The following is a 113,248-nucleotide window of genomic DNA, read 5'->3' as shown; positions in this document are numbered from 1 at the left end:
CAGTCGCCGACGAGCAGGTTGAAGCCGTTGTAGACGGCCGCATGCTCGGCCAGCCGCCCGAGATAGTCGAGCGGCGCAACGGACGGGCCGCCGAGGAAATCGGACACGAGCTTGCCGCGGGTCGGCGCGCCGGCGCGGATGTCGAACGGCGCGCGGTAGTTCGTCAGCGCGGCGAACCGGCCGTCGCGCGAGACGCCGAGCCACGTGCCGCCCGCTTCGAGATCGCGGCCGGCCAGTACGCCCGGGACATCTTCCCACCACGAAACCGGCGCGCTCGTCCGGCGAAAGAACTCGTCGCGGTTGGCGGTGAGGGTAAAGACGGGACCGGCGGCGGCATCGGGCTGCCAGTCGAAGGCAATCAGACACATCGGGCGAATCTCTCGCAGGAAACATCGGGCGCCGGCTGCGACTCGCGAGCCGGCGCACGAACGGGTTGTCAGTGCGTCACGCTTCCGTCGGCCATGCGTACGGCAGCGCGTCGAACGCGAGCACCGGGCCGTCGGCCGAACCGAGGTGCACCGTGCCGTTGTCGAGCGCGGCGAGCTTGATCTCGACGAGCGCGTCGACGCCGCCCGCGGGCGCGGCCGCCGCGTTGACGATCATCCCGCACGGCTGGCCGGGATCGTCGCTGTGGAACAGCTCGACGCCGGCATGCACGGTATCGGTCTCGCCGGCGACGTGCGCGAGCGCCGTGCGGCGCTTGATCGTGCCGCGGTACTGGCTGCGTGCGACGATTTCCTGGCCCGGGTAGCATCCCTTGCGAAAGTTAACGGCGCCGATCACGTCGAAGTTGACCATCTGCGGCACGAACTGTTCGACGGCAGGCTGTGTGATGCGCGGTTCGCCCGCGCGGATGTCGAGCCAGTCCCATACGGCCGGCGACACGACCGGCAGCGTACCGCTGAGCGCGGCGACGCGCGCGTCGACTTCCGCACGCGGGCCGATCCACAGATAGCGCTTGCGGCCGGCTGCATCGGGCACGCGGATCAGCGTGCCGGCCGGGCCGTCGACCTTCACGTGCACGCCGTCCGGCAGCGCGTCGAAGATGCCCGACAGCACGTCGCGCACGTCGCCCGCGAAGCCGACCACCGCGAGCGTGTCGCTCGCGTCCGTCAGTTTCGCCTTCGCGCGCAGCACGAACATCGACAGCCGCTTCTGCACGGCGGGCTGCACGTCCTTCGACACCAGCAGGCGCACGCCGTGGCCGGCGCGCCACGCGAGGAACGACCCGAGGAGGCGCCCCTTCGGCGAGCAATAGCCGGACAGCCGCGCGCTCGCGGCGTCGAGATGCTCGATGTCGTTGGTGAGCTGGCTGTGCAGGAACGTCGCGGCGTCGTCGCCGGCCACGTCGATCACGCCGAACTGCGGCAGCGGCATGCAGGCGCCCGGCGCGTCGAAATCGGTGGCGGACGGGCGGGGAAAAACGGGGAGCGAGGCAGGTGCGGCCTGGGCAGCCGGTGAAGCGAACGGTGTGCTCATGGAATGAGGGAACAGTCAACCCTGACTTTGACGAAGGCGAGCAAGTATTATATGGGTCTTACCTGAGTCACGTTTCCATGTCCCTACTGAAGAAATGCGCCGCGACGATCGTGGCGCTGGCCGTCGTTGTGGCCGCTGCCGGCGCGGGCGGCGGGTATTACTGGGCAACCCGGCCGCTGCTGCTGGGTTCCGCATCGCTCGACGTCACGATCAAGCCGCGCAGCAGCGTGAAGAGCGTCGCGCTGCAGCTCAGGCGCGGCGGCGTGCCGGTCGAGCCGCTCGGCTTCGTCGCGATGACGCGCGTGCTCGGGCTGTCGAGCCGGCTCAAGTCCGGCAACTACGAATTCAAGACCGGCATCACGCCGTACGAGGTACTCCAGAAGATCGCGCGCGGCGACGTGAACGAATACGTCGCGACGGTCATCGAAGGCTGGACCTTCAAGCGGATGCGCGCGGAACTCGATGCGAACCCCGATCTTGCCCACTCGACGGCCGGCATGAGCGACGCCGAGCTGCTGCGCGCGATCGGCGCGTCGGACAACGCAGTGCAACGCGGCAGCGGCGAGGGGCTGTTCTTCCCCGATACCTACCTGTTCGACAAGGGCACGAGCGACCTGAACATCTATCGGCGCGCATACCATCTGATGCAGACGCGTCTCGACGAGGCCTGGGCCGAGCGCGTGCCGGGCCTGCCGTACAAGACGCCTTACGAAGCGCTGACGATCGCGTCGATCGTCGAAAAGGAAACGGGCCATGCGGCCGATCGCGCGTTCGTCGCGGCCGTGTTCGCGAACCGGCTGCGCATCGGCATGCCGCTGCAGACCGATCCGTCGGTGATCTACGGGCTCGGCGACGCGTACGACGGCCGCCTGCGCAAGCGCGACCTGCAGGCCGACACTCCTTACAATACCTACACCCGACGCGGGCTGCCGCCGACGCCGATCGCGTTGCCGGGCGTCGCCGCGCTGCAGGCAGCGATCAATCCGGCCCAGACGAGCGCGCTCTATTTCGTCGCGAAAGGCGATGGCACGAGCGTGTTCTCGGACACGCTCGGCGACCACAACAAGGCCGTGGACAAGTACATACGAGGTCAATAATGGCGAGCGGTAAATTCATCACGTTCGAAGGCATCGACGGGGCGGGGAAGACCACCCACCTGCAATGGTTCTGCGAACGCCTCCAGGGCAAGCTGGCCGCGGCCGGCCGGCAGGTCGTCGTCACCCGCGAGCCGGGCGGCACGCAGCTCGGCGAGAAACTGCGCGAGATCCTGCTGAACCAGCCGATGGATCTCGAGACGGAAGCGCTGCTGATGTTCGCCGCGCGTCGCGAGCATCTCGCGCTCGTGATCGAGCCGGCGCTCGCGCGCGGCGACTGGGTCGTGTCCGATCGCTTCACCGATGCGACGTTCGCGTACCAGGGCGGCGGCCGCGGGCTGCCGCGCGACAAGCTCGAGACGCTCGAGCGCTGGGTGCAGGGCGGCTTCCAGCCCGACCTGACGGTGCTGTTCGACGTCGCGCCCCAGGTCGCGAGCGAGCGGCGCGGCGCCGCGCGCATGCCCGACAAGTTCGAAAGCGAATCCGACGCGTTCTTCGCGCGCACGCGCGGCGAATACCTGCGGCGTGCGGAAGAGGCGCCGCACCGTTTCGCGATCGTCGACGCGACGCGGACGATTCCCGAGATTCGCCAGCAGCTCGAGCGCGTGCTCGCCGCGCTGTAATTCGCAAGGAACGCACCACATGATCTATCCGTGGCAGACCGACGACTGGAACCGCCTGCAGCAACTGCGTGCGCAATGGCCGCACGCGCTGCTGCTGCACGGCCAGGCCGGGATCGGCAAGCTGCAGTTCGCGCAGCATCTCGCGCAGGGCTTCCTGTGCGAATCGCCGCAGCCGAACGGCGAGCCGTGCGGCGCCTGCGCGGCCTGCACGTGGTTCTCGCAGGGTAACCATCCGGACTACCGGATCGTGCTGCCCGAGGCGCTGGCGGGCGAGGCGCCGGGCGCCGCGGACGACCCGAAAGCGGCCGACGCGGACGAAGGCGGCAAGAAGACCCGTGCGCCGAGCAAGGAAATCAAGATCGAGCAGGTGCGCGCGCTGCTCGACTTCTGCGGGGTCGGTTCGCACCGCGGCGGCGCGCGCGTCGTCGTGCTGTATCCGGCCGAGGCGCTCAACGTCGCCGCGTCGAACGCGCTGCTGAAAACGCTGGAGGAGCCGCCGTCCGGCGTCGTGTTCCTGCTCGTGTCGGCGCGTATCGACCGCCTGCTGCCGACGATCATCAGCCGCTGCCGGCAGTGGCCGATGACCGTGCCGGCGCCCGACGCGGCCGCGGCCTGGCTCGCGGCGCAGGGCGTCGAGCATGCGGACGCGCTGCTCGCCGAGGCCGGCGGCGCGCCGCTCGCCGCGCTGGCGCTCGCGAGCGACGAGAACCGCCCGCTGCGCGACTACACGCTCGGGCAGCTCGCGGCCGGTGCGGCATGCGACCCGTTCGCGTGCGGCGAGACGCTGCAGAAACTGCCGGTGCCGCTGGTGCTCGGCTGGCTGCAGCGCTGGCTGTACGACCTGCTCGCGCAGCGGATGGCGGGCGCGCCGCGCTACTTCCCGATGCATGCGGCGGCGCTCGCGCGGTGCGCGGAAGCGGTCGATGCGAACGCGTTCGCGCGTTTCATGAAGGCCGTGACGCGGCAGCGGACGGTCGAGAATCATCCGCTCAACGCGCGGCTCGTATTCGAGGAATTGTTTCTCGGGTACCGGGAAATCTTCGCGTGATCCGGCATTGTTTCCCGTGGGTTGCGAAACGATGACCGGCTCACACCGCGACGCGACCGTGGCCGGCCGGCCCGCGAACGCCGCCCGTTGCCGTATGCCGGCGCGCGCATGAGCGCGCGCCTTACGAATTCAGGAAACACGATGTTCGTCGACTCTCACTGCCATATCAATTTCAAGGGCCTGGCCGACCGCCTGCCGGCCGTGCTCGAGAACATGCGCGAGCACGACGTCACGCACGCACTGTGCGTGTCCGTCGATTTCGAGACGCTGCCGGAGGTCCTTGCGATCGCGGACGCGCACGACAACGTCTATGCGTCGGTCGGCGTGCATCCCGATCACGAGGACGCGCGCGAGCCGACATTCGCGGAGCTCGTCGAGCTGGCCGCGCACCCGAAGGTCGTCGCGATCGGCGAAACGGGCCTCGACTACTACCGCCTCGAAGGCCGCTCGATCGCCGACATGGAATGGCAGCGCGAACGCTTTCGCACGCACATCCGCGCGGCGACCGCGACGATGAAGCCGCTGATCATCCACACGCGCTCGTCGTCGGAGGACACGCTGCGGATCATGGCCGAGGAGCGCGCGGACGTGCCGGGCGGCGTGATGCACTGCTTCACCGAGCCGTGGCCGGTGGCCGAGCAGGCGCTCGCGCAGAACTTCCATATCTCGCTGTCGGGCATCGTCACGTTCAAGAACGCGACCGACGTGCAGGACGTCGCACGGCGCGTGCCGCTCGACCGGCTGCTGATCGAGACCGACTCGCCGTACCTCGCGCCGGTGCCGTATCGCGGCAAGCCGAATGAACCTGCGTACGTCAGCCATGTCGGACGCTTTATCGCGTCCGAGCGCGGGATCGCCGTCGAGGCACTGGCCGACGCGACGACGCAGAACTTTTTCCGGCTGTTCAAGATCGCCCGCTAACGACGTGCGCGCAGCCGACAACCCAGGGAAGGAGCCCACAACAATGACGAAGCCGACCAACCATCTGCCGAAACGTGCACTCGTTGCCGCCGCGCTCGTCGCGAGCGGCCTGTTCGCGGCAGCCGGCGCGCATGCCGAATCGCTCGACGCGATCGTCAAGGCCGTCAAGTTCGACGACATCGCCGACATCGGCAAGCAGCTCAAGAGCGGCAAGCTCGACCCGAACACGATCGCGCCGAATGGCGACCCGCTGATCGTGATCGCCGCGCGCGAGAAGTCCGACAAGGTCGCGGCGGCGCTCGCCACGACGCCGAACGTCGACCTCGAGAAGGAAGACAAGGCCGGCGAAACCGCGCTGATGCTCGCCTCGCTGAACGGCGACCTCGGCCTTGCGAAGCTGCTGGTCGACAAGGGCGCGGAAGTCAGCAAGAAGGGCTGGGCGCCGCTGCACTACGCGGCCACCAACGGCCAGGACGCGGTCGTGAAGCTGCTGCTCGACCACGACGCGTATATCGATACCGCATCGCCGAACGGCACGACGCCGCTGATGATGGCCGCACGCGGCAACCATGCGTCGACGGTGACGCTGCTGCTCGACCAGGGCGCCGATCCGCAGGTGAAGAACCAGCTCGGCATCACCGCGCTCGAATTCGCGAAGCACTACAACGCGCCGGACGCGATCGAGATCCTGAGCAAGCGGACGACGCGCATCGGGGCGTCGACGCCGGCAGACGCGCAAAAGAGTGCAAAATAACGGTTTTCGGTGCGGCAGACGGTGCCCGCCCGGCCGGATGCCGGCCGGAGCAGGGCATCCCGGTGCCGCGCCGGCCAGGGCAGCAGGCGGTCTCGGGCCGCATTGACATAAGGAACACCATGTTGCGCGCAATGTTTTGTGCCGCGGCGTTTGCCGTGCCGTTGTCGGCGGCGGCTTTCACGGGCGCGGATCTCGACCGGCTGTGCGCGAAGACGGACGTCAAGTCGCGGGCGTCGTGCGCGGCCTACATCGAAGGCGCCGCCGACGGCGTCTACAACACCATCGATGCGATCGGCGGCACGACGGGGCCGCGGGTCGGCCAGTATTTCTGCCTGCCGCCCGACATCCGGGCGCAGCAGATGACCGACGCGGTGCGCAAGTACATCGCGGAAAATCCGAAGCTGGCCGACTACAACGCGAGCACCGCGGTGTCGCTCGGTCTCGGCAAGGCGTTTCCCTGCAGGAGCGGCAACTGATCTGACGCCGTGTCCGGGCACGCGCGTGGCCCGGACGTCGCCGACGCATCCAGGACGAGGCGTGCACGCCTCATCACCCAAGGGCGCCGATGATTTCAATCGAGGAACTGCAGCGCATCGCCGATGCGCCGCTGCATTCGTGGCTCGGCACGCTGGCCGTGTCGGTCATCGTCATGCTGGTCGTCACGGTCGTGCACCGCCTCGGCGCACGCATCGTCAAGCGCCTCGCGCAGCCGTATCCGCTGATGAGCGCGATCCTGCGCTACATCGACAAGCCGTCGCTCGTCGTGCTTGCGCTGCTGGCGCTCGAGTTCGTGTGGGTCCAGGCGGACGACGGCATGTCGTTCGTGCGCGGCATGCGCACCGCGGCCGCGGTCGGCTCGATCGTGTCGCTCACGTGGCTGCTGGTGCGGCTCGCGGCCGGCGTCGGCGACGCGATCATCCGGGCCCATCCGATCGATACGGCCGACAACCTCCAGGCGCGGCGCATCCATACGCAGGCCAAGGTGCTCGTGCGGACCGTGATGGTGCTGATCGTGATCATCGGCACCGGCGCCGCGCTGATGACGTTCCCGAACGTGCGCCAGGTGGGCGCGAGCCTGCTGGCGTCGGCCGGCGTCGCGGGCCTGGTCGCCGGTATCGCCGCGCGGCCGGTGCTCGGCAACCTGATCGCCGGGCTGCAGATCGCGCTCACGCAGCCGATCCGGCTCGACGACGTGGTCGTGATCCAGGGCGAGTGGGGGCGCATCGAGGAAATCACCGGTTCGTTCGTGTCGGTGCGGCTGTGGGACCAGCGGCGCCTCGTCGTGCCGCTGCAATGGATCATCGAGAACCCGTTCACGAACTGGACGCGCAGCAGCTCGGAGATCATCGGCACGGTTTACCTGTCGGTCGATTACCGTACGCCGCTCGCGCCGCTGCGCGAGGAACTCGCGCGGCTCGTCCATGCGGCGCCCGAGTGGGACGGCCGCGTGCAGGTGCTGCAGGTGACCGACGCGACGGAGCGCACGATGCAGTTGCGCGCGCTCGTCAGCGCGGCCGACTCGTCGTCGTGCTGGGACCTGCGCTGCCGCGTGCGCGAAGGGTTGATCGCCTATCTGCAGGACCGCTATCCGCAATGCCTGCCGCGCAGCCGGATGGAACTGTATCCGCACGATTCCGCGCCGGATGCGCCGAATCCCGAACGGCCGCATGCGCGCGCCCCTGCCGCCAGTACGGCGGCCAACACCGCGGCCGACCCGCAGGCCGTCGAAGGCCGCTGAACGCGGCTCGCCCGCCATCGTCATGACCGTGCTGAAAACGCTTGCCATCGCCAATTACCGCTCGCTGCGCGAGCTGATCGTGCCGCTCGCGGCGCTCAACGTCGTCACGGGGCCGAACGGCAGCGGCAAGTCGAGCGTGTACCGCGCGCTGCGGCTGCTCGCCGACACCGCACAGGGGCGGGTGATCCCGTCCCTCGCGCGCGAAGGCGGGTTGCCGTCGACGCTGTGGGCCGGCCCCGAGCGTTTCTCGCGGGCGATGCTGGACGGCGACGCGCCGGTCACCGGCACGGTGCGCAAGGGGCCCGTGAGCCTGAAGCTCGGTTTCGCCTGCGACGATTTCGGTTATTCGATCGATCTCGGCATGCCGATTCCGAGCCGCTCGCAGTTCTCGCTCGATCCGGTCGTCAAGCGCGAGTGCATCTGGGGCGGCGCGGTGCTGCGCCCGTCGACGCTGCTGGTCGACCGGCAGGGCGCGCAGATCCGCGCGCGCAACGCGACCGGCGACTGGCAGACGATTCCGCAGCCGGTGGCGAGCTTCGACAGCATGATGACCGAGTTCGCCGACCCGACCGGTGCGCCGGAAATGATCGCGGTGCGCGAACGGATCCGTTCGTGGCGCTTCTACGACCATTTCCGCACCGATGCGCAGGCACCCGCGCGGCAGTCGCACGTCGGCACCCATACGCCGGTGCTCGCGGACGACGGCGCCGATCTGGCCGCCGCGCTGCAGACGATTCGCGAAATCGGCGACGGCGCTGCACTCGATGCGGCGATCGACGACGCATTTCCGGGCGCGTCGGTCGAGATCGACAATCCGGGCGGCCGTGGCCGCTTTGACGTGCTGATGCGCCAGCCGGGGCTGCTGCGGCCGCTCGCGGCGGCCGAGCTGTCGGACGGCACGCTGCGTTACCTGCTGCTCGCGGCGGCACTGCTGACACCGCGGCCGCCGGCGCTGATGGTGCTGAACGAACCCGAAACCAGCCTGCACCCCGATCTGCTGCCGGCGCTCGGCCGCTTGATCGCGCAGGCGGCGCAGCGTTCGCAGGTGCTGGTCGTGTCGCACGCGGCGCGGCTCATCGCGACGCTCGAGCGCGAGGCCGGCTGCGAATCGCTGGTGCTCGACAAGCAGCTCGGCGCGACGGGGCTCGTCGACGCGGACACACGCGACCTGCCGCCATGGAAGTGGCCGTCGCGCTGACGGGCGGCGCGGCGTGCGTTCGGGGGCGATCGTCGTGTCGGGGGCCATATCGGCATGGCAGGCGGAATGTATCCTGCCTGTAACAACACCCATAAAATGAAAGACGGGCGGTTCCGGGCAACCGGATCGCGAATAATGAAGAGATATCCGGCGGGCGCTGCATCGGGGCGAGCCGCGCGCGAAAGCGCAAGGGCCCGCCGGCCGTGCCGCAACGGACAGGACACAGGAGACGTGGACCATGAGAATTGCCCAGATCGCGCCGCTGACCGAATCGGTGCCGCCGAAGCTGTACGGCGGCACGGAGCGCGTCGTGTCCTACATCACCGAGGCGCTCGTCGAGCTCGGTCATGACGTGACGCTGTTCGCCAGCGGCGATTCGACGACGCGGGCGAAGCTCGAGCCGGTCTGGCCGCGTGCACTGCGGCTCGACTCGTCGATCCGCGACCGGGTCGCGCCGCACATGCTGCTGATGGAGACGGTCGCGCGCCGCGCGAAGGACTTCGACGTGCTCCATTTCCACATGGATTACTACTCGTTCTCGGTCTTTAACCGGCAGGAAACGCCTTACGTGACGACGCTGCACGGCCGGCTCGACCTGCCCGAGCAGCAGCCGGTGTTCGACACGTTCAACACGGCGCCGGTGATCTCGATTTCGAACTCGCAGCGCCAGCCGCTGCCGCAGGCGAAATGGCTGACGACCGTCTACCACGGGCTGCCCGACACGCTGTACATGCCGCAGCCCGTCGAGCCGCGCTATCTCGCGTTCCTCGGCCGCATCTCGCCGGAGAAGCGCGTCGACACGGCGATCCGCATCGCCCGTCAGTGCGGGTTGCCGATCAGGATCGCCGCGAAGGTCGATGCGGCCGACCAGGAATACTTCGAGCGCGAGATCAAGCCGCTTTTCGCGTTGCCGCACGTCGAATACATCGGCGAGATCGCCGATCACCAGAAGGCCGAGTTCCTGTCGGGCGCGCATGCGCTGCTGTTTCCGATCGACTGGCCGGAGCCGTTCGGCCTCGTGATGATCGAGGCGATGTCGTGCGGCACGCCGGTGATCGCGTTCAATCGCGGCGCGGTGCCCGAAGTGGTGGACGAGGGCGTGTCGGGTTTCATCGTCGAGGATGAAATCAGCGCGGTGGCCGCCGTGAACCGGCTGCACCTGCTGCCGCGCGCGCGCGTGCGGCAGCGCTTCGAGGCGCGCTTCACGTCGCGCCGCATGGCGCAGCAGTATGTCGACGTCTACCAGTCGGTGATCCGCGCACAGAAACGCTCGCGCTTCAAGGTCATCGACTCGACGACCTGACGCGCGTCGCGCGCGGATAAAAAAACGGCGATGCCCGCGAGGACATCGCCGTTTGTGCGTGGCCCGCGCGCGGTGCGCACGGGCGGCACGCCAGCGTCAGATCTTCAGCTTCGAGACCTTCGTGCCGTTGATCGACACGTCGCCCATCAGGCCCGCGTTCGTCAGCACGACGACCTGGACCGGTGCGGTGGCCGTGGTCGTGTCGACCGCGCCGTTCGCGCCCATCTTCACGAGCGCGACCGACGCGCCGGCGCCGGCGGCCCAGCCGTCCGAGCCGCGGAATTCGTCGAGCGCTTCCTGCGTCATGAACAGGAACACGATCGCCTTCGACTGCGCACCGGCCTGCAGGCCGACCGACAGCGACGACGTGTTGTAGTAGCCGACCGTGCTGCCGCCGACGCGCAGTGCGCCGTTGCCGGACTGGCCGCCGACGATGAAGCCGGCCTGGATCACGTCCGGGAAGACAAGCACGCCGCGCGACTTCGCGACGAGTTCCCGCGAACCCTTGACCGTGGAGTACATGCGCGACAGCGTGGCGTCGACGCTCGAGTCGATTGCCTGGCGCTTCGACGCGTTGGTCGCGGCGTTGTCCGGCTTGTCCGGGGTGGTGGTGCAACCGGTGAGCGCGAGGCTACCGACGATGAGCGCAGCGGCGGCTTTCAGCACAAGATTCCGTTTTTGCATCGTTCTTCTCCATCGGATGACGTTCGGAGTGAGTCTCGCTCAGGGAGCGGATCACGTCGGCAGTTATATCACAATGGATTACACCCCCTTTTCGTCCGCGCAACAAAAAGCGTCAAATCGCGCGAGGGTGTCGCGGCGTGCCAACGGACGATCCGGCGCCCGCGCGCCGGAGTGGGGCGGCATGCGGGCGCAGCGGTCGATCGTGAGGTGGGTGGCGCCTGCGGCGCGCATCAGTGCGTGACGGGCGGAACGGGTGGAGCCGGCGGCTTGATCGGCGGGCGGCGCAGCACGCGGCGGATCAGCGCGATCACGACGCCGCACGCGAACAGGAACGCGGCCGGCACGACCCAGTAGCCGACGAACGCATGCCACAGGTAGCCCGCGAGCGTATTGCGGCGCAGCACGTATTCGTCGCGGGCCGCCTGCTGGCGCGGCGCGTTGGCGGCGAGCACGTCGGCCGGGCAGCCGGCCGCGCGCGCCTCGTCAGGATCCCCGTGGCACTTCGCGGCGGCGCCGGCGGCCTGCTGCGCATCGGTGAGCTGCCAGGTGGTCAGCGCGAGCTGCAGGTCCGCCTTGTTGTAGGCCATTTCCTCGCGGATCTCGCGGACGGCGACGATCGCGACGGGCACGGCCCAGAACACGATCACGATCAGCCAGCGGCGGAACCAGCGGTGTTGTCTCCATGCCATCCATGCCTCCGTTTGACGCGCGTGCGCGTCCGTCTCGAGGGCGGCCCGATGGCGCTTCTTGTACTTGGATGGGCCGCGTTGCAGCCATCATAGAAGAAATCGCGGCGAATTGCCGCACCATGTGGCGGCGCCGGCACGGCGGGCCGGGAAAGCGGGGCGGGAGAGGTCGGGGCCGGGCACGTCGATGCGCGTGCAACGAAAACAAAAATGCCGCGCCCGCCGAAGCGGTGCGCGGCATTCGATACGGGAGCGCCGGAACTCAGGCTGCCGGCTGATTGCTCAGGCAGCTCTTCATGAACGCCTTGCGGTCGTCGCCCTTCTTGCCGGTGGCCTGCGTGTTGCATGCCTTCATCTTTTCCTGCTGCGTCATCGCCTTCGCGGGCTTCGCCGACAGGCAGTCCTTCATGAACGCCTTGCGTTCATCGCCCGTCTTGCCGGCTGCCTGGGTGTTGCAGGCCTTCATCTTGTCCTGCTGGCTGTTCGCCGCGAATGCGGGGGAAGCCAGCATGCCGCCGAGAAGCACTGCGGCTACGAGCGATTGGATTTTCATTTCGACACTCCCATGGGGTGAATTGCGTTTTATCGACGCCGTCACGACGCACCGCACGATGAGCATGGGGCCGCATCGCGCGGGGCGATCCGATTATGGCCAATCAATGTGAAAACACCAAAACGGCACTTCCTATAACGTTGCAGATACCACGCCCGTTGACGGCGCACCCGGCCGGACGATCGGGGCAAACCATGATGTGCGGCGGCCGACCCCGGCCGCCGTGCCGGAACCTGCCGGATACCGGCCGCAAGCCTTTACAATCGCGGCCATGAATACTCCGAATCCCGCATCCCCTTCGTCCGCGGCGGCCCTGCCGCGCATCGCCGTGCTCGCCACCGGCGGCACGATTGCCGGTGCCGCGCCCGACGCGGCCAGCACGGCCGGCTACCAGGCCGGCGCGCTCGGCGTCAATTTCCTGGTCGACGCGGTGCCGGCGCTCGCGTCCGTCGCGCGCATCGACGCCGAGCAAGTCGCCAGCATCGACAGCAAGGATCTCGCGCTGCCGCTGTGGAACACGCTCGCCGCGCGGATCGACGCGCTGATGGCCGACCCGGCGGTCGACGGTATCGTGATCACCCACGGCACCGACACGCTCGAGGAAACCGCGTATGCGCTGCACCTGGTCGTCAGGGGCGACAAGCCGGTCGTGCTGACGGCCGCGATGCGGCCGGCGACCGCGCTGTCGTCCGACGGCCCGCTGAACCTGCTGAATGCGGTGACGGTGGCCGCGCATCCGTCCGCGCGCGGGCAGGGCGTGCTGGTCGCGTTCAACAACCGGGTCCACGGCGCGCGCGACGTGGTGAAGACGAGCACCTATGCGGTCGACGCGTTCCAGTCGCCGGAACTCGGTGCGCTCGGCTGGGTGCAGGACGGCCGGGTCGAATTCGCCCGCCGCGTCACGCGTTCGCGCGACGCGCAACTGGTGATCGCGGCAACCTGGCCGCCGGTCGAGGTCGTTGCGAGCTACGCGGGCGTGACGCGCACGGCCGTTGACGCGCTTGTCGCGGCCGGCGTACGCGGTCTCGTCGTCGCCGGCACCGGCAACGGCTCGATCCATGCGACGCTGCAGGCGGCGCTCGCCGATGCGGTCAACGCGGGCGTGGCGGTGGTGCGCGCGTCGCGCGTCGGGTCGGGGCACGTGATGCGCAACGGCGCCGCGAGCGACGATGCGCTCGGGTTCGTGAGCGCGGGTTCGCTGCACCCGTTCAAGGCGCGCGTGCTGCTGATGCTCGCGCTCGCGAACGGCATTCGCGATTGCGATGCATTGCAACGCGCGTTCGATACGCTGTGATTCGATGACGGGATGACCGACACGCGCCGATTGCACGGCGCGCGTCGCCCATGAAAAAGGCAGGCCGAGCGGCCTGCCTTTTTTGCGTCAGTGCTGCACGAATGCTCAGGACTGCGGCGGAATCACGAGCTTCTGGCCCGGGTAGATCCGGTCCGGGCTCGACAGCATCGGCTTGTTCGCCTCGAAGATCGCCGGGTACTTGTTCGCGTTGCCATATACCTCCTTGGCGATCGCCGACAGCGTGTCGCCCGGCTTCACGTCGTGGTACTGCACTTCCGGATCGTCCGGTTGCAGATCGTCGTCGTTGACGCCCGCGACGCCCTGCACGTTGCCGGCCGCGACCTTGACCTTCGCTTTCGTGTCGAGGTCGGCGACGCTGCCCGACAGCGTCACGGTGCGCGACGCGCCGTCGAACGCCACGGTGAGGTTCGACGTATCGAGACCCTGCGTGTTGATGTAGTTCTTGATGGCATCGGCCGCGGTCTGGTTTGCGGCATTCGGATCTTCCGCTGCTTGCGCGTCGGCATGACCCAGCAGTTTTTCACCCGCCTCTTTGATAAACGAAAGAAGACCCATCGTTGCACTCCTTGGGTGGTTGAAAAGAAAACGCGCCGTGAAGTGGCGAAAAAAACACCGCGCTGGGCGCGGTCACCGAAAGTGACCGCAAGCGCGGCGGTTTTCTCGAAAGGCGTGGCGAAAGTGTAGGCGTTCATCGCGACGATTGCATGAAAAATCGCACGCTCGAACGTAAAGAAATGTAATACGCGAAATCCGACAGGCGGACACCCGACGACGACGTCTGACCGACCAAGGCTTCCCCGGCGTCGCCGGGTGCCGCTGCGGACCCCACCACGCCGCTCTCAGCCCAGAGCGGCGTTTTTCGCCCCGTCCCGCATGCCGTCGGCAGTGCAGGGCGGGGCGCCCCACCGTGATGCGCGCGTGTCCCGCGCATCGATGCGACCGGCCGTGCCGGTCGCGTGTGTCATTCGCGTGTCCGTCATCGCGACGGACCGCGCGTTACTGCATCATCGGAAGCAAGCCGCGCCAGGCGGCATGCGTTTAGCCCGCCGTCTTCTCGATCTCGAAGTTCGACATGATCTCGAGCGCACGCACGAGTGCCGAGTGATCCCACGCCTTGCCGCCGTGCGCTGCGCACACGCTGAACAGCTGCTGCGCGCTCGCCGTGTGCGGCAGGGCGAGGCCGAGCTTGCGTGCGCCGTCGAGCGCGAGGTTCAGGTCCTTCTGGTGCAGCTCGATGCGGAAGCCCGGATCGAACGTGCGCTTCGTCATCCGCGCGCCGTGCACTTCGAGGATGCGTGACGCGGCGAAGCCGCCCATCAGCGCCTGGCGCACGCGCTCCGGATCCGCGCCCGAACGTGCGGCGAACAACAGCGCTTCGCCGACGGCTTCGATGTTCAGCGCGACGATGATCTGGTTCGCGACCTTGCAGGTCTGGCCCGCGCCGTTGTCGCCGACGAGCGTGATGTTCTTGCCCATCTTCTCGAACAGCGGTTTCGCGCGCTCGAATGCCGCCTCCGGGCCGCCGACCATGATCGTCAGCGTCGCTTCGCGTGCGCCGACTTCGCCGCCGGACACCGGCGCGTCGAGGTAGTCGCAACCGAGCGCGTTGATCTGCTTCGCGAATTCCTGCGTGTCGAGCGGCGAGATCGAGCTCATGTCGATCACGAGCTTGCCGGCCGTCAGGCCCTTCGCGACGCCGTCGTCGGCGAACAGCACGTTACGCACGTCCGGCGTATCCGGCACCATCGAGATGATGATGTCCGCGTTCCGTGCGACTTCGGTCGAATTCGCGACGACCTTCGCGCTCGTGCGCAGGTCGTCGGGAATCGGGAACGCGCCGTTCACGACGAGCTGGTGGTCACCCTTGAGCAGGTTGCGCGCCATGTGCGCGCCCATGATGCCGAGGCCGATGAAACCGATGGTTGCCATGTGAAAGTCTCCTATAGGGGCGTATGCGGAAAGGGCGGATCTCAGGCGGTGCGACGCGCCGAGCCCGGTGCGCGGCCGGCGACGCTGTGCAGCCAGCCGAGGCCTTCCGTCGTGGTGGTGCGGGGCTTGTATTCGCAGCCGACGTAGCCGGCATAGCCGAGCCGGTCGAGCAGCGCGAACAGGAATGCGTAGTTGATCTCGCCCGTGCCCGGCTCGTTGCGGCCCGGGTTGTCCGCGAGCTGGACGTGGCCGATCGATGCGAGGTTGCGTTCGATCGTCGCGGCCAGTTCGCCTTCCATGCGTTGCATGTGATAGATGTCGTACTGCAGGAACAGGTTGTCCGAGCCGACCGCGCGGATCACGTCGAGCCCTTCCGACGAGCGGTTCAATGCGAAACCCGGGATGTCGAAGCTGTTGCACGGCTCGACGAGCAGGCGGATGCCTTCGCGCTTCAGCGCGTCGGCGGCAAAGCGCAGGTTGTCGACGATCGTGACGAAGGTCTTGTCGCGCGCCGTGCTCGCCGACGGAATCCCGACGAGGCAGTTCAGCTGCGGCACCTTCAGCGCCTTCGCGTACTCGATCGCACGGCCGACACCTTCCTGGAACTCGCCGACGCGATCGGGCAGGCACGCGATGCCGCGCTCGCCCTGGTCCCAGTTGCCGGCGGGCAGGTTGTGCAGCACGAGGCGCAGGCGATGCGTCTCGAGCCGTTCGGCGAGTTCCTCTTTCGCGTACGGGTACGGGAACAGGAACTCGACGGCATCGAAGCCCGCATCGGCGGCCGCCTTGAAGCGGTCGAGGAACGGCACTTCGTTGAACAGCATGGTCAGGTTTGCAGCAAACTTCGGCATGAGCTAAGCCTCTTCGGTCGGTCAGTCAAAAATGTCGTGCAGTTCAGTCGAGCATCGAGATCGCGGTCGGTGCGTGCTCGGCCTTTTCGGCGAGATCCTCGAATTCGTTGATCGCGTCGATTTCGGTACCCATCGAGATGTTCGTCACGCGCTCGAGGATCACTTCGACGACCACCGGCACGCTGAATTCTTCCGCGAGCGTTTGCGCCTGGCGCAGCGCCGGCTCGATCTCCTCCGGCTTGAACACGCGCAGCGCCTTGCAGCCGAGGCCTTCCGCGACGGCCACGTGGTCGACGCCATAGCCGTTCAGCTCCGGCGCATTCACGTTGTCGAACGCGAGCTGCACGCAGTAGTCCATGTCGAACGCACGCTGCGCCTGGCGGATCAGGCCGAGGTACGAGTTGTTCACGACGACGTGCACGTACGGCAGCTTGAATTGCGCGCCGGCTGCGAGTTCCTCGATCATGAACTGGAAGTCGTAGTCGCCGGACAGCGCGACGATCGGGCGGCTCGGGTCGGCGGCACGCACGCCGAGCGCGGCGGGGATCGTCCAGCCGAGCGGGCCCGCCTGGCCGCAGTTGATCCAGTTGCGTGCCTTGAACACGTGCAGGAACTGCGCGGCGGCGATCTGCGACAGGCCGATCGTGCTGACGTAGCAGGTATCGCGGCCGAACACCTTGTTCATCTCTTCGTACACACGCTGCGGCTTGACCGGCACGTTGTCGAAGTGCGTCTTGCGCTGCAGCGTGCGCTTGCGTGCCTGGCAGTCGGCAACCCACGCGCTGCGATCCTTCAGCTTGCCGGCGGCCTTCCATTCCTGCGCGACCGCGACGAACAGTTCCAGCGCGGCCCTGGCGTCCGACACGATGCCGAGATCCGGGCCGAACACGCGGCCGATCTGCGTCGGTTCGATGTCGACGTGCACGAACTTGCGGCCCTTCGTATAGACCTCGACGCTGCCCGTGTGACGGTTCGCCCAGCGGTTGCCGATGCCGAGCACGAAGTCCGATGCGAGCAGCGTCGCGTTGCCGTAGCGGTGCGACGTCTGCAGGCCGACCATGCCGGCCATCAGCGGGTGGTCGTCCGGAATCGCGCCCCACGACATCAGCGTCGGGATCACCGGCACGCCGATCGTTTCGGCGAACTGGACGAGCAGGTCTTCCGCCGCCGCGTTGAGCACGCCGCCGCCCGACACGATCAGCGGCTTGTCCGCGTCGTTGAGCATTGCGAGCGCCTTCTCGATCTGCGCGCGGGTGGCCGCGGGCTTGTAGACCGGCAGCGGTTCATAGGTGTCGATGTCGAACTCGATTTCGGCGAGCTGCACGTCGATCGGCAGGTCGACCAGCACCGGGCCCGGGCGGCCCGAGCGCATCAGGTGGAATGCCTGCTGGAACACGCGCGGCACCAGCGCCGGTTCGCGCACGGTGACGGCCCACTTGGTGACGGGCTTTGCGATCGATTCGATGTCGACGGCCTGGAAGTCTTCCTTGTACAGGCGGGCACGCGGTGCCTGGCCCGTGATCGCGAGGATCGGGATCGAGTCGGCGGATGCGGAGTAGAGACCGGTGATCATGTCGGTGCCGGCCGGGCCCGACGTGCCGATGCACACGCCGATGTTGCCCGGGGCCGCACGCGTGAAGCCTTCGGCCATGTGCGACGCGCCTTCGACGTGGCGGGCCAGCACGTGGCTGATGCCGCCGGACTTGCGCATCGCCGAGTAGAACGGGTTGATCGCCGCACCCGGCACGCCGAACGCGGTCTGGATGCCTTCCTTCTCGAGCACGAGCACAGCTGCGTCGACGGCTCTCATCTTGGCCATGAATGTCTCCTTGAATGGGGTGGATCTTGCGAATGGGTCTGTTGGGGACACTTTAGGGATGCAGGAAAGGTTTGATAAGATCAGCCGAAGTCGCTTTTTTCGAAACTAAAAGTATGGAATGACGGCCGGGCGGGGCTTTCCGCCGGAGCCGGAACAGAGACGGAGACGGGAGATGGATCGCTTCAAGCAGATCGAGACGTTCGTGCGCGTGGCCGATGCCGGCAGCCTCGCGGCGGCGGCGCTCGAGGAGGGCGTGTCGCCGGTCGTGCTCGGGCGGCGCATCGACGCGCTCGAGAAGCGGCTCGGTGTGAAGCTGATGTACCGCTCGACGCGGCGGCTGGTGGTCAGCGAGGAGGGCGCGGCGTTCCTCGAGCGATGCCGCGGGCTGCTGTCCGAATGGGACCAGGCCGAGAACGAACTGGCCGCCGGGCGGCGCGCGGTCAGCGGGCACCTGATCGTGTCGGCGCCGGCCGCATTCGGGCGCAAGCACGTCGCGCCGCACGCGCCGGGCTTTCTGGCCGACAAGCCCGAGATGCAGCTGTCGTTCAACCTGACCGACCGCGTCGTCGATCTCGTGCGCGAGGGCTACGACCTGTCGATCCGGATCGGCGGTGCCGTCGATCCGAACTTCGTCGCGGTGAAGCTCGCGTCGAACCGGCGCGTCGTGTGCGGCACGCCCGAGTATTTTCGCCAGCACGGTCGGCCGAAGTCGCTCGACGACCTGCTCAGGCACAACTGCCTGGCGTTCAACCTGCAGGGCGGGCAGAACCGCGGCTGGTATTTCCAGCGCCACGGCAAGATCGCGACGATGCGCGTGGCCGGCAACCTCGACTGCAACGACGGCGAGCTGCTGCACCGCTGGGTGGCCGAAGGCCTCGGGCTCGGCTGGCGCTCGACGTGGGAAATCGCCGCGCAGCTCGAGACGGGCGAGCTCGAGACCGTGCTCGACGAATACGCGCTGCCCGATTACGACATCCTCGCGGTCTATCCGCAGCAGCGCTACGTGCCGGCGCGCGTGCGCTATTTCATCGACTACCTGCGCGCCGCGTATGCGCGCCCCGGTTACTGGAGCACCACGCCGTAACGGCAGGCGGGCGGCCCGGCGATTTTTTTACGCTTCATGCGTCCGGCGCGGGAATAAACTCGACGCAGCAACGGTATGGTCATCGAGCGTGCACGTTGCCGGTCTGTCCGGGCGCCGTGCGCGGAACGGGCGCGGCATCGGCCGCCGGGACCAGGGAGGCCATGTGGGGCAAGCCGGACAGGCGGTCGAAGAACGGGTGGCAGACGACGCGGTCGCGCGCGGCGAGCGGTTTCGCGCGCTCGTGCTGCCGCATCTCGACGCCGCGTACAACCTCGCACGCTGGCTGAGCGGTAACGCCGGCGATGCGGACGACGTCGTCCAGGACGCGTGCATGCGTGCGTTGCGCTTCGTCGATTCGTGTCGCGGCGACAACGCGCGGCCGTGGCTGCTGACGATCGTGCGCCACACCTGGTACACGGAGTGGCGGCGCCGTACGCATGCGCACGAGGTCGCGCTGCCCGACACGCTGGACGACACCGACGTGCCCGACGACTGGCAGCCCGCCACCGAGGACCCGCTCGCGCACCTGCTGCGCGGCGAGAACGTGCGGCTCGTGAACGCGGCGCTCGCGAAGCTGCCGCCCGAATACCGCGAGGTGCTGGTGCTGCGCGAGATGGAGGACCTGAGCTACCGCGAGATCGCGGCGATCGCGGACGTGCCGGTCGGCACGGTGATGTCGCGGCTCGCACGCGGCCGGCGCAAGCTCGCCGTGCTGCTGGGCGGCCCGCCGGCACCGGCGGCCGAAGGCAGGCCGGGCCGTACGCCGGCAGGCGGAACCGCATCGGAGGCTATCGATGGACTGTAACGAAGCGCGAGCATTGCTGGACGCGGACGTCGACCGCGAGCTGTCGGCGCCCGACGCGTTGCGGGTCCAGCAGCATGTCGAAGGGTGCGACGTGTGTCGCCAGGAACGCGAACGGATCGTCACGCTGGTGCAGGCCGTGCGTCAGGCCGACTATCACCGTGCGCCGGATGCGTTGCGGGCGAGCATTCTTGCGAGCCTGCCTGCCGCGGCCGACGCGCCTGCCCGCGAGCAGGCGCGGGCGGAGCCGCAATCCGGATCCCGATCGCAGCCGCAGCGGCGGCCGCGCGGGCGTAACGGGTTGTCCTGGTTGCCGGGGCTTGGCGGGGCGGCACGCCCGGCCACGGCCGGCACCGGGCCGCGCTTCGCGGCATTGCCCGGCCTCGGCTGGGGCGTCGCGCTGCTGGTGGCGCTTGCCGCGGCCGGCGGGATGGTGGTGTCCGCGCGTCACGCCGACACCGACCGCACGATCGACGAACTCGTGTCGAGCCACGTGCGTGCCGACCTGTCGGCACGCGACATCGACGTGATCTCGACCGACCGGCACACGGTCAAGCCGTGGTTCAACGGCCGGCTCGACTATGCGCCGCCGGTCGAGGATCTCGCGGCGAACGGCTTCGCGCTGGTCGGCGGCCGGCTCGACTACGTCGGGCGCCGCCGTGTCGCGGTGCTGGTCTACCGTTACCGGCAGCACGTGATCGACGTCTATGTGCGGCCGGCCGGGGAAGGGCCGGGGGCGCCGTACTCGACCGTGTCGCAGGGGTATGCGCTCGACCGCTGGGATGCGGCCGGGATGACGTGGTGGGCCGTGACCGACGCCGAGCCGTCGGCACTTGCGGCGTTCAGGACCGCGCTCGACGCGCGGCTGGCCGGCACGCGCAGCGAATGACGCCACGACGGCGGGCTGCGGGCCCGCCGCACGCTTGCGCTCCGACCCTCACCGGGGAAAAGGCCGAAGAACGGCCCGCCTGCCCGGTCTCGCCCCTTCAAGTCTTTGAAAACATGGCCGAATCCGCGCGCCAATCGTCGATTGGTCTTGCATGCGCCCCGTATCCGGGTTAGAATCTTCGGCTTCTCACTTGCCACACCGGTTCAGACGCCCGGGTGGCTTTAATCCACAAGGAGTGTGTAATGCGTCATTACGAAATCGTATTCATCGTGCACCCCGATCAGAGCGAGCAAGTGCCCGCGATGATCGAGCGTTACAAGACCACGATCACGTCACACGGCGGCCAGATCCACCGTGTCGAAGACTGGGGCCGTCGCCAACTGGCCTACATGATCGAGAAACTCGCGAAGGCTCACTACGTCTGCATGAACATCGAGTGCGACCAGACGACGCTCGACGAACTCGAACACGCGTTCAAGTTCAACGACGCCGTGCTGCGCCACCTCATCGTCAAGATGAAGAAGGCCGAAACCGGCCCGTCGCCGATGATGAAGGAAGTTCAGCGCGAAGAAGCCAAGAAGGCGGCTGCAGCTCAGCCGACCGAAGCGCAGGCTTAAGTTCGTCATTCATTAAGCCATCAAGGAGCGCGCCACTCACGTGAACAGGTTGCAATTGACGGCAAGCGTCGTCGAACGCGCACCGGTGCGATATACGCCGGCAGGTGTTCCGATCGCAAGCGCCACATTGCATCACCGCACGGAAGTCGTCGAAGCAGGCATTCCCCGTCAGGTCGAAATGACGATCGAGGCGGTGGCGGCCGGTGAGGCGAGCGGCAGGCTGGAAAGCCGTGAAATGGGCGTCGAAACGCTGTTCACGGGCTTCCTGGCAAAGAAAAGCCGCAACGCGAGAACCTTGGTGTTTCACATCACAGCATTGCAGGACATTGGAAAGGACTGAAATCATGCCCCGCCCGACTGGTAAGAAATTCGACAAGCGTCGTCAGCAACAAAACCCGCTCTTCAAGCGCAAGAAGTTCTGCCGTTTCACGGCCGCAGGCGTCGAGCAGATCGACTACAAGGACACGGAAACGCTGAAGGACTTCATCGGCGAAAACGGCAAGATCACGCCGGCGCGTCTGACGGGTACGAAGGCGCACTATCAGCGTCAGCTCGACACGGCAATCAAGCGTGCGCGTTTCCTCGCGCTGCTGCCGTACACCGATCAGCACAAGGCGTAACTCGGCGACGCCATAAGGAGAATTCGAATGCAAATCATTCTGTTGGAAAAAGTCGCCAATCTGGGCAACCTCGGCGACATCGTCAAGGTCAAGGACGGTTACGCTCGCAACTTCCTGATCCCGAACCGCAAGGCTCGCCGTGCAACGAAGGAAGCGATCGCCGAATTCGAAGTGCGCCGCGCTGAACTCGAAAAGATCGCTGCTGAAAAGCTGGCAGCATCGCAGGCAGTCGGCGAGAAGCTGAACGGCCAGTCGTTCGAAATCACGCAGAAGTCGGGCGTTGACGGCCGTCTGTTCGGCTCGGTCACGAACGGCGACGTCGCGGAACTGCTGAAGAAGGCAGGTTTCGAAGTCGAGAAGCTGCAAGTTCGCATGCCGGAAGGCCCGCTGAAGATGATCGGCGAGCACAACGTCCAGGTCGCGCTGCACACGGACGTCGTCGTCGACGTCACGATCAACGTGATCGGCGACCACGCGTAAGCGTATGCAAGCTTTCCGGGCGGCTTCCGTCGTCCGGACAAGGGCAGGCGCCCGGGCAACCGGGGCCTGCCTTTTTTATTGCCCGATCGCCGGAGCGGTAGCGCTGCCGTGATCTATTCGCGATAATCCCAACCCATGAACGCGCCGCAAGATCCCCAAATCGAATCGCTGAAAGTCCCGCCGCATTCGGTCGAAGCCGAACAGTCGGTGCTCGGCGGCCTGTTGCTCGACAACGCGGCATGGGACCGGATTGCCGACTTCCTGTCTCAGGGCGATTTCTATCGCTACGATCACCGGATCATCTACGAGCACATCGGCCGGCTGATCGCGTCGACGCGCCCGGCCGACGTCGTGACCGTGTATGAAGCGCTGACCACGTCCGGCAAGGCCGACGACGTCGGCGGCCTCGCGTACCTGAACGCCCTCGCGCAGAACACGCCGAGCGCCGCGAACATCCGCCGTTATGCGGAAATCGTGCGCGACCGTGCGGTGCTGCGCCGGCTCGTGTCGGTTGCCGACGAAATCTCGGCCGATGCGTTCAACCCGCAGGGCAAGGAAGTCCGCCAGCTGCTCGACGAGGCCGAGTCGAAGGTGTTCTCGATCGCCGAAGAGGGCGCGCGCGGCAACCAGGGCTTTCTCGAGATCGGCCCGCTGCTCACGCAGGTCGTCGAGCGCATCGATACGCTGTACCACACCGCGAACCCGAGCGACGTCACGGGCACGCCGACGGGCTTCGTCGACCTCGACCGGATGACCTCCGGGATGCACGGCGGCGAACTGATCATCGTCGCGGGGCGACCGTCGATGGGTAAGACCGCCTTTTCGATGAACATCGGCGAATACGTCGCGGTCGAGTACGGCCTGCCGGTCGCGGTGTTCTCGATGGAAATGCCGGGCACCCAGCTCGTGATGCGTATGCTCGGCTCGATCGGCCGGCTCGATCAGCACCGGATGCGTACCGGTCGCCTGACGGACGAGGATTGGCCGAAGCTGACGCACGCGGTGCAGAAGATGAGCGAGGCGCAGCTCTTCATCGACGAGACGGGCGGCCTGAACCCGATGGAATTGCGCTCGCGCGCACGGCGTCTGGCGCGGCAGTGCGGCAAGCTCGGCCTGATCATCGTCGACTACCTGCAGCTGATGTCGGGTTCGTCGCAGGGCGAGAACCGCGCGACCGAAATCTCGGAAATCTCGCGATCGCTGAAGAGTCTCGCGAAGGAGCTCGACGTGCCGGTGATCGCGCTGTCGCAGTTGAACCGCGGCCTCGAACAGCGCCCGAACAAGCGTCCGGTGATGTCCGATTTGCGCGAATCGGGCGCAATCGAACAGGATGCGGACGTGATCCTGTTCATTTACCGTGACGAAGTTTACAACCCGGACAGTCCCGACAAAGGCACGGCCGAAATCATCATCGGCAAGCAACGTAACGGCCCGATCGGCCCCGTTCGACTCACGTTCCTGGGGCAATACACGAAGTTCGACAATTTTGCGGGAGCGCAGACTTTCTACGGCGAGTAGCGCCGGTTGTAAAGCCCTAAATCGCCAAACGTTGTATCCAATCCCGGCGTGCGCATGTGCGCGCGTCGCGGCGCGACCGAAAACGGTACAATGTCGCCCGTTTTCGTGACAGTAGTTTGACAATCTCTCAGGAATCCCATGTTCGGTCGATTCATGCCCACCGAGGGCAAGTTCTTTGAACTCTTCAACGCGCACGCGAAGCACATCGTTTCCGGTGGCCGCGAGCTCGAACTGCTGATCGACAATCTCGCCGACGCCGAGATTCACAAGCAAAACGTGCAAATTGCCGAGAAGGCCGCTGACAAGCTCACGCACGAGGCGATCGATCTGCTGCACAAGACTTTCATCACGCCGCTCGATCGCGACGAGATCCACAAGCTGATCACGACGATGGACGACATCCTCGACCTGATGGAAGACGTCGCGACCGCCGTGTCGCTGTACGACGTGCAGTCCGTCACGTCCGAGGCGAGCCAGCTCGCGCACATCGTCACGCAGTCCGCCCAGCACGTGCAGCAGGCGGTCGGGTTGCTGTCCGACATGAAGCAGTCCGCGCAGATCCTCAAGCAGTGCGAGGAGATCGACCGCTGGGAATCGGAGGCCGATCGCGTGCTGCGCGCGGCGATGTCGAAGCTGTTCCGCGAGGAAGACGACGTGAAGACGCTCATCAAGCTGAAGGCGATCTACGAGCTGCTCGAAGAGATCACCGACAAGTGCGAGGACGTTGCGAACATCATCGAAGGCATCGTGCTGGAAAACGCCTGAGCGGACCACGATGCATTCGATACAACTCGCCCTCTGGATGGTCGCGACGCTGGTGCTCGTCGCGCTCGTATTCGACTTCATGAACGGCTTTCACGACGCGGCGAACTCGATCGCCACCGTCGTGTCCACCGGGGTGCTGAAGCCCCAGCAAGCCGTGGTGTTCGCGGCGGCGTTCAACGTCATCGCGTATTTCATCTTCCACCTGAAAGTCGCGCAGACCGTCGGTAAAGGCACCATCGACCCCGAGATCGTCGACCACTACGTCATATTCGGCGCGCTGGTCGGTGCGATCGGCTGGAACGTGATCACCTGGTACTACGGGATTCCGTCGAGCTCGTCGCACGCGCTGATCGGCGGCCTCGTCGGCGCGGCGCTCGCCAAGTCGGGCTGGGCTTCGCTGAACATCGACGGGTTGCTGAAGACCATCGCGTTCATCTTCATTTCGCCGCTGCTCGGTTTCATCCTCGGTTCGCTGTTCATGCTCGGCGTGTCGTGGCTGTACTTCCGAACCGCGCCCAGCAAGGTCGACCGGCGCTTCCGCCGGCTGCAGCTGCTGTCGGCCGGCTTGTACAGCCTCGGCCACGGCGGCAACGACGCGCAGAAGACGATCGGCATCATCTGGATGCTGCTGATCGCGAGCGGCTACGCATCGGCCACCGCCGATGCGCCGCCCGCGTGGGTGATCGGCGCGTGCTACCTGTCGATGGGCCTCGGCACGCTGTTCGGCGGCTGGCGCATCGTGCGCACGATGGGCCAGAAGATCACGAAGCTCAAGCCGGTCGGTGGTTTCTGCGCGGAAAGCGGCGGGGCGATCACGCTGTTCATCGCGTCGTTCCTCGGCATTCCCGTATCGACCACGCATACGATCACCGGCGCGATCGTCGGCGTCGGCGCGACGCAGAAGCTGTCGGCCGTGCGCTGGGGTGTGGCCGGCAACATCGTGTGGGCGTGGGTGCTCACGCTGCCGGCGGCCGCGCTGTTCGCGGCCGGTGGATGGTGGCTCGGCCACCAGATCTTCTGATCGACCGCACTGTCGAACGGACATGAAATGCGCCGCAAGCCGAAAGGCTGCGGCGCATTTTCCTTTTGGGGCAGCGGAAATGTGCGGCGAATGGCGGGTTTGTAGTCGCGCGTGATCGCAGGCGAACGCGAAGCGGGCTAGTAACTTCCGTTCGCGAACCGGGCAATCGGATCGTCTGCGGTGGCGGTGCGCGGGCTGACGGGGGTAGATTGCGTCGACGCGCGCAATACCTGCACGGGGGCTGGTTCGGTGCCGCGCGGTGACGTCGCCGCGACGGCGGGTGGCGGCTCAGCATCGAAGGCGGCAGCCTGGGCGGCCGTCAGTGCCGTCGTCGGAATCTGCGTGCCGACCTCGGCCGGACCGGCTGGCGCTGCATTCGCGGTCAAGGTGGCGGCGGCGGTGCCCGTGCCGTCGCTCACGGACGTTGCCTGCTGCTGAGCCGTCTGCATGCGCGGCGGCGGAGGTTCATACGGGTCGGCCGACGCGGCTGCGGGCGCGACCGCGGCGGTCGACACGGCCTGCGCGGCCGGCACGACCGGGGCAGGCGCCCGGGTCGCGGCGGCTTGCGACTGCGTATAGGCCGGCTGCCGCGGCGCGGCGGCGGTCACGACGACAGGGGCGGGCGCAACGACCGGCGCGCTGCGCGGCTCTTCGCGCTTCGCCTCGTAGGTCGGCGCATCGAACGGCGTAGGTGCCCCGCGCGGCGGCGCGACGCGGCGAATGCCGTCGAAACGCTTGGCCCAGTACGGGTTCGTCAGGTAGTCGAGCCGCACGGTGCCGCCCGTCGACGGTGCGTTGACGAAGCGCAGCTTGCCGACGTAGATGCCGACGTGCGAATGCGGCCGTCCGGTCGTGTTGAAGAAGATCAGGTCGCCCGGCGCGATCTGGTCGGGCTCGACCGATATGCCGCGGCCGCTCATGTCGGCGGTCGTGCGCGGCAGGTTCACGTCGGCTGCGCGGCCGATCACGTAGCGCACGAGCCCGCTGCAGTCGAAGCCGCTCGTCGGCGTGTTGCCGCCCCAGCGATACGGGACGCCGACGAGGCTCATCGCCTGGATCGAAATTTCTTCCTGGCCGACGCTGTGATCGACGAACTTCGGGAAATTGGCGGGGGCGGGGAATGCGCGCGGCGTCGTGATCTTCATGCCCGACGCGGGGCGCGATGCCGACTGCGGCGGCACGCTGGAGCAGGCCGCAAGCAGTGAAACGACAGCAACGGGAACCCAGATTCGAAGCATGACAAGGCGGGCGAGCGCGGGACGCTCGCGAATCGTATGACAACAGACAGACCCGATGGTAGACGTTCCGGCGGGGCTTAAGCAACCGTTCCTGAGAATTTACTTGAAGTTTCGCGCGTAAGTGCGGCTGTTGCGTAACGATGCATGACCAACGTTTCAGACCCCAAAAATAAAAACGGCGCTCCGGAAACGGAGCGCCGCGATGCGTCGACAGCCGGCCGACGGGCCGGCCTGTCGCGTTACAGGATGTCCGACGCGTAGTCGGCGAGTCGCGAGCGTTCGCCGCGCGCGAGCGTCACGTGGCCGCTGTGGCCCCAGCCCTTGAAGCGGTCGACGACGTACGTGAGCCCCGAGCTGCCTTCGGTCAGGTAAGGCGTGTCGATCTGCGCGATGTTGCCGAGGCACACGATCTTCGTGCCCGGGCCCGCACGCGTGACGAGCGTCTTCATCTGCTTCGGCGTCAGGTTCTGCGCCTCGTCGATGATCAGGTACTTGTCGACGAACGTGCGGCCGCGCATGAAGTTCATGCTCTTCACCTTCAGGCGCGAACGGATCAGCTCCTGCGTCGCGGCACGCCCCCATTCGCCGGCGGCGTCGTCGGTCTTCTGCAGCACTTCGAGGTTGTCGTCGAATGCACCCATCCACGGCTGCATCTTCTCTTCCTCGGTACCGGGCAGGAAGCCGATGTCCTCGCCGACGGGCACGGTCGCGCGCGTCACGATGATCTCGTTGTAGCGCTTGTCGTCGAGCACCTGCGCGAGGCCGGCCGCGAGCGCGACGAGCGTCTTGCCGGTGCCGGCCTGGCCGAGCAGCGTGACGAAGTCGATCTCCGGGTTCATCAGCAGGTTCAGCGCGAAATTCTGCTCGCGGTTGCGCGCGGTGATGCCCCACACGTTGTTCTTGTGGTGGCTGTAGTCGCGCAGCGTCTGCAGCAGCGCCGTCTTGCCGTTCAGTTCGCGGACGATCGCATGGAACGTCGGCTCGCCGTTCTGCGGCTCGAGATAGACGAACTCGTTGACGAGCATCGACGCGACGAGCGGGCCCGTCACGCGGTAGTACGTGGTGCCCGTCTTCGTGTCCTGCCAGCTCTCCATGCCCTTCGCATGCTTGGTCCAGAAATCCTGCGGCAGCTCACGCACGCCGTTGTACAGGAGATCCGAATCCTCGAGCACCTGGTCGTTGAAGTAGTCTTCAGCGGGCAGGCCGAGCGCATGCGCCTTGATCCGCATGTTGATGTCTTTCGACACCAGCACGACCTGACGGTCCGGCCGGTCGCGCTGCAGCGCGCGCACGACGCCGAGGATCTGGTTGTCGGCCTTGCCTTCGGGCAAGCCTTCGACGGGCGCGATGTCGGTGAGCTTCGTCTGGAAGTACAGGCGGCCGACCGCCTCGCGGCTGCCGAGGCGCGACAGCGGAATGCCGGCCGTGATCGGGCCCGCGTCGGCGACCAGCGCGTCGAGCGTGCGGCTGACTTGGCGTGCGTTGCGCGCGACTTCGGACATCCCCTTCTTGTGGTTGTCGAGTTCCTCGAGCGTCATCATCGGCAGATAGACGTCGTGTTCCTCGAAGCGGAAGAGGCTGCTCGGGTCGTGCATCAGCACGTTGGTGTCGAGCACGAACAGTTTCTGCTGTTCGGCTTCGGCGGCCTTGCGGCTGCGCGATTTCGTCGCGGCGCCCGTGTCGCGCGCGGGAGCCGCGGCCGGTTTGCCGGCGGCCGGCTTGTCATTGCGCGCGACGACCGGCGCCGCGGGTTCGGCAGGTGCCGGCATCGGCTGCAACAGTGCGGCCGTCTGTTTGGTCTTGCGACCGCGCGCGGGTGCGCTCGCGGTTTCCTGCGCCGAAGACGCGACGGCGCGCAGCGGCGCGGCCGTGTTCGCGGCTTCGATCATCGGTTGGGCCACGCTCGCCGGACCGTAGTCACCGGCTGTGGATGCGTCCCCTTCGGCGGATTTCTTCGCGGCTTTCGCGGGCCGCGCTTTCACCTTGTATTCGTCGGGCGGCAGGAGGCTGCCGAGCTTGCTGGGGGGAGTAGGCAAAGGCATGGTGTCCCTCGGGAGGAATCGTGTCGCATGGCGTGCGCCGCTGATCGCATCCTGCGTGACGTAGACGCATGCAGTTTGCGCGCGGTGGCGCACAGGAAGTTCGTCTAGCCGGTTCGCCTAAGTGTCGATCAGCTCCTTGACGGGGTGAGGGCCGGACCGAGGGCCGGCGCGCAATCCATAAAAAAAGCCGCTGCCCCGTCGACAGGGACATGCGGCTCGGCTGATACGGTCGTGATGCGCGTCAAGTGCCGGAAAGCATCGCATCGAGCACCGGCGCAGCTACGAGAAATATGGGGCGAACTGGCATTCATTGCGGCCCAATATAACGCGCCTCAAAGCGCTTGTACAGCACTTAGCACGTCGTCCACATGGCCCGGTACCTTGATGCCGCGCCATGCCTGGCGAAGCACGCCGTCGGCGTCGATCAGGAACGTCGAGCGCTCGATTCCGCGCACTTCCTTGCCATACATTTTCTTCATCTTGATGACATCGAACAGCGCGCACAGCGCTTCGTCGGCATCGGAAATCAGCGGGAACGGCAGTTCGAGCTTTGCCTTGAAGTTGTCATGCGAGCGCAGGCTGTCGCGCGACACGCCGATGACTTCCGCACCGGCTTTCTTGAACTTCGGATAGAGATCGCGGAACTGCAGCCCTTCGGTCGTGCAGCCCGGCGTGTTGTCCTTCGGATAGAAGTACAGCACGAGTTTCTTGCCCTTCAGGTCGGACAGCGAAATGTCGCCGCCCGTGGCCGGTGCGGTGAAATCGGGAACTTGACGGTCAACTTCGACGGACACGTGTTTCTCCTGTTGTTATGGAAAGGCGCCGCTGCGGCGGCGCGGTTCGGCGGGGCGTCGCGGCAGCGCGCCGCATGGGCGGCGCGCGCGACGCCGGCGCGCGCGAACTCAGTCGGGCTGGACGATCAGTTCGCCGGAGCGGCCGGGAATTTCGCCCCACGTGACAGGGTACGATGGCAGCGAGTCGCGGTCCAGCGTCGCGTGGTAGTCGCCCATCGTCGCAAACGTGTGGCCTTGCGCGCGCCAGCCGGCGAGCAGTTGCTCGAACACGGGCGCGAGCTTCTGGCCTTCCAGTTCCGCATGCAGCGTGAACACCTGGTCGTGCGGATTGGTTTCGGTGAACTTGAGGATGTGCGCGGCGACGTTGTGCGTGTCGACGCCGTCGATGCCGAGCACTTCGTCGAGCGTCGGCAGCGTGGTCGGCATCTGCACGTGCGACAGCGTGCGGCCGTTGACGACGGGCAGGTACGGCGAATGGCCGCGGCCGTCGGATGCGTAGCGCATCCCCCATGCATCGATCTGCTCGAACGCGGAATCGTTCATCTGCCAGCCGGCCGCGCCGTGCGTGACGGGCGGCGCGCCGAAGATCTCGATGAAGCGCGCGTGACTCTTCTGCATTTCACGCGCGGTCCAGTCGCGATCGCGCGCGCGGACGTTGTCCTGCCAGTACACGTGATCCCACGTGTGGATCCCGCATTCGAAGCCGGCCTCGTGAATCGCGCGCATGTCGGCGATCGCGCGGCGGCCGATGTCGGGGCCCGGCAGCAGCACGCCGTACATCAGCTGCTTCACGCCGTAGTGTTCGACCACCGACGTGCGCGACACCTTCTTCAGGAAGCCGGGGCGGAACACGCGCCGCAGCGCCCAGCCCGTGTGATCGGGCCCGAGGCTGAAGAGGAAGGTCGCGCGCGCACTGAAGCGGTCGAAGATGCGCGCGAGGTTCGGCACGCCTTCGCGCGTGCCGCGCAGCGTGTCGACGTCGATCTTGAGGACGATGCGAGCCAAGCGAACGTCCCGCTCAGCCTTGCTGCTCGACGAGCGCGCGCGCGTCGGCGACGTGGCCGCGATACGCTTCGAAGATGTTGCGCAGCGCGTCGTCGAACGTCGCCTGCGGTGCCCAGCCGAGCTCCTGCATCGTGTTGTCGATCTTCGGTACGCGGTTCTGCACGTCCTGGTAGCCGTTGCCGTAGTACGCGCCGGACGTCGTCTCGACGAGCTTCACCTGCTTGGCCGAATCGGCGTATTCGGGGAATTCCGCCGCCAGTTCGAGCATCTTGTGCGCGAGTTCGCGAACCGAGAAGTTGTTCTTCGGATTCCCGATGTTGTAGATCTTGCCCGACGCGACGCCGTCCTTGTTCTCGATGATCTTCATCAGCGCGCTGATGCCGTCGCCGATGTCGGTGAACGCGCGCTTCTGCGAGCCGCCGTCGACGAGGCTGATGTTCTCGCCGCGCACGATGTGGCCGAGGAACTGCGTGACGACGCGCGAGCTGCCTTCCTTCGGCGTGTAGATCGAGTCGAGGCCCGGGCCGATCCAGTTGAACGGGCGGAACAGTGTGAAGTTCAGGCCTTCCATCCCGTAGCCCCAGATCACGCGGTCCATCAGCTGCTTCGAGCACGCGTAGATCCAGCGCGGCTTGTTGATCGGGCCGTAGGTGAGGGCCGATGCATCCGGGTCGAACTGCTCGTCCGAGCACATGCCGTAGACCTCGGAGGTCGACGGGAACACGAGGTGCTTGCCGTACTTGACGGCCGAACGCACGATCGGCAGGTTCGCCTCGAAGTCGAGTTCGAACACGCGCAGCGGCTGCTGGACATAAGTGGCGGGCGTTGCGATCGCGACGAGCGGCAGGATCACGTCGCACTTCTTCACGTGATACTCGACCCACTCCTTGTTGATCGTGATGTCGCCTTCGAAGAAATGCATCCGCTCGTGGTTGACGAGGTCGCCAAGCCGATCGGTCTGCATGTCCATGCCGAACACTTCCCAATCGGTGGTTTCAAGAATGCGCTTCGACAGGTGATGGCCGATGAAGCCGTTCACACCCAGGATCAGGACTTTTTTTGCTTTCATGAATGACGGGAAGAATGAATGAACTGCGCGAATTCCGCGGGCGTCACGACGGTTTCGCTGCCGTCGCGCTGCTGCCACAGCTCGAGAATGGATAGAGCGCGGCTGTCGCCGCAGACGCCGAATAGCGCATTATCGCTTACGTGCAGGCCGGGCGGCAAATCTGCCGCGGCGGCCGCTGCCGCGCTGCCGGGCGCCGCGAGGCGCGCGCGCGCGATCACGAAACGCGAGCCGTCGACGTCCGTGAACGCGCCCGGATACGGGGGCGCGACCGCGCGCACCAGGTTGTAGACCTGCGCGGCCGGCTTCGACCAGTCGACGCGGCCGTCTTCGGGCTTGCGCCCGCCGTAGTAGCTGCCGGTCGCGAGATCGTTCGGCAGGTGCGGCGCCTCGCCCGCGAGCAGCGCGGGCAGTACGCGCCAGAGCGTCTGCTCGGCGGCCACCGTGACCTTGTCGAACACCTGCGTGGCCGTGTCGTCCGGCAGGATCGGCACCGCGGTCTGGGCGATGATCGCGCCCGCGTCGGGCTTCGCGGCCATCTCGTGCAGCGTCGCGCCGGTTTCGGTCTCGCCGTTCAGCACGGCCCAGTTGGTCGGTACCCGACCCCGGTATTTCGGCAGCAGCGAGCCGTGCATGTTGTACGCGCCGCGCGGTGCGATCGCGAGCAGGTCCACCGGCAGCATATGACGGTAGTAGAACGAGAAGATGAAATCGGGCTGCGCGTCGGACACCGCGCGGCGCAGCGCCGGATCGGCGGGATCGGCCGGCGTGACGACCGGGATCCCGTGCTCGGCGGCGACCGATGCGACGCTGCCGAACCAGATGTTCTCGTTCGGGTTGTCCTCGTGCGTGACGACGAGTGCGACGTCGACGCCGCGCGCGAGCAGCACCTGCAGGCAGCGCACGCCGACGTTGTGATACGCGAAGACGACTGCGCGCGGTTTCATTGCTCGGCTCCCGTGCGGTTCGCGCCGGCCGGCACCGGCGGCACGCCGTCGTGCTGCTCGAGCACGGCCTGGATCAGGTAGCGCGGCCGCGCGCGCACCTGCTGGTAGATGCGGCCCACGTACTCGCCGAGCAGGCCGAGCGCGAAGATGATCACGCCGAGCAGGAAGAACGTGATCGCGAACAGCGTGAACACGCCTTGCACTTCCGCGCCGACGATGAAGCGTCGCACGAGCAGCAGCACGAACAGCGCGGCGGAACCGAGCGACAGGATCACGCCGATGAACGACAGCCACTGCAGCGGCACGACCGAGAAGCCCGTCACGAGGTCGAAGTTCAGCCGGATCAGGCTGTACAGCGAGTACTTCGATTCGCCGGCAAAGCGCTCCTCGTGCGCGACCTCGATTTCGGTCGGCTTCTGCGCGAACGTATAGGCAAGGGCGGGGATGAACGTGTTGACTTCGCCGCACACGTTGATCGTATCGATGATGCGGCGGCTGTACGCGCGCAGCATGCAGCCCTGGTCGGTCATCTTGATGCGCGTGATGCGCTCGCGCAGCCGGTTCATCATCTGCGACGCCTTGCGCCGCCACAGGCTGTCCTGGCGCTGCTTGCGGATCGAGCCGACGTAGTCGTAGCCCTCGCGCATCTTCGCGATCAGCTTGCCGATTTCCTCGGGCGGGTTCTGCAGGTCGGCGTCGAGCGTGATGACGATCTCGCCGCGCGATTGCGCGAAGCCGGCGAGGATCGCCATGTGCTGGCCGTAGTTGCCGTTGAGCAGCACGATGCGCGTCGTGTCGGGACGCACGTGGAACTGATCGGCGAGCATCGCGGCCGAGCGGTCGCGGCTGCCGTCGTTGATCAGGATCACTTCGTATGACGTGTCGAGTGCGTCGAGCGCCGGATACAGCCGCGCGAACAGCGCGGCGAGGCCGTCTTCCTCGTTGTACACGGGGATGATGACCGATACTTCGGGACGGCCTGCGTCCAGGTGCCCGGCGCCCGGATGCCCGGCGCGTGCTTCAAGGTGACTCATGTACGCTTAATTTCCGTATTGTTCGCAAATCTGGTTGATGGCGTCGACCACGCGACGCACATCGCCTTCCGTCATCTGCGTGAAGAGCGGCAGCGTGACGGTCGACGCGCCGTACCGTTCGGCGTGGGGGAACATGCCCTCCTTGAAGCCGCGCGCACGGTACAGCGTGAAAAGATGGATCGCCGGGTAGTGGATGCCCGTGCCGATGCCGCGTTCCTTCATCTGCGCCATGAACTCGGCGCGGGTGATCGTCAGCCGCTCGAGCGGCAGCGTGATCAGGAACATGTGCCAGTTGCCGTTCTCGAATTCGGCGACCGGCAGGCCGACACCGAGCTTCACGGCCGCGCTGCCGTCGAATGCGGCGAAATACGCGCGTGCGAGCGCGCGGCGCTGCGCGGTGAAGCGTTCGAGGTGCGGCAACTGGCCCAGGCCGACGCGCGCGGCGACGTCGGTCAGGTTGTACTTGCCGCCGAGCACGTCGCAGTCCATTCCGTCGAAGCCCGTGCGCGTGATGCCCTGCAGCCGGTACTTCTGCGCGAGCGTCGCTTCTTCCTCGTTGTTCAGCACGAGCGCGCCGCCTTCGATCGTCGTGAGGTTCTTGTTCGCGTGGAAGCTGAACGACACGATGTCGCCGATCGCGCCGATGCGCTTGCCGTTCCACGTCGAACCGAACGCCTGCGCGGCGTCCTCGATCACGCGCAGCTTGTGCGCGCGCGCGATCGCGTACAGGCGGTCCATGTCGACCGGCAGGCCGGACAGGAACACCGGGATGATCGCCTTCGTGCGCGGCGTGATCGCCTGCTCGAGCTTGTCGAGGTCGATGTTGCGCGTGACGGGATCGATGTCGGCGAACACGGGCGTCGCGCCGGTCTCGAGGATCACGTTGCTGGTCGAGACCCACGACGCCGGCGTCGTGATCACCTCGTCGCCGGGGCCGACGCCCGCGATGCGCAGGCCGATCTCGAGCGTGCAGGTGCCCGAGTTGAACGCGCGGACCGGACGGCCGCCGCAGTATTCGGACAGCGCCGCTTCGAATTTCTGGCTTTGCGGGCCCGTGGTGATCCAGCCCGAACGCAGCACTTCGACGACGCCCTGGATGGTTTCCTCATCGATCTCGGGGCGGGTGAACGGCAGAAACGGAGCGGTAGTCTGGCTCATGTACGCTTTGGCCTGTAATGGCGTGTAATAAAAGGGTCGGGCGATCCCGGCCGAAACCGGCATTAAACACCGGTTGGCGGAAACGCACCGTGATTTTTTGTAGGCGGACGCTTAACGCGGCGGGGCATGCTCAGCTTCGCGCGAGCACCAGCACGCCGATCAGGATGATGCCGATGCCGACGAGCCGCTGGATCGACAGCACCTCGCCGAACAGGTACCAGGCCGCGAACGCGTTGACGACGTAGCCGAGCGACAGCATCGGGTACGCGATCGACACGTCGACCCGCGACAGCCCGAGGATCCAGACCACGACGCTCAGCACGTAGCAGCCGAGGCCGCCGATGATCGGCAGCTGGGTGGCGATCTTCAGCCCGACCGGGATGATGTTCGCACGGCTGAATTCGAAGTGCCCGACGGCGTTGACGCCGGCCTTCAGCAGCAGTTGCGCAACGGCGTTGAGCATCACGCCGGTGACGATGCAGACGAGCGAAACGGGATTCATGCGATGGGCGTCCTTACGATTGCGGTTTCTCGACGATCACGCGACGGTTGTCGCGCGCAATCACGCGCATCGGCACGCCTTGCGTGACCAGGGCGTCGTACTGGCCGGGTGGCATGATCGCGAGCGCATGGGTTTCCTGCTTCCAGCGCGTGATCCATTCGTCGACGGTCGGAATCCACTTGTTCGGCTCCATCGAGATGCCGAACCCGAGCTCGTCCTGGCGCTGGACCATGATCGTCGTGTGGCCCATATAGAACGGGAACGTGTGATCGAGCATCTCGATCGAGTAGAACGGCGTGTCGGGCGGCAGTTTCGCCAGCTCGGCGCGCACCGTCGGCGCGAGCAGCGCGCCCGAGCTGTAGCGGCCGAACTCGTCGTGCCCGGTGCCGCCGATCGTGCCGAAGGCGAGCCACGCGGCGCCGAACGCGGCAAGCGCGGCGGCGACGCCCGCGCGGCGGTTCAGCCAGGCGGCCGCGAGCGTCAGCGCGGCCGCGACCGCGAGGCCCGCGTACAGCCACATCTGGAACGCGCGGTACAGCGCGTTCGGCGTGCGGGCATCGCCCTGGTACGCGAGGAAGATGATCCCGAACGCCGCGGCGACGAAGAACACGAGGTAGCCGAGCAGGTGGCGGCGGAAGCGGTCGGCGGTCATCAGCGGCAGGTACGCGCCGATGATCAGCGCGAGCGCCGGCGCGACCGGCAGCACGTACGAGATCAGCTTCGAATGCGATGCGCTGAAGAACAGGAAGATGAATGCGCTCCAGATCAGCAGCACGAGCATCGGCGAGAAGCCGTTCGGCTGGCGCGGCATCCGCAGCGCATGGCGGATGCTCTGCCACGCAACCGACAGCCACGGCAGGAAGCCGACCAGCAGCACGGGCACGAAGTAGTAGAGCGGGCCCGGACGGTTCTGTTCCGGGGTCAGGTACCGGCGGAACTGCTGGACGATGAAGAAGAAGTTGAAGAACTCGGGGTTGCGCTGCTGGACGAGCACGAACCACGGCGTGACGATCGCGAAGAAGATCACGAGGCCGCTCACCAGGTACAGGCGCTTCCAGAGCGCCCAGTCGCGCGCGATCAACGTATAGAGCACGAGTACGGCGCCGGGCAGGATCAGGCCGACGAGGCCCTTCGACAGCACCGCGAACGCCATCGCGGCCCAGCACGCCCACATCCAGCCGCGCGCCGCGGCCGGGCGCAGCCCGGGCCGTTGCGCGAGCAGCAGCGAGCAGAGCGACAGCGCCATCCAGAACGCAAGGCCCATGTCGAGCGCGTTGAAGTGGCCCATCAGGTTCCAGTACGGCGACGCGGCGAGCACGACGGCGGCGAGGAAGCCGGACAGCGGGTTGAACAGGCGCGCGCCCGTGAAGCCGACCAGCAGCACGCCGGCGAAGCTCGCGAGGGCCGTGTAGAGGCGCGCCTGCCATTCGCCGATGCCGAACCACGCGAACGTGAGCGCGTTCATCCAGGTCTGCAGCGGCGGCTTCTCGAAGTACTTGTAGCCGTTGTAGCGCGGCGTGATCCAGTCGCCGGTGACGAACATCTCGCGCGCCATTTCCGCGTAGCGGCCTTCGTCGCTCGGGATCAGGTGGCGCAGCCCGAGCGGCGCGAACCAGACGATCGCGAGCGCGACGACGAGGAGGGCGAGCGTGATGCGGTTGAGCGGTAGCCTCGACGGCGTATCGTTCATGGATTTTCAGCCTGTTGGTTGTTGTGACGGGCCGCCGGCGGGTTGCGCCGGGGGCGGGCGGCCTGGCCGGGCCGATCCGGGGATCGACCCGCTGCGCCGGCCCGAGTTTTACCGCATCGGGGATTAACGTTCAATTAAGAGCGCGGCGGCGACTTTGCGGCCTTCGGCCATCAGGATGTTGTAGGTGCGGCAGGCAGCCTGGAAATCCATCGTCTCGACGCCGATCCGCTTGGCCGTGAGCGCCGCGACGAGCCGCGGGTGCGGGAAGCGCAGCCGTGCGCCGCTGCCGAAGATGACGAGTTCGGGTGTCGGGTCGAGCAGCATCGCGAAATGCTCGGGCGCGAGCGCGTCGAACGACGACACCGGCCACATCTGGACCGGCGCGCCGGGCAGCACGATGACGCTCGTTTCATGGCGTTCGAGATTGACGTCGACATAATCGGGGCCGTAGCCGGTGACGGTGTTGAGCGCGCCGCTCGTGTCCTGGTGCAGTTTCAAATCGGTATTCCGCGGTTCCGTAGGGGAATGTGTCGCAGGGCCACAGGGGCCCGGATGGCCGGTTTCGCTTGCCCGGGCACGCGGGACGCCTGACGGCGTGGGCCCGGCGCGGCTATGGTGCATTGCGAAAGTCGGCCAAAATCCGCTAAATTATAACTTTTTGGTCGCCCCCGGGCGCCACTTGCGTCGCGCGTCGCCACAAGCCGCGCCCGACCGCCCGCTTTTCCCCAGTCTAGACAGCGCGCACAGACCGGCCGCTTTCCAGTTTTGATCCCGTCCCCCCGGCCGCAAGGCCAACCCAGGAACCGTGTCGTCGTGAAACCGATTCAGAAGTCGAACAAGCTGCTCAACGTCTGCTACGACATCCGTGGCCCGGTGCTCGAGCACGCGAAGCGCCTCGAGGAAGAAGGCCACCGCATCATCAAGCTGAACATCGGCAACCTCGCGCCGTTCGGTTTCGATGCGCCGGACGAGATCATCCAGGACATGATCCGCAACCTGCCGACGTCGTCCGGCTATTCGGATTCGAAGGGCGTGTTCTCGGCGCGCAAGGCCGTGATGCACTACACGCAGGAAAAGGGCGTCGTGGGCGTCGGCCTTGACGACATCTACATCGGCAACGGCGCGTCCGAGCTGATCGTGATGGCGACCCAGGCGCTCCTGAACGACGGCGACGAGGTGCTGCTGCCCGCGCCCGACTACCCGCTGTGGACGGCGGCGGTCAGCCTGTCGGGCGGCACGCCGGTGCATTACATCTGCGACGAGCAGAACGCGTGGATGCCCGATCTCGACGACATCCGCCGCAAGATCACGCCGAACACGAAGGCGATCGTCGTGATCAACCCGAACAACCCGACGGGCGCGCTTTATTCGGACGAATTGCTGCTCGAACTGCTCGAGATCGCACGCCAGCACGGGCTGATCGTGTTCGCCGACGAGGTGTACGACAAGATCGTCTACGACGGCCTCGAGCATACGGCGCTGGGTTCGCTGTCGGAGGACGTGATCACCGTCACGTTCAACAGCCTGTCGAAGAGCTATCGCTCGTGCGGCTACCGCGCGGGCTGGATGGCCGTGTCGGGCCTCGGCGGCGACAACCGCCGGCGCGCGAAGGATTACCTCGAGGGGCTCGGCATCCTGTCGTCGATGCGCCTGTGCGCGAACGTGCCCGGGCAGTTCGCGATCCAGACGGCGCTCGGCGGCTACCAGAGCATCAACGAGCTGATCATGCCGAGCGGGCGCCTGTACAAACAGCGCGAACTCGCGTACGACATGCTCACGTCGATTCCGGGCGTGACCTGCGTGAAGCCGCAGGCCGCGCTGTACATGTTCCCGCGCCTCGACCCGAAGCTTTATCCGATCCAGAACGACCAGCAGTTCATTCTCGACCTGTTGCTCGAGGAGCGCGTACTGCTCGTGCAGGGCACGGGCTTCAACTGGACGACGCCGGACCACTTCCGCGTGGTCTTCCTGCCGAACCTCGACGACCTGACCGATTCGATCAACCGGATCGCACGCTTCCTCGACGGCTACCGCAAGCGCCATTCGGCCTGAGCGGCAGGACCACACGGCACTCACTACTTCTTACTCATCGATCACACGCAGCATGGAACCGATCAAAGTTGGCCTGTTGGGCTTCGGCACGGTGGGCAGCGGCACCTTCACGGTGCTGGGCCGCAACCAGGAAGAAATCAAGCGACGCGCGGGGCGCGGCATCGAGGTGACGCGCATTGCGGTGCGCAACCCGGCCAAGGCGCTGGCTGCGCTCGGCGGCGATGCCGGCGCTGCGCAGATCACCGACGATTTCAACGCGGTCGTCGATGATCCGTCGATCGCGATCGTCGCCGAGATGATCGGCGGCACGGGCATCGCGCGCGACCTCGTGCTGCGCGCGATCGCGAACGGCAAGCATGTCGTGACGGCCAACAAGGCGCTGCTCGCGGTGCACGGCACCGAGATCTTCGAGGCCGCGCGCGCGAAGGGCGTGATGGTCGCGTTCGAGGCGGCCGTCGCCGGCGGCATCCCGATCATCAAGGCGCTGCGCGAAGGCCTGACCGCGAACCGCATCCAGTACATCGCGGGCATCATCAACGGCACGACCAACTACATCCTGTCGGAAATGCGCGATCGCGGGCTCGACTTCGCCACCGCGCTGAAGGCCGCGCAGGAGCTCGGCTACGCGGAAGCCGATCCGACCTTCGACATCGAAGGCGTCGACGCCGCGCACAAGGCGACCATCATGAGCGCGATCGCGTTCGGCGTGCCGGTGCAGTTCGACCGCGCATACGTCGAGGGCATCAGCAAGCTCGACGCGACCGACATCCGCTACGCGGAAGAACTCGGCTACCGGATCAAGCTGCTCGGCATCGCGCGCCGCGCCGTAAACGGCATCGAGCTGCGCGTGCACCCGACGCTGATCCCGGAAAAGCGCCTGCTCGCGAACGTCGAGGGCGCGATGAACGCGGTCGTCGTGCACGGCGACGCGGTCGGCACGACGCTGTATTACGGCAAGGGCGCGGGCGCGGAGCCGACCGCGTCGGCCGTGGTCGCGGATCTCGTTGACGTCACGCGCCTGCACACGGCGGACCCCGAGCATCGCGTGCCGCATCTCGCGTTCCAGCCGGACAGCCTGTCGAACACGCCGATCCTGCCGATCGAGGAAGTGACGAGCGGCTACTACCTGCGCCTGCGCGTCGCCGACCAGACGGGCGTGCTGGCCGACATCACGCGCATCCTCGCCGCATCGGGCATCTCGATCGACGCGCTGCTGCAGAAGGAATCGGAGCAGATCGACGGCGCGAACGGCGAGACCGACATCATCCTGATCACGCACGAGACGGTCGAGAAGAACGTCAACGCGGCGATCGCGCAGATCGAGAGCCTCTCGACGGTGGTCTCGAAGGTAACGAAGCTGCGCATGGAAGCGCTGAACTGAGGACGGAAGGCGACATGAACTACATCTCCACGCGCGGCGCCGGCATCGGCGAGCGCCACACGTTCTCCGACATCCTGCTCGGCGGCCTCGCGAAGGACGGCGGGCTGTACCTGCCGTCCGAATATCCGAAGGTGTCGGCCGACGAGTTCGCGCGCTGGCGCACGCTGTCGTATGCGGATCTCGCGTTCGAGATCCTGTCGAAGTTCTGCGACGACGTGCCGGCCGACGACCTGCGCGCGATCACGCACCGCACGTACACGGCCGACGTGTACCGCAACACGCGCCATGGCGAGAACGCGTCCGACATCACGCCGCTGAAGACGCTCGGCACCGAGAACGGCGCGGCGCTGTCGCTGCTCGAACTGTCGAACGGCCCGACGCTCGCGTTCAAGGACATGGCGATGCAGCTGCTCGGCAGCCTGTTCGAGTACACGCTCGCGAAGCACGGGCAGACGCTGAACATTCTCGGCGCGACGTCCGGCGACACGGGCAGCGCGGCCGAATACGCGATGCGCGGCAAGGCCGGCGTGCGCGTGTTCATGCTGTCGCCGCACAAGAAGATGAGCGCGTTCCAGACGGCCCAGATGTTCAGCCTGCAGGATCCGAACATCTTCAACCTCGCGGTCGAAGGCGTGTTCGACGACTGCCAGGACATCGTGAAGGCGGTGTCGAACGATCACGCGTTCAAGGCGCAGCAGAAGATCGGCACGGTCAACTCGATCAACTGGGCGCGCGTCGTCGCGCAGGTCGTGTACTACTTCAAGGGCTACTTCGCGGCAACGCAGTCCAACGACGAGCGCGTGTCGTTCACGGTGCCGTCGGGCAACTTCGGCAACGTCTGCGCGGGCCACATCGCGCGGATGATGGGCCTGCCGATCGCGAAGCTCGTGGTCGCGACCAACGAGAACGACGTGCTCGACGAGTTCTTCCGCACGGGCGCATATCGCGTGCGCAGCGCCGAGAACACCTATCACACGAGCAGCCCGAGCATGGACATCTCGAAGGCATCGAACTTCGAGCGCTTCGTGTTCGACCTACTCGGCCGCGATCCGGCGCGCGTGATGCAGCTGTTCCGCGACGTCGAGGAGAAAGGCGGCTTCGATCTCGCGGCGAGCGGCGATTTCGCACGGGTCGCCGAGTTCGGTTTCGTGTCGGGCCGCAGCAGCCACGCGGACCGCATCGCGACGATCCGCGACGTGTTCTCGCGTTACGACACGATGATCGATACGCACACGGCCGACGGCGTGAAGGTCGCGCGCGAGCATCTCGACGCGGGCGTGCCGATGGTCGTGCTCGAGACCGCACAGCCGATCAAGTTCGGCGAGACGATTCGCGAGGCACTCGATCGCGAAGCCGAGCGTCCGGCCGCATTCGACGGGCTCGAGGCGCTGCCGCAGCGTTTCGAGGTCGTGAAGGCCGACGCGCAGCAGGTGAAGGACTTCATCGCCGCCCATACGGGCGCATGACGCATGGCCGGGCCGAGAGCCCGGCTGTGCAGGACGGCCGGAATGCCGATTCGTCGAACGGATCGGGGTTCCGGCCGTTTCGTTTGGCGGTGCCGCGCCGCGCAGGCGTTCGGCAACCTGCCGCGCGGCTGCCGTCAAACCGGCATCGCGCGCGAAACAAGTGCCAGACCCGCGCGCTCGCGCGAATCACAGTTTCCGCATGTCTGCCATATCGCGCGCCCGCGCGACGGCGTCGCTACAATGGAGTATTGCATCCAACGATCCCCGATTCCATCGATGTCGAACCCCAATCCCGCGGCGCCGCGCGCGCCGATGCTGTCGACCGCCGAGGCGCTCGCCGCGCTGCTCGATGCCGCGAAGCCGTTGCCCGGCGTCGAAACCGTCGCCACGCTCGATGCGCTCGGCCGCGTGCTGGCGGCCGACGTGAGCTCGCCGCTCGACGTGCCGCCGATGCATACGAGCGCGATGGACGGCTATGCGGTGCGCGTCGCCGACCTGCTGCATGGCGAGCGGCGTTTGCCGGTGTCGCAGCGCATTCCGGCCGGCCATCCGGCCGCGCCACTCGCAGCCGGCACGGCCGCGCGGATCTTCACCGGCGCGACGGTGCCGCCCGGCGCCGACGCTGTCGTGATGCAGGAGCAGGCGTCGGCCGACGGCGACGCGGTCGAGATCCTGCACACGCCGAAGGCCGGTGAATGGATCACCGCGCAGGGCGCGGATATCCGGCAGGGCTCGGTGATCCTGCCGGCCGGCACGCGGCTCACGCCGCAGGCGCTCGGTCTTGCCGCATCGGTCGGCTGCGCGCAGTTGCCGGTCGCGCGGCGGATTCGCGTCGCGGTGTTCTTCACCGGCGACGAACTGACGATGCCGGGCGAGCCGCTGAAGCCCGGCGCGATCTACAACTCGAACCGCTTCACGCTGCGCGGGCTGCTGGAGCGGCTCGGCTGCCACGTGACCGACTACGGGATCGTGCCCGATTCGCTCGCCGCGACGCGCGACACGCTGCGCGCGGCCGCGCGCGATCACGACGTGATCCTGACGAGCGGCGGCGTGTCGGTCGGCGACGAGGATCACGTGAAGCCGGCCGTCGAGGCCGAAGGGCGGCTCGCGCTGTGGCAGATCGCGATGAAGCCCGGCAAGCCGCTTGCCTACGGTGCGGTGCGCCGTGGCGACGATCGCCCCGATGCGCACTTCATCGGGCTGCCCGGCAACCCGGTATCGAGTTTCGTCACGTTCCTGCTGTTCGTGCGGCCGTTCCTGCTGCGCCTGTCCGGCGTGCGCGACGTCGCGCCGCGCGCGCTGTCGCTGCGCGCCGACTTCTCGCAAGGCAAGGGCGACCGCCGCAACGAATTCCTGCGTGCCCGCGTGAACGCGGCCGGCGGCCTCGACCTGTTCCCGAACCAGAGTTCGGCGGTGCTGACGTCGACGGTGTGGGGCGACGGCCTGATCGACAATCCGCCGCAGCACGCGATCAGCGCCGGCGAGACCGTGCGTTTCATTCCGTTTTCCGAACTGCTGTCGTAACGCGACGGCTTCCCGAACCATGAAGATTCAGCTGAAATTTTTTGCAAGCGTACGCGAGGCACTGGGTGTTGCCGACGAGCAGGCCGACGTGCCGGACAGCGTCACGACCGTGGGCGACGTGCGCGCATGGCTGCGCGTGCGCGGCGGGGCATGGGCCGAGACGCTCGCGGAAGGGCGCGCGCTGCGCATGGCGTGCAATCACGAGATGACCGATCCCGATACGCGGCTCACCGAGGGCTGCGAAGTGGCGTTCTTTCCGCCGGTGACGGGCGGTTGAGGCACCGGCGATGGCAACGGTACGAATCCAGACCGACGACTTCGACCTGAACGCCGAGGTCGCGGCATTGCGTGCGCGCAACCCGAAGATCGGCGCGGTCGCGTGTTTCGTCGGCACGGTGCGCGATCTGAACGAAGGTGATGCGGTTGCCGCGATGGAACTCGAGCACTATCCGGGGATGACCGAGAAGGCGCTCGAGAAGATTGCGGCCGAGGCCGGCCGGCGCTGGCCGGGCATCGACGTCGCGATCGTGCATCGCGTTGGCAGGCTCCTGCCGCTCGACCAGATCGTGATGGTCGCCACGGTTGCGTCGCACCGCGGCGACGCGTTCGCGTCGTGCGAGTTCGTGATGGACTACCTGAAGACCGAAGCGCCGTTCTGGAAGAAGGAAACCACGCCGGACGGCGAGCGCTGGGTCGACGCACGCAGCGCCGACGATGCCGCGCTCGCGCGCTGGGGGATCGAATCGGGCAATACGCGGCGCTGAGCGCGGCGTCGGCCTCGTGCGGCAAGGTGCTGCATGCGCGCAAGCGCCGCGCGTGACGGCAACCCGTGATGGCAACCCGTGATGGCAACCCGTTACGCGTCCGGATCGGTGCTGCGCCCGATGATCTTCGCCGGAAACGGCTCGCCGCGGGCACGCGACGGCAGCGCGTGCGGATCGTCGCCCCCGTCGTCCCCGCCGCGGCGGCGCGGTGCGATCGCGTCGAGCAGCGCCTGCTGCTCGGGCGGAATCCGGTAATCCCAGCCGAAGCGGCTCAACTGCAGGCTCTGTGCGATCCGCAGGGCCGGTTCCATGAAGCGGATCGCCGCGGGCGGTGCGTAGCGCGCCTCGACGGTCTTCAGGAACAGCGACAGCCAGCGGCTGAAATGGGCCGGCTCGATCCCGTCGAGCGGCTGGTGCGCCTGCTGCACGTTGCCGCGATAGCCCTTGGTGCCGAGCACGAGGCTCGACCAGAACGTGACCATCTTCGGCAGGTGGTCGTCCCAGCGGCCGGCCAGCTTTGCGTCGAACACGGGCCCGAGCAGCGGATCGATGCGCACGCGGTCGTAGAACGCGTAGACGAGATCGCGGATGTTCTCTTCGGTCGGCTCGGCGTCGTGAGGGCGGGCCGGTGCGGTATCGGGCGAGGCGGGCAGGACGGTCATGGCAAAAAGGGGGCCGGGAGAGACAGACAACGACGGGGCGGCGGCGCGGGCATCGTGCAGGACGCCGGCCGGATTTTGACGCAAAATAGCGACCAACGACCCCTGAAAAACGTGTAGATGTCACGCATCTTATTGTGCGCGCGCCCTCCCGGCAACCCGGGGCCGCGGAACAGGGCTGTCGACCGGCCCCGTGCGCATCCCGATCGGCCCGGCTCACGTAATTGGGACACGATCGATCTCTTCCGTATTCACCCATGAGACTCACCGACTACACCGACTATTCGCTGCGCGTGATGCTTTACCTTGCCGTGCGCGGCGAGGGACTCGCGACGATCCAGGAGATCTCGGACGCCTACGGCATCTCGAAGAACCATCTGATGAAAGTCGTGCAGCAGCTCGGCGAGCTGGGGTGGGTCGACACCGTTCGCGGCCGCAATGGCGGGCTGAGGCTGTTCCCCGAATCGCTGCAACTGACCGTCGGTGAGGTCGTGCGCGCAACCGAGAGCGATTTCGCGCTGGTCGGCTGCTTTGCGGCCGAAGGTGAGTCGCGCGGCTGCGTGATCGAGCCGCAGTGTCGCCTGAAGGGCGTGCTGGCGGCCGCGCGCGATGCGTTCTTCGCCGAACTCGACCGCCACACGCTCGGTGAACTGGTCGAACCCGCTGCGCCGCTCATGGCGCTGCTCGGCATTCGCCCGGTCGTGCGCGTGCATCCCGCCGCGCCGTTGCCGGAAGACGCGCCCGTGTCCGTCGAGCCGCCGTCGACGGCCGGCTGATACGCGAGCGCCGCGCTCCGCGGCCCGGCAGCGGCCCGTCCCGGGGCCGCTTCGAGGATATCCATCGATTTTTGCGCTGAATCAACCCAAATTTCGCTTGAAAGCCGCATAACCATCCTTATCTTGGTGTTAATCGAAAATTGGAGGTCTCGACAAAATGAGAATCGACAAGCTCACCACCAAGTTCCAGGAAGCACTCGCTGACGCGCAAAGCCTTGCGGCTGGCCGCGACAATCAATACATCGAACCCGTTCACGTGCTGGCCGCGCTGGTCGCGCAGCAGGACGGTTCCGCCCGCTCGCTGATGTCGCGCGCGGGTGTTCACATCCAGGCGCTGCAAGGCGCGCTGAACGAAGCAATCTCGCGCCTGCCGCAAGTGACGGGTACGGGCGGCGACATCCAGATCGGCCGCGAACTGGCCGGGCTGCTGAACCAGGCCGACAAGGAAGCGCAGAAGCTCAACGACACGTTCATCGCGAGCGAGATGTTCCTGCTCGCCGTGTCCGACGACAAGGGCGAAGCCGGCAAGCTCGCGCGCCAGCACGGCCTCACGCGCAAGTCGCTCGAAGCCGCGATCGCCGCGGTGCGCGGCGGCTCGCAGGTGCACAGCCAGGATGCGGAAAGCCAGCGCGAGGCGCTGAAGAAGTACACGGTCGACCTGACCGAGCGCGCCCGTGCGGGCAAGCTCGATCCGGTGATCGGCCGCGACGACGAAATCCGCCGTTCGATCCAGATCCTGCAGCGCCGCACCAAGAACAACCCGGTGCTGATCGGCGAGCCGGGCGTCGGCAAGACGGCGATCGTCGAAGGGCTCGCGCAGCGGATCGTCAACGGCGAAGTGCCGGAGACGCTGAAGGGCAAGCGCGTGCTGTCGCTCGACATGGCCGCGCTGCTCGCCGGCGCGAAGTATCGCGGTGAATTCGAGGAGCGCCTGAAGGCGGTGCTCAACGACATCGCGAAGGACGAAGGCCAGACGATCGTCTTCATCGACGAAATCCACACGATGGTCGGCGCGGGCAAGGCCGAAGGCGCGATGGATGCGGGCAACATGCTGAAGCCGGCGCTGTCGCGCGGCGAGCTGCACTGCATCGGCGCGACCACGCTCGACGAATACCGCAAGTACATCGAGAAGGATGCCGCGCTCGAGCGCCGCTTCCAGAAGGTGCTCGTCGACGAGCCGAGCGTCGAGGCGACGATCGCGATCCTGCGCGGGCTGCAGGAGAAGTACGAACTGCACCACGGCGTCGACATCACCGATCCGGCGATCGTCGCCGCGGCCGAACTGTCGCACCGCTACATCACCGATCGTTTCCTGCCCGACAAGGCAATCGACCTGATCGACGAAGCCGCTTCGAAGATCAAGATGGAAATCGATTCGAAGCCCGAAGAGATGGACAAGCTCGACCGCCGGCTGATCCAGCTGAAGATCGAGCGCGAAGCCGTGAAGAAGGAGCAGGACGAAGCGTCGCAGAAGCGCCTGCAACTGATCGAGGAAGAGATCGAGCGCCTCGGCCGCGAATATGCGGACCTCGAGGAGATCTGGACCGCCGAGAAGGCCGCGGTGCAGGGCAGCGCGCAGTTGAAGGAAGAGATCGAGAAGGTGCGTGCGGACATCGCGCGGCTGCAGCGCGACGGCAAGCTGGAGAAGGTCGCCGAACTGCAGTACGGCAAGCTGCCGCAGCTCGAGGCGCAGCTGAAGCAGGTTACGCAGGCCGAAGAGCAGGAGCAGCACAACCCGACGCGGCCGCGCCTGCTGCGCACGCAGGTCGGTGCCGAGGAAATCGCGGAAGTCGTGTCGCGTTCGACCGGGATTCCGGTGTCGCGGATGATGCAGGGCGAACGCGAGAAGCTGCTGCACATCGAGGAAAAGCTGCACGAGCGCGTGGTCGGCCAGCATGAGGCGATCGGCGCGGTGGCCGACGCGATCCGCCGTTCGCGCGCGGGTCTCGCCGATCCGAACCGTCCGTACGGCTCGTTCCTGTTCCTCGGTCCGACGGGTGTCGGCAAGACCGAACTGTGCAAGGCGCTGGCGTCGTTCCTGTTCGATTCGGAAGAGCACCTGATCCGCATCGACATGAGCGAGTTCATGGAGAAGCACAGCGTCGCGCGGCTGATCGGCGCGCCGCCGGGCTATGTCGGTTACGAGGAAGGCGGTTACCTGACGGAAGCCGTGCGCCGCAAGCCGTACAGCGTGATCCTGCTCGACGAGATCGAGAAGGCGCATCCGGACGTGTTCAACGTGCTGCTGCAGGTGCTCGACGACGGTCGCATGACGGACGGGCAGGGGCGCACGGTGGACTTCAAGAACACGGTGATCGTGATGACGTCGAACCTCGGCTCGCAGGTGATCCAGGCGATGACGGGCGCGCCGCAGGAAGAGATCAAGGACGCGGTGTGGCTCGAGGTGAAGCAGCATTTCCGCCCCGAGTTCCTGAACCGGATCGACGACGTCGTCGTGTTCCATGCGCTCGACCGCAGCAACATCGAGTCGATCGCGAAGATCCAGCTCGCCCGCCTGCACGACCGGCTCGCGAAGCTCGACATGGCGCTCGACGTGTCGCCGGCGGCGCTCGAACAGATCGGCAAGGTCGGTTACGATCCGCTGTTCGGTGCGCGGCCGCTGAAGCGCGCGATCCAGCAGGAGATCGAGAACCCGGTCGCGAAGCTCATCCTCGCGGGCCGTTTCGGTCCGAAGGACGTGATTCCGGTCGACGTCAACGACGGCAAGTTCGTGTTCGACCGCGTCGTTCACTGATCGCCTGCCATCGGCTGCCCGCCCGGTTCGCGCCGGGCGCGCAAAAACAAACACCCCGCCTCGGCGGGGTGTTTGCTTATGGGGCGGCCGAAACCGCCGCCGGGGCTGTCAGCCGGCGTGGTGCGGGCTCAGCCCTGCTTGTTGCCGCCGAACATGCCGGCGAGTTGCGTGAGCGCGCCGAGCACGTTCGACGTATCGATCTGGCCGCCTGCCGGCACTTCGCCGTTCGGCGTCGCGCCGTTGACGACGTGCGGCAGCACCTGCGCGAGGATCGACGAAGCCTGCGACGGATCGATGCCGACCTTGCTCGCGAGCGAGCCGACGACGTCGGAGCCGAGCACGTTCTGCAGCGTGTCTGCAGAGATCGGCTGGTTTTCGCCGTTGCCGACCCACGAGCCGATGATGTCGCCGGCGCCGCCCGCCTTGAACTTCTCGATCAGGCCGTTCAGGCCGCCCGGCTGGTTGTTGATGAATTCGAGCGCGGTCGTGATCAGCGCGCTTTGCGAGTTGCCGCCGGCCTGGCCGCCGAGCAGACCGCCAACGATGTCGAGGAGACCCATGGTGCTTCACCTTTACTGAAAAGGGCGTCGTGACGACGACGCCCGTTGAACGAATGCCGCGCGCACGCCGTCGCGCGCGCGGCGCACATCAGGCGCCCGACGCCGCGGCGGCGGAGGCTGCCTTGTCCTTCTTGCTTTTCTTCTTCGAACCCTTCGTCGCCTTGGCCGACGACGCCGCGGCCGGTGCGCTCGCACCCGCGTCGGCGGATGCCGCTGCGGCCGCGGCGGCCTTTTCCTTCTTCGATGCGCGCTTGGCCTTGGCCGGTTTCGCCGCCGTGTCCGGCGCGCTTGCCGCCGGTGCCGGCGCAGTGGCCGTCGTACCGGCCGTCGCGGTCGTGGACGTCGACGCGGTGCCTGCCGACGTCGTTGCCGACGGGGTCGCCGGTGTCGTCGCGGCCGGCTTCGACAGCTTCACGCCCTTCGGCGGCGTCGACGAGCCGCCGATCGTCAGGCCGTTTTCCTCGAGATGGCCGACCGACTTCGTGCCGAGGCCCTTTACGCGGTTCGCGAGATCGTCCGCGTCCTTGAACGGGCCGTTCTTGGTGCGTTCGTCGATGATCGCCTTCGACTTCACGGGCCCGAGACCCTTCACGGATTCGAGCGCGGCCTGGTCGGCCGTGTTGACTTCGACGGCCGCGGCAAGGCCTGCGGCGAGTGACAGCGACAGCGCGACGAACAGCATCAGCAGCTTTTTCAGCATGGCAAAGGCTCCCTGGTTCTGATTCTGACGGATGAATGGCTGTTGCAACGGACGGCGGGCGAGACTTGGCCGGGCGTCGCCGTTAAGCATAGGACAAATGCGTGCCCTTTTTAAGACAGGCTGACCGAATCTTGCTGAAGGCTTGCGGCGCTGTAAAGACCGAAACCCGCGCCGGGCAGCGGTTTTGACCATTCTTTACGGTGTCGCGGGGTGTCGTGGGTCGTCGTCGCGCTGGCCGTTCGAAAGCGCTTGACTTAGAGTTGACTCTAACTCCTAACCTTGTTCCTGCCATGTCGAAAACCGTATCCAAACCTTCCGCCACCGGTCCGTTGACGATCGGGCAAGTCGCCGAGCTGACCGGCTTGTCGACGCATACGCTGCGGTACTACGAGCAGGCCGGCCTGCTGCGTGCGATTTCGCGCACGGCGGCCGGGCACCGGCTCTATGCGCCGGCCGACCTTGACTGGCTGGCCTTCGTGATGCGCCTGAAGGCGACCGGCATGCCGATCGCACAGATGCAGGAATTCGCGGCGCTGCGCGCGCAGGGCGAGCCGACCTTCGGTGAGCGGCGCCGCCTGCTGGTCACGCATCGCGACGCGGTGCGCGCGCATCTCGCGGAGCTGCAGGCGAGCCTCGACGTGATCAGCGACAAGATCGCGTACTACGAGGCACAGGAGCGCGATGCGGCACGACGGGCAAAACCCTCTCACTCCCCATCGGAACAGGACGGACACCATGGAACGACTCGTTGAAGACCGCTACACGCGCGGCTGGAACAAACTGAAGGAAATCGACGGGGAGGCGGGCGAACGCGTGATCGCGGCGCTCGCGCCGATCGCCCCGGACTTCGCACGGCTGCTGGTCGAGTTCGGCTTCGGCGACATCTACAGCCGGCCGCAACTCGACCTGAAGGCGCGCGAGATTGCGACGATCTCGGCGCTGGCCGCGCTCGGCAACGCGCAGCCGCAGCTGAAGGTGCATATCGAGGCCGCGCTGAACGTGGGCTGCACGCGCGACGAGATCGTCGAGGTGTTCATGCAGATGTCCGTGTACGCGGGTTTCCCGGCCGCGCTCAACGCGCTGTTCGCGGCGCGCGAGGTGTTCGCGCGGCTCGACGAAGCGGTCGGAGAGACAAGCGACGCGAACGACGCGGTCGGGCAGCTCGCGTGACGGGGCACGCGCCGGCACCCGCACGTCACGCGCGGTGCGGCGCGACGATCCGGTGCTTCGCGATGCGCCGGTACAACGTCGCGCGCGAGATGCCGAGCGCCTGCGCGGCGGCGTCGGGCCGCCAGCGGTGCGCGGTGAGCGCGGCGACGATGCGGCCGCGCTCGTCGTCAGGCAGGGTGCCGGTCGACGCGCCGCCGAGCTGCGCGGCGATATCGGCCGGCAGATCCTGTCGCGTCACGCGCGCGGCGTCGCACACCGCGCACGCATAGCGCAGCACGTTGCGCAGCTGCCGGACGTTGCCGGGCCACGGATACGCGGCCAGCTGTTCGGCGAGCGTTGCGTCGAGTGTCAGCACGTGGCCGGTTGCCTGCGCCTCCTCGGCGAACACGGTGGCGATCACGTCGCGCACGTCCGCGCGCTCGCGCAGCGGCGGCAGTTCGAACGTCGCGCCGCTCAGCCGGTAGTACAGATCCTCGCGGAACGTGCCGTCGGCCACCATGCGCGCGAGATCGCGGTGCGTCGCGCAGATCACGTCGAGATCGACGCGCACGGGCGTATCGCTGCCGAGCGGTACGACCTCGCCATCGGCGAGCACGCGCAACAGGCGGGTCTGCAGCGCGAGCGGCATGTCGCCGATTTCGTCGAGGAACAGCGTGCCGCCGTCGGCGAGTGCGATCTTGCCGCGCGCGCCGTGCTTGCGTGCGCCGGTAAACGCACCGGCCGCATAGCCGAACAATTCACTCTCGATCAGTGCTTCCGGCAGTGCGCCGCAGTTGACGGCGACGAACGGCCGCGCACGCCGCGCGCCGGCGTCGTGGATCGCGCGCGCGAACACTTCCTTGCCCGCACCGGTCTCGCCGAGCACGAGAATCGGCAGCCGCTTGCTTGCGACCCGCAACGCGAGTTCGGCCTGTTGTGCGATATGCGCGTCGCTGCTGTGCAGGAACGGCGTCAGCGCGCCGACGTGGCGTTGCGTGGTGCCCGGGCGGCGCGAGGCCGTGCCGGGCTCGCGGCCGGTGCGCCGTAGCGGCGCGCGCAGCCGCGCATAGAGCGGCGCGCCGGTCGCGCGCAACCGCAGCGCGACGATCGCATCGAGCCGCGCGGCATCGCGCAGCGGCATCTCGGTCGCATCGAAGATCTCGTCGATATGGCGCGGTTCGCGCAGCGCCGGCAGTGCGTCGCGCGCCTGCCGGTTCGCGGCGACGATATTGCCGCATTCGTCGAACGCGATCAGCCACTCGGGTTGCGCTTCGACGTAATGACGATTCGGATGCCCGAACAGGATCCAGTGCTGCGCGGTGCTGTGCACGAAGTAGCCGTCCTCGATCAGCGCCGCGCTCTGCCGTACGAGCTGATAGACGAGACGCTGGCTGTCGCGGCCGTCGGGCGATTGAACGGCCGACGCGTCGAGCACGCCGATCAGCTCGCCGCCCGGCGAGAAGATCGGCGCCGCGCTGCAGGTGAGCGTCGTGAAGGCCGCGCGAAAGTGATCGGTCTTGTGCACGGTGATCGGCGCGAGATCGGTCAGCACGTTCGCGACACCGCAGGTGCCTTCCTCGCTTTCCGACCAGCACGAGCCGATGTGCAGCCCCGCGTGGCGGAAGTCGTTGCGGCGCTCGCGGTCGATCCGGTAGTCGATCGTCACGCCGTGCGCGTCGGTCAGCATCACGCAGTAGTCGGCGACGCGGATCATGTCGTGCAGCCTCGTCAGGCACTGGCCCGACGCGCGCAGGAAGGCCTCTTCCTTGTCGCGCACTTCGCGCAGCTCCGCCGCGGTCAGCACGCGCGGGCCGATCGACGAAGCGGGGTCGAGACGGTAGCGCTCGAGCGACCGTTGCCACGATGACACAAGGCGCGTGGATTCGGCCGGCGCGGGCAGGCGTCCGGCGAGCGCGCCGAGCACACGGTCGGCGTGCTGGGCCTGGGGGACGGCGTAGGGCATGGTCGGCTCCGGTTCCGTACGGCGGGGAATGCGATGTTCTTGTAGCACATCCCGTTCGACGGATCACATTGCATCGCAGCACGCGGCGGGCATGAGACGTTCGTCTCACCGGTATCGCGCACTGTCTCGTGTCGCTGAGACGCGCGCATGTGCGGCATGCGCGGATCGTCCGGCATGACGCGGCCCGCGCGGCGCCGCGACAGCGCGGGGTTTGCGGGCGCAACGGCGCGTTTGCACCGGCGTCGCGGCGGCCGTTTCGTTGCATCGACGGGGTGAGACGAACGGGCGGAATTGCCGCGCGCGCCGTGGCTCCGGCAGCGAACCGGCGGCGTCGACATGCCCGCCGCGCCAGCGTGCACACGGGTTTCACGGACATCGCACGCTCGATGGCACGCCGCTTGCAGAGATCACGGGCAGGTCGGCGCGGTCGCGTCGACGATGAAGATCCGCCGCCCGGCGATGGCAGCGGACGAGACAGGCAGGGCCGCGGCGTACAGCATTGCGCCGGGGCCGGCCAACTGGATGGAGACGAACCCGTGACGACGCCCGTTACCGTCGGCGTGATCGCGAACCCCGCATCGGGGCGCGACATCCGCCGCCTCACGACGCATGCCTCCGTGTTTCCGACGGCGGAGAAGGCGAACATGATCGTGCGCCTGCTGGCCGGCCTCGGCGCGATGGGCGTCGAGCGCGTGCTGACGCTGCGCGACCGTACGGGCATCGCGACGCTGCTGCTGCGCGCGATCGACACGCATCGCGCGGTCGCGCCGCACGAGCGCTGGCCCGAGGTCGAATTCGTCGACCTGCCGATCACCGATACCGTCGCCGACACACAGGCCGGTGCCGCGTACCTGCACCGCATGGAAGTCGCGCTGATCGTCGTGCTCGGCGGCGACGGCACGCATCGCGCCGTGGCCGCGCACTGTGGCGCGACACCGCTCGTCGCGCTGTCCACCGGCACCAACAACGCGTTTCCCGAACATCGCGAGGCAACCGTCGCGGGCGTCGCGGCAGGACTCGCCGCGACCGGCGCGGTGCCGGCCGAAGTCGCGTTCACGCGCAACAAGCGGCTCGTCGTGCGCTGCGTGGCGGGTGCGCAGCCGGGGCGCGAGGAGATCGCGCTCGTCGACGTGTGTGCCGCGCGCCAGCGCTTCATCGGCGCCCGCGCGATCTCGGGGTCCGACGACATCGATTCGCTCTACCTGACGTTCGCGGAACCGGACGGGATCGGCCTGTCCGCGCTCGGCGGCGCGTGGGCGCCGCTCGAACGCAGCGCGCCGCACGGGCTCGCGATGCGCTTCGCGGCCGAAGGCAAGGCGGCCGGCACGCCGCTCGTCGCGCCGATTGCGCCGGGCCGCGTCGATCGCGTCGTGATGCGCAGTTGCGAACGGCTCGAGCCGGGCGCGTGGCAGACGATTCCGTTCGAGCGCGGCACGCTCGCGTTCGACGGTGAACGCGAGATCGAGGTCGCGCGCGGCGATCGCTACGAGATCTCGCTCGACTGGCGCGGGCCGCTGACGGTCGATGTCGGCCGCACGCTGCGTTACGCGTCGTCGCGGCAACTGCTGCGCGATGCCGGCGCGTGGCACGACTGAGCCGCTGCTGTTTCGCATGACGTTTCGACTTCCATAACGATCCTCAAGGAGACATTGCCATGACGGCTTCACTCGAAGGACAGGTCGCCATCGTCACGGGCGGCGCGCGCGGCATCGGCCGCGGCATTGCGCTGACGCTTGCCGGCGCGGGCGCCGACGTCCTGCTGGCCGACCTGCTCGACGACGCGCTCGACGCCACCGCGCGCGAGGTACGCGCGCTCGGTCGGCGGGCGGCGGTCGCGAAGGTCGACGTCACGCAGGCCGCGCAGGTCGACGCGATGGTCGCGCAGGCGCTCGCCGAACTCGGCCGGCTCGACATCCTCGTGAATTGCGCGGGCGTGATCAGCATTCATCCGGTCGCCGAACTGACCGAGCGCGACTGGGATGTCGTGATGGACGTGAACGCGAAGGGCACCTTCCTCGGCTGCCGCGCGGCGCTCGCGCACCTGAAGGCGCAGGGCCGCGGCCGGATCATCAACGTCGCGTCGATCGCCGGCAAGGAAGGCTTTCCGAATCTCGCGCATTACAGCGCATCGAAATTCGCGGTCGTCGGCTTCACGAACGCGCTCGCGAAGGAGCTTGCGCGCGACGGCGTGACCGTCAACGCGATCTGCCCCGGCATCGTCCGTACCTATATGTGGGACCGGCTGTCCGACGAATGGAAGGCCGACGGCGAAACGGTCGAGGAATCGTGGCAGCGGCACCAGTTGACGCTGATCCCGCAGGGCCGCGCGCAGACGCCGGAGGACATGGGCCGGCTCGCGCTGTTCTTCGCGACGATGGACAACGTGACGGGCCAGGCCGTGAACGTCGACGGCGGCTTCACGTTCCACTGACGGCCGCAGGCCGTGCAATCCGTCGCCACGGCATCGCCGCGGCGGCATTCGCAGTCAGACCTACCCAGGAGACACACATGACCGTTTCGACACAGCTCAGCAGGGACAAGCTGCTGGACGCCTACCGGCTGATGCGCACGATCCGCGAATTCGAGGAGCGCCTGCACGTCGAATTCGCGACCGGCGAGATCCCCGGCTTCGTTCACCTGTACGCGGGCGAGGAGGCGTCCGCGGTCGGCACGATACTGCACCTCGGCCTCGACGATTACGTCGCGACCACGCACCGCGGCCACGGCCATTGCATCGCAAAGGGCGTCGACGTGCACGGGATGATGGCCGAGATCTACGGCAAGAAAACCGGCGTCTGCCATGGCAAGGGCGGCTCGATGCACATCGCCGACCTGTCGATGGGGATGCTCGGCGCCAACGGGATCGTCGGCGCGGGCGGCCCGCTCGTGTGCGGCGCCGCGCTCGCGGCGAAGCACAAGAAGACGGGCGGCGTCGGCGTGTGCTTCTTCGGCGACGGCGCGTCGAACCAGGGCGTGATCTTCGAATCGATGAACCTCGCGTCGGTGTGGCGGCTGCCCGCGATCTTCGTCGCCGAAAACAACGGCTACGCGGAAGCGACGTCGTCGAGCTGGTCGGTCGCGACCGACAACATCGCCGATCGCGCGAACGGGTTCGGGATGCCGGGCGTGATCGTCGACGGCTTCGACTTCTTCGCGGTGCACGAAGCGCTCGGCGAAGCCGTCGAGCGCGCGCGAAACGGCGGCGGCCCGACGCTCGTCGAGGTGAAGTTCACGCGTTATTTCGGCCACTTCGAAGGCGATGCGCAGACCTATCGCGCACCCGGCGAGGTGCAGAAGCTGCGCGACGAGAAGGACTGCCTGAAGCATTTCGAGACGCGCGTCGTGCGGGCCGAAGCGTTGACGACCGCCGATCTGCGCGCGGTCGATGCCCAGGTGAAGGCGCTGATCGACGACGCGGTCGCGCAGGCCAAGGCCGCGCCGCTGCCCGACGCGGCCGACCTGCTGACCGACGTCTACGTGTCGTACCCGTGAGCGCGGCCTGACACCGCGGCCGACACGGCGAACCGAACATTCCAGGAGACAGACATGGCAAGGAAGATCACTTATTCGCAGGCGATCAACGAGGCACTCGCGCAGGAAATGGCGCGCGACGACAGCGTGATCGTGATGGGCGAGGACAATGCAGGCGGCGCGGGCGCGCCGGGCGAGGACGACGCGTGGGGCGGCGTGCTCGGCGTGACGAAGGGGCTGTTCCACAAATTTCCGGGCCGCGTGCTCGACACGCCGCTGTCGGAGGGCGGCTACATCGGCGCGGCGGTCGGTGCGGCCGCATGCGGGATGCGGCCGGTCGCGGAGCTGATGTTCATCGATTTCATGGGCGTGTGCTTCGACCAGATCTTCAACCAGGCCGCCAAGTTCCGCTACATGTTCGGCGGCAAGGCCGTGACGCCGGTCGTGATCCGCGCGATGTACGGCGCCGGGCTGCGCGCGGCCGCGCAGCACTCGCAGATGCTCACGTCGCTGTTCACGCACATCCCGGGGCTGAAGGTCGTGTGTCCGTCGACGCCGTACGACGCGAAGGGGCTGCTGATCCAGGCGATCCGCGACAACGATCCCGTGATCTTCCTCGAACACAAGCTGCTCTATACCCGCGAAGGCGACGTGCCGGAGGAGTCCTATGCCATTCCGTTCGGCGAGGCAAACGTGATGCGCGACGGCGACGACGCGACGATCGTCACGTACGGCCGGATGGTGTATCTCGCGATGGACGCGGCCGCGAAGCTCGCGAAGGACGGCATCCAGGTCGACGTGATCGATCTGCGCACGACGTCGCCGCTCGACGAGGAAACGATCCTCGAAAGCGCGGAGCGCACCGGGCGCGTCGTGGTCGTCGACGAAGCGAACCCGCGCTGCTCGATCGCGACCGACATTGCCGCGCTCGTCGCGCAGCGCGCGTTCCATGCGCTGAAGGCACCGATCGAGCTCGTGACCGCGCCGCACACGCCCGCGCCGTTCGCGAGCGTGCTGGAAGACCTGTATATCCCGTCCGCCGATGCGATTGCGCAGGCGGTCCTGAAGACGAGGAGCTGACACGATGTCGATTCACATGATCACGATGCCCAAGTGGGGGCTGTCGATGGAGCAGGGGCAGGTCAACGGCTGGTTGAAGACGATCGGCGAACGCGTGACGAAGGGCGACGAAGTGCTCGACGTCGAGACCGACAAGATCTCGTCGGGCGTCGAATGCGCGTTCGACGGCACGCTGCGCCGGCAGGTCGCGCAGGAAGGCGAGACGCTGCCGGTCGGCGCGCTGCTCGGCGTCGTCGCGGCGGCCGATGCGAGCGATGCGGACATCGACGCGGCGATCGCCGATTTCCAGCGCGACTTCGTGCCGAGCGAGGCCTCCGACGAAGCGGCCGGCCCGCAACCCGAGAAGGCGCAGATCGGCGGCCGGACGGTGCGCTTCCTGAAGCTCGGCGAAGGCACGGGCACACCCGCCGTGCTGATTCACGGCTTCGGCGGCGACCTGAACAACTGGCTGTTCAATCACGCGGATCTCGCCGCGCACCGGCCCGTGTGGGCACTGGACCTGCCCGGCCATGGCGAATCGGGCAAGGCGGTCGAGACGGGCAGCCTCGACGAACTCGCCGACGCGGTGCTCGCGCTGCTCGATGCGAAGGGCATCGACCAGGCGCACCTGATCGGCCATTCGATGGGCGGCGCGGTTGCGATGGCGGCCGCGGAACGCGCGCCGCAACGCGTCGCGTCGCTGACGCTGATCGCGAGCGCGGGGCTCGGCACCGACATCAACCGCGCTTACATCGACGGCTTCGTCGCCGGCAACAGCCGCAACACGCTGAAGCCGCACCTCGGTGCGCTGTTCGCGGACAACGCGCTGGTCACGCGGCAGCTCGTCGAGGATCTCGTCAAGTACAAGCGGCTCGAAGGCGTGCAGGCCGCGCTCGAGCAGATCGCGAACGCGGCGTTCGACGGCGCCGCACAGCGGCGTGTGTTCCGCGACCGGCTCGCGACGCTGGCGCCGCGCACGCTCGTGATCTGGGGCGAGCGCGACCAGGTGATCCCGGCGCATCACGCGCAGGCTTTACCCGACGGCGTGCGTGCCGAAGTGATCGCCGGCCGCGGGCACATGGTGCAGATGGAGGCGGCCGCCGACGTGAACCGCCTGATCGTCGCGTTCCTCGGAGACTGACGATGGCCGCCGCGCTCGAACGACCCAGCCTCACGGCGCTCGGCCAGCCGGGCGCGAGAAGCCGCGACAAGCTCGCGCGCATTCCGGTGCGCGTCGAGCCCGCGGCAGGCGCGGCGCTGCCGAAGCCGCCGTGGCTGCGCGCGCGGCCGATGATGAGCGCGGCGGTGGCCGACATGGCTGCCGTGCTGCGCGACCATCGGCTGCATTCCGTGTGCGAGGAGGCGATGTGCCCGAACATCGGCGAGTGCTTCGCGCAGCGCACCGCGACCTTCATGATCATGGGCGGCCTGTGCACGCGGCGCTGCCCGTTCTGCGACGTCGCGCACGGTCGTCCCGAGCCGCTCGATCCCGACGAGCCGGCGCGGCTGGCCGACACGGCCGCGGCGCTCGGCCTGCGCTACGTCGTGATCACGTCGGTCGACCGCGACGACTTGCGCGACGGCGGCGCCGCGCATTTCGCCGCGTGCATCGCGGCGGTACGTGCGAGCGTGCCGGGCATCGGCGTCGAAGTGCTGACGCCGGACTTCCGCGGCCGCGTGGCCCGTGCGCTCGATGCGCTGTCGACGGCCTGGCCCGACGTGTTCAACCACAACATCGAGACGGTGCCGTCGCTGTATCGCGCGGCGCGACCGGGCGCCGACTATCGCGGTTCGCTCGAATTGCTCGCGCAGGCGAAGGCCGCGCGGCCGACGCTCGTGACGAAGTCGGGACTGATGCTTGGGCTCGGCGAGCGCGACGACGAGGTGCGCGACACGCTGCGCGACCTGCGCGCGCACGAAGTCGACGTGCTGACGCTCGGCCAGTATCTGGCGCCGTCGGCGCACCACCTGCCGGTGCGACGCTACGTGAGCCCGGAGGCATTCGCCGCGTGGCGCGACGACGCGCTGGCGCTCGGTTTCAGGGAAGTCGTCGCCGGCCCGCTCGTGCGGTCGTCGTACCATGCGGCCGACGTGCTGGAGGACAGGTAGCGGGCGGCGCGTCAGGCCGACGCCGGAGTGTGCGCGCGACTCACCCGGCGCAGGTACAGCACAAGCCCGGCGCCCGCGAGCATCAGGCTGACCGTGTTCGCGAACCAGAAGCCGCGCGCGCCGGTCAGCCACGCGGGCGCGATGCCGCCCACGTCGAAGCCGAGCACGTAGCCGCCGCTGAGCCCGACGCCCCACAGCGCGACCGCATAGATCACGGTCGGCACGACCGCGACCTTGTAGGCCCGCAGCACGAACGCCGACGTGACCTGCAGCGCATCGAAGACGTGGTAGCACGCGACGATCGCGACGAGCGGCATCGCGGCCGCGGCGACGGCCGGGTTCGGCGTATAGCCGCCGATGATCAGCGGTCGCAGCACGAACACGAGCAGGCCGTATGTCGCGGCAATGCCGCACGCGAAGATCACGCTGTGGCGGCCGAGCAGCCGGGCTTCTTCGGGCCGTCCGGCGCCGAGCGCGCGCGCGACCAGCGTCGATGCCGCCACGCCGATCGACAGCGGCGTCATGTACAGCACCGCGCCGATGTTGCCGGCGATCTGGTGGCCGGCGAGCGTCGTCGTGCCGAATTGCGCGATGAACAGCGCCATGCACGTGTACGACGTGACCTCGATCAGGTACGACAGGCCCATCGGCACGCCGAGTTTCAGGATCGCCTTCTGGCGTTCCCAGACCGGCCAGCAGAAGCGCGAGAAGATCGCGAGCGGCGCGAACACATCGAGCTTCGCGAGCAGCGTATAGCCGATCAGCGCGAGCGCCCAGTTGATCAGCGTGCTCGCGAGCCCGCAGCCGGGGCCGCCGAGTGCCGGTACGCCGAACCCGCCGAAGATGAACCACACGTTGAGCGGAAACTTGAGCACCAGCGCGCCGATCTGCAGGATCATCGCGAGGCGCGGCTTGCCGGCCGCGTTGGTCAGCGCGTTGTAGATGCGGAAGACGAGGCTGGCTGGCAGCCCGTACGACAGGATGCGCAGGTAGTCGACGGTGCGTTCGTGCAGCGCGGCGGGTGCGTGCGCGACGCGCAGCAGCGGTTCGGGAAAATGCAGCAGGAGAAAGCCGGGCACCGCGAGCAGCAGCGCGAGCCACAGCGCCTGGCGCACTTCCTCGCCGATTTCGGCATAGCGTCGCGCACCGTACAGTTGGCCGGTGATCGGCTGCAGCGCGGACAGGATGCCCGTCAGGCCGATGTAGATCGACACGTAGATCGACGAGCCGAGCCCGAGCGCGGCCAGATCGACGGCCGAGTAGCGGCCGACCATCGCGGTGTCGATCACGCCGAACGCGATGATCGCGAGCTGGCCGACGAGCACCGGCCATGCGAGACCGACGATTCGGCGGATGTCGCCGAACATCGTCAGTCGGCCGGCTGACGGCGCGGCGGACGCCGCTTGACGGGCGTCTTCGGCCGTTCGATGCGCTCGTACAGGCGGAAGCGCTCGTCGCGGTCGGCGACGCGGCGGCCTTCCCACACGAGGCGCCACACGTATTGCGACATCGAGCTCGGCTCGCCGAAGTCCGCGCGGTCCTGGCGCAGGATCACGTCGCAGTCGCCGGAGAAATCGAAGCGCATGTTGCCGAAATACGCGAAGGTCGCGATCTGCGCGTCACCGAGCCGCACGGGCGCGATGCACTCGTAGTCGGACGGCAGGTGCACGGAGATCTGCTGCGCGACGTCGCGATAGGTCCGGCCGTAATTGACGATCGGCAGCCACAGCGTCATCAGCAGCACCCACATCAGCGTGGTACCCGCACCCGACAGCACGACGCTGCGCCACAGAACCTTCGGCTGCCGCGAGATGCGCCAGCGCACGAGGAAGCACCAGCACACCGTGGCGATCACCGCGCAGACGAACGACAGGATCTTGAAGTGCGGCTCGTAGCCGGGCACGAGGCGCGCGAGGTTGCGGGCGAGCGGATGCGGGAAGCCCGTGAGCGAGGCAAGCCACACGAGCCACACGAAGGTGCCGATGATCGTGAAGCTCAGCACCGCGAACCAGTCGATCGCGTTGATCGCGCCGCGCTTGAGGGTCGGCAGCGCGAACGTCGCGAGCACCGCGAGCGGCGGCATCAGCAGCATGTACATGCGGTTCGACTGCTGGCTCTGCAGGATCACGAGCGCGACGAGCGGCACGGCGACCGACAGCGGAATCGCGACGTGCGCGCGGCGGCGCATGCCGGCCCAGCTCCACCATGCCCAGATCGCGAGCGGCCACGCGGGCCACGTGAACAGCGGCAGGTTCTTTGCCGCATAGCCGAGCACGGCGGTCGGCGGGCCGGAAAAGCGCATCAGGCTGCCGTGAATCCACTGGTTGAAGAACCATGCGGCGTCGTCGGGCGCCGCGACGAACGCGGCGAGCGGCCACAGCGCGAAGATCGCGGCCGCGAGCGGTACGCCGACCAGCGGCAGGCGCAGGTTGCGCATCTCGGGCGTGACGAGCCACAGCACGGCCGTGCCGGCGAGCAGGGCGACGACGAGCACCGGGTTGCCGGATAGGGCGACGAGGCCGATCGCGAGCCCCCACCACAGTGCGCCCTGCATCGGTTTGTCGATGCCGCGAACGATCCCGTAGACGAGCATGGCGATCCACGCGAACTGCGCCAGCTGCGGCGTCGTTTCGTGTCCGCGCTCCGCGAGGCCGAAGCAGGCGACGAGCACCAGCAGCGCGCCGTCGGCGAGCGTGCGGCCGTAGTCGCGCGGCTCGGGTTCGCCGCCGAATGCGTATTTGAACGGCTGGACCTCGGCACGCCGACCGAGCAGATAGGCTGCGTACCAGACGAACGCGCACGCGACGCAGAACAGCACGCCGGTATCGACGCGCGACGCGTTGCTCGCATCGACCCACGGGCCGAGGCCGCGGATCGACAGCGCGCCGAGCCAGTAGCCGAGCGGCCCGTCGGTCGTGATGAACTTGCCGACGAGGTTCGGCAGCAGCCAATCGTGCCAGCCGCCCTTGGCCATCGTCCACATCACGCCGAAGCCCGCCGCGTCCTCGTTCTTCCACGGGTCGCGGCCGAACAGGCCGAACGCTGCGTAGACGAAGCAGAGGGTAAGCAGCAGCCAGCGCGGCAGCGCACGCGTGGCGGAGGCGGTGAGACGGACGACAGGCTTCATGCAGATGAGCGATTTGTTATGGGCGGGCGGCCGGCGCGGGTGCGCGCGGTCGAGCCGGTTTCGAGCATCCGGCATTGTAGACGCGCCGGCAGTTGCGCGTCAGGCCGATGCCCGGACGCCGGCCGGCGCTTTCCCGGCGAGCAGAGACAAAAAAGGGCAGCCTGGGCTGCCCTTTTGTGCGATACCGGTGCGTTGCAACCACCGGATGCGGTGCAAAGCTTACTTCGCCTTGCCGCTGGCGCGAACGCCGAACTTGTTCTTGAACTTCTCGACACGGCCGGCCGTGTCCATGATCTTTTGCTGACCCGTGTAGAACGAGTGCGATTCCGACGACACTTCGATCTTGGCGAGCGGGTAGGTCTTGCCGTCGAGTTCGATGTTTTCACGCGTCTGGATCGTCGAGCGCGTGATGAACTTGAAGCCGTTCGACATGTCTTGGAAGACGACTTCGCGGTAATCCGGGTGAATGCCAGGTTTCATGATTTTCCTTGGTGAGAGCGGTAGCCAACCCGCCGCTTGCCGTGCCGTGCCGCACAAAGTTGCGCGATCCAGCCGACGTCAAGCCCGGCGCGAGCCACTTGCCTAAGGTCGAAAAACGGCGATTATGCCAGAAAATCAGATGGTTGACGAATTATTTTCACGGTGCATCGAGCGCGCCGGTGCCGGCCGGATCCTGCCGGTAGTAGCGCGCGAGCAGCCGGTACAGCTCCGGAAATTCGGACTCGAACGCTTTCGGCCTTACGAACAGCGCTTCGCTGCACACCGCGAAGAATTCGGACGGGTGGTCGGCCGCATACGGATCGATCAGCGATTCCCGCTCGAAGCGTGCCCACGCGCGGTCCGGCACCGCGTCGACGCGCGCGCAGAACTGGTCGTACGCGTGCTCGAACACGTCGGCCCAGGCCTGCGCATCGAGGTACGGCGCGTGCCAGCGGCGAAAAAGGGGCGGATAGCCGTCGGCTGCGCCGTTGACCATGTCGATCTTGTGCGCGAACTCGTGGATCACGACGTTGTACGCGTCGCGGCCGTCCGTCATCTGCGCATCCTCCCACGACAGGATCACGGGGCCGCCTTCCCAGGCCTCGCCGCTCGCGTCCTGCTCCACTTCGTGGACGACGCCGTCCTCGTCCTGCACCGTCTTGCGGATCACGAATTCGCCAGGATACACGACGACGCCGACCCAGCCGTCGTACAGCGACAGGTCGAGATTCAGCACGGGCAGGCAGGCCTGCGCGGCGATCGCGACGATCATCGCGTCGGTCAGCTCGAGCCCGTGCGCGGTCGAGAACGATTTCTTCGCGACGAACAGGCTCGTCAGTTCGCGCAGCCGGCCGAGCGCGTCGGGCGACAGCGCCGCGAGGAACGGCAGGCGCTCGACGGTGTCGTGCCATAGCGCGTCGGGGATCGGATGGCTGCGCAGCGCGCGGTCGCGGCGGCGGTCGTCGAACCAGCGGGTCAGTTTCGAGAGCATGAAGGCGGCTCGCGGAAATCCAAAGCCTGTCTTTTAACTCAATCGATCTCTTTTTGCCATGCCGCGAAGAGGCCGCCGACGAGCGCCACGCCGGCCAGGAAGTAAAAGCCGTCGAGCGACGCGAGAAACGACGCCTGTTGCGCGACCATGCGCGCGATCGACGCGATCGCGAGCCCGTGCGCGTCGTTCAGCGCGTGGCCGGCGGCCGCATAGCTGCGCGTCAGCGCATCGACGGCCTGCTGGAACAGCGGATCGAACACGTTCGCACGCTCGACGAGTCGCGTCTGATGCACGGCCACGCGGTGCTGCTCGACGATGATCACCGACGACGTCGCAAACGAGATCGTCAGTTGCCGCACGATGTTCTTCAGCCGGTAGCCGTGCGTGTATTCGTCGATCGCGAAGATCCGGAACGTCAGGTTGGCCACCGGCAGCACGATGAAGAGCAGGAGCAGCCCGCGCAGCAGCAGCGGGACGATCAGCGCGGCTTCGCCGACCTGCGGCGTCATTCGCGTCATCCACAGCGCGGCCGTGATGGCGATCGCGAACCCCGGCACGACGAACCACTTCTTGTGCGTGACGAATTTCGCGTAACGCAGGTAGGCGAACAGCGCGGTGGCCGAAATCAACGACATCGTGCCGACGAGCCGCCCGGCGTTCTCGACCGGATAGCCGAGTCCGCCTTCGAGAAGCCGCGAGGTCAGGTAACTGAAGCCTGTCGACTCGTAGTAATAGAACATGTAGAGCAGCAGCCCGACCTGGAACGTCCGTTCGCGGAACGCGTGAAGGCGCACGAGCGGCGTCGGATGGTTCCACTGGTGATACGCGAACCACGCGAGCGCGCCGATCCCCGCGATCGTCAGCAGGATCAGCATCGGCGAGCCGCTGTAGAGCTGGTAATGCACCTGCTGCAGCACGATCTGCAGCGCACCTTGTGCGAGTGCGAACACGACATACGGCCAGAAGTGTCCGGAGCCGCGTTCGTCGTCGGGCGTCCGGCCCGAGTCGGGCAGCGTGAGCAGCGCGAGGATCGCGAACGCGATGCCGGCCGGCGCCGTGCATGCAAACAGTGCGCGCCATGTCGAATGCGCGACGAGCAGGCCGCCCACGATCGGCGCGAGCGCGCTGCCGAGCAGGATCATGATGAGGAACGCGCGCGTCGCGGGCGGCCTTTCCTGCGGCTTGAAACTGATCTGGATCAGGATCCGGCACGCGCCCATCATCGGGCCGATGAAATATCCCTGGAAACCGCGCGCGAACGCGAGTTCGAGCGACGTGTCGGCGAGCGCGGCCGCGATCGCGCCGAACGAGAACATCAGCATGCAGCCGGCGACGTAGCGGCGATGGCCGAGCCGGTCGACCCACCATTGCTGCTGCAGGATGCCGAGCACGGCCGTGACCGCGTAAGCGCTCGACGACCACACGAGTTCGTCGGGCGAAGCGTTGATGCCGCCCGCGATGTAGCTCGCGAAGAACGAGAAGGCCGCGTTGTCGAAATAGTCGATGCCGGTGACGAGCGCGAGCGCCCACGGGAACAGGTCCGCGCGCAGGTTCGCGCGGCTCCATAGCGGCGGGCGACCGGGCATCGCGTTCATTCGCGAGCCTTGCGCGCGCGCCGCGTGCCGCTTTCGGCCTGCCGCTGCGCGATAAGCGCGTCGGCGTTTTCGCCGGCAAGACGCCGCTCGACGTAGTCGATGTCGTGCTGCAGTTCCTTGCGCAGCGCGACGGCTTCCTTCAGTTCGCGCTGGACGGCCGCGATCCGCCGGTCGAGCGTATCGATCTGCTCGGCGAGGCCGGTACGGATGTCGCGCAGCGACGCTTCCGAGTAGCGGCGCCGGCCGTCGGCCGTTTCTTCGAGCGGGCGCTTCAGCATTTCGGTGATGCCGTGCAGCGAGAAGCCGAGCGCGCGCAGCCGCAGGATGCGCGCGAAGCGCTCGAGGTCGGCTTCGTCGTAGAGGCGGTAGCGGCCCTCGCTGCGCGACGGCGTGACGAGCCCGCGCTCCTCGTAATACTTCAGCGTGCGCGGCGTGACGCCGAGTCGCGACGCGGCATCGCTCACGGTCAGCAACGGGTTGGAGGTGTCGTTCGGCATGGGGCGTGGAGGGAATTCGATCCGGGCGATGGCGCGATTATAGATCAACCTGTACGTTCACGTTCAGGTTGGCACCGAAAAACGGCCGCCGGGCAGGATGCGCGGGCGGCCGTTCGGTGCGGGGCGGGGGGCGCTTAGCCGCCGCGGCGCATCAGGTCGAAGAACTCGGAGTTGCTCTTCGTCTGGCGGATCTTGTCGAGCAGGAATTCCATTGCCTCGACTTCGTCCATGTCGTGGATGAACTTGCGCAGCACCCAGATCTTCTGGAGGATCTCGGGCTTGATCAGCATTTCTTCGCGGCGCGTGCCCGACTTGTTCAGGTTGATCGACGGATAGACGCGCTTTTCCGCGAGGCGGCGCTCGAGGTGCACTTCCATGTTGCCGGTGCCCTTGAACTCTTCGTAGATCACGTCGTCCATGCGGCTGCCGGTTTCGATCAGTGCGGTGCCGATGATCGTCAGCGAGCCGCCTTCCTCGATGTTGCGTGCCGCGCCGAAGAAGCGCTTCGGGCGCTGCAGTGCGTTCGCGTCGACGCCGCCCGTCAGCACCTTGCCCGACGCCGGGATCACGGTGTTGTATGCACGTGCGAGACGCGTGATCGAGTCGAGCAGGATCACGACGTCGTGCTTCATTTCGACGAGGCGCTTGGCCTTCTCGATCACCATTTCGGCGACCTGAACGTGGCGCGTGGCCGGTTCGTCGAACGTCGAGGCGATCACTTCGCCCGCGACCGAGCGCTGCATTTCGGTCACTTCTTCAGGGCGCTCGTCGATCAGCAGCACGAACAGGATCACGTCCGGGTGGTTCTGCTTGATCGCGTGCGCGATGTGCTGGAGCATCACGGTCTTGCCCGACTTCGGCGATGCGACGAGCAGGCCGCGCTGGCCCTTGCCGATCGGCGCGATCATGTCGATGATGCGGCCCGTGACGTTCTCTTCGCCGCGCATTTCGCGTTCGAGCGAGAGCGGCTTGTTCGGGTGCAGCGGCGTGAGGTTCTCGAACATGATCTTGTGTTTCGAGGCCTCGGGCGGCTGCCCGTTGACTTTGTCGACCTTCACCAGCGCGAAGTAGCGTTCGCCGTCCTTCGGCGTGCGGACTTCACCTTCGATGGTGTCGCCGGTGTGCAGGTTGAAGCGGCGGATCTGCGACGGGCTGATGTAGATGTCGTCGGTGCTCGCGAGGTACGACATTTCCGGCGAGCGCAGGAAGCCGAAACCGTCCGGCAGCACTTCGAGCGTACCGTCACCGAAGATCGTCTCTCCCGTCTTGGCGCGCTTTTTAAGAATGGCAAACATCAACTCCTGCTTGCGCAGGCGGTTCGCGTTTTCGATCTCGAGGCCATTGGCCATTTCGATCAGTTCGGACACGTGCAGAGACTTGAGCTCGGATAAATGCATACGGAGAACCCGCCAGGGAGGAGACGACGAAAGAAATAAAGGGAGGAGGGCGAGCGGAAGCGCTCAGAGACTTAAATGCGTCTTGTAGACGTTTTTTGATTCTAGCATAGGCCGATTCGCGCTTGAGCGAGCGAACGGCGGCTTGACGGCGGACGTGTTGCCGGTTGACAACACGTCCGCGGAACTGCCGGTATTACAGGTGGCTGTCCAGGAATGCGGTGAGCTGCGACTTCGACAGCGCGCCGACCTTCTGCGCGGCGGCCGCGCCATTCTTGAACAGGATCAGCGTCGGGATGCCGCGCACGCCGAACTTGGCGGGCGTTGCCTGGTTGTCGTCGACGTTGATCTTCGCGATCTGCAGCTTGTCGCCGTAGTCCTTCGCGACTTCGTCGAGGATCGGGGCGATCATCTTGCACGGGCCGCACCATTCGGCCCAGAAATCGACGAGCACGGGCTTGTCGGACTTGACGACGTCCTGTTCGAACGATGCGTCGCTGATGTGTTTGATCTGTTCGCTCATTGGGTCAATACCTCTTACGGTTCGGGGACTGCCTGCTTGCGCGTTGCGGCGTACCGGCCGCCGTTGGCTGCCGGCCGCTGCGGCAGGTCACTCCGCTCTCCGGACAGGAGGGGTGTAAGCGCTGCATGCCGCGGCTCGCGGGTCGTTCGGGCGTCATATTAGCCTAAATTGCTATCTGCTGCGGGCGGCGATAGTAGCCGCTACGCGAGTAGGGGTACGACGCGCCGTTCGACCGTTGTGCCCTGCAGGTGGAGGCCGGCCCGTAAATTACAAGGGGACGCAGGCAATTCGGTGCGGGCGAGCGTCGTGCGACCCGATGCGCGCCGGTTTGTCCGGTCATATTCGCATTGGTGCGAACAAACGGTCGCATTCATCCGGAAGCGGTGATAGAATATGCCGTGACGGGCCTCCTCGCATGGTGGGGCGGTGAACCTGGTCAGGTCGGGAACGAAGCAGCCACAATCGTTTTCCGCCAGTGCCGAGGGTCGGGCTCGTCACCTTCCTTCTCGCCCCGTTCGCCGGGCGTTTTTTATTTCTGCACCACACTCCGTTTTACCTGCGCGTTGCCTGTCTTTCGCACCGTTTCGCGTGTCGGCGCGACGCAGCGTTACTGATACAATTTCCCGATGACCTATCAAGTTCTCGCACGCAAGTGGCGTCCGAAGGATTTCGCTTCGCTCGTCGGCCAGGAGCACGTCGTCAGGGCGCTCACGCACGCGCTCGACGGCGGGCGTCTCCATCACGCCTATCTGTTTACCGGAACCCGCGGTGTCGGCAAGACGACGCTGTCGCGGATCTTCGCCAAGGCACTCAACTGTGAAACCGGCGTCACGTCGCAGCCGTGCGGCGTGTGTCGCGCCTGTCGCGAGATCGACGAAGGGCGTTTCGTCGATTACGTCGAGATGGATGCCGCGAGCAACCGCGGTGTCGATGAAATGGCCGCGCTGCTCGAGCGCGCCGTGTACGCGCCCGTCGATGCGCGCTTCAAGGTCTACATGATCGACGAAGTGCACATGCTGACGAATCACGCGTTCAACGCGATGCTGAAGACGCTCGAAGAGCCGCCGCCGCACGTCAAGTTCATTCTTGCGACGACCGATCCGCAGAAAATTCCCGTCACCGTGCTGTCGCGCTGTCTGCAGTTCAACCTGAAGCAGATGCCGGCCGGGCATATCGTGTCGCATCTCGAACGGATTCTCGGCGAAGAGCACATCACGTTCGAGCCGCAGGCGCTGCGCCTGCTCGCGCGTGCCGCGCAGGGCAGCATGCGTGACGCGCTGTCCCTCACCGACCAGGCGATCGCCTATTCGGCAAACGAGGTGACCGAGTCGGCCGTGTCGGGCATGCTCGGCGCGCTCGACCAGACTTACATGGTGCGTCTGCTCGACGCGCTTGCCGCGGGCAGCGGCCCCGAAATCCTTGCGATTGCCGACGAGATGTCGCTGCGCAGCCTGTCGTTCTCGACTGCGCTTCAGGATCTCGCGAGCCTGCTGCACCGGATCGCGTGGGCGCAGTTCGCGCCGGGCTCGGTGCTTGACGAATGGCCCGAAGCGGGCGACCTGCGCCGCTTCGCGGAGACGCTGAGCCCCGAGCAGGTCCAGCTGTTCTATCAGATCGCGACGGTCGGCCGCGCGGAACTTGGCCTGGCGCCGGACGAATACGCCGGTTTCACGATGACGCTGCTGCGGATGCTCGCGTTCGAGCCGGCTGTGGCAACCGGCAGCGCGCCGGGCGGACAGCCGTCCGTGCCGCGTGCGGTGCCGGGGCCGCGCGTGGCGGCGGCGTCGGCTGCCGTGGCGAAGCCGGTATCCGCCGCACCTGTCGAGGCAGCGCGGCCGCAGGCTACGGCAACGGCCGCGCCAGCGGCGCCGGTTGTGCGTGCGGCGCCGGCACCGGCTGGCGGCGAAGCAGACCAGCCGGCTGAGAAGCCGGCTGCCGTCCCGGCATCCGCGCCGGCCCCGGTTGATGAGCCGGTCGTCGAAACGCCGCAGCCGCGCGTGGCGGCAGTGCCGCAAGCGGAGCCGGCCAGCGAGAGGCCGACACCCGCCCGCAATGAACCCGAGCCGCCGGCTGCGGTTGTGCAGCGAAGCGACGCGCCGGCTGCGCCGGCCGAACCGGTGCCGCGCGCTGCGCCGCCCGAGCCCGCCGCCCGTCCGGCAGCGCGTTCCGGGGGAGCCGCCGCCGCGCTTGACGTGCTGCGCAATGCGGGGATGCGCGTGTCGTCCGACCGCGGTCGCGCAGGCGCCGCCGCGAAACCGGCCGCCCAGCCGGCCGCCGAGAAGCCCGTCGCGCCGCGTCCCGCCGCCGTACAGGTGCCGACGCCGCGCGCGGCGGCCCGTGCGCCGCAGGCAGCCGATGCACGTCAGGCCCCGCCGCCGTGGGAGGACATCCCGCCGGACGAATACGTGCCGCTCAGTGCCGACGAGATGTTTGGCGGCTCGCCCGACGACGGCTTCGTGCCGGTATTCGACAGCGGCCCCGATGATGTGCGCGTGACGCCGAAGCCGGCGGAAGCCCGCCCGTCCGCTCCGGTCGACACGCGTCCGCTGCCGCCCGCGATCGCGCTCGATCCGGTCGGCTTCGACGGCGAATGGCCGGCGCTGGCTGCGCGGCTGCCGCTCAAGGGCGTCGCGTACCAGCTCGCGTTCAACAGCGAACTGACGGCCGTCGATGCGACTACGTTGAAACTTTCAGTGCCGGTGCCGCAATATGCGGACGCTGCGCAGGTGGCGAAGCTGAAGGCCGCGCTGGCCGATGCGCTCGGCAAACCGGTCGAGGTGGCCGTCGAAGTCGGGCCCGCCCGGCGTACGGCGGCGGCACTCGATGCGGCTGCGCGCGCGGCGCGCCAGCGTGAGGCCGAGCAGGAGATTCACGGCGATCCGTTCGTCCAGCAGCTCGTGCGCGACTTCGGTGCGCGCATCGTCGAGGGTTCGGTGCGCCCGCTCGCCGACGCGGCGCCGGACGGCCCGCCGCCGACGCTGCATTGAACTGAGCGCCCCGCGACAGGCACAATCACGCCCACACATTGGCCGGCACGCGCCGCGTGCCGGTTTTCACACGATCAAGAAGGAGTATTCCCATGTTGAAAGGCAACCTCGCCGGACTGATGAAGCAAGCGCAGCAAATGCAGGAAAACATGAAGAAGATGCAGGAGCAGCTTGCGCTGATCGAAGTCGAAGGACAGTCGGGCGCCGGCCTCGTCAAGGTGACGATGACGTGCCGCAACGAAGTGCGTCGCGTGTCGATCGACCCGAGCCTGCTCGCGGACGACAAGGACATGCTCGAGGATCTCGTCGCGGCTGCGTTCAACGACGCCGTGCGCAAGGCCGAAGCGACGTCGCAGGAAAAGATGAGCGGCATGACGTCCGGCCTGCCGCTGCCCCCGGGCTTCAAGCTGCCGTTCTGAGCGCGGCGTCCGTGCCACTTTTTGCCGCCGTATGAAACAGCCGTCCGCCCTGTCCGCTCTCGTCGAAGCGTTGCGCGTGCTGCCCGGTGTCGGGCCGAAATCCGCCCAGCGTATGGCGGTCCACCTGATGCAGCACGATCGGGAGGGCGCGGAGCGGCTCGGCCGGTCGCTGCTGTTCGCGACCGAGCACCTGCAGCATTGCGAGAAGTGCAATACGTTCACCGAAGCGCAGATCTGCGAGGTCTGCAGCGACGAAGAGCGTGATCCGACGCTGCTGTGCGTCGTCGAGACGCCCGCCGACCAGATCATGCTCGAGCAGACGATGACTTACCGCGGGCTGTATTTCGTGCTGATGGGCCGGTTGAGCCCGCTCGACGGGATCGGCCCGAAGGAAATCCATTTCGACCGCCTCGTGCGGCGCGCGTCCGACGGGGTCGTCAAGGAGGTCGTGCTCGCGACCAACTTCACGAACGAGGGCGAGGCCACCGCGCACTACCTCGGCCAGACGCTGAAGGCGCGCGGGCTCGCGGTCACGCGCCTCGCGCGTGGCGTGCCGGTGGGCGGCGAGCTCGAATATGTCGACGCGGGCACCATCGCCCGCGCGATGCTCGACCGCCGCACGATGTAAGCCGGGCGCCGCCGGTCGGCGGCGCCGTTCCTCATGCCAGGGAGACACATGAGCACCAGCCAGGGCCCGCTCGCGGGCGTCAAAGTGCTCGAATTCGGAACATTGATCGCGGGGCCGTTCGCGTCGCGGCTGTTCGCCGAATTCGGCGCGGAAGTGATCAAGATCGAGGATCCGAACGGCGGCGACCCGCTGCGCAAGTGGCGCAAGCTCCATCCGGAGCAGGGCGGCACGTCGCTGTGGTGGTCCGTGCAGGCGCGCAACAAGAAATCGGTCACGCTCAACCTGAAGGCCGACGCCGGCAAGGCGATCGCGCGGCAACTCGCGCGCGAGGCCGACATCGTGATCGAGAATTTCCGCCCGGGCCTGCTGGAAAAGCTCGGGCTCGGCTACGACGTGCTGTCGGCCGAGAACCCGGGCCTCGTGATGGTGCGCCTGTCCGGCTACGGGCAGACGGGCCCGTACCGCGACCGGCCCGGTTTCGGCGCGATTGCCGAATCGATGGGCGGGCTGCGCCACATCACCGGATATCCCGACCTGCCGCCGCCGCGCATCGGCATCTCCATCGGCGATTCGATCGCCGCGCTGCATGGCGTGATCGGCGCGCTGATGGCATTGCATCACCGCAAGGTCAACGGCGGCGCGGGGCAGGTGGTCGACGTTGCACTGTATGAAGCCGTCTTCAACATGATGGAAAGCGTGGTGCCCGAATACGGCGTGTACGGGATGGTGCGCGAGCGCACCGGCGCGTCGCTGCCGGGTATCGTGCCGTCGAACACGTATGCATGCCGCGACGGCAGTATCGTGATCGGCGGCAACAGCGACCCGATCTTCAAGCGACTGATGAAGGCGATCGAGCGCGACGACCTCGCCGACGATCCCGCACTCGCGCAAAACGACGGGCGCGTGCCGCGCACGCAGGAGATCGACGACGCGATTGCCGCATGGCTCGCGCCGCGCACGATCGATGAAGCGCTCGTCGTGCTCAACGCGGCCGATGTGCCTGCCGGGCGCATCTACAGCGCCGCTGACATGTTCACCGATCCGCAGTTCGTCGCGCGGCAGATGATCCAGCGCTTCAAGCTGGCCGACGGCACCGACATTCCGTTGCCGAACATCACGCCGAAGCTGTCGGACACGCCGGGCGAAACGCGCTGGCTCGGGCCTGAACTCGGCGAGCATACCGACGAGGTGCTGCGCGGCCTCGGCTACGATGCGCAGGCGATTGCCGCACTGCGCGACGCGGGTACGATCTGAACGCCCCTGGGCCTGTCGCCTCGCGCCGGGCTCCCCGAAGGGCACATTCCGCAAGCGAGCGCCGTTGGTGCTGGAAAACCCGGGGCGGCGAGGCGTTTTCCTGAACCCGCAGAACGCCGCCGCGCAACGCGGCGGTGCAGCGTGTACGGTCGCCCGCAACCGTCCTTCCGCAGTCGCCGGACTGTCGCTCTCGCGCCATCTTTCCTCGGTTACAATCGCCGGATGCGAATCCTACTCAGCAACGACGACGGCTATCTCGCCCCCGGTCTCGCCGCGCTCAGCGACGCGCTGCGGCCGCTTGCCGAACTCACGGTGATCGCGCCCGAGCAGAACTGCAGCGGCGCGTCGAATTCCCTCACGTTGTCGCGGCCGCTGTCGGTGCAGCGCGCAGCGAGTACGGGTTTCTTCTACGTGAACGGCACGCCGACCGATTCGGTGCACGTCGCGTTGACAGGGATGGCCGACGCCAGGCCGGACCTCGTCGTTTCCGGGATCAACAACGGCCAGAACATGGGCGAAGACACGCTCTATTCGGGGACAGTTGCGGCCGCCACCGAAGGCATCATGTTCGGCGTGCCGGCCATTGCGTTCTCGCTGGTCGACAAGGGCTGGGCCCATCTCGCGGACGCCGCGCGCGTCGCCGCGGAGATCGTCGAGCACTCCCTCGCGCATCCGCTGCCGGGGCAGCCGCTGTTGAACGTCAATATTCCGAACCTGTCTTACGACGAACTGAAAGGCTGGAAAGTCACGCGTCTCGGCAAACGTCATCCGTCGCAGCCGGTGATTCGCCAGACCGACCCGCGCGGCGAACCGATCTACTGGATCGGCGCGGCGGGCGAAGCGCTGGACGCCAGCGAAGGCACCGATTTTCACGCGGTGGCAAACGGTTTCGTCTCGATCACGCCGCTGCAGCTGGACCTCACTCATACGCAGATGCTGCCCGCGACGCGTGAATGGGCGCGCGCCGGAGGGCGGGCTTCATGAGCGGCGAGCGCGCGAAGCGGTTCCCGCTCGCGCTCGAAGATCTCAAGCGAGCGCCACGCAAGTCGGAAGGTCGGGCCGGCGAACGCCATGCGGCGGTCGCGGCATCGAAGGCCGCCGACAAGCCTGCGGCCGTGCTGAAACCGGTTGCGGTGAAACCCGCCGCCGCGCGCACGGCCATGCCCGGTTCCCCCGCCGCGAAGCCCGCGACTGCACCGAAGCCGACCGCGCTGAAGCCCGCGATGCCGAAGCCGGCCGCGCCGAGCGTCGCGCCGGCCGGCGCGTTCGCGCTCACGTCGGAACGCGTGCGCGAACGGATGGTCGAACGGCTGCGCGCGAACGGCGTGACCGACGCGCGCGTGCTGGAGGCGATGGCCGCGGTGCCGCGCCACCTGTTCGTGGATCCGGGGCTGGCGACGCAGGCCTACGAGGATTCCGCGCTGCCGATCGGCCACCAGCAGACCATTTCAAAGCCGTCGGTTGTCGCGCGCATGATCGAGCTCGCGATGGCCGGCCGCACGCTCGAGCGCGTGCTCGAGATCGGCACGGGCTGCGGCTATCAGGCCGCCGTGCTGAGCCACGTGGCACGCGACGTGTATTCGATTGAACGCATCAAGCCGCTCTACGAGCGCGCGAAGCTGAACCTGCGGCCGCTGCGCGTGCCGAACATCCGTCTGCACTACGGCGACGGGCGTGTCGGCCTGCCGTCCGCGGCCCCGTTCGACGCGATCGTGATCGCGGCGGCGGGGCTCGACGTGCCGCAGGCGCTGCTCGAGCAGCTCGCGATCGGCGGGCGCCTCGTCGCGCCGGTCGGCGCGCAGAGCGGGCAGCACCAGGTGCTCACGCTCGTCGAGCGCGTCGCGCACGCGCAATGGCGGGAGTCACGGCTTGATCGCGTTTTCTTTGTCCCTTTAAAATCCGGAGTAATTTGAAACCGATGAGTATGTTGCGCGCGATGCAAAACAACCGTTCCAGGGAACCGCTCACGCTCGCCCAGCGCGCGATCTGCGTAGCTGCGTTCTCCACGCTACTGGCCGCCTGTGCGACGCGGCTCGACAACGCGCCCGTCGTCGATCGCTCCGGTTCGCTCGGCACGACTGCCGCCGCGCAGCCCGCGGTACCGCTTCCGCCGGCGCCGCCGGGTTACTACCGGGTAAAGCCGGGCGACACGCTGTACCGGATCGCACTCGAAAACGGGCAGAACTATCGCGACATCGCCGCGTGGAACAACCTGGCGAACCCGAATCAGATCGAAGTCGACCAGTTGCTGCGCGTGTCGCCGCAGGCCGGTGCCGCTGTCGCGGGCACCCAGGTCGCCGCGCCGATCGGGGGCGCCGCCGTCGCTACCGCGCCGCTCAGCAGCGGCCCGGCAACGCCGGCCGCCGGTACGTCGTCGGTCGCGCCGCCGCCCGCCGCGGCAGCCGCATCGAGCGACACGGCAGCTGCACCGAGCGGCCCCGTGACGTTTGCGTGGCCGGCGCGCGGCCCCGTGCTGAACGGGTTCGACGACGCGAAGAACAAGGGCGTCAATATCGGCGGTACGGCCGGCGAGGCCGTGAAAGCGGCAGCCGATGGCCGCGTCGTCTATTCCGGCAATGGCCTGCGTGGCTACGGCAACCTCATTATCATCAAACACGATGCAACTTACCTCACGGCGTATGCACACAATCGCGCTTTGATGGTAAAAGAGGGGGACGCGGTGACGAAGGGGCAGAAGATCGCCGAGATGGGTAACAGCGACTCCGACCGCGTGATGCTGCATTTCGAGGTTCGCCGGCAGGGTAAGCCTGTCGATCCGCTGAAGTATTTGCCGCCTCAATAACCGAGACGACCATGCCGAAATCGAAGCGCCACGAGCCGCAAGCCGAGTCTGAGAAGATCAGTCGTGCCACGCAAGCATCGGTGGGGCGAGCAGGTGCTTCGACGGACGACGAAGACGACAACGCGGATAACGAACGCGATCTCGAGGCGCGCGACGCCGAGGCGGACGGTGGCGACGACGAGCGCGAAGGCCGGGCCGAGGCGTCGCCCGACGTCGACGATTTCCGCACGCTGCTGCAGGCCGAACTGACGGCCGACACGATCCAGCATTACCTGAACCGCATCAGCGTGAAGCCGCTGCTCACCGTCGAGGAGGAGCAGCGCTATTCGCGTCTGGCCAAGGCCGGTGAATTCGAGGCGCGGCAGGTGATGATCGAGCGCAACCTGCGCCTCGTCGTCAGCATCGCGAAGGGATACCTGAACCGTGGCGTGCCACTGCTCGACCTGATCGAGGAAGGCAACCTCGGCCTGATGCATGCGATCGAAAAATTCGACCCGACGCGCGGCTTCCGTTTTTCGACCTACGCGACATGGTGGATCCGCCAGAGCATCGAGCGGGCGATCATGAACCAGGCCCGCACGGTCCGCCTGCCCGTGCACGTGATCCGCGAACTGAACCAGGTGCTGCGCGCGAAGCGCCACCTCGAAAAGAATTCGATGTCGACGGGCGAAGCGGCCGAGCGCCGCGAAGCCAGCATCGACGACATCGCCTATCTCACCGGCAAGACCGCCGAGGAAGTCACCGACATCCTCGCGCTCAACGAGCACACGGCGTCGCTCGACGCGCCGCTCGACCTCGATCCCGCGAGCAGCCTGCTCGACCTGTTGCCCGACGACCAGAGCCAGTCGCCCGACGCCGAAGTGCAGCACCGCGAACTCGAGACGCTCACTCGCGCGTGGCTGTCGCGGCTGTCCGACAAGCACCGCCACGTGATCGAGCGCCGCTTCGGCCTGAATCACATCGAACCGGCGACGCTCGAGGAGCTGGCCGACGAGATGGGGCTCACGCGCGAGCGCGTGCGCCAGATCCAGCAGGAAGCGCTGGTGCGCCTCAAGCGGTTTTTCGCCTCCAACGGCGTGCGCAAGGACGCCGTTCTGTAACTGATGACTCCGATTCTTGTTTTTGACATCGAGACGATTCCCGATGTCGACGGCATTCGCCGTCTGGAAGACCTGCCCGCGACGCTCGACGATGCCGCGGTGGCCGAACATGCGTTCGCCGCGCGCCGCGAGAAGACCGGTGGCGATTTCCTGCCGCACCACCTGCAGCGCATCGCGGCGATCTCGTGTGTGTTCCGTGACAACAACGGGTTTCGCGTACGCTCGCTCGGCACGCCGCAGGACAACGAAGCCACGCTGATCCAGTCGTTCTACCGCGTGATCGAGAAATACACGCCGCAGCTCGTGTCGTGGAACGGCGGTGGCTTCGATCTGCCGGTGCTCCATTACCGCGCGCTCGTGCACGGCATTCCCGCGACCCGCTACTGGGATCTCGGCGAGGACGACCGCGAATTCAAGTGGAACAACTACATCTCGCGCTATCACTCGCGGCATACCGACCTGATGGATGTGCTCGCGATGTATCAGGCGCGCGCGAACGCGCCGCTCGACGCACTCGCGAAGATGTGCGGCTTTCCGGGCAAGCTCGGGATGGACGGCAGCCAGGTGTGGCCGGCGTTCCTGGACGGGCGGATCGAGGAAATCCGCAACTATTGCGAAACCGACGTCGTCAATACCTACCTGCTGTATTGCCGGTTCCAGTTGATGCGCGGCGGCCTGACGCCGAGCGAATATGCGGACGAGATCCTGCTCGTGAAGAACTCGCTTGCGCAGGAGCCGGCGTCGCACTGGGCCGAATACCTCGCCGGCTTCACCGCGTAGCGCAGGCGGGGTGCGCCGAGGCCGGCACGATCAATCGAGTTCGAGCAGCACCGGCTGGTGATCCGATGCGCGGACGTCGCCGTCGATTTCGCAGCGCATCACGTGCGGCAGCAGCGTATCGGTCACGAATACGAAATCGCACGCGAGCGGCCCCTCCGACCATTGCACCGTATCGTAGACGCCCGCCGTCGGTGGCGGCGTGCGGCCGGGGTGCCGGGCAACCCATGCATCGACGAAGCGGGGCGCGTCTGCGATCGGCGCCAGGAATCGACAATAGGCATCGCTGCCGAACGCGCTGTTGAAATCGCCGCAGACGATCGCATCGCACGGCTGGCCGGTCGTGCTGAACGGGCCTGCGGCGGTTTCGGCGGGCGCTGGTCGTGCCGCGTGTGCGCAGGCCTCGCGGTGCCGGTCGCGCAGTGCGTCGACCTGAGCGAGCCGCTGGCGCGCCGAATAGTATTCCAGATGCGTGGTGACCACGCGCAGCGGCCCGAAGGGCGCCTGCAGCTCGACGTCGAGCGCGATGCGCGGCATCGACGGCGCACCGGCGTCGGCCGGCCACGGCAGCAACTGGCGGAGCACGCGCCCGACCGGCAGCCGGGTCGCGATCGCATTGCCGAACTGGCGACGCGGTGCGCCGGCTTCGATCGGCGGCAGGTCGGCACCGATCGCTTCGACGATCGTATGGCCGGGCAGCAGCGCCGCGAGTTCGGCGAACTGGTCGGCGCCGGGCCGGCCGGGCAATGCGCCGAAGCCGCGCGTGACCTCCTGCAGGCACAGCACGTCGAAGTTGCCGAGCCCGCGGATCGCGGCGACGGTGCGCGAAAGATCGACGACGCCGTCCGCGTCCCGACCCCATTGGATGTTCCAGTCGATCAGTCGCATGGTCGAAACTCCTGCCGGGCGGATTCCAGGCCCGGGGGCACCCGCTCGGCTTCGCAGCGCCCGCCCGGGCGTGTTGCGTGCCTGGGCATTCCGGCGCAATGCCGTGCGGTCTATGCTCAAGTATGGACGCCTGCCTCATGCAAAGCGGGCGATGCGGGCCTTCGTCGTCTACAATCTCGCCTTCTTCAACGTTTGTCAGGAAAAGCTGGTGTCCGAAGCCGTCCCCACTTCTGCGCGCAAATCAAGAAATGCGCCCGTCGCGCCCGGAATCGCCCCGGTTCTCGAGATCGAATCGCTCGACATGGAAGCGCGCGGTGTCGGCCGCACGATTACCGAGGACGGCGAGCCGGGCAAGGTCATCTTCGTCGAGGGCGCGCTGCCGGGTGAGCGCGTGACCTATTCGAGCTTCCGCCGCAAGCCGAGCTACGAGCAGGCGACGGTTGTCGACATTCTGCGCCCGAGCGTGATGCGTACGAAGCCGAAATGCGCGTTCTTCGGCACCTGCGGTGGCTGCTCGATGCAGCATCTCGACATGCGCGCACAGGTGGCGGTCAAGCAGCGCGTGCTCGAAGACAACCTGTGGCACCTGGCGAAGCTGCGCGCGGAAACGATGTTCGCGCCGATCCACGGCCCGTCGTGGGGCTATCGCTACCGCGCACGCCTGACCGTGCGCAACGTTGCGAAGAAGGGCGGCGTGCTGGTCGGATTCCACGAGAAGAAGAGCAGCTACGTGGCCGACATGACGAGCTGCGAAGTGCTGCCGCCGCACGTGTCGGCGATGCTGGTGCCGCTGCGCCGGCTCGTCGAGGGGCTGTCGATTCGCGATCGGATGCCGCAAATCGAGCTCGCGGTCGGCTCGGAAGTCACGGCGCTCGTGCTGCGTGTGCTGGAACCGATCAACACGGACGACGAAGCGCTGCTGCGCGCGTTCGCGGACGAGCACAAGGTGCAGTTCTGGCTGCAGCCGAAGGGCCCCGATACGGTGACGCCGTTCTATCCGCTCGACGTGTCGCTCGATTACACGTTGCCGGAATTCGGTATCCGCATGCCGTTCAAGCCGACCGACTTCACGCAGGTCAATCATCAGATCAACCGCGTACTGGTGGGCCGCGCGTTGCGCCTGCTCGCGCCGTCGCGCGACGATCGCGTGCTCGACCTGTTCTGCGGGATCGGCAACTTCACGCTGCCGCTCGCGCGGCTGTCGCGCGAGGTGATGGGCATCGAGGGCAGCGACACGCTGACGACGCGCGCACTGGCGAATGCGCGCGAAAACGGTGTCGACGGTCACACGACGTTCGCGTGCCGGAACCTGTTCGAAGTGACGGGTGACGACATCCGTGCGCTCGGCGCATTCGACAAGTTCCTGATCGACCCGCCGCGCGAAGGCGCGCTCGCGGTATCGAAGGCGCTGGCCGAGATCGCGCAGAGCGGTGAAGGCCCGCTGCCGAAGCGCATCGTCTATGTGTCGTGCAACCCGTCGACGCTGGCGCGCGACGCGGGCCTGCTCGTGCACGAGGCCGGCTACCGCCTGAAGGGCGCCGGTGTCGTGAACATGTTCCCGAATACGTCGCACGTCGAATCGATCGCACTGTTCGAGCGCGACTGAGTTCCGGGCGGCGGACGTAAAAAAACCGGCCCGCGGGCCGGTTTTTTCATGATGCGTGGCGAACGTCAGTTGCGGTTGCCGCCGAAGATGCCGAGCAGCGCGAGCAGGTTCGTGAACACGTTGTACAGGTCGAGGTAGATCGCGAGCGTCGCCGAGATGTAATTCGTCTCGCCGCCGTTCACGACGCGCTGGACGTCGAACAGCATGTAGGCGGAGAAGATCGCGATCGCGAGTACCGACACGGTGAGCATCAGCGCCGGGAGTTGCAGGAAGATGTTCGCGACCGATGCAAGCAGGATGACGATCACGCCCATGAACAGCCACTTGCCGAGCCCCGAGAAATCACGCTTGCTGACGGTGGCGATCGTCGCCATCGCAGCAAAGATGATGCCGGTGCCGCCGAACGCAAGCATGATCAGCGACGGGCCGTTCGAGAAGCCGAGGATGAAGCTCAGCAGCCGCGACAGCATCAGGCCCATGAAGAACGTGAAGCCGAGCAGCACGAACACGCCGGCCGCGCTGTTTTTCGTCCGCTCGATCGCGAACATGAAGCCAAACGCGATCGCGAAGAACGCGAGCAGGCTCATCATCGGGCTCGTGGCCGCGAACAGCGAGAAGCCCGTCGCGACGCCGACCCAGGCGCCCAGCACGGTCGGCACCATCGACAGCGCGAGCAGCCAGTACGTGTTCCGCAGCACGCGGTTGCGAACCTCGGCGGTGCTGACGGAACCGCCGCGGCCGAAATTGTACGGATAGTCGTTCATGGTTTCTCCTAACATTGAACGCGTGGGCGTCCGGGGCCGGTTCGGCGCGCGCGGTGTGCGGCGCAGCAAACCGGAGCAGCTATGGCTAAGATACGTTCCGTGCCGGGAGGTTTCAATGGCCGGGCGGCACAAAACATATGGATTCTGAACCTTTCATGCGTGTAAGGGTTCAATCGCAATGATACACGGGATCGTGCTACAATAGCGGATTCATTTGAACCTGTAACTTCTTAATTTCTTGGAGTTTTTATGGCAATCGAGCGCACCCTGTCGATCATCAAGCCGGATGCGGTGGCAAAGAACGTGATCGGCCAGATCTACAGCCGTTTCGAAGGCGCCGGCCTGAAGATCGTCGCATCGCGCATGGCACATCTGTCGCGTGCTGACGCAGAGAAGTTCTACGCGGTTCACGCAGCGCGTCCGTTCTTCAAGGACCTCGTCGATTTCATGATCTCGGGCCCGGTGATGATCCAGGTTCTGGAAGGTGAAGGCGCGATCCTGAAGAACCGCGACCTGATGGGCGCAACGGATCCGAAGAAGGCGGAAAAGGGCACGATCCGCGCCGACTTCGCAGACAGCATCGACGCGAACGCCGTGCACGGCTCGGACGCTGCGGAAACGGCAGCGGTCGAAGTCGCGTTCTTCTTCCCGGAAATGAACGTTTACTCGCGCTAAGCCCTGGCTGGCAGCAAGTAGGCAGGATTCAGCGCACGCGGCAAGGCAGCACATCATGACGAGCGAAACTTCCGTCAATCTTCTCGACTTCGATGCCGAGGGTCTTGTCGCGTACTGCGGCAGCCTCGGTGAGAAGCCGTTCCGCGCCAAGCAGTTGCAGCGCTGGATCCACCAGTACAACGCTGGCGATTTCGACGGCATGACCGATCTTGCGAAGTCCTTGAGAGAGAAACTCAAGGGCCGCGCGTCGATCGTCATGCCCGAGATCGCCAGCGATCACGTTTCCACCGACGGCACGCGCAAGTGGCTGATCGACGTCGGAAACGGCAATGCGGTCGAAACCGTGTTCATCCCGGAAGAGACGCGCGGCACGCTGTGCGTGTCGTCGCAGGCCGGGTGTGCGGTGAACTGCCGCTTCTGTTCGACGGGCAAGCAGGGCTTTTCCCGCAACCTGTCGACAGCCGAAATCATTGGCCAGCTACGGATGGCCGAATTTGCATTGCGAGCGTCGCTGGGTCGCGCACCCGGCCCGAACGGCAAGGCCGAGCGGGTCGTCACCAACGTGGTGATGATGGGCATGGGCGAACCGCTGCTGAATTACAGCGCGGTCGTGCCGGCCATGCGGCTGATGCTCGACGACAACGCGTACGGCCTGTCGCGCCGCCGCGTCACGCTGTCCACGTCCGGCGTGGTGCCGATGATGGACCGCCTTGGCGCCGAGTTGCCGGTCGCGCTGGCCGTTTCGCTGCACGCGCCCAACGATGCGCTGCGCGACGAGCTGGTGCCGCTCAACAAGAAGTATCCGCTGCGCGAGCTGATGGCGGCTTGCCAGCGCTACCTGAAAGTCGCGCCGCGCGACTTCATTACTTTCGAATACTGCATGCTGGACGGCGTCAACGACACCGAAGCGCATGCACGCGAACTGCTGGCCGTCACGCGCGACGTGCCGTGCAAGTTCAATCTGATCCCGTTCAATCCGTTTCCGGAATCGGGCCTCATCCGCTCGAAACCGGAGCAGATCAAGCGCTTTGCACAGGTCCTCATCGACGCGGGTGTCGTCACGACCGTGCGCAAGACGCGCGGCGATGACATCGATGCCGCGTGCGGCCAGCTGGCCGGCGCAGTGAAGGATCGCACGCGCCTCGCGGAACGAACGGGCGCAGCAGGGAAAATCATCGAGGTTCGGGCGATTTGACAGGGGCGCCTGGCCGGGGATGCCAGCGCCTTTGGGGTGGTACAACACGCGAATAGCGATCGGTCGCGGCGCCACGGCGTCGCGCATGGTATGGACAGTTGCGGGTGCCGGCCGGCGGGAACCGGTGGCGGCCGCCAGTGAAGAAGAATCGACGCGAGGACAAGGATGAGTGAGCCGCAGCCGTCTAACGGCGCAGAGACGAATGGCGCGAAGCCGGCACCGGCAGGGTTGGAATCGCTTGCGGCGGTCGGCAGCCGACTGGCGCAGCTTCGGGAGGCAAGAGGGTGGACCGTCGACGACGTGTCGGCGCGACTCAAGGTCGCACCGCAGAAGCTCCGGGCGCTCGAGGCGGGTGACATCAGTCATTTGCCCGGCGTGACGTTTGCACTCGGCGTCGTACGCAGCTACGCGAAGATGCTCGGCGTCGATCCGGAACCGTTCGCGCAGGCGTTGCGCCGTGAGCGCGGTGTGCCGGAAGTCGACCTGTCGATGCCCGCGTCGTCGGGGACGGATCTGCCGCGCGGCCGCGTATCGATTCCGCTGGGCGGATCGTCGCGGCATCATCCGTGGCTGTGGGGCACGGCGATCGTCGTCGTCGCGGTGGTCGCCGTACTGATGTGGCACACTGGCGGCGATTCGTCGAGCCTGCTCGCGCGTTTCAAGAGCGGCGACGCGGAGCATGCGTCGGCCGCGAGCGTGCCGGCGGCGGCATCCTCGTCAACCGTCGAAGAAGCGGCCTCGAGCGGGGCGGCTGCCGTGGTCGCGAATGAGGTTCCGGCCCCGGCTGCTGCATCTGCTGCGCCGGCACCGGTTATTGCGTCGGCAGCTCCGGCGCCCGCGCCGGTGGCGCCGGCCGTGACGGCCGCCGCATCGCAGCCTGTCGTGGCGACGACGGCGGCAAGCGCTGCCGCGCCGGCTCAGCCGGCGAGCGTCGCAGTCGCGGCCGGCCAGTCGATGGTCGAACTGAAGGTCAAGCAGGACAGCTGGTTCAGCGTGCGCGACAAGAGCGGCAAGGAGCTGTTCTCCGGGCTGGTACGCGGCGGCGAGGCGAAGCAGGTCGCGGGCGACGGCCCGTTCAAGGTCACGATCGGCAACAAGGCGGGCCTCGACACCGTTGCGTTCGACGGAAAACTCGTCGATCCGGCAAAATATTCGGCAGCGCGGGGTAACGTGGCGCGGTTCACGTTGCCCTGACGTCAAGCGCCGTGGCGAAGGCCTGTCGTCGATATCGGCAGGCCGTGAGGGCACGGCGCTTTTTCAATTCATGCGCCGCGTCGCGGCGCATTCCGCGTAAATGGATCTATCGATGCAATCCGAAGCTCAATCCCCACGCAGCAGTCAGATTTGTTCAACCGAGCCGGTGTTCGGCGGGCATCAGCCGCGCCGCGTATCGCATGCGGTGGATGTCCGCTGGGGCGGGCAGCTCGTGACGATCGGCGGCGACGCGCCGGTGCGCGTGCAGTCGATGACGAATACCGACACGGCCGACGCGATCGGCACGGCAATCCAGATCAAGGAACTCGCGAACGCAGGCTCTGAACTGGTGCGCATCACGGTCAACACGCCCGAGGCCGCGGCCGCCGTGCCGGCGATCCGCGAGCAGCTCGACCGCATGGGCGTGACCGTGCCGCTTGTCGGCGATTTCCACTACAACGGCCACCTGCTGCTGCGTGACTACCCGGGCTGCGCCGAGTCGCTGTCGAAGTACCGGATCAACCCGGGCAACGTCGGCCAGGGCGCGAAGCGCGATACGCAGTTCGCGCAGATGATCGAGGCCGCGGCCAAGTACGACAAGCCGGTACGGATCGGCGTGAACTGGGGCAGTCTCGACCAGGATCTGCTCGCGCGCATGATGGACGAGAACGGTGCGCGTTCGCAGCCGTGGGATGCGCAGAGCGTGATGTACGAGGCGCTGATCCAGTCGGCGATCGGCTCGGCCGAGCGCGCGGTCGAACTGGGCCTCGGCCGCGACCGTATCGTGCTGTCGTGCAAGGTCAGCGGCGTGCAGGACCTGATTGCCGTGTACCGCGAACTCGGCCGCCGCTGCGGCTTCGCGCTGCACCTCGGGCTGACCGAGGCCGGCATGGGCTCGAAGGGCATCGTGGCTTCGACGGCTGCACTCGGCGTGCTGCTGCAGGAAGGGATCGGCGACACGATCCGCATCTCGCTGACGCCGGAACCGGGCGCATCGCGCACGGGCGAGGTGATCGTCGGCCAGGAAATCCTCCAGACGATGGGCCTGCGCTCGTTCGCACCGATGGTGATCGCGTGCCCGGGCTGCGGTCGTACGACGAGCACGCTGTTCCAGGAGCTCGCGATGCAGATCCAGACCTACCTGCGCGAACAGATGCCGGTCTGGCGCAAGGAGTATCCGGGCGTCGAGAAGATGAATGTCGCGGTGATGGGTTGCATCGTCAACGGCCCGGGCGAATCGAAGCACGCAAACATCGGCATCAGCCTGCCGGGTTCGGGCGAGAACCCGGCCGCGCCCGTCTTCATCGACGGCGAGAAGGTCAAGACGCTGCGCGGCGAGCGGATCGCCGAGGAATTCCAGCAGATCGTCAGCGACTACGTCGCACGCAATTACGGCCGTACCGAGGCCCTGAACTAATTCGTCCACACACACGATGACTGAACAAAAACGCAAGATCGAGAAGCTCACCGGCGTCAAGGGCATGAACGACATCCTCCCGCAGGATGCCGGACTTTGGGAGTTCTTCGAAGCCACCGTGAAATCGCTGCTGCGCGCATACGGCTACCAGAACATCCGCACGCCGATCGTCGAGCACACGCAGCTCTTCACGCGCGGTATCGGCGAGGTCACGGACATCGTCGAGAAGGAGATGTACAGCTTCACCGACGCGCTGAACGGCGAGAACCTGACGATGCGCCCGGAAAATACCGCGGCCGTGGTGCGCGCGTCGATCGAGCACAACATGCTGTACGACGGCCCGAAGCGCCTGTGGTACATCGGCCCGATGTTCCGTCACGAGCGTCCGCAGCGCGGCCGCTATCGCCAGTTCCACCAGGTCGGCGTCGAGGCGCTCGGCTTCGCGGGCCCCGATGCGGATGCCGAGATCATCATGATGTGCCAGCGCCTGTGGGATGACCTCGGCCTGACCGGCATCAAGCTCGAGATCAACTCGCTCGGCCTCGCCGAAGAGCGTGCCGCGCACCGCGTCGAACTGATCAAGTACCTCGAGCAGTTCGCCGACGTGCTCGACGAGGATGCGAAGCGCCGTCTGTATACGAACCCGCTGCGCGTGCTCGACACGAAGAATCCCGCGCTGCAGGAAATCGCGCAGAACGCGCCGAAGCTGATCGACTTCCTCGGCGAAGAATCGCGCGCACACTTCGAAGGGCTGCAGCGCCTGCTGCTCGCGAACAACATCCCGTTCAAGATCAACCCGCGTCTCGTGCGTGGTCTCGACTATTACAACCTGACCGTGTTCGAGTGGGTGACCGACAAGCTCGGCGCGCAGGGCACGGTCGCGGCCGGCGGCCGCTACGATCCGCTGATCGAGCAGCTCGGCGGCAAGCCGACCGCGGCGTGCGGCTGGGCGATGGGCATCGAGCGGATCCTCGAACTGCTGAAGGAAGAAGATCTCGCGCCCGAGCAGGAAGGCGTCGACGTGTACGTCGTGCACCAGGGCGAGACCGCGCGCGAACAGGCGTTCATCGCGGCCGAGCGCCTGCGCGATACGGGCCTCGACGTGATCTTCCACTGCAGCGCGGACGGCGCGCCGGCGAGCTTCAAGTCGCAAATGAAACGGGCCGACGCCAGTGGCGCCGCGTTCGCGGTGATCTTCGGCGAAGAGGAGGTCGCGAACGGTACGGTGGGCGTGAAGGCGCTGCGCGGTGCGGGCGGAGACGGGGAAAAGAACGTTCAGCAGACCGTACCGGTCGAAGGCTTGACCGAATTCCTAATCAATGCGATGGTTGCATCCGCCGAAGACGGCGACGACTGATCGCGCTGGCATCCGCTCGACAAGAAAGGCCTGAACAGGAAGGAATCGCTCGCCGATGAGTTATCACGACGAACAAGAATCGATTGAAAGTCTGAAGGCGTGGTGGGCCCGCTGGGGCAACCTCACCACGTGGATCGTGCTCGCGGCGCTCGTCGTCGCGGCCGGTTTCAATGGCTGGAACTACTGGCAGCGCCGTCAGGCTGCCGAGGCGTCCGGGCTGTACGAACAGGTCCAGAAGGCTGCCGCCGCGAACGACAAGGCGACGATGGCCCGCGCGGCCGCCGACATGGAAGACAAGTTCGGCAGCACGCCGTATGCACAGATGACGGCACTTTCCGCCGCGAAGACGCTGTACGCGGCCGGTGACACGGCAGGTGCGAAGGCGCAGCTGCAATGGGCCGTCGATCACGCCAAGGATGACGAGTACAAGCAGATCGCGAAGCTGCGCCTCGCGTCGCTGCTGCTCGACGAAAAGGCGTACGACGCGGGCCTCGCGCTGCTGTCGGGTACGCCGGTCGATGCATTCAAGGGCCTCGTGGCCGATCGCCGCGGCGATCTGCTTGCCGCGCAAGGCAAGACCGACGACGCGCGCGCCGCATACAAGCTCGCGCTCGACGGCCTGTCGAAGGACGACCAGTCTGCCCGCCAGCTCGTGCAGTTCAAGCTGGACGCGCTCGGCGGCTGAACCCCGGTCCCCTCAACCTCTTAACTCTGCTTCGCTAACCGATGAATTTGCTGAAACGTTACGCTGTGCCCGTTGCCTGCGCGGCGGCTGTCCTCGCATTGGCGGCCTGCTCGTCGTCGAAGGACGCGCGCCGCGTGCCGACGCCGCTCACCGAGTTCAAGCCCGTGATGGACGTGCAACAGGTCTGGAAGGCGAGCGTCGGCAAGGGCGGGCGTTACCTGTTCTCGCCGGTGGCCGTGGGCGACGCCGTCTATGCGGCGGGCGAAAACGGTTCGGTCGAGAAGATCGACGCGAAGACGGGCCAGACGGTCTGGCGCGCGAAGGTCGGCTCCGACCTGTCGGCCGGTGTCGGCAGTGACGGCAATCTGACCGCGGTCGGCGCGCTGAAGGGCGGCGTGTTCGTGCTGGGCCCGGACGGCAAGCAACTGTGGAAGACCAGCGTGCAGGGCGAGATCTTCTCGCCGCCGCTCGTCGGCAACGGCCTGGTGATCGTCCGCACGATCGACGGCCAGGTGGTTGCGTTCAACGCGCAGACGGGCGAGCAGAAGTGGAACTACCGCAACCGCGCGGTGCCGCTGAACCTGCGTGTGTCGGCCGGCATGACGTTCGCCGGTGACGCGGCGGTGCTGGCGGGTTTCCCCGGCGGCGGGCTGGTCGCAATCAATCTGCAGACGGGCGAGCCGTTCTGGCAGACGCCGGTGTCGTTCCCGAAGGGCGTGACCGAGGTCGAGCGCATCAACGACGTCAGCGGCCCGCCGACGCTCGTGGGCGCGGAAGCCTGCGCGGTGACGTTCCAGGGTCAGCTCGGCTGCTTCGATGCGAACTCGGGGCGCCCGCTGTGGGAAAAGCCGTTCTCGAGCCGCAGCGGCCTCGCGCAGGACGACTCGGTCGTTGCCGGCGGCGACGACTGGTCGGTCGTGACCGCGTACGATGCCGCTTCGGGCAACCAGCTCTGGCGCAACGACAAACTGAAGAGCCGCGACGTCGGTGTGCCGTACCTGCTCGGGCACGCGGTCGTGATGGGCGATTACAAGGGCTTCGTGCACTTCCTGTCGCGCGAAGACGGCAGCTTCATCGCGCGGATGAAGACCGACGGCAGCGCGATCACGGCGGCGCCGGTCCTCGCGGGCAATACGCTCGTCGTGCAGACGAAGGACGGCGGCCTGTACGGATTCCGTCCGCGCTGACGCGCAGGAAACATGCGCGACCGCGGCGCGACGGGCTTGTCCCGCGCGCCGTGGTCGCGCGACTTGAAGGCGGCCGGTGCTCCCGGCCGCTCGGTATTTGAAAGGCAGTTCGAGACGAAAGACGACGGCGCGCATCGCGCGCCAGGCGCGCGCATCCGGCGCGGCGCGAATTCGTGATATTTTCATTCAGCGCAGCCGCCCGCAGCAGCGGGCCTCCCGCTGCTGCGCTTCACCGTAGAAAACACAGATGAAACCGGTCATTGCCCTCGTTGGGCGCCCCAATGTGGGGAAATCCACGCTGTTCAACCGGCTCACGCGTTCGCGTGATGCGCTGGTCGCCGACTTGCCCGGCCTGACGCGCGATCGCCATTACGGCGAAGGGCGCGTCGGCGAGCGGCCGTACCTGGTCGTCGATACGGGCGGCTTCGAGCCCGTCGCGAAGGACGGCATCCTGCACGAGATGGCGCGCCAGACGCGGCAGGCCGTCGAGGAAGCCGACGTCGTCGTGTTCATCGTCGACGGCCGCAACGGGCTTGCGCCGCAGGACAAGTCGATCGCCGACTACCTGCGCAAGACCGGCCGGCCGATCTTCCTGGTCGTCAACAAGGCCGAGGGGATGAAGTACACGGCGGTCGCGACCGACTTCTACGAGCTCGGGCTCGGCGATCCGCGCGCGATCTCGGCCGCGCACGGCGACGGCGTGACCGACATGATCAACGAGGCGCTGGAGGTCGCGTACGCGGACCGGCCGGCGGAAGAGGACGACAACGATCCGTCGCGCGGCATCAAGATCGCGATCGTCGGCCGCCCGAACGTCGGCAAGTCGACGCTCGTCAACGCGCTGATCGGCGAGGATCGCGTGATCGCGTTCGACATGCCGGGCACGACGCGCGATTCGATCTACGTCGACTTCGAGCGTAACGGCAAGAAATACACGCTGATCGACACGGCCGGCCTGCGACGCCGCGGCAAGGTGTTCGAGGCGATCGAAAAGTTCTCGGTCGTGAAGACCCTGCAATCGATCTCCGACGCGAACGTCGTCATTCTTCTGCTGGATGCACAGCAGGACATTTCCGACCAGGACGCGCACATCGCCGGCTTCGTCGTCGAACAGGGTCGCGCGCTCGTGATCGGCGTCAACAAGTGGGACGGGCTCGACGAGCATGCGCGCGATCGGGCGAAAGCGGATTTGACCCGCAAGCTGAAATTCCTCGACTTCGCGAAATCGCACTTCATTTCTGCCACGAAGAAGACCGGCATCGGCACGCTGATGCGCTCGGTCGACGACGCGTACGCGGCGGCAATGGCGAAGCTGCCGACGCCGAAGCTCACGCGCGCGCTGATCGAGGCAGTCGAGTTCCAGCAGCCGCGCCGTCGCGGCCCGGTGCGTCCGAAGCTGCGCTACGCGCACCAGGGCGGCCAGAATCCGCCGATCATCGTCATCCACGGCAACGCGCTCGACGCCGTGACGGAAACGTACAAGCGTTACCTGGAAAACCGGTTCCGCGAAACTTTCTCACTGACAGGGACTCCATTGCGCATAGAGTTCCGTTCGTCGAACAATCCGTACGCGGACAAGAGCTGAAGCACGCCTGTTACACGCGTTACACAAGGGGTAGGCCGCACGGCCTATGCCCCGGGTGGGCCAGGCAAAATCGGCTATAGTGTAGCGATTGGCGCCGGATCTCTTTTTCTTCGCCGCCAATCCAGATCAACCTGCAAAAAAAGATGGAGTACGCCATGAGCAACAAAGGGCAATTGTTACAAGACCCGTTTTTGAACGCACTGCGCAAAGAGCACGTTCCCGTTTCGATCTACCTCGTCAATGGCATCAAGCTTCAAGGGAACATTGAATCGTTCGACCAGTACGTCGTGTTGCTCCGTAATACGGTGACCCAGATGGTGTACAAGCACGCCATCTCGACGGTCGTGCCGGCGCGCCCGGTGAATTTCCACCCGGACGCGGAAGCCTCGTCCTAACCTATCGCAGCGGCCGGCATCCGGTCGCCGCGAGCGACCGATGCCAGCCGCCTTATCTTGACACCTGAAAATTTGATCAACGCAGCGCTCGTCGGCATCGATTTCGGCAAGACCGATTTCGAAGCCAGTCTCGAAGAACTCAGTCTTCTCGCCTCCAGTGCGGGGGCCCGTCCCGCCGTCACCCTCACGGGTCGTCGCTCCAGTCCCGATGCCAAGATGTTCATCGGCAGCGGCAAAGCCGAAGAACTCCGGCTCGCCTGCGACGCGCACAACGTCGAAATCGTCATCTTCAATCACGCATTGGCGCCGGCCCAGCAACGTAATCTGGAGCAGGCACTTAACAGGCGTGTGGTCGATCGCACCAGCCTCATCCTCGACATCTTCGCGCAGCGCGCCCGTAGCCACGAAGGCAAGCTGCAGGTCGAGCTCGCGCAGCTCCAGTACCTGTCGACGCGACTCATTCGCGCGTGGACCCACCTCGAACGGCAGAAGGGTGGTATCGGCCTGCGCGGCCCTGGCGAAACCCAGCTCGAAACCGACCGCCGGCTGATCGGCGAGCGCATCAAGATGCTGAAGTCGCGGCTGGACCGGCTGCGCCGGCAACACAGCACGCAACGCCGGCAACGCGCGCGCAGCGGCACGATGTCGGTGTCGCTGGTCGGCTATACGAACGCGGGCAAGTCGACGCTGTTCAATGCGCTGACGAAAGCGCAGGCCTATGCGGCCGACCAGCTGTTCGCCACGCTCGACACCACGTCGCGGCGCGTGTATCTCGGCGACGAGGTCGGCCAGATCGTCGTGTCGGATACGGTCGGGTTCATCCGCGAGTTGCCTCACCAACTGGTCGCCGCATTCCGCGCGACCCTCGAGGAAACGATTCACGCGGATCTGCTGCTGCACGTGGTCGATGCATCGAGCGCGGTCAGGCTCGAACAGATCGAGCAGGTCAACGGCGTGCTGCACGAGATCGGCGCGGACACGATCCGGCAGGTACTGGTGTTCAACAAGATCGACGCCGTGCCTGAGCTGGCGGCCCGCGGCGACGCGGTCGAGCGGGACGAGTATGGTAATATTTCGCGCGTCTTTTTGAGCGCGCGCACCGGTCAGGGTCTTGACGCGTTGCGTGCCGCCATCGCCGAAATCGCCTCCGCGGAACACCTTTCCGGCGCGACGTTACCCGACGGCGCGCTCGACGGCGCCCCCGCTGAACCACACGAAGACCACACGATTTCCGAACACGGGCGCTAACCGGTCCCGGCCGGTTCGCCGGCGTCTAATCTGGTGAACAAACTCTGGTGAACGAATACAACGAGCGGAGTACCTGGCGGCGGATGCGCGCCTTGCTGTCGATCAACGATCCCCGCTGGGGACGCGGCGAAGGCAATGGCAAAGACGGATCCCGTCCCCGTGCGAACGAATCGAAGCGTCCGCAAGGCGGCGACGGCGATGGTCCGCCCGATCTCGACGAGATGTGGCGCAACTTCAACCGGCGCCTGAACGGCCTTTTCGGCGGCAAGGGCGGCAACGGTTTTCGTCCTGACAACGGGCGGGCCGCGCGAGTCGGCGTAGGCATCGTGATCGGCGTGCTGGTCGCGGTCTACGCGGGCAGCGGGCTGTTCGTCGTGCAGGAAGGCCAGACAGGCGTCGTGCTGCAGCTCGGCAAACTGTCGGGTACGGTCGGTCAGGGCGTGCACTGGCGCGCGCCGTATCCGTTCGCGTCGCACGAGATCGTCGACACGTCGCAGGTCCGCTCGATCGAGATCGGCCGCAACAACGTCGTGCGCCTCGCGAACGTGAAGGAAGCCGCGATGCTGACGCGCGATGCCGATATCGTCGACGTGCGCTTCATCGTCCAGTACCGGATCCGTTCCGCGACCGATTACCTGTTCCGCAGCGTCGATCCGGAGCGCAGCGTGTCGCAGGCCGCGCAGGCCGCGGTGCGTGCGATCGTCGGTACGCGCAGCGCGGCCGATGTGCTGAACCAGGACCGCGACGCGCTGCGCGAGCAGCTTTCCACCACGATCCAGCGCGATCTCGATCGCTACCAGTCGGGACTCGAGGTGACGGCCGTCACGATGCAGAGCGTTGCGGCGCCCGAGCAGACGCAGGTCGCGTACGGCGAAGTCGCCAAGGCGCGCGACGAGCGCGAGGCCGCGAAGCGCGCCGCGCAGGCGTATGCAAACGACCTGCTGCCGAAGGCGCAGGGCGATGCCGCGAAGCTCGTCGACGAAGCAAAGGCGTATGCCGATCGCGTGGTCACGGAAGCCGAAGGCGATGCCGACCGCTTCAAGCAGGTCTATGCGCAGTACTCGAAGGCGCCTGCGGTGATCCGTGAGCGGATGTATCTCGAGACGATGCAGGAAATCTATTCGAACTCGACGAAGGTGTTCGTCGGCAACAAGGGCGGCAACAGCGTCGTGTACCTGCCGCTCGACAAGCTCGTCGAGCAGGGGCGACAAAACGCCGCGGCGTCCACGGGGGCATCCGCACCCGATGCGGCGTCGGCTCCGGCGGCCGTCGCGCCGGCGGCAGCGGCGCCCGCGAGTGCGGCGTCGGCCGCGGCAGCGTCGGGTAACGACGTGCTGCGATCGCGCGAGGCGTTTCGCAGCCGGTCGCGCGAAGACGATCTGAAGTAACGGGGAGCGCAGAACATGAACCGAATCATTGCGCTCGTCGTCGCAATCGTGATCGTTGCCTTCGCGGCATCCTCGACAGTCCTTACCGTCGATCCGCGCCATGCGGCCGTGCTGTCGGGGCGCGACGGCGCCCAGCCCGAACTGGCGGGGCCCGGCATCCATTTCAAATTGCCGCCGCCGCTGCAGACGGCGACGCTGATCGACACGCGGCTGCAATCGCTCGAGTCGTCGGATCCGCTGCAACTGGCGACGGAAGACAAGCACGATCTGCTCGTTGCCTATGCGGTGAAGTACCGGATCGGCGATCCGATGAAGTATTTCACGGCGACGGGGGGCGACCCGGCGGCAGCCAGCGAACGTCTGGCCGGCGCACTGAAGGGCGCACTCGGCGACGCGTTCGGCAAGCGTGCGCTCGACGATGCGCTCGGCGGCCAGCGTGCGATCGCCGATGCGGCTCGCGACGAAGTGAAGGCAAAGGCGTCCGGTTTCGGCGTCGACGTGGTCGACGTCCAGCTGACGCGCGTCGACTTGCCCGCCGCGCAAACCGACGCCGTCTATCAGCGGATGATCGGCGCACTGCGCGATCAGGCCGCGCAGGTGCGAGCGCAAGGCGCGGCCGACGTCGAGCAGATCAAGGCCGACGCCGAACGCGAACAGCAGGCCGTGCTCGCGAACGCGTACAAGTCCGCGCAGACGATCAAGGGCGAGGGCGACGCGAAGGCTGCGACGATCGCCGCAGATGCGTTCGGCCGCGATCCGCAGTTCTATCAGTTCTACGCGAGCCTGCAGGCTTACCGGAACACGTTCAAGCGCAACGACATCATCGTCGTCGATCCCGACAGCGAGTTCTTCCGCTTCATGCGCAGCCCGACGGGCGGTGCCGCACCGGCGGCGGCTGCTCCCCGCAAACACTGACCTTGGGGCGCCGCGTCGAGCGGCGCCGTCGCTCGCATGGACCTGGCTGGCTCGTTGTTGCTCGCAGTAGCGCTGATGCTGATCATCGAGGGGGCGTTCCCCTTCGTGTTTCCCGTCGCCTGGCGCGACACGTTTCGTAGAATAGCTGAGCGGCCGCCGCATCATATCCGGATCGGCGGGCTGATCGTGATGGTGCTCGGGCTCATACTCCTGCTGCTCGCCACCTGATCCGGGCGGCGCATCCGCCGTCCGTCCCGCCTGAATTTAGAATTTCCGATTCACATCGCGGCGCGCTTGGTCGCGCGCTGTTTCCCGTCGTAGGACCGTACCGATGTCGACCTGGTTACTTCCCGAGAATATCGCCGACGTGCTGCCGTCGGAAGCGCGCAAGATCGAGGAGCTGCGCCGCAGGCTGCTCGACCGCTTCCGTTCGTATGGCTACGAAATGGTGATGCCGCCGCTGCTCGAGTATCTCGAGTCGCTGCTGACGAGCGGCGGCGCCGACCTGCGCCTGCGCACCTTCAAGCTGGTCGACCAGCTGTCGGGCCGTACGCTCGGCCTGCGCGCGGACATCACGCCGCAGGTCGCGCGGATCGACGCGCACCTGTTGAACCGCCAGGGCGTGACGCGCCTTTGCTATGCGGGCCACGTGATGCATACGCGTCCGCGCGGCCTGCACGCGACGCGCGAGCAGATCCAGATCGGCGCCGAAATTTACGGGCATGCCGGGCTGGAAGCCGACCTCGAGATCCAGCAACTCATGCTCGATGCGCTGCATCTCGCAGGCCTGTCGCGCATTCGTCTCGACCTCGGCCACGCGGGCGTGCTCGCGGCGCTGCTGGCGCGCGACGCACAGGCCGCGGAGCGTGGCGAGTCGCTGTACGACGCGCTGTCGGGCAAGGACGTGCCGCTGCTGAACGAACTGACCGACGATCTCGGCGCCGATACGCGCGCCGCGCTGCGCGCGCTGCCGCACCTCTATGGCGACGCGAGCGTGCTCGCCGAGGCGCGGACGCGGTTGCCGGTGCTGCCCGAAATCACGCGGGCGCTCGACGATCTGGCGCAACTCGCGGCGCAGGCGAAGGGTGCCGAAGTGGCGATCGATCTGGGCGATCTGCGCGGCTACGCGTATCACAGCGGCGCGATGTTTAGCGCCTACATCGACGGCGTGCCGAACGCGATCGCACGCGGCGGCCGCTATGACCACGTCGGCCAGGCGTATGGTCGTGCGCGTCCGGCCACCGGCTTCTCGCTCGACCTGCGCGAGCTCGCCCGGATTTCGCCGGTCGAGGCTCGCGGTACCGCGATTCTCGCGCCGTGGGCGCAGGACGACGCGCTGAGCGCGGCCGTTTCGGCGCTGCGCGATGCGGGCGAGGTCGTGATCCAGGCGCTGCCGGGCCACGATCACGTGCTCGACGAGTTCGCCTGCGACCGGTCGCTCGTCGAGCGCGACGGCGCATGGGTGGTCGAACCCCGATAAAGAGGCGTTCGCGGGACGTGCTTCGGCGTGCATATCGTTGAAGCGAAACGGAAAAATTCGGAATCGCCCGCGAACATAGGTAGAATACGTTTTTAACCAGCTAACGAATCAACATGTCTGCCAGCGCAGTGAACGTGACTCCCGGGCGCAATGTCGTCGTCGTGGGAACGCAATGGGGTGATGAAGGCAAGGGCAAGATCGTCGACTGGCTGACGGACCACGCTCAGGGCGTCGTGCGTTTCCAGGGCGGTCACAACGCCGGCCACACCCTCATCATCGGCGGCAAGAAAACGATCTTGCGCCTCATTCCGTCGGGCATCATGCGTGAAGGCGTCGCCTGCTACATCGGCAACGGCGTCGTCCTGTCCCCCGAAGCACTGTTCAAGGAAATCGGCGAGCTGGAAGAGGCCGGCGTGAACGTGCGCGACCGCCTGTTCATTTCCGAAGCGACGACGCTGATCCTGCCGTACCACATCGCAATCGACCAGGCGCGCGAAGCGCGCAAGGGCGCGGGCAAGATCGGCACGACGGGCCGCGGCATCGGCCCCGCGTACGAAGACAAGGTCGGCCGCCGCGCGCTGCGCGTGCAGGACCTGTTCGACGCGAAGACCTTCGCCGACCGCCTGCGCGAAAATCTCGATTTCCACAACTTCGTGCTGACCCAGTACCTGGGCGGCGCGGCCGTCGATTTCCAGGCGACGCTCGACACGATGCTCGGTTATGCCGACCGCCTGAAGCCGATGGTGGCCGACGTGTCGCGCCGCCTGTACGACGCGAACAATGCGGGCCAGAACCTGCTGTTCGAAGGCGCACAAGGCACGCTGCTCGACATCGATCACGGCACCTATCCGTTCGTCACGTCGAGCAACTGCGTCGCAGGTGCGGCGTCGGCCGGCGCGGGCGTGGGCCCGCAGAAGCTCAACTACATCCTCGGCATCACGAAGGCATATTGCACGCGCGTCGGCTCGGGCCCGTTCCCGAGCGAACTGTACGATGCGGACAACCCGCAGCGTCAGGACCAGGTTGGCGTCACGCTCGCGAACGTCGGCAAGGAATTCGGTTCGGTCACCGGCCGTCCGCGCCGCACGGGCTGGCTCGACGCGGCCGCGCTGCGCCGCTCGATCCAGATCAACGGCGTGTCGGGCCTGTGCATGACGAAGCTCGACGTGCTCGACGGCCTCGACGAAGTCAAGCTGTGCGTCGGCTACAAGATCGACGGCAAGGATGCGGACATCCTGCCGCGCGGTGCCGCCGACGTGGCCCGTTGCGAGCCCGTATACGAAACGTTTGCCGGCTGGAAGGAAAGCACGGTCGGCATCAAGACGTGGGAAGCGCTGCCGGCGAACGCCCAGGCTTACCTGACCCGCGTCCAGGAAGTGGCCGGTGTGCCGGTCGACATGGTATCGACGGGCCCGGACCGCGACGAAACGATCCTGCTCCGCCATCCGTTCAAGGTGTAACCCCAGATGACGCAGCAAATCACGATGACGGCGGCAGACTTGATGACCGATCCGCGCAACGACGACAAGAACCTGTGGGTAGGCTGGGACGAGTATCACCGTCTCATCGAGCTGCTCGCGCTCCAGGTACATGCATCGGGCTGGAAGTTCGACCAGATCCTGTGCCTCGCGCGCGGCGGCCTGCGCGTCGGCGATCAACTGTCGCGCATCTACGACGTGCCGCTCGCAATCCTCGCGACGAGTTCGTACCGGGAAGCGGCCGGCACGGAGCAGGGCGAGCTCGACATCGCGCAGTACATCACGATGACGCGCGGCAATCTGGCGGGCAACGTGCTGCTGGTCGACGATCTCGTGGATTCGGGCGTCACGCTTGCGCGCGTGCAGGAGCACCTGAAGGAGCGCTACCCGTCCGTGACGGCCGTGCGTTCTGCCGTGCTCTGGTACAAGGGTTGCTCGAAGGTCAAGCCCGACTATCACACGCAGTATCTGCCGACGAATCCGTGGATTCATCAGCCGTTCGAGGAGTGGGATACGGTTCGCCCGCACAACCTCGAGGCGTGGATCAAGCGCGGTCGCGCACAGCGCGACGGTTCGGGCGCGTAAACGGCCGGCCAATCGAAGGAAAGCCTTGTACGGCGCCGCTTGCGGCGCCGTTTTTCATTGGGGCGCCATGCACGCCGGCGGCGCGCGGGCCGCGGATCCGGTAGGCAGACGGCGCTGCCCCGGCTATGATTGGCAGCCCTGCCACAGCTTGCGCCGGATTGCATGCATGGCGTGGCTCACGTGGTTCCAAGGCAACAGAGCAGGGCGGCGTTTCAAGGGGGCGCGAGTAGAATAGCGCTCGTTTTGTCCGACCCGGACCCGATTATTACGCTTCATATGAACGACACGATCCACGCGACCGACGCAGCACACGCGCCGCATTCGACGCAGCAACACTCGATGCGGGCGCTAGCGATAGCAGCCATCGGCGTCGTGTTCGGCGACATCGGCACCAGCCCGCTGTATTCGCTCAAGGAGGCGTTCAGCCCCGCACACGGTATCCCGCTCACCGAAGGATCGATTCTCGGTGTGATCTCGCTGCTGTTCTGGGCAATCATCCTGGTGGTCGGCATCAAGTACCTGCTGTTCGTGATGCGGGCGGACAACAACGGCGAAGGCGGCGTGCTCGCGCTGATGGCGCTGTCGTTGCGGCCGCTCGACTCGAAGACCCGCGTCGCGGGCGCGCTGATGGCGCTCGGGATATTCGGCGCATGCATGTTCTACGGGGACGCGGTGATCACGCCGGCGATCTCGGTGATGTCGGCGGTCGAAGGTCTCGAGATCGCGACGCCGCACCTGTCCCATCTCGTGATGCCGATCACGATCGTGATCCTGATCGCGCTGTTCTGGATCCAGCGCCACGGCACCGCGCTGGTCGGCAAGCTGTTCGGCCCGATCATGGTGCTTTGGTTCGTCGTGATCGCGGCGCTCGGCGTGTACCACATCGTGCGCGTGCCGGGCATCATCGCTGCAATCAACCCGTATTACGCCGCGTCGTTCATGTCGGAGCATGTGCTGCAGGCCTATGTCGTGCTCGGCTCGGTCGTGCTGGTGCTGACCGGTGCGGAAGCGCTTTACGCGGACATGGGCCACTTCGGCGCGAAGCCGATCCGCATCGCCGCGTACGGGCTCGTGATGCCGTCGCTCGTGCTGAACTACTTCGGCCAGGGCGCGCTGCTGATCCAGAACCCGAAGGCGATCGAGAACCCGTTCTTCCTGCTGGCACCCGAATGGGGGCTGCTGCCGCTCGTCGTGCTGTCGACGGTCGCGACCGTGATCGCGTCGCAGGCGGTGATCTCGGGCGCGTATTCGCTGACGTCGCAGGCCATCCAGCTCGGCTACGTGCCGCGCATGAAAGTGCTGCATACCTCCGATCTCGCGATCGGCCAGATCTACGTGCCGGTCGTGAACTGGCTGCTGCTGTTCGTGATCCTCTGCATCGTCATCGGCTTCAAGAGCTCCGACAACCTCGCGGCCGCGTACGGCATCGCGGTGACGGCGACGATGGTGATCACGACCGTGCTCGCCGCGGTCGTGATGGTGAAGGTGTGGAACTGGAACCGGCTGCTGGTCGGCGCGATCATCGCCGTGTTCCTCGCGGTCGACCTCGGCTTTTTCGGCGCGAACCTGCTGAAGGTTGCGCAGGGCGGCTGGCTGCCGCTCGGCATCGGCGCGCTGCTGTTCTTCCTGCTGATGACCTGGTACAAGGGGCGTCACATCGTCAAGGAGCGCACGGCCGCCGACGGTATTCCGCTCGAGCCGTTCCTGCAGGGCCTGCTCGCGCATCCGCCGCATCGTGTGTCGGGCACCGCGATCTACCTGACCGGCAACGACAAGCTCGTGCCCGTCAGCCTGCTGCACAACCTGAAGCACAACAAGGTGCTGCATGAGCGGACCATTTTCCTCACGTTCGTGACGCGCGATTTTCCCTACGTGCGCGACGACAAGCGCCAGACCGCGCGTGATGCGGGCGGCGGGCTGTATATCGTCAAGGCCGAGTACGGCTTCAACGAGACGCCGGACGTGAAGGCCGTGCTCGAGGAATTCGGGCGCACGCACGACATGACGTTCGAGCTGATGGACACGTCGTTCTTCCTCGCGCGCGAAACGGTCGTGCCGACGCATCTGCCCGGGATGTCGATCTGGCGCGAGCGCGTGTTCGCGTGGATGCACCAGAATGCCGCGAAGCCGACCGACTTCTTCTCGATCCCGGCGAACCGCGTGGTCGAGCTCGGGACGAAGATCGAGATCTGACCGGGGGCGGCGCGCGGGTCGTTCAGCCGCGCGCCGCCGAGTCCGCCGACCAGGCAATCAGGCCGCGATCGTCCGCATCGCCGGCCGCGGCCGCAGCCGTATAGCGCTGCGTATCCCGCGCGACCCAATCCAGATAACCGCGAATCCAGTATCGGCAGCCGTCGACAAGGCCGCGCACGCGCGTGTCGGCATGCTGGGCGAGTGCATCGGCGCACAGGACGAATGCGTTGATCTCGGCGCGCACACGCTCGGCCGTGTAGTCGACGCTGGCCTGCAGCGTATGGCCGCGGGAAGCGTGGATCATCACCATGTTCCGGAACTGCCCGGGCTGGCCGGCCTCGACGCCGACGCTCTGGATGTCGTTGCTCCAGCAGACGATATGGTTCGCGTGCCGGAACAGCGTCTGGATTTCCGGCCGATGAAACGTATCGGGCGGGACGGCACCGGCATTGGCCGCGTCCGCCAGCGCGAGGCAAGGATTCATCCCGCTCGTGTGACGCCGGATCGTTTCGTATTGCTGCACTGCAATCGGCTCGGCCCTCAGGTGGCCGATAATCTGCAGTCCGGCCGTGGTGGCCCACAGGCGCATGCCTTGTGCGAAGCGCGCGAAATGTTCGGCCGACAGGCGGGCGCGCAGGCGCTGGCACACATCGAGCCATGCTCGCTCGCCATATATGGGCTGGGGGCCGGTACATTCGTAGTCGAGCACATCGATCATCGCGGTCAGATTGCGCAACGTATCGGGGCCGACCGGCTCGACGCGATCGACGAACAGGTCGTCGACGAGAAAGAACCACACGAAATAATCGGCGAGCGCCTGCAGCAGGGAAGGATCGGCGTTCGGGTAACAGCGCGCGGCGAGCCAGCCGTATCGGGTGCGTACGACGCGTTCCCGGTAGGCGTCGCTGATGAACAGGCCGTATGCGTCGGCCCACTCGAGCATGCGCGATTCGATTCGCTCGACGTGCGGTGAACAGGCGCCGGCCCACGGCACGTCGAAAACGGGCATGTGCAATGCGGCCAGTTCGGTTTTCAGATGGTCGTCTGTCATGGTTCCCCGATCCATTTTTCGCGAATCCGTCCCGGTTCGCCGGTCAGGCGAATACCGGATGCAATGCGTCGCGAATCGACTGCAAAAAAGGCGAGACCGAAACACGGGAGGCAGGATATTCACCGTGCATGCGAGCGCCGCGGAGAACGCGGCCGCTGAACGGCAAGATCGCTGCCCAATACAGAAGCATCAAAATACGGCCGTTCGAAAACTTATTTTATGTGTCACTTGTGAAGCGTCAAGAAAACGCATGTCGCAACGCGGATTGTTTAATTTGCCGATTAAACGCAGGGGAATGACGATGGAAACGCGCATATTCGATTTTCATCCCGGATATCGAAAATGCGGACGACGATTCAATAAAAAAAACCCGCCGGGAGGCGGGTTTTTTTGTGCGGCGACGCTTTTCGCGTGCTCAGCGCTTCAGCTTCGCGAACGCCGCGGCCATTGCGCCGGCCGGTTCCGGCTCGCGCGAACGCTGCGGGCGGGCGGCGCCGCGCCCCGCGTTGCCGCGATCCTGGCCGCCGCGCGACGGCGTGCCGGGCGCTCCTGCCTCGTCGTCGAGGCGCATCGTCAGCGCAATCCGCTGGCGTTTCACGTCGACGTCGAGCACCTTCACCTTGACGACCTGGCCGGCCTTCACGACTTCGTGCGGGTCCTTGATGAACTTCGTCGACATCGCGGACACGTGGACGAGCCCGTCCTGGTGAACGCCGATATCCACGAACGCGCCGAACGCGGCGACGTTCGTCACGACGCCTTCGAGCGTCATGCCCGGCACGAGATCCGACACCTTCTCGACGCCTTCGCGGAACGTCGCGGTCTTGAACTCCGGACGCGGATCGCGGCCCGGTTTCTCCAGTTCGGACAGGATGTCGCGCACGGTCGGCAGGCCGAAACGCTCGTCAACAAATTCCGTCGGGGACAGGCCCGACAGCGCTTCGCGGTTGCCGAGCACGTCGTCGATGCGCTTGCTGATCTTCGCGAGCATCCGCTCGACGACCGGATACGCTTCCGGGTGCACCGACGAGCGGTCGAGCGGATTCTCGCCGCCGTTGATGCGCAGGAAGCCGGCGGCCTGTTCGAAGGTCTTGTCGCCGAGGCGCGGGACCTTGCGCAGGTGCTCGCGCGACGGGAACGGGCCGTTTGCGTCGCGGTAGTCGACGATGTTGCGCGCGAGCGTCGCGTTCAGGCCCGACACGCGCGCCAGCAGCGCGGCCGACGCGGTGTTCGCGTCGACGCCGACCGCGTTCACGCAATCCTCGACGACTGCGTCGAGCGAGCGGGCGAGTTCGCGCTGGTTCACGTCGTGCTGGTACTGGCCGACACCGATCGCCTTCGGCTCGATCTTCACGAGTTCGGCGAGCGGATCCTGCAGGCGGCGCGCGATCGACACGGCGCCGCGCAGCGACACGTCCATGTCGGGGAATTCCTTCGCCGCGAGTTCGGACGCCGAGTAGACCGACGCGCCGGCTTCCGACACGACGATTTTCTGCAGGCGCAGCTCCGGGTGTTTCGCGATCAGCTCGCTCGCGAGCTTGTCGGTTTCGCGCGATGCGGTGCCGTTGCCGATGCTGATCAGCTCGGCCTGCGTCTGCGCGGCGAGGCGCGCGAGTTTCGCGATCGAGCCGTCCCAGTCGCGGCGCGGCTCGTGCGGGTAGATCGTATCGGTCGCGAGCACCTTGCCGGTGCGGTCGACGACCGCGACCTTCACGCCCGTGCGCAGGCCGGGGTCGAGACCGATCACGGCCTTCGGGCCGGCCGGCGCGGCCAGCAGCAGGTCGTTCAGGTTGCGCGCGAACACGCGGATTGCTTCGGTTTCGGCCGTTTCGCGCAGCTGCGTGAGGAGTTCGTTCTCGATGTGCGGCTGCACCTTCACTCGCCAGCACCAGCGGCATACGTCGGACAGCCATTTGTCGGCCGGGCGGTTCTGGTTCGCGATGCCGAAATGGCGCGCGATCATCGCCTCGCCGGGATGCGGCACCTGGGCGTCGAGCTCTTCGCCGAGGCCGAGCTTGATCGTCAGCACGCCCGCGTTGCGGCCGCGGAACAGTGCGAGGGCGCGGTGCGACGGCACGGTCCTGATCGTTTCCGCGTAGTCGTAATAGTCGCGGAATTTCTCGCCTTCCTCGTTTTCCTTGCCCTCGACGACGGCCGACGACACGACGCCCTGGCTGTGCAGGTAGTCGCGCAGCTTGCCGAGCAGTTCGGCCGTTTCGCCGAACTGTTCGGACAGGATGTCGCGCGCGCCGTCGAGCGCGGCCTTCACGTCGGCAACGCCCTTGTCGGCGTCGACGTAGGCGGCCGCCTCGGCCTGCGGGTCGAGCAGCGGGTTCGCGAGCAGGGCCTGCGCGAGCGGCTCGAGGCCGGCCTCGCGGGCGATCTGCGCACGCGTGCGGCGCTTCGGCTTGTACGGCAGATAAAGGTCTTCGAGCACCTGCTTGCTGTCGGCCGCGTCGATCGCGGCGCGCAGCTCGTCGGTCAGCTTGCCCTGTTCGTCGATGCTCGACAGGATCGCCGCGCGGCGGTCCTCGAGCTCGCGCAGATACAGGAGGCGTTCCTCGAGCTGGCGCAACTGCGTGTCGTCCAGGTTGCCGGTCACTTCCTTGCGGTACCGGGCAATGAACGGAACGGTCGAGCCTTCGTCGAGGAGTTGCACGGCCGCCGCGACCTGGCGCGGCTGGACGGACAGTTCGGTGGCGATGCGCTGTACGATCTTGAGTGCTACGGTTTCCGTCATGTCGTGGATGATCTGCCTGCTGAAATCGCGGCGCGGGCCGGCAGGCCCGAAGCGGCGGGCTGCGTGGCGGGCCCGACGGGCCAGATGCCGCGGGTGAGTGAAGCGGGGCATTTTGCCATAAATGGCGGAGCGTCCAGCCGGGGGTGATAGAATTTGACACATGTCCCGCAGCTTTCCTACGACGTTGCCAACTTCCCGAATTTCTCTCGTCGCGCTCGGCGCAGCGCTCGCCGCGGCTTTGTCTGCCGGGCCTTCCAGCGCGTTCGCGCAAGCTTCGGGCGCCACCGCGCCGGCCGCCACCGCGGCCGCACCCGTGACGGCCACGGCCGCACCGGATTTCGACGCCCGTCAAAAAGTGCTCAATCAACGCTCCGCGGAAAACGATTATCGTTATGCGGTGGCCGAGCACGATTGCTACAGCAAGTTCTTCGTCAATCACTGTCTCGGCAAGGCGCGTGACCAGATGCGCGACGAGCGGGCGAGCATCCGCCAGGAGCAGCTCGCGCTCAACGACGAGCAGCGGGCGGTGCGCGCGCAGCAGCGCGACCAGCAGCAGGCGCTGAAGCAGGCGCAGGACGCGGCGGAAGCGCCGCAGCGCGCGGCGAACGACGCGGCAAACGCCGCTGCGTTCCGCGACAAGCAGGAGCAGAATGCGCTGAAGCAGGCGCAGCGTGGCGCGGAAGGGCCGCAGCGCGCGGCGAACAAGCAGGCGTACGACCAGAAGCAGGGCGACTTCCAGCGCAAGCTCGACCAGGCGCACCAGCAGGCCGCGCAGAAGGCGCAGGAGCGGGCGGACAACGCCGCACGCTACGAGCAGAAGCAGAAGGAAGCCGCGGAGCACAAGGCCGACGTCGAGCGGCGTCAGAAGGAAGCGACCGAAAAGGCGCAGCAGAAGCAACAGCAGGGGCAGTAACGTGTTGGATTGATCCGGAATCAGTCTCGTGCGCGCTGGCACGCCAGCCGGCGCGCTGCTTCGATGAGGAGGCAAACATGCAAAACCGTCACACGGAACAGCAGCAGGAATTGCACAACCGTTTGGCTGCATTGCAGGAGCAGCACCAGCAGCTCGCTCGGGAGATCGAGCTGAAGGAAGGGCACTCCGACATCGACGACATCACGCTGCACCGGCTGAAGAAGGAAAAGCTGGCGGCCAAGGACAAAATCATTTTGCTGCAATCGCAGCTGGAACCGGATAAGCGCGCCTGAGCGCGGCCTGGCAAGCGCCGGCGCCGCCCGGGCGCTGGACACAGGAACGCTTGCCTTGAATTCACCGCTTGAAGCCACCCCCGATGCCCGGCGCGACGTGTCGTCCGCCGGGCGCGCTCGTGCGCCCGAAGGCACCTTTGAACTGAGCCGCAAGCGCGTCGACGAACTCGACACGATCTTCGGCGAGGGCGGATTGCTGGCGCGCGCGCTCGACGGCTATCGGCCGCGTACATCGCAGATCGAGATGGCGCGCGCCGTCGCGTCCGCGATGGAAGCGTCTGCTCGCCGGATGCCCGAGCCCGAGATCTTCGAAACCCGCAAGCGGCCGGCGCGTCGCCTCGGCGACGGCGACAAGGCGGCCGAGACGGGCGCGGACGCCGCCGCAGCCGAGCCCGACAGCGATGCCGGGGACAACACGCTGATCGTCGAGGCCGGCACCGGGACGGGCAAGACCTATGCGTACCTCGTGCCCGCGATGCTGTGGGGCGGCAAGGTGATCGTGTCGACCGGCACGAAACATCTGCAGGATCAGCTGTTCCAGCGTGACATCCCGACCGTGCGCAACGCGCTGGCGGTGCCGGTGTCGGTCGCGATGCTCAAGGGGCGCGCAAACTACCTGTGCCACTACTACCTGCAACGCACGGCCGACAACGGCCGGCTGCCGTCGCGGCAGGATACGGCCTACCTGCAGGAAATCGTCCGTTTCGCGAAGATCACGAAGAGCGGCGACAAGGCCGAGCTCGCGAGCGTGCCGGAAACGGCGCCCGTCTGGTCGATGGTCACGTCGACGCGCGACAACTGCCTTGGCCAGGAATGCCCGCACTACAAGGAATGCTTCGTGATGCAGGCGCGGCGCGAGGCGCAGCAGGCCGACGTCGTCGTCGTCAACCACCACCTGTTCTTCGCGGACATCATGCTGCGCGACACGGGGATGGCCGAGCTGCTGCCGAACGCGAACACGGTCATCTTCGACGAAGCGCACCAGTTGCCGGAAACGGCGACGCTGTTCTTCGGCGAGACGCTGTCGACGACGCAGATTCTCGAACTCGCACGCGACACGGTAGCTGAGGGCCTGAGCCATGCACGCGACGCGGTCGAATGGGTGAAGCTCGGCGGCGATCTCGAGCGCGCGGCACGCGACTTGCGTCTGGCGTTCGCGAACGACCAGATCGTCCGGATGTCGCTCGCCCAGCTCGGCGACGATCACCCGATGTTCGGCGCGCTCGACGCGCTCGAGGCCGCGCTCGACGCGCTTGCGTCGGCGCTTGCCAGCCAGGCCGAACGGGCGGAATCGCTCGGCGCGTGCCTGCGGCGCGCACGCGAACTGCAGGACCTGCTGGCCGGCTGGGTCGCGCCCGGCGCGACGGAGGCGGCCGCGAAGGCTGATGCGGCGGCGGCCGGCGACAAGGCGGCATCCGACGGCGATCCGAACGAGAAGGTGCGCTGGGTCGAAGTGTTCGCGCATACGGTCCAGCTGCACGAAACGCCGCTGTCGGTCGCGCCGATCTTTGCCAAGCAGCGCGCGGGTGTGCCGCGTGCATGGGTGTTCACGTCGGCCACGCTGTCGGTGCGCGGCGATTTCACGCACTACGCGGCACAGATGGGCCTCAGCTCGCGCCGCTCGATGACGCTCGCGAGCCCGTTCGACTACCAGTCGCAAGGGCTGCTGTACGTGCCGCGCAACCTGCCGCAACCGTCTTCGCCGGCGTTTACCGATGCCGTCTTCGACGCCGCGCTGCCGGCGATCGAGGCGTCCGGTGGCGGCGTGTTCATGCTATGCACGACGCTGCGCGCGGTCGACCGGATCGCGTCGAAGCTGCGCGACGTGATCGAATCGCGCGGCTGGAACACGCCGCTGCTCGTGCAGGGCGATGCGAGCCGTACCGAACTGCTCGATCGTTTCCGTGCATACGGCAATGCGATCCTGGTCGGCAGCCAGAGTTTCTGGGAAGGCGTCGACGTGCGCGGCGATGCGCTGTCGCTCGTCGTGATCGACAAGCTGCCGTTCGCGCCGCCGGACGATCCGGTGCTCGCCGCGCGCCTCGATGCGCTGACGAAGAAGGGGCTGAGCCCGTTCGCCGTGCACCAGTTGCCGCAGGCCGTGATCACGCTGAAGCAGGGCGCGGGCCGGCTGATTCGCGCGGAGACGGATCGCGGCGTGCTGATGATCTGCGACACGCGGCTCGTCGACAAGCCCTACGGGCGCCGGATCTGGCAGAGCCTGCCGCCGTTCAAGCGGACTCGCGAGATCGCGGTTGTCCAGGACTTCTTCGACGAGCACCGTTCCGCAAAGCGCACGTGACGACGCGCGCGGCGCCCGCCGCGCGCTGGCACCGACGCTGCCTGAGCGCGGCGCCAATAAAAAACCCGGCTCGATGGCCGGGTTTTTTGTTCGCGCAGCGGGCGCTGCATGGTGCTTTCGTCAGAACTGCCACCACGACTTCTTCGCGCCGGGGCGCGAGTGGCCCGTGACGTACGGGCTGTCGGGGAACGTGCCTGCGAGCACGCGCTTCGTGTCCTCGGCGAGTTGCGGCTGGTTCAGCTTGCCGTACGACAGGATCATGATGTGCAGCGCGTCCTCGATCGCCGGGGCGCCCTTGTAGTCCTTGATCGCGAGCTGCGCACGGTTGATGGCCGCGACGTAGGCGCCACGCCGGTAGTAGTAGTCGGCCGCGTGCACTTCGTGCGACGCGAGCGCGTTGACGATGTAGCGCATCCGCGCGGCGGCGTCGGGCGCGTACTTGCTCTTCGGGAAGCGGTCGACGACGACCTTGAACGCATCGTACGATTCACGCAGTGCCTGCGGATCGCGCTCGCTCATGTCCTGGCCGGAGAACCGGCCGAACAGGCCGAGATCGTCGTTGAAGTGGATCATCCCCTTCAGGTAGTACGCGTAAGGGATATCCGGATGATCCGGGTGGAGCTGGATGAAGCGATCGACGGCCTGGTCGGCGGCGGCCGCTTCGTTGTCCTTCCAGTTGCAGTACGCAACGTTGATCTGCGCCTGTTGTGCGAAGTGGCCGAACGGATCGCGACCTTGCAGCGATTCGAAATATTTCGCGCACTTGCCCCAGTCGCCGCCGGACAGTGCGTCCTGGGCCTCTGAGTATAATTTGTTGTTCGACCAGGTAGCCGTCTCGTCCTGCTTCTGCGGCAAGCCGTGGCAGCCGGCGATGAGGGCCGCGGCCGCTACCGCCGCAGCCCGGGCGGCGACGGTTCTGGCCGTGCGTTTGGTCGAATTCATCATGCTCGCATGTCCTAGCTTCAAGTCTCGGTGACCCAGTCTAAATGACCCGTTCAAGTTCGCAGAATGCCCAGCCGGGCACACCAAATCGCGAAGATTATAGCCCAAGCGATCGGCCCGCCGACGCTGCGTCGGGGGATTCCCTTGATGACGATCTGGCCGGCGACGCCATGCAGGCGCCCGTCGTGCCGTCCGCGGCGGCCGACGACGCGCCGCGCGTCGTCGAAGTGCCGCTGTCGCTCGCGGGTGAGCGCCTCGACAAGGCGCTCGCCCAACTGTTCCCTGAATTCTCGCGCAGCCGCCTGCAGAGCTGGATCGAGGCGCAGCGCGTGCTCGTCGACGGCGCGCCGGCGAAGATCCGCCAGCCGGTGCCGCTCGGCGCCAAGATCGAGCTCGTGCCCGACCTGCTCCCCGAGCAGCTCGCCTTTACGCCGGAACCGGTGCCGCTCGACGTGATCTACGAGGACGACGCGCTCGTCGTCATCAACAAGCCGGCCGGCCTCGTCGTGCATCCGGCCGCCGGCAACTGGAGCGGCACGATCCTCAACGGGCTGCTGCATCGCTATGGCGACGCGGCGGCCGGCCTGCCGCGCGCGGGGATCGTCCACCGGCTCGACAAGGAGACGTCGGGCCTGATGGTGGTGGCGCGTACGCTGGCCGCGCAGACGGACCTCGTGCGCCAGTTGCAGGCCCGCACGGTGAAGCGCCGCTATTTCGCGCTCGTGTGGGGCACGATGCCCGAGGAGGGCACGATCGATGCGCCGATCGGCCGCGATCCGCGCGAACGCACGCGCATGGCCGTCGTCACCGGCGCGTCGGGCAAGCCCGCGCGCACGCATTTCCGCACGGTTGACACATGCCTGTGGCAACGTCAGCCGGTTTCGGCGATCCAGTGCGATCTCGAGACCGGCCGCACGCACCAGATCCGCGTGCACTGCGCGCATGCCGGCCACCCGCTGCTCGGTGACCCCGTGTACGGGCGTGCGCGCGGCAAACGCTCGGTCGCGCCGTTGCCGGACGGTTTCGCGCGACAGGCGCTGCATGCATGGCGGCTCGGTCTCGTGCACCCGGTCACGGGCAAGGCGATGCAGTGGCGCTGCCCGCTGCCGGACGACATGAACGCCCTCGTCGCGGCGCTCGGCTTCGGGCAGGGCGACGAGGAATTCGACGACGATGACGGTGTCTACGACGATGACGATTTCGGCGGCGAGTATCACGACGATGAGCCGTACCTGGACGACGAGGAGGAGTGAGTGCCGATGACGAACCTGGCGCCGTTGACGTGGCAGGACTGCGTACAGCCCGACTGGCAGGTGTCGCCGCGCGTGCGCGCGCTGATCACGACGCGCGACGGCGGGGTGAGCGAAGGCCCGTATGGGCGCTGGCAGGGCGCGGAAGCTCTGCCGGGCGGGATGAATCTCGGCCTGCACACCGGTGACGATCCGGCTCATGTCGCCGGGAATCGCGCGCGCCTGCTCGCGCTGGCTGGCCAGTCGAGCGCCGCGTGGCTCGAGCAGGTTCACGGCGCGCAGATCGTGCGCGCGGACGAGGTGATCGCGGCGGCACCCGCGGCGCTCGCGCCGGTGCAGGCCGACGCGAGTGTCACCGACCGTGCCGGCGCCGTCTGCGTCGTGATGGTCGCGGATTGCCTGCCCGTGCTGCTGTGCGACACGCAGGGCCGCGCCGTCGGCGCCGCGCATGCGGGCTGGCGCGGCCTGGCGGCCGGCATCGTCGAACAGACGGCGGCGCGGGTCGCGGCACTCGCGGGCGGTGCGACGGACGCGCTTCATGCTTACCTCGGGCCGGCGATCGGCCCGCGGGCGTTCGAGGTCGGCGCCGACGTGCGTGACGCGTTTCTCGACACGGCCCCGCAGTCGGAGCATGATGAAACCCGGCTTGCGTTCGTCGCGATCGATGGCGCGCCCGGCAAGTTCCTGGCCGATCTCTACGCGCTCGCGCGCTTGCGTCTTGCGCGTGCGGGCGTGGCGCACGTGAGCGGCGGGACGGCCTGCACGGTCACCGAACAGGCGCGCTTCTATTCGTACCGGCGCGACCGCGTGACGGGCCGCATGGCGGCGGCGATCTGGCTGGCGGATTGACGGGATGCGTATGGGCGCCGGATTTGTCGCGCTGCAAAATCGGGTTATCTCGATTTTGCGGCGGCCATGCCGCGTTACATGCGCGGCTGAATGAAAAATGCGGAGTCAAGTCAATCAAAATGTTTTATGTTTCGCCGGAACCCTTGTCCCGCCTGTTGCGCGAGGATTATCTCCGTGCGGAATTGTTCAGCGGTTTGATATGGCGCTTCACATGGGGAAAACGATAATGATAAAAATACCGCACTGCGGCAGAATCTGGAGACGCCTCTCCAGAGCATGACGGCCCGGCTCGCAGCCGGCATGCCGCCCGCGAGCAGGATTTCACGACAGACGCTCACGAATCACCGGTAAGGCAGGTAATGACAGCATCGAAAAAATCGTCGACGTCCGCTCAGGCGGGCACTTCCACGGGCAGCATTGGTTTCGATCCGGCCGCCCAGCCGATGCAGCAGATGTTCGAGTCGTGGTTGAACGCGTGGCGCGGTTTTGCGGATCCGGCACGTGCCGCGACTGCGTCGGCCACCGTGAATCCGTTCGCGACATTCCAGTTTCCGACATCGTTTCCGTTCCAGGTGCCGTCGATGCCCGATTTCGGCGCGATGGCGTCGCCGTTCGCCGGGCTGAAGCTGCCGGCCGCCGCGATTCCCCCCGAGCGGCTTCAGGCGTTGCAGGCCGACTACGCGCGTGATTGCATGGCGCTGATGCAGCAGGCCGCCGCCGCGAAGCTCGAGTCGCCCGAACTGAAGGACCGCCGCTTCAGCGGCGATGCATGGAAGGCGTCGCCGGCGCATGCGTTCGCGGCGGCCTGGTATCTGCTCAACGCGCGCTATCTGCAGGAACTGGCCGACGCGCTTCAGACCGATCCGAAGACGCGCGAGCGCATTCGTTTCACGGTCCAGCAGTGGACGGCCGCCGCCGCGCCGAGCAACTTCCTCGCACTCAATCCCGACGCACAGAAATCGATTCTCGAGACGCAGGGCGAAAGCCTGCGGCAGGGGATGATGAACCTGCTCGGCGACCTGCAGCGCGGCAAGATTTCGCAGACCGACGAATCGCAGTTCGTGGTCGGCAAGAACCTCGGGTGTACTGAAGGTGCGGTCGTCTACGAGAACGACCTGATCCAGCTGATCCAGTACACGCCGAAGACGGACAAGGTGTTCGAGCGGCCGCTCCTGATCGTCCCGCCGTGCATCAACAAGTTCTACATCCTCGACCTGCAGCCCGAGAATTCGCTCGTCGCGCATGCGCTGTCGAACGGCCATCAGGTGTTCCTCGTGTCGTGGCGCAACGCGGACGCATCGGTTGCGCACAAGACGTGGGACGACTACATGAACGAAGGGCTGCTCGCGGCGATCGACGCCGTGCAGCAGGTGAGCGGCCGCGAGCAGATCAACACGCTCGGCTTCTGCGTCGGCGGCACGATGCTCGCGACTGCGCTCGCGGTGCTCGCCGCGCGCGGCGAGCACCCGGTCGCGTCGATGACGCTGCTCACCGCGATGCTCGACTTCAGCGACACCGGCATCCTCGACGTGTTCGTCGACGAGGCGCACGTGCAGATGCGCGAGCAGACCATCGGCGGCAAGAACGGCACGCAGCCGGGGCTGATGCGCGGCGTCGAGTTCGCGAACACGTTCTCGTTCCTGCGACCGAACGACCTCGTGTGGAACTACGTCGTCGACAACTACCTGAAGGGCCGCACGCCGGCGCCGTTCGACCTGCTGTACTGGAACGGCGATTCGACGAGCCTGCCGGGCCCGATGTACGCGTGGTACCTGCGCAATACCTATCTCGAGAACAAGCTGCGCGAGCCGGGCGCGTTGACCGTGTGCGGCGAATCGGTCGACCTGACGCTGATCGACGTGCCGACCTTCATCTACGGCTCGCGCGAGGATCACATCGTGCCGTGGCAGACGGCCTATGCATCGACGTCGATCCTGTCGGGCCCGCTGAAGTTCGTGCTCGGCGCGTCGGGGCACATCGCGGGCGTGATTAATCCGCCGGCGAAAAAGAAGCGCAGTTACTGGATCAACGACAGCGACCTGCCCGAATCGGCGGACGACTGGTTTGCCGGTGCGACCGAGCACCCGGGAAGCTGGTGGACGACCTGGGTCGAGTGGCTCGACCAGTACGGCGGCCGCAAGGTGGCGCCGCCCGCCCAGCCCGGTTCCGCACAGTTCCCGGTGATCGAGCCGGCGCCGGGCCGGTACGTATTGCAGCGCGATTGACGAAAGACGGACAGCGGCGCACGCTGTCCGATGCACCGCAGTTTTTTTAACAGGGCCGGTAGCGATGCGCCGTGTCGTGCGGGCCTGGAGGAAAGGGAAATGACGGACGTAGTGATCGTATCGGCCGCGCGGACCGCGGTCGGCAAATTCGGCGGTTCGCTTGCGAAGATTGCAGCACCCGAACTGGGCGCGACGGTGATCCGCGCAGTGCTGGAGCG

Annotated in this window: 106 protein-coding genes, 1 other RNA gene and 2 pseudogenes (1 of these 109 cut by a window edge); 72 read left to right on the top strand and 37 right to left on the bottom strand. The window is 66.8% G+C overall.

Annotation, left to right across the window (positions count from 1 at the left end):
- Together ACTJLD_RS34460 and ygfZ are read right to left on the bottom strand one after the other, a co-directional pair.
- A protein-coding gene (locus tag ACTJLD_RS34460; protein ID WP_060084278.1) for an NRDE family protein crosses the window boundary here: on the bottom strand, positions 1–368 show its 5' portion. Its footprint begins 478 nt before the window's first position; the window shows 368 of its 846 coding nt (coding positions 1–368); the start codon lies at positions 366–368; its stop codon lies off the left edge, out of view.
- Positions 369–444: 76 nt separating this feature from the next.
- Complete coding sequence (ygfZ, locus tag ACTJLD_RS34455) at positions 445–1,479, bottom strand: CAF17-like 4Fe-4S cluster assembly/insertion protein YgfZ (RefSeq protein ID WP_334003564.1); 1,035 nt, start codon at positions 1,477–1,479, stop codon at positions 445–447.
- Between the two features lie 77 nt (positions 1,480–1,556).
- Between ygfZ and mltG the strand changes: the two genes are divergently transcribed.
- The 9 genes from mltG (at position 1,557) to ACTJLD_RS34410 (ending at position 10,158) form a co-directional block, all read left to right on the top strand.
- A complete protein-coding gene (gene mltG / locus ACTJLD_RS34450; protein WP_440660949.1) occupies positions 1,557–2,576 on the top strand; it encodes an endolytic transglycosylase MltG in 1,020 nt (339 codons plus the stop codon).
- On the top strand, positions 2,576–3,196 hold the full coding sequence (gene tmk, locus ACTJLD_RS34445; protein WP_027787179.1) for a dTMP kinase: 621 nt from the start codon (positions 2,576–2,578) through the stop codon (positions 3,194–3,196). Before mltG ends, tmk begins: the two co-directional genes overlap by 1 nt.
- Before the next feature lie 19 nt (positions 3,197–3,215).
- Complete coding sequence (locus tag ACTJLD_RS34440) at positions 3,216–4,244, top strand: DNA polymerase III subunit delta' (RefSeq protein WP_021162646.1); 1,029 nt, start codon at positions 3,216–3,218, stop codon at positions 4,242–4,244.
- Positions 4,245–4,385: 141 nt separating this feature from the next.
- A complete protein-coding gene (locus ACTJLD_RS34435) occupies positions 4,386–5,165 on the top strand; it encodes a TatD family hydrolase (protein WP_124672079.1) in 780 nt (259 codons plus the stop codon).
- A 43-nt stretch (positions 5,166–5,208) separates the two neighbouring features.
- The gene (locus ACTJLD_RS34430; RefSeq protein WP_027787182.1) at positions 5,209–5,919 is read left to right on the top strand and encodes an ankyrin repeat domain-containing protein; all 711 of its coding nucleotides are present in this window, start codon (positions 5,209–5,211) and stop codon (positions 5,917–5,919) included.
- Positions 5,920–6,038: 119 nt separating this feature from the next.
- Positions 6,039–6,395, top strand: a complete 357-nt coding sequence (locus ACTJLD_RS34425) for a Rap1a/Tai family immunity protein (RefSeq protein WP_006485939.1) — start codon at positions 6,039–6,041, stop codon at positions 6,393–6,395.
- 89 nt (positions 6,396–6,484) lie between these two features.
- On the top strand, positions 6,485–7,657 hold the full coding sequence (locus ACTJLD_RS34420; protein ID WP_440660946.1) for a mechanosensitive ion channel family protein: 1,173 nt from the start codon (positions 6,485–6,487) through the stop codon (positions 7,655–7,657).
- A gap of 22 nt (positions 7,658–7,679) precedes the next feature.
- Positions 7,680–8,855, top strand: a complete 1,176-nt coding sequence (locus ACTJLD_RS34415; protein WP_440660944.1) for an AAA family ATPase — start codon at positions 7,680–7,682, stop codon at positions 8,853–8,855.
- 238 nt (positions 8,856–9,093) lie between these two features.
- Positions 9,094–10,158, top strand: coding sequence for a glycosyltransferase family 4 protein (locus ACTJLD_RS34410; protein WP_021162641.1), 1,065 nt, complete (start codon positions 9,094–9,096; stop codon positions 10,156–10,158).
- Positions 10,159–10,254: 96 nt separating this feature from the next.
- Here the strand turns inward: ACTJLD_RS34410 and ACTJLD_RS34405 are convergent, their stop codons facing one another.
- The 3 genes from ACTJLD_RS34405 to ACTJLD_RS34395 all read right to left on the bottom strand — a co-directional run bounded on the left by ACTJLD_RS34405 (position 10,255) and on the right by ACTJLD_RS34395 (position 12,081).
- Positions 10,255–10,842, bottom strand: a complete 588-nt coding sequence (locus ACTJLD_RS34405; protein ID WP_011352325.1) for a BPSL1445 family SYLF domain-containing lipoprotein — start codon at positions 10,840–10,842, stop codon at positions 10,255–10,257.
- A gap of 230 nt (positions 10,843–11,072) precedes the next feature.
- Positions 11,073–11,531: a membrane protein gene (locus ACTJLD_RS34400; RefSeq protein ID WP_027787186.1), complete on the bottom strand. Its 459-nt coding sequence runs from the start codon at positions 11,529–11,531 to the stop codon at positions 11,073–11,075.
- A gap of 259 nt (positions 11,532–11,790) precedes the next feature.
- Positions 11,791–12,081, bottom strand: coding sequence for a PsiF family protein (locus tag ACTJLD_RS34395; protein WP_011549641.1), 291 nt, complete (start codon positions 12,079–12,081; stop codon positions 11,791–11,793).
- Positions 12,082–12,352: 271 nt separating this feature from the next.
- On the opposite strand from ACTJLD_RS34395, the gene ACTJLD_RS34390 reads away from it, so the two are divergent.
- Positions 12,353–13,375 (top strand): asparaginase, encoded by a 1,023-nt coding sequence (locus ACTJLD_RS34390; RefSeq protein ID WP_440660940.1) that lies wholly within the window; start codon positions 12,353–12,355, stop codon positions 13,373–13,375.
- Positions 13,376–13,480: 105 nt separating this feature from the next.
- Here ACTJLD_RS34390 and lysM read toward each other — a convergent pair whose 3' ends face one another.
- From lysM to gcl, 4 genes are all read right to left on the bottom strand, one after another.
- Complete coding sequence (gene lysM / locus ACTJLD_RS34385) at positions 13,481–13,951, bottom strand: peptidoglycan-binding protein LysM (protein WP_440660938.1); 471 nt, start codon at positions 13,949–13,951, stop codon at positions 13,481–13,483.
- Positions 13,952–14,434: 483 nt separating this feature from the next.
- Positions 14,435–15,325, bottom strand: coding sequence for a 2-hydroxy-3-oxopropionate reductase (locus ACTJLD_RS34380; protein WP_059694585.1), 891 nt, complete (start codon positions 15,323–15,325; stop codon positions 14,435–14,437).
- Positions 15,326–15,366: 41 nt separating this feature from the next.
- Positions 15,367–16,176 carry a hydroxypyruvate isomerase gene (hyi, locus tag ACTJLD_RS34375; RefSeq protein ID WP_440660936.1) on the bottom strand — a complete coding sequence of 270 codons (810 nt, stop codon included), beginning with the start codon at positions 16,174–16,176 and terminating at the stop codon, positions 15,367–15,369.
- A 43-nt stretch (positions 16,177–16,219) separates the two neighbouring features.
- Positions 16,220–17,995 carry a glyoxylate carboligase gene (gene gcl / locus ACTJLD_RS34370; protein WP_027787189.1) on the bottom strand — a complete coding sequence of 592 codons (1,776 nt, stop codon included), beginning with the start codon at positions 17,993–17,995 and terminating at the stop codon, positions 16,220–16,222.
- Positions 17,996–18,167: 172 nt separating this feature from the next.
- Here gcl and ACTJLD_RS34365 point away from each other — a divergent pair, with 172 nt between their 5' ends.
- The 10 genes from ACTJLD_RS34365 to ACTJLD_RS34320 all read left to right on the top strand — a co-directional run bounded on the left by ACTJLD_RS34365 (position 18,168) and on the right by ACTJLD_RS34320 (position 25,791).
- Positions 18,168–19,079, top strand: coding sequence for a substrate binding domain-containing protein (locus ACTJLD_RS34365; protein WP_027787190.1), 912 nt, complete (start codon positions 18,168–18,170; stop codon positions 19,077–19,079).
- A gap of 163 nt (positions 19,080–19,242) precedes the next feature.
- Positions 19,243–19,884, top strand: a complete 642-nt coding sequence (locus tag ACTJLD_RS34360; RefSeq protein ID WP_060205982.1) for an RNA polymerase sigma factor — start codon at positions 19,243–19,245, stop codon at positions 19,882–19,884.
- Complete coding sequence (locus ACTJLD_RS34355; protein ID WP_060084270.1) at positions 19,874–20,770, top strand: anti-sigma factor family protein; 897 nt, start codon at positions 19,874–19,876, stop codon at positions 20,768–20,770. The genes ACTJLD_RS34360 and ACTJLD_RS34355 overlap by 11 nt, the downstream gene beginning before the upstream one ends.
- Before the next feature lie 242 nt (positions 20,771–21,012).
- Positions 21,013–21,387 carry a 30S ribosomal protein S6 gene (rpsF, locus tag ACTJLD_RS34350; RefSeq protein ID WP_006402295.1) on the top strand — a complete coding sequence of 125 codons (375 nt, stop codon included), beginning with the start codon at positions 21,013–21,015 and terminating at the stop codon, positions 21,385–21,387.
- A gap of 40 nt (positions 21,388–21,427) precedes the next feature.
- On the top strand, positions 21,428–21,727 hold the full coding sequence (gene priB, locus ACTJLD_RS34345) for a primosomal replication protein N (protein ID WP_011657069.1): 300 nt from the start codon (positions 21,428–21,430) through the stop codon (positions 21,725–21,727).
- Positions 21,728–21,731: 4 nt separating this feature from the next.
- Positions 21,732–22,007: a 30S ribosomal protein S18 gene (rpsR, locus tag ACTJLD_RS34340; protein ID WP_006486248.1), complete on the top strand. Its 276-nt coding sequence runs from the start codon at positions 21,732–21,734 to the stop codon at positions 22,005–22,007.
- Between the two features lie 27 nt (positions 22,008–22,034).
- Complete coding sequence (gene rplI, locus ACTJLD_RS34335; RefSeq protein WP_021156519.1) at positions 22,035–22,487, top strand: 50S ribosomal protein L9; 453 nt, start codon at positions 22,035–22,037, stop codon at positions 22,485–22,487.
- 135 nt (positions 22,488–22,622) lie between these two features.
- Positions 22,623–24,005 carry a replicative DNA helicase gene (locus ACTJLD_RS34330; protein WP_006486249.1) on the top strand — a complete coding sequence of 461 codons (1,383 nt, stop codon included), beginning with the start codon at positions 22,623–22,625 and terminating at the stop codon, positions 24,003–24,005.
- 138 nt (positions 24,006–24,143) lie between these two features.
- On the top strand, positions 24,144–24,770 hold the full coding sequence (locus ACTJLD_RS34325; RefSeq protein WP_006478627.1) for a DUF47 domain-containing protein: 627 nt from the start codon (positions 24,144–24,146) through the stop codon (positions 24,768–24,770).
- Between the two features lie 10 nt (positions 24,771–24,780).
- Positions 24,781–25,791 carry an inorganic phosphate transporter gene (locus ACTJLD_RS34320; RefSeq protein WP_059687391.1) on the top strand — a complete coding sequence of 337 codons (1,011 nt, stop codon included), beginning with the start codon at positions 24,781–24,783 and terminating at the stop codon, positions 25,789–25,791.
- Positions 25,792–25,928: 137 nt separating this feature from the next.
- Here the strand turns inward: ACTJLD_RS34320 and ACTJLD_RS34315 are convergent, their stop codons facing one another.
- Together ACTJLD_RS34315 and ACTJLD_RS34310 are read right to left on the bottom strand one after the other, a co-directional pair.
- The gene (locus ACTJLD_RS34315; protein WP_440660931.1) at positions 25,929–27,029 is read right to left on the bottom strand and encodes an NlpC/P60 family protein; all 1,101 of its coding nucleotides are present in this window, start codon (positions 27,027–27,029) and stop codon (positions 25,929–25,931) included.
- Positions 27,030–27,268: 239 nt separating this feature from the next.
- A complete protein-coding gene (locus ACTJLD_RS34310) occupies positions 27,269–29,071 on the bottom strand; it encodes a PhoH family protein (protein WP_059694576.1) in 1,803 nt (600 codons plus the stop codon).
- On the opposite strand from ACTJLD_RS34310, the pseudogene ACTJLD_RS34305 reads away from it, so the two are divergent.
- A pseudogene (locus ACTJLD_RS34305) lies at positions 28,967–29,211 on the top strand (hypothetical protein); the annotation flags it as partial. The gene ACTJLD_RS34310 and the pseudogene ACTJLD_RS34305 sit on opposite strands and share 105 nt — an antisense overlap.
- Before the next feature lie 192 nt (positions 29,212–29,403).
- Here the strand turns inward: ACTJLD_RS34305 and ACTJLD_RS34300 are convergent.
- From ACTJLD_RS34300 to ACTJLD_RS34260, 9 genes are all read right to left on the bottom strand, one after another.
- Entirely contained in the window at positions 29,404–29,865 is a 462-nt protein-coding gene (locus tag ACTJLD_RS34300) for a peroxiredoxin (RefSeq protein ID WP_006756046.1), read from the bottom strand.
- 108 nt (positions 29,866–29,973) lie between these two features.
- Complete coding sequence (locus tag ACTJLD_RS34295) at positions 29,974–30,870, bottom strand: polysaccharide deacetylase family protein (protein ID WP_059694573.1); 897 nt, start codon at positions 30,868–30,870, stop codon at positions 29,974–29,976.
- A gap of 13 nt (positions 30,871–30,883) precedes the next feature.
- Positions 30,884–31,939: a bifunctional UDP-4-keto-pentose/UDP-xylose synthase gene (locus ACTJLD_RS34290; protein ID WP_006482864.1), complete on the bottom strand. Its 1,056-nt coding sequence runs from the start codon at positions 31,937–31,939 to the stop codon at positions 30,884–30,886.
- Positions 31,936–32,883: a formyltransferase gene (locus ACTJLD_RS34285; protein ID WP_440660928.1), complete on the bottom strand. Its 948-nt coding sequence runs from the start codon at positions 32,881–32,883 to the stop codon at positions 31,936–31,938. The genes ACTJLD_RS34290 and ACTJLD_RS34285 overlap by 4 nt, the downstream gene beginning before the upstream one ends.
- Positions 32,880–33,917: a glycosyltransferase gene (locus ACTJLD_RS34280; RefSeq protein ID WP_124544608.1), complete on the bottom strand. Its 1,038-nt coding sequence runs from the start codon at positions 33,915–33,917 to the stop codon at positions 32,880–32,882. The genes ACTJLD_RS34285 and ACTJLD_RS34280 overlap by 4 nt, the downstream gene beginning before the upstream one ends.
- 6 nt (positions 33,918–33,923) lie before the next feature.
- Positions 33,924–35,075 (bottom strand): DegT/DnrJ/EryC1/StrS family aminotransferase, encoded by a 1,152-nt coding sequence (locus ACTJLD_RS34275; RefSeq protein WP_027787199.1) that lies wholly within the window; start codon positions 35,073–35,075, stop codon positions 33,924–33,926.
- 130 nt (positions 35,076–35,205) lie between these two features.
- Positions 35,206–35,577, bottom strand: coding sequence for an EamA family transporter (locus ACTJLD_RS34270; RefSeq protein WP_021156511.1), 372 nt, complete (start codon positions 35,575–35,577; stop codon positions 35,206–35,208).
- Positions 35,578–35,590: 13 nt separating this feature from the next.
- Positions 35,591–37,267 (bottom strand): glycosyltransferase family 39 protein, encoded by a 1,677-nt coding sequence (locus tag ACTJLD_RS34265; RefSeq protein ID WP_440660925.1) that lies wholly within the window; start codon positions 37,265–37,267, stop codon positions 35,591–35,593.
- Between the two features lie 123 nt (positions 37,268–37,390).
- Positions 37,391–37,765, bottom strand: a complete 375-nt coding sequence (locus tag ACTJLD_RS34260; RefSeq protein WP_027787202.1) for an Mth938-like domain-containing protein — start codon at positions 37,763–37,765, stop codon at positions 37,391–37,393.
- Positions 37,766–38,080: 315 nt separating this feature from the next.
- Between ACTJLD_RS34260 and ACTJLD_RS34255 the strand changes: the two genes are divergently transcribed.
- From ACTJLD_RS34255 to ACTJLD_RS34230, 6 genes are all read left to right on the top strand, one after another.
- A complete protein-coding gene (locus ACTJLD_RS34255) occupies positions 38,081–39,319 on the top strand; it encodes a pyridoxal phosphate-dependent aminotransferase (RefSeq protein ID WP_027787203.1) in 1,239 nt (412 codons plus the stop codon).
- 52 nt (positions 39,320–39,371) lie between these two features.
- On the top strand, positions 39,372–40,700 hold the full coding sequence (locus ACTJLD_RS34250; RefSeq protein WP_175755699.1) for a homoserine dehydrogenase: 1,329 nt from the start codon (positions 39,372–39,374) through the stop codon (positions 40,698–40,700).
- A gap of 14 nt (positions 40,701–40,714) precedes the next feature.
- Positions 40,715–42,166 (top strand): threonine synthase, encoded by a 1,452-nt coding sequence (gene thrC, locus ACTJLD_RS34245; RefSeq protein ID WP_440660922.1) that lies wholly within the window; start codon positions 40,715–40,717, stop codon positions 42,164–42,166.
- 276 nt (positions 42,167–42,442) lie between these two features.
- A complete protein-coding gene (locus ACTJLD_RS34240; RefSeq protein WP_027787205.1) occupies positions 42,443–43,690 on the top strand; it encodes a molybdopterin molybdotransferase MoeA in 1,248 nt (415 codons plus the stop codon).
- A gap of 19 nt (positions 43,691–43,709) precedes the next feature.
- A complete protein-coding gene (gene moaD, locus ACTJLD_RS34235; RefSeq protein ID WP_011352296.1) occupies positions 43,710–43,967 on the top strand; it encodes a molybdopterin converting factor subunit 1 in 258 nt (85 codons plus the stop codon).
- A gap of 10 nt (positions 43,968–43,977) precedes the next feature.
- Complete coding sequence (locus ACTJLD_RS34230; protein WP_060174307.1) at positions 43,978–44,454, top strand: molybdenum cofactor biosynthesis protein MoaE; 477 nt, start codon at positions 43,978–43,980, stop codon at positions 44,452–44,454.
- 92 nt (positions 44,455–44,546) lie between these two features.
- Here ACTJLD_RS34230 and ACTJLD_RS34225 read toward each other — a convergent pair whose 3' ends face one another.
- Positions 44,547–45,116 carry a group III truncated hemoglobin gene (locus ACTJLD_RS34225; protein WP_440660920.1) on the bottom strand — a complete coding sequence of 190 codons (570 nt, stop codon included), beginning with the start codon at positions 45,114–45,116 and terminating at the stop codon, positions 44,547–44,549.
- Positions 45,117–45,370: 254 nt separating this feature from the next.
- Here ACTJLD_RS34225 and ACTJLD_RS34220 point away from each other — a divergent pair, with 254 nt between their 5' ends.
- Both ACTJLD_RS34220 and clpB read left to right on the top strand, forming a co-directional pair.
- Positions 45,371–45,889, top strand: a complete 519-nt coding sequence (locus tag ACTJLD_RS34220) for an Rrf2 family transcriptional regulator (RefSeq protein ID WP_027787208.1) — start codon at positions 45,371–45,373, stop codon at positions 45,887–45,889.
- 157 nt (positions 45,890–46,046) lie between these two features.
- Positions 46,047–48,644: an ATP-dependent chaperone ClpB gene (gene clpB / locus ACTJLD_RS34215; RefSeq protein WP_027787209.1), complete on the top strand. Its 2,598-nt coding sequence runs from the start codon at positions 46,047–46,049 to the stop codon at positions 48,642–48,644.
- Between the two features lie 128 nt (positions 48,645–48,772).
- Here the strand turns inward: clpB and ACTJLD_RS34210 are convergent, their stop codons facing one another.
- Entirely contained in the window at positions 48,773–49,204 is a 432-nt protein-coding gene (locus ACTJLD_RS34210) for a YidB family protein (protein WP_027787210.1), read from the bottom strand.
- 88 nt (positions 49,205–49,292) lie between these two features.
- The gene (locus tag ACTJLD_RS34205; protein WP_060084262.1) at positions 49,293–49,904 is read right to left on the bottom strand and encodes a ComEA family DNA-binding protein; all 612 of its coding nucleotides are present in this window, start codon (positions 49,902–49,904) and stop codon (positions 49,293–49,295) included.
- Positions 49,905–50,194: 290 nt separating this feature from the next.
- Between ACTJLD_RS34205 and ACTJLD_RS34200 the strand changes: the two genes are divergently transcribed.
- On the top strand, positions 50,195–50,656 hold the full coding sequence (locus ACTJLD_RS34200) for a MerR family transcriptional regulator (RefSeq protein ID WP_060084261.1): 462 nt from the start codon (positions 50,195–50,197) through the stop codon (positions 50,654–50,656).
- Positions 50,640–51,074, top strand: coding sequence for a carboxymuconolactone decarboxylase family protein (locus ACTJLD_RS34195; RefSeq protein ID WP_440660916.1), 435 nt, complete (start codon positions 50,640–50,642; stop codon positions 51,072–51,074). Before ACTJLD_RS34200 ends, ACTJLD_RS34195 begins: the two co-directional genes overlap by 17 nt.
- A 25-nt stretch (positions 51,075–51,099) precedes the next feature.
- On the opposite strand, the gene ACTJLD_RS34190 is transcribed toward ACTJLD_RS34195, so the two are convergent.
- Positions 51,100–53,016: a sigma-54-dependent Fis family transcriptional regulator gene (locus ACTJLD_RS34190; protein WP_059694561.1), complete on the bottom strand. Its 1,917-nt coding sequence runs from the start codon at positions 53,014–53,016 to the stop codon at positions 51,100–51,102.
- A gap of 536 nt (positions 53,017–53,552) precedes the next feature.
- Here ACTJLD_RS34190 and ACTJLD_RS34185 point away from each other — a divergent pair.
- The 6 genes from ACTJLD_RS34185 to lipA all read left to right on the top strand — a co-directional run bounded on the left by ACTJLD_RS34185 (position 53,553) and on the right by lipA (position 59,655).
- Entirely contained in the window at positions 53,553–54,611 is a 1,059-nt protein-coding gene (locus ACTJLD_RS34185; protein WP_048021069.1) for an ATP-NAD kinase family protein, read from the top strand.
- Between the two features lie 59 nt (positions 54,612–54,670).
- On the top strand, positions 54,671–55,447 hold the full coding sequence (locus tag ACTJLD_RS34180) for an SDR family NAD(P)-dependent oxidoreductase (protein WP_027787216.1): 777 nt from the start codon (positions 54,671–54,673) through the stop codon (positions 55,445–55,447).
- Between the two features lie 77 nt (positions 55,448–55,524).
- Positions 55,525–56,508, top strand: a complete 984-nt coding sequence (locus tag ACTJLD_RS34175; protein WP_021156490.1) for a thiamine pyrophosphate-dependent dehydrogenase E1 component subunit alpha — start codon at positions 55,525–55,527, stop codon at positions 56,506–56,508.
- Positions 56,509–56,562: 54 nt separating this feature from the next.
- Positions 56,563–57,567, top strand: a complete 1,005-nt coding sequence (locus tag ACTJLD_RS34170) for an alpha-ketoacid dehydrogenase subunit beta (RefSeq protein WP_334003534.1) — start codon at positions 56,563–56,565, stop codon at positions 57,565–57,567.
- A 4-nt stretch (positions 57,568–57,571) separates the two neighbouring features.
- Positions 57,572–58,687 carry an acetoin dehydrogenase dihydrolipoyllysine-residue acetyltransferase subunit gene (locus ACTJLD_RS34165; RefSeq protein ID WP_440660912.1) on the top strand — a complete coding sequence of 372 codons (1,116 nt, stop codon included), beginning with the start codon at positions 57,572–57,574 and terminating at the stop codon, positions 58,685–58,687.
- A 2-nt stretch (positions 58,688–58,689) separates the two neighbouring features.
- On the top strand, positions 58,690–59,655 hold the full coding sequence (lipA, locus tag ACTJLD_RS34160; RefSeq protein WP_027787219.1) for a lipoyl synthase: 966 nt from the start codon (positions 58,690–58,692) through the stop codon (positions 59,653–59,655).
- An 11-nt stretch (positions 59,656–59,666) separates the two neighbouring features.
- On the opposite strand, the gene ACTJLD_RS34155 is transcribed toward lipA, so the two are convergent.
- From ACTJLD_RS34155 to trxA, 8 genes are all read right to left on the bottom strand, one after another.
- Positions 59,667–61,022 (bottom strand): MATE family efflux transporter, encoded by a 1,356-nt coding sequence (locus tag ACTJLD_RS34155; RefSeq protein WP_060194335.1) that lies wholly within the window; start codon positions 61,020–61,022, stop codon positions 59,667–59,669.
- A 2-nt stretch (positions 61,023–61,024) separates the two neighbouring features.
- Complete coding sequence (locus ACTJLD_RS34150; RefSeq protein WP_440660910.1) at positions 61,025–62,857, bottom strand: ArnT family glycosyltransferase; 1,833 nt, start codon at positions 62,855–62,857, stop codon at positions 61,025–61,027.
- A gap of 144 nt (positions 62,858–63,001) precedes the next feature.
- Positions 63,002–63,262 (bottom strand): type B 50S ribosomal protein L31, encoded by a 261-nt coding sequence (locus ACTJLD_RS34145; RefSeq protein WP_021156486.1) that lies wholly within the window; start codon positions 63,260–63,262, stop codon positions 63,002–63,004.
- A 157-nt stretch (positions 63,263–63,419) separates the two neighbouring features.
- A complete protein-coding gene (locus tag ACTJLD_RS34140) occupies positions 63,420–64,253 on the bottom strand; it encodes a zinc-dependent peptidase (RefSeq protein ID WP_027787222.1) in 834 nt (277 codons plus the stop codon).
- Between the two features lie 38 nt (positions 64,254–64,291).
- A complete protein-coding gene (locus tag ACTJLD_RS34135; protein ID WP_060174299.1) occupies positions 64,292–65,848 on the bottom strand; it encodes an MFS transporter in 1,557 nt (518 codons plus the stop codon).
- A complete protein-coding gene (locus ACTJLD_RS34130; RefSeq protein WP_027787224.1) occupies positions 65,845–66,345 on the bottom strand; it encodes a MerR family transcriptional regulator in 501 nt (166 codons plus the stop codon). The genes ACTJLD_RS34135 and ACTJLD_RS34130 overlap by 4 nt, the downstream gene beginning before the upstream one ends.
- 134 nt (positions 66,346–66,479) lie before the next feature.
- Positions 66,480–67,742 (bottom strand): transcription termination factor Rho, encoded by a 1,263-nt coding sequence (gene rho, locus ACTJLD_RS34125; protein WP_006478662.1) that lies wholly within the window; start codon positions 67,740–67,742, stop codon positions 66,480–66,482.
- A 193-nt stretch (positions 67,743–67,935) separates the two neighbouring features.
- Complete coding sequence (gene trxA / locus ACTJLD_RS34120) at positions 67,936–68,262, bottom strand: thioredoxin TrxA (protein ID WP_006402348.1); 327 nt, start codon at positions 68,260–68,262, stop codon at positions 67,936–67,938.
- A gap of 400 nt (positions 68,263–68,662) precedes the next feature.
- On the opposite strand from trxA, the gene ffs reads away from it, so the two are divergent.
- The 10 genes from ffs to ACTJLD_RS34070 all read left to right on the top strand — a co-directional run bounded on the left by ffs (position 68,663) and on the right by ACTJLD_RS34070 (position 78,233).
- Positions 68,663–68,761: signal recognition particle sRNA small type (ffs, locus tag ACTJLD_RS34115), an RNA gene on the top strand.
- A 127-nt stretch (positions 68,762–68,888) separates the two neighbouring features.
- Positions 68,889–71,249, top strand: coding sequence for a DNA polymerase III subunit gamma/tau (locus ACTJLD_RS34110; protein ID WP_440660907.1), 2,361 nt, complete (start codon positions 68,889–68,891; stop codon positions 71,247–71,249).
- 92 nt (positions 71,250–71,341) lie between these two features.
- Complete coding sequence (locus tag ACTJLD_RS34105; protein ID WP_006482124.1) at positions 71,342–71,668, top strand: YbaB/EbfC family nucleoid-associated protein; 327 nt, start codon at positions 71,342–71,344, stop codon at positions 71,666–71,668.
- A gap of 31 nt (positions 71,669–71,699) precedes the next feature.
- A complete protein-coding gene (gene recR, locus ACTJLD_RS34100; protein WP_006478665.1) occupies positions 71,700–72,296 on the top strand; it encodes a recombination mediator RecR in 597 nt (198 codons plus the stop codon).
- Positions 72,297–72,344: 48 nt separating this feature from the next.
- A complete protein-coding gene (locus tag ACTJLD_RS34095; protein ID WP_440660904.1) occupies positions 72,345–73,550 on the top strand; it encodes a CaiB/BaiF CoA transferase family protein in 1,206 nt (401 codons plus the stop codon).
- A gap of 222 nt (positions 73,551–73,772) precedes the next feature.
- A complete protein-coding gene (gene surE, locus ACTJLD_RS34090; RefSeq protein ID WP_440660902.1) occupies positions 73,773–74,534 on the top strand; it encodes a 5'/3'-nucleotidase SurE in 762 nt (253 codons plus the stop codon).
- A complete protein-coding gene (locus tag ACTJLD_RS34085) occupies positions 74,531–75,463 on the top strand; it encodes a protein-L-isoaspartate(D-aspartate) O-methyltransferase (protein ID WP_060311880.1) in 933 nt (310 codons plus the stop codon). Before surE ends, ACTJLD_RS34085 begins: the two co-directional genes overlap by 4 nt.
- A 5-nt stretch (positions 75,464–75,468) precedes the next feature.
- Positions 75,469–76,353: a peptidoglycan DD-metalloendopeptidase family protein gene (locus ACTJLD_RS34080; RefSeq protein WP_027787229.1), complete on the top strand. Its 885-nt coding sequence runs from the start codon at positions 75,469–75,471 to the stop codon at positions 76,351–76,353.
- An 11-nt stretch (positions 76,354–76,364) separates the two neighbouring features.
- Entirely contained in the window at positions 76,365–77,453 is a 1,089-nt protein-coding gene (rpoS, locus tag ACTJLD_RS34075) for an RNA polymerase sigma factor RpoS (RefSeq protein ID WP_027787230.1), read from the top strand.
- 3 nt (positions 77,454–77,456) lie between these two features.
- Positions 77,457–78,233 (top strand): 3'-5' exonuclease, encoded by a 777-nt coding sequence (locus ACTJLD_RS34070; protein ID WP_021163110.1) that lies wholly within the window; start codon positions 77,457–77,459, stop codon positions 78,231–78,233.
- A gap of 30 nt (positions 78,234–78,263) precedes the next feature.
- Here ACTJLD_RS34070 and ACTJLD_RS34065 read toward each other — a convergent pair whose 3' ends face one another.
- Positions 78,264–79,118, bottom strand: coding sequence for an endonuclease/exonuclease/phosphatase family protein (locus ACTJLD_RS34065; RefSeq protein WP_440660899.1), 855 nt, complete (start codon positions 79,116–79,118; stop codon positions 78,264–78,266).
- Between the two features lie 151 nt (positions 79,119–79,269).
- Between ACTJLD_RS34065 and rlmD the strand changes: the two genes are divergently transcribed.
- The gene (rlmD, locus tag ACTJLD_RS34060; protein ID WP_034195763.1) at positions 79,270–80,724 is read left to right on the top strand and encodes a 23S rRNA (uracil(1939)-C(5))-methyltransferase RlmD; all 1,455 of its coding nucleotides are present in this window, start codon (positions 79,270–79,272) and stop codon (positions 80,722–80,724) included.
- Between the two features lie 65 nt (positions 80,725–80,789).
- Here the strand turns inward: rlmD and ACTJLD_RS34055 are convergent, their stop codons facing one another.
- Complete coding sequence (locus tag ACTJLD_RS34055; protein WP_006761414.1) at positions 80,790–81,488, bottom strand: Bax inhibitor-1/YccA family protein; 699 nt, start codon at positions 81,486–81,488, stop codon at positions 80,790–80,792.
- Positions 81,489–81,737: 249 nt separating this feature from the next.
- Here ACTJLD_RS34055 and ndk point away from each other — a divergent pair, with 249 nt between their 5' ends.
- The 17 genes from ndk (at position 81,738) to ACTJLD_RS33970 (ending at position 100,465) form a co-directional block, all read left to right on the top strand.
- Complete coding sequence (ndk, locus tag ACTJLD_RS34050; protein WP_011352265.1) at positions 81,738–82,163, top strand: nucleoside-diphosphate kinase; 426 nt, start codon at positions 81,738–81,740, stop codon at positions 82,161–82,163.
- Between the two features lie 55 nt (positions 82,164–82,218).
- Positions 82,219–83,358: a 23S rRNA (adenine(2503)-C(2))-methyltransferase RlmN gene (gene rlmN, locus ACTJLD_RS34045; RefSeq protein WP_027787233.1), complete on the top strand. Its 1,140-nt coding sequence runs from the start codon at positions 82,219–82,221 to the stop codon at positions 83,356–83,358.
- A gap of 165 nt (positions 83,359–83,523) precedes the next feature.
- Positions 83,524–84,552, top strand: a complete 1,029-nt coding sequence (locus ACTJLD_RS34040; RefSeq protein WP_440660896.1) for a helix-turn-helix domain-containing protein — start codon at positions 83,524–83,526, stop codon at positions 84,550–84,552.
- A 112-nt stretch (positions 84,553–84,664) separates the two neighbouring features.
- Positions 84,665–85,969, top strand: a complete 1,305-nt coding sequence (ispG, locus tag ACTJLD_RS34035; RefSeq protein ID WP_027787235.1) for a flavodoxin-dependent (E)-4-hydroxy-3-methylbut-2-enyl-diphosphate synthase — start codon at positions 84,665–84,667, stop codon at positions 85,967–85,969.
- Between the two features lie 16 nt (positions 85,970–85,985).
- A complete protein-coding gene (gene hisS / locus ACTJLD_RS34030) occupies positions 85,986–87,326 on the top strand; it encodes a histidine--tRNA ligase (protein ID WP_027787236.1) in 1,341 nt (446 codons plus the stop codon).
- Between the two features lie 55 nt (positions 87,327–87,381).
- The gene (locus ACTJLD_RS34025) at positions 87,382–88,011 is read left to right on the top strand and encodes a tetratricopeptide repeat protein (RefSeq protein ID WP_027787237.1); all 630 of its coding nucleotides are present in this window, start codon (positions 87,382–87,384) and stop codon (positions 88,009–88,011) included.
- A gap of 41 nt (positions 88,012–88,052) precedes the next feature.
- The gene (gene bamB, locus ACTJLD_RS34020) at positions 88,053–89,198 is read left to right on the top strand and encodes an outer membrane protein assembly factor BamB (protein ID WP_027787238.1); all 1,146 of its coding nucleotides are present in this window, start codon (positions 88,053–88,055) and stop codon (positions 89,196–89,198) included.
- Between the two features lie 247 nt (positions 89,199–89,445).
- Positions 89,446–90,783 (top strand): ribosome biogenesis GTPase Der, encoded by a 1,338-nt coding sequence (der, locus tag ACTJLD_RS34015; protein WP_027787239.1) that lies wholly within the window; start codon positions 89,446–89,448, stop codon positions 90,781–90,783.
- Positions 90,784–90,938: 155 nt separating this feature from the next.
- Complete coding sequence (gene hfq / locus ACTJLD_RS34010) at positions 90,939–91,178, top strand: RNA chaperone Hfq (protein WP_006399927.1); 240 nt, start codon at positions 90,939–90,941, stop codon at positions 91,176–91,178.
- Between the two features lie 72 nt (positions 91,179–91,250).
- A complete protein-coding gene (hflX, locus tag ACTJLD_RS34005) occupies positions 91,251–92,426 on the top strand; it encodes a GTPase HflX (protein ID WP_027787240.1) in 1,176 nt (391 codons plus the stop codon).
- A 47-nt stretch (positions 92,427–92,473) separates the two neighbouring features.
- Positions 92,474–93,814, top strand: a complete 1,341-nt coding sequence (hflK, locus tag ACTJLD_RS34000) for an FtsH protease activity modulator HflK (RefSeq protein ID WP_440660893.1) — start codon at positions 92,474–92,476, stop codon at positions 93,812–93,814.
- Between the two features lie 15 nt (positions 93,815–93,829).
- Complete coding sequence (gene hflC, locus ACTJLD_RS33995) at positions 93,830–94,729, top strand: protease modulator HflC (RefSeq protein ID WP_027787241.1); 900 nt, start codon at positions 93,830–93,832, stop codon at positions 94,727–94,729.
- Positions 94,730–94,765: 36 nt separating this feature from the next.
- The gene (locus ACTJLD_RS33990; RefSeq protein ID WP_011352254.1) at positions 94,766–94,957 is read left to right on the top strand and encodes a DUF2065 domain-containing protein; all 192 of its coding nucleotides are present in this window, start codon (positions 94,766–94,768) and stop codon (positions 94,955–94,957) included.
- Positions 94,958–95,060: 103 nt separating this feature from the next.
- A complete protein-coding gene (locus ACTJLD_RS33985; RefSeq protein WP_059694539.1) occupies positions 95,061–96,209 on the top strand; it encodes an ATP phosphoribosyltransferase regulatory subunit in 1,149 nt (382 codons plus the stop codon).
- 113 nt (positions 96,210–96,322) lie between these two features.
- Positions 96,323–97,669 carry an adenylosuccinate synthase gene (locus ACTJLD_RS33980; protein WP_011352252.1) on the top strand — a complete coding sequence of 449 codons (1,347 nt, stop codon included), beginning with the start codon at positions 96,323–96,325 and terminating at the stop codon, positions 97,667–97,669.
- 6 nt (positions 97,670–97,675) lie between these two features.
- Positions 97,676–98,272, top strand: a complete 597-nt coding sequence (locus ACTJLD_RS33975; RefSeq protein ID WP_021163124.1) for a phosphoribosyltransferase — start codon at positions 97,676–97,678, stop codon at positions 98,270–98,272.
- A 276-nt stretch (positions 98,273–98,548) separates the two neighbouring features.
- Positions 98,549–100,465, top strand: a complete 1,917-nt coding sequence (locus tag ACTJLD_RS33970; protein WP_027787243.1) for a potassium transporter Kup — start codon at positions 98,549–98,551, stop codon at positions 100,463–100,465.
- A gap of 22 nt (positions 100,466–100,487) precedes the next feature.
- On the opposite strand, the gene ACTJLD_RS33965 is transcribed toward ACTJLD_RS33970, so the two are convergent.
- Complete coding sequence (locus ACTJLD_RS33965; protein ID WP_440660889.1) at positions 100,488–101,516, bottom strand: terpene synthase family protein; 1,029 nt, start codon at positions 101,514–101,516, stop codon at positions 100,488–100,490.
- Between the two features lie 415 nt (positions 101,517–101,931).
- On the bottom strand, positions 101,932–104,256 hold the full coding sequence (locus tag ACTJLD_RS33960) for a Tex family protein (RefSeq protein ID WP_124817048.1): 2,325 nt from the start codon (positions 104,254–104,256) through the stop codon (positions 101,932–101,934).
- Between the two features lie 160 nt (positions 104,257–104,416).
- On the opposite strand from ACTJLD_RS33960, the gene ACTJLD_RS33955 reads away from it, so the two are divergent.
- The 3 genes from ACTJLD_RS33955 to ACTJLD_RS33945 all read left to right on the top strand — a co-directional run bounded on the left by ACTJLD_RS33955 (position 104,417) and on the right by ACTJLD_RS33945 (position 107,764).
- Positions 104,417–105,169: a hypothetical protein gene (locus ACTJLD_RS33955; protein ID WP_440660887.1), complete on the top strand. Its 753-nt coding sequence runs from the start codon at positions 104,417–104,419 to the stop codon at positions 105,167–105,169.
- Between the two features lie 77 nt (positions 105,170–105,246).
- The gene (locus tag ACTJLD_RS33950; protein WP_006478692.1) at positions 105,247–105,462 is read left to right on the top strand and encodes a YdcH family protein; all 216 of its coding nucleotides are present in this window, start codon (positions 105,247–105,249) and stop codon (positions 105,460–105,462) included.
- Positions 105,463–105,517: 55 nt separating this feature from the next.
- Positions 105,518–107,764: an ATP-dependent DNA helicase gene (locus ACTJLD_RS33945; RefSeq protein WP_027787247.1), complete on the top strand. Its 2,247-nt coding sequence runs from the start codon at positions 105,518–105,520 to the stop codon at positions 107,762–107,764.
- Positions 107,765–107,884: 120 nt separating this feature from the next.
- Here ACTJLD_RS33945 and ACTJLD_RS33940 read toward each other — a convergent pair whose 3' ends face one another.
- On the bottom strand, positions 107,885–108,709 hold the full coding sequence (locus ACTJLD_RS33940) for an outer membrane protein assembly factor BamD (protein WP_021163132.1): 825 nt from the start codon (positions 108,707–108,709) through the stop codon (positions 107,885–107,887).
- 41 nt (positions 108,710–108,750) lie between these two features.
- Between ACTJLD_RS33940 and ACTJLD_RS33935 the strand changes: the two genes are divergently transcribed.
- The 4 genes and pseudogenes from ACTJLD_RS33935 to ACTJLD_RS33920 form a co-directional block, all read left to right on the top strand.
- The gene (locus ACTJLD_RS33935) at positions 108,751–109,959 is read left to right on the top strand and encodes an RluA family pseudouridine synthase (RefSeq protein WP_027787248.1); all 1,209 of its coding nucleotides are present in this window, start codon (positions 108,751–108,753) and stop codon (positions 109,957–109,959) included.
- Between the two features lie 6 nt (positions 109,960–109,965).
- Positions 109,966–110,805, top strand: coding sequence for a peptidoglycan editing factor PgeF (gene pgeF / locus ACTJLD_RS33930; RefSeq protein WP_027787249.1), 840 nt, complete (start codon positions 109,966–109,968; stop codon positions 110,803–110,805).
- A gap of 359 nt (positions 110,806–111,164) precedes the next feature.
- Positions 111,165–113,030: a PHA/PHB synthase family protein gene (locus tag ACTJLD_RS33925; protein WP_027787250.1), complete on the top strand. Its 1,866-nt coding sequence runs from the start codon at positions 111,165–111,167 to the stop codon at positions 113,028–113,030.
- Positions 113,031–113,129: 99 nt separating this feature from the next.
- A pseudogene (locus ACTJLD_RS33920) lies at positions 113,130–113,248 on the top strand (acetyl-CoA C-acetyltransferase); the annotation flags it as partial.

It is taken from the genome of Burkholderia sp. 22088, from assembly GCF_052045915.1.
GTDB lineage: Bacteria > Pseudomonadota > Gammaproteobacteria > Burkholderiales > Burkholderiaceae > Burkholderia > Burkholderia cepacia.
This window is presented reverse-complemented; position numbering and strand designations above follow the sequence as displayed.

Coding starts and splice junctions, on each gene's coding strand:
- ygfZ (WP_334003564.1), bottom strand. CDS start 1,479: ATGAGCACACCGTTCGCTTCACCGGCTGCCCAGGCCGCACCTGCCTCG.
- mltG (WP_440660949.1), top strand. CDS start 1,557: ATGTCCCTACTGAAGAAATGCGCCGCGACGATCGTGGCGCTGGCCGTC.
- tmk (WP_027787179.1), top strand. CDS start 2,576: ATGGCGAGCGGTAAATTCATCACGTTCGAAGGCATCGACGGGGCGGGG.
- ACTJLD_RS34440 (WP_021162646.1), top strand. CDS start 3,216: ATGATCTATCCGTGGCAGACCGACGACTGGAACCGCCTGCAGCAACTG.
- ACTJLD_RS34435 (WP_124672079.1), top strand. CDS start 4,386: ATGTTCGTCGACTCTCACTGCCATATCAATTTCAAGGGCCTGGCCGAC.
- ACTJLD_RS34430 (WP_027787182.1), top strand. CDS start 5,209: ATGACGAAGCCGACCAACCATCTGCCGAAACGTGCACTCGTTGCCGCC.
- ACTJLD_RS34425 (WP_006485939.1), top strand. CDS start 6,039: ATGTTGCGCGCAATGTTTTGTGCCGCGGCGTTTGCCGTGCCGTTGTCG.
- ACTJLD_RS34420 (WP_440660946.1), top strand. CDS start 6,485: ATGATTTCAATCGAGGAACTGCAGCGCATCGCCGATGCGCCGCTGCAT.
- ACTJLD_RS34415 (WP_440660944.1), top strand. CDS start 7,680: ATGACCGTGCTGAAAACGCTTGCCATCGCCAATTACCGCTCGCTGCGC.
- ACTJLD_RS34410 (WP_021162641.1), top strand. CDS start 9,094: ATGAGAATTGCCCAGATCGCGCCGCTGACCGAATCGGTGCCGCCGAAG.
- ACTJLD_RS34405 (WP_011352325.1), bottom strand. CDS start 10,842: ATGCAAAAACGGAATCTTGTGCTGAAAGCCGCCGCTGCGCTCATCGTC.
- ACTJLD_RS34400 (WP_027787186.1), bottom strand. CDS start 11,531: ATGGCATGGAGACAACACCGCTGGTTCCGCCGCTGGCTGATCGTGATC.
- ACTJLD_RS34395 (WP_011549641.1), bottom strand. CDS start 12,081: ATGAAAATCCAATCGCTCGTAGCCGCAGTGCTTCTCGGCGGCATGCTG.
- ACTJLD_RS34390 (WP_440660940.1), top strand. CDS start 12,353: ATGAATACTCCGAATCCCGCATCCCCTTCGTCCGCGGCGGCCCTGCCG.
- lysM (WP_440660938.1), bottom strand. CDS start 13,951: ATGGGTCTTCTTTCGTTTATCAAAGAGGCGGGTGAAAAACTGCTGGGT.
- ACTJLD_RS34380 (WP_059694585.1), bottom strand. CDS start 15,325: ATGGCAACCATCGGTTTCATCGGCCTCGGCATCATGGGCGCGCACATG.
- hyi (WP_440660936.1), bottom strand. CDS start 16,176: ATGCCGAAGTTTGCTGCAAACCTGACCATGCTGTTCAACGAAGTGCCG.
- gcl (WP_027787189.1), bottom strand. CDS start 17,995: ATGGCCAAGATGAGAGCCGTCGACGCAGCTGTGCTCGTGCTCGAGAAG.
- ACTJLD_RS34365 (WP_027787190.1), top strand. CDS start 18,168: ATGGATCGCTTCAAGCAGATCGAGACGTTCGTGCGCGTGGCCGATGCC.
- ACTJLD_RS34355 (WP_060084270.1), top strand. CDS start 19,874: ATGGACTGTAACGAAGCGCGAGCATTGCTGGACGCGGACGTCGACCGC.
- rpsF (WP_006402295.1), top strand. CDS start 21,013: ATGCGTCATTACGAAATCGTATTCATCGTGCACCCCGATCAGAGCGAG.
- rpsR (WP_006486248.1), top strand. CDS start 21,732: ATGCCCCGCCCGACTGGTAAGAAATTCGACAAGCGTCGTCAGCAACAA.
- rplI (WP_021156519.1), top strand. CDS start 22,035: ATGCAAATCATTCTGTTGGAAAAAGTCGCCAATCTGGGCAACCTCGGC.
- ACTJLD_RS34330 (WP_006486249.1), top strand. CDS start 22,623: ATGAACGCGCCGCAAGATCCCCAAATCGAATCGCTGAAAGTCCCGCCG.
- ACTJLD_RS34325 (WP_006478627.1), top strand. CDS start 24,144: ATGTTCGGTCGATTCATGCCCACCGAGGGCAAGTTCTTTGAACTCTTC.
- ACTJLD_RS34320 (WP_059687391.1), top strand. CDS start 24,781: ATGCATTCGATACAACTCGCCCTCTGGATGGTCGCGACGCTGGTGCTC.
- ACTJLD_RS34315 (WP_440660931.1), bottom strand. CDS start 27,029: ATGCTTCGAATCTGGGTTCCCGTTGCTGTCGTTTCACTGCTTGCGGCC.
- ACTJLD_RS34310 (WP_059694576.1), bottom strand. CDS start 29,071: ATGCCTTTGCCTACTCCCCCCAGCAAGCTCGGCAGCCTCCTGCCGCCC.
- ACTJLD_RS34290 (WP_006482864.1), bottom strand. CDS start 31,939: ATGAAAGCAAAAAAAGTCCTGATCCTGGGTGTGAACGGCTTCATCGGC.
- ACTJLD_RS34285 (WP_440660928.1), bottom strand. CDS start 32,883: ATGAAACCGCGCGCAGTCGTCTTCGCGTATCACAACGTCGGCGTGCGC.
- ACTJLD_RS34280 (WP_124544608.1), bottom strand. CDS start 33,917: ATGAGTCACCTTGAAGCACGCGCCGGGCATCCGGGCGCCGGGCACCTG.
- ACTJLD_RS34275 (WP_027787199.1), bottom strand. CDS start 35,075: ATGAGCCAGACTACCGCTCCGTTTCTGCCGTTCACCCGCCCCGAGATC.
- ACTJLD_RS34270 (WP_021156511.1), bottom strand. CDS start 35,577: ATGAATCCCGTTTCGCTCGTCTGCATCGTCACCGGCGTGATGCTCAAC.
- ACTJLD_RS34265 (WP_440660925.1), bottom strand. CDS start 37,267: ATGAACGATACGCCGTCGAGGCTACCGCTCAACCGCATCACGCTCGCC.
- ACTJLD_RS34250 (WP_175755699.1), top strand. CDS start 39,372: ATGGAACCGATCAAAGTTGGCCTGTTGGGCTTCGGCACGGTGGGCAGC.
- thrC (WP_440660922.1), top strand. CDS start 40,715: ATGAACTACATCTCCACGCGCGGCGCCGGCATCGGCGAGCGCCACACG.
- ACTJLD_RS34240 (WP_027787205.1), top strand. CDS start 42,443: ATGTCGAACCCCAATCCCGCGGCGCCGCGCGCGCCGATGCTGTCGACC.
- moaD (WP_011352296.1), top strand. CDS start 43,710: ATGAAGATTCAGCTGAAATTTTTTGCAAGCGTACGCGAGGCACTGGGT.
- ACTJLD_RS34230 (WP_060174307.1), top strand. CDS start 43,978: ATGGCAACGGTACGAATCCAGACCGACGACTTCGACCTGAACGCCGAG.
- ACTJLD_RS34225 (WP_440660920.1), bottom strand. CDS start 45,116: ATGACCGTCCTGCCCGCCTCGCCCGATACCGCACCGGCCCGCCCTCAC.
- ACTJLD_RS34220 (WP_027787208.1), top strand. CDS start 45,371: ATGAGACTCACCGACTACACCGACTATTCGCTGCGCGTGATGCTTTAC.
- clpB (WP_027787209.1), top strand. CDS start 46,047: ATGAGAATCGACAAGCTCACCACCAAGTTCCAGGAAGCACTCGCTGAC.
- ACTJLD_RS34210 (WP_027787210.1), bottom strand. CDS start 49,204: ATGGGTCTCCTCGACATCGTTGGCGGTCTGCTCGGCGGCCAGGCCGGC.
- ACTJLD_RS34205 (WP_060084262.1), bottom strand. CDS start 49,904: ATGCTGAAAAAGCTGCTGATGCTGTTCGTCGCGCTGTCGCTGTCACTC.
- ACTJLD_RS34200 (WP_060084261.1), top strand. CDS start 50,195: ATGTCGAAAACCGTATCCAAACCTTCCGCCACCGGTCCGTTGACGATC.
- ACTJLD_RS34195 (WP_440660916.1), top strand. CDS start 50,640: ATGGAACGACTCGTTGAAGACCGCTACACGCGCGGCTGGAACAAACTG.
- ACTJLD_RS34190 (WP_059694561.1), bottom strand. CDS start 53,016: ATGCCCTACGCCGTCCCCCAGGCCCAGCACGCCGACCGTGTGCTCGGC.
- ACTJLD_RS34180 (WP_027787216.1), top strand. CDS start 54,671: ATGACGGCTTCACTCGAAGGACAGGTCGCCATCGTCACGGGCGGCGCG.
- ACTJLD_RS34175 (WP_021156490.1), top strand. CDS start 55,525: ATGACCGTTTCGACACAGCTCAGCAGGGACAAGCTGCTGGACGCCTAC.
- ACTJLD_RS34170 (WP_334003534.1), top strand. CDS start 56,563: ATGGCAAGGAAGATCACTTATTCGCAGGCGATCAACGAGGCACTCGCG.
- ACTJLD_RS34165 (WP_440660912.1), top strand. CDS start 57,572: ATGTCGATTCACATGATCACGATGCCCAAGTGGGGGCTGTCGATGGAG.
- lipA (WP_027787219.1), top strand. CDS start 58,690: ATGGCCGCCGCGCTCGAACGACCCAGCCTCACGGCGCTCGGCCAGCCG.
- ACTJLD_RS34155 (WP_060194335.1), bottom strand. CDS start 61,022: ATGTTCGGCGACATCCGCCGAATCGTCGGTCTCGCATGGCCGGTGCTC.
- ACTJLD_RS34150 (WP_440660910.1), bottom strand. CDS start 62,857: ATGCCGGATGCTCGAAACCGGCTCGACCGCGCGCACCCGCGCCGGCCG.
- ACTJLD_RS34145 (WP_021156486.1), bottom strand. CDS start 63,262: ATGAAACCTGGCATTCACCCGGATTACCGCGAAGTCGTCTTCCAAGAC.
- ACTJLD_RS34140 (WP_027787222.1), bottom strand. CDS start 64,253: ATGCTCTCGAAACTGACCCGCTGGTTCGACGACCGCCGCCGCGACCGC.
- ACTJLD_RS34135 (WP_060174299.1), bottom strand. CDS start 65,848: ATGAACGCGATGCCCGGTCGCCCGCCGCTATGGAGCCGCGCGAACCTG.
- ACTJLD_RS34130 (WP_027787224.1), bottom strand. CDS start 66,345: ATGCCGAACGACACCTCCAACCCGTTGCTGACCGTGAGCGATGCCGCG.
- rho (WP_006478662.1), bottom strand. CDS start 67,742: ATGCATTTATCCGAGCTCAAGTCTCTGCACGTGTCCGAACTGATCGAA.
- trxA (WP_006402348.1), bottom strand. CDS start 68,262: ATGAGCGAACAGATCAAACACATCAGCGACGCATCGTTCGAACAGGAC.
- ACTJLD_RS34110 (WP_440660907.1), top strand. CDS start 68,889: ATGACCTATCAAGTTCTCGCACGCAAGTGGCGTCCGAAGGATTTCGCT.
- ACTJLD_RS34105 (WP_006482124.1), top strand. CDS start 71,342: ATGTTGAAAGGCAACCTCGCCGGACTGATGAAGCAAGCGCAGCAAATG.
- recR (WP_006478665.1), top strand. CDS start 71,700: ATGAAACAGCCGTCCGCCCTGTCCGCTCTCGTCGAAGCGTTGCGCGTG.
- ACTJLD_RS34095 (WP_440660904.1), top strand. CDS start 72,345: ATGAGCACCAGCCAGGGCCCGCTCGCGGGCGTCAAAGTGCTCGAATTC.
- surE (WP_440660902.1), top strand. CDS start 73,773: ATGCGAATCCTACTCAGCAACGACGACGGCTATCTCGCCCCCGGTCTC.
- ACTJLD_RS34085 (WP_060311880.1), top strand. CDS start 74,531: ATGAGCGGCGAGCGCGCGAAGCGGTTCCCGCTCGCGCTCGAAGATCTC.
- ACTJLD_RS34080 (WP_027787229.1), top strand. CDS start 75,469: ATGAGTATGTTGCGCGCGATGCAAAACAACCGTTCCAGGGAACCGCTC.
- rpoS (WP_027787230.1), top strand. CDS start 76,365: ATGCCGAAATCGAAGCGCCACGAGCCGCAAGCCGAGTCTGAGAAGATC.
- ACTJLD_RS34070 (WP_021163110.1), top strand. CDS start 77,457: ATGACTCCGATTCTTGTTTTTGACATCGAGACGATTCCCGATGTCGAC.
- ACTJLD_RS34065 (WP_440660899.1), bottom strand. CDS start 79,118: ATGCGACTGATCGACTGGAACATCCAATGGGGTCGGGACGCGGACGGC.
- rlmD (WP_034195763.1), top strand. CDS start 79,270: ATGCGGGCCTTCGTCGTCTACAATCTCGCCTTCTTCAACGTTTGTCAG.
- ACTJLD_RS34055 (WP_006761414.1), bottom strand. CDS start 81,488: ATGAACGACTATCCGTACAATTTCGGCCGCGGCGGTTCCGTCAGCACC.
- ndk (WP_011352265.1), top strand. CDS start 81,738: ATGGCAATCGAGCGCACCCTGTCGATCATCAAGCCGGATGCGGTGGCA.
- rlmN (WP_027787233.1), top strand. CDS start 82,219: ATGACGAGCGAAACTTCCGTCAATCTTCTCGACTTCGATGCCGAGGGT.
- ACTJLD_RS34040 (WP_440660896.1), top strand. CDS start 83,524: ATGAGTGAGCCGCAGCCGTCTAACGGCGCAGAGACGAATGGCGCGAAG.
- ispG (WP_027787235.1), top strand. CDS start 84,665: ATGCAATCCGAAGCTCAATCCCCACGCAGCAGTCAGATTTGTTCAACC.
- hisS (WP_027787236.1), top strand. CDS start 85,986: ATGACTGAACAAAAACGCAAGATCGAGAAGCTCACCGGCGTCAAGGGC.
- ACTJLD_RS34025 (WP_027787237.1), top strand. CDS start 87,382: ATGAGTTATCACGACGAACAAGAATCGATTGAAAGTCTGAAGGCGTGG.
- bamB (WP_027787238.1), top strand. CDS start 88,053: ATGAATTTGCTGAAACGTTACGCTGTGCCCGTTGCCTGCGCGGCGGCT.
- der (WP_027787239.1), top strand. CDS start 89,446: ATGAAACCGGTCATTGCCCTCGTTGGGCGCCCCAATGTGGGGAAATCC.
- hfq (WP_006399927.1), top strand. CDS start 90,939: ATGAGCAACAAAGGGCAATTGTTACAAGACCCGTTTTTGAACGCACTG.
- hflC (WP_027787241.1), top strand. CDS start 93,830: ATGAACCGAATCATTGCGCTCGTCGTCGCAATCGTGATCGTTGCCTTC.
- ACTJLD_RS33990 (WP_011352254.1), top strand. CDS start 94,766: ATGGACCTGGCTGGCTCGTTGTTGCTCGCAGTAGCGCTGATGCTGATC.
- ACTJLD_RS33985 (WP_059694539.1), top strand. CDS start 95,061: ATGTCGACCTGGTTACTTCCCGAGAATATCGCCGACGTGCTGCCGTCG.
- ACTJLD_RS33980 (WP_011352252.1), top strand. CDS start 96,323: ATGTCTGCCAGCGCAGTGAACGTGACTCCCGGGCGCAATGTCGTCGTC.
- ACTJLD_RS33975 (WP_021163124.1), top strand. CDS start 97,676: ATGACGCAGCAAATCACGATGACGGCGGCAGACTTGATGACCGATCCG.
- ACTJLD_RS33970 (WP_027787243.1), top strand. CDS start 98,549: ATGAACGACACGATCCACGCGACCGACGCAGCACACGCGCCGCATTCG.
- ACTJLD_RS33965 (WP_440660889.1), bottom strand. CDS start 101,516: ATGACAGACGACCATCTGAAAACCGAACTGGCCGCATTGCACATGCCC.
- ACTJLD_RS33960 (WP_124817048.1), bottom strand. CDS start 104,256: ATGACGGAAACCGTAGCACTCAAGATCGTACAGCGCATCGCCACCGAA.
- ACTJLD_RS33955 (WP_440660887.1), top strand. CDS start 104,417: ATGTCCCGCAGCTTTCCTACGACGTTGCCAACTTCCCGAATTTCTCTC.
- ACTJLD_RS33950 (WP_006478692.1), top strand. CDS start 105,247: ATGCAAAACCGTCACACGGAACAGCAGCAGGAATTGCACAACCGTTTG.
- ACTJLD_RS33940 (WP_021163132.1), bottom strand. CDS start 108,709: ATGATGAATTCGACCAAACGCACGGCCAGAACCGTCGCCGCCCGGGCT.
- ACTJLD_RS33935 (WP_027787248.1), top strand. CDS start 108,751: ATGACCCGTTCAAGTTCGCAGAATGCCCAGCCGGGCACACCAAATCGC.
- pgeF (WP_027787249.1), top strand. CDS start 109,966: ATGACGAACCTGGCGCCGTTGACGTGGCAGGACTGCGTACAGCCCGAC.
- ACTJLD_RS33925 (WP_027787250.1), top strand. CDS start 111,165: ATGACAGCATCGAAAAAATCGTCGACGTCCGCTCAGGCGGGCACTTCC.